General features: G+C 54.6%; 100 protein-coding genes and 5 tRNA genes. 41 read left to right on the plus strand and 64 right to left on the minus strand.

Annotated elements, in window-relative coordinates; translation table 11 throughout:
• Positions 1 to 14 precede the first annotated feature (14 nt).
• Entirely contained in the window at positions 15 to 1,646 is a 1,632-nt protein-coding gene (locus IFU29_RS06570; RefSeq protein ID WP_194710668.1) for an MFS transporter, read from the minus strand.
• A 61-nt stretch (positions 1,647 to 1,707) separates the two neighbouring features.
• Entirely contained in the window at positions 1,708 to 2,139 is a 432-nt protein-coding gene (locus IFU29_RS06575; protein ID WP_191933223.1) for a MarR family winged helix-turn-helix transcriptional regulator, read from the minus strand.
• Between the two features lie 143 nt (positions 2,140 to 2,282).
• Here IFU29_RS06575 and IFU29_RS06580 point away from each other — a divergent pair, with 143 nt between their 5' ends.
• Positions 2,283 to 2,753: a GNAT family N-acetyltransferase gene (locus IFU29_RS06580; RefSeq protein WP_342214455.1), complete on the plus strand. Its 471-nt coding sequence runs from the start codon at positions 2,283 to 2,285 to the stop codon at positions 2,751 to 2,753.
• Positions 2,754 to 2,884: 131 nt separating this feature from the next.
• Here IFU29_RS06580 and IFU29_RS06585 read toward each other — a convergent pair whose 3' ends face one another.
• The 7 genes from IFU29_RS06585 to uvrY form a co-directional block, all read right to left on the minus strand.
• Complete coding sequence (locus tag IFU29_RS06585) at positions 2,885 to 3,217, minus strand: hypothetical protein (protein WP_191933224.1); 333 nt, start codon at positions 3,215 to 3,217, stop codon at positions 2,885 to 2,887.
• Between the two features lie 364 nt (positions 3,218 to 3,581).
• Positions 3,582 to 3,667: transfer RNA gene (locus IFU29_RS06590), tRNA-Leu, on the minus strand.
• Between the two features lie 12 nt (positions 3,668 to 3,679).
• A tRNA-Cys gene (locus IFU29_RS06595) sits at positions 3,680 to 3,753 on the minus strand.
• 46 nt (positions 3,754 to 3,799) lie between these two features.
• Positions 3,800 to 3,875 (minus strand) — tRNA-Gly (locus IFU29_RS06600).
• Positions 3,876 to 4,049: 174 nt separating this feature from the next.
• Positions 4,050 to 4,598 carry a CDP-diacylglycerol--glycerol-3-phosphate 3-phosphatidyltransferase gene (gene pgsA / locus IFU29_RS06605; RefSeq protein WP_191933225.1) on the minus strand — a complete coding sequence of 183 codons (549 nt, stop codon included), beginning with the start codon at positions 4,596 to 4,598 and terminating at the stop codon, positions 4,050 to 4,052.
• A gap of 71 nt (positions 4,599 to 4,669) precedes the next feature.
• Positions 4,670 to 6,502 (minus strand): excinuclease ABC subunit UvrC, encoded by a 1,833-nt coding sequence (gene uvrC, locus IFU29_RS06610; RefSeq protein WP_191933226.1) that lies wholly within the window; start codon positions 6,500 to 6,502, stop codon positions 4,670 to 4,672.
• Positions 6,495 to 7,154, minus strand: a complete 660-nt coding sequence (gene uvrY, locus IFU29_RS06615) for a UvrY/SirA/GacA family response regulator transcription factor (protein WP_191933227.1) — start codon at positions 7,152 to 7,154, stop codon at positions 6,495 to 6,497. Before uvrY ends, uvrC begins: the two co-directional genes overlap by 8 nt.
• A 482-nt stretch (positions 7,155 to 7,636) precedes the next feature.
• Here uvrY and IFU29_RS06620 point away from each other — a divergent pair, with 482 nt between their 5' ends.
• Both IFU29_RS06620 and IFU29_RS06625 read left to right on the plus strand, forming a co-directional pair.
• Positions 7,637 to 7,861, plus strand: a complete 225-nt coding sequence (locus IFU29_RS06620) for a DUF2594 family protein (protein WP_191933228.1) — start codon at positions 7,637 to 7,639, stop codon at positions 7,859 to 7,861.
• Between the two features lie 95 nt (positions 7,862 to 7,956).
• A complete protein-coding gene (locus tag IFU29_RS06625) occupies positions 7,957 to 8,295 on the plus strand; it encodes a GlpM family protein (RefSeq protein ID WP_191933229.1) in 339 nt (112 codons plus the stop codon).
• Here IFU29_RS06625 and IFU29_RS06630 read toward each other — a convergent pair.
• The 3 genes from IFU29_RS06630 to IFU29_RS06640 all read right to left on the minus strand — a co-directional run bounded on the left by IFU29_RS06630 (position 8,292) and on the right by IFU29_RS06640 (position 11,374).
• A complete protein-coding gene (locus IFU29_RS06630) occupies positions 8,292 to 8,918 on the minus strand; it encodes an autoinducer synthase (RefSeq protein WP_191933230.1) in 627 nt (208 codons plus the stop codon). The two genes, IFU29_RS06625 and IFU29_RS06630, sit on opposite strands and share 4 nt — an antisense overlap.
• A 129-nt stretch (positions 8,919 to 9,047) precedes the next feature.
• Positions 9,048 to 9,770, minus strand: coding sequence for a transcriptional regulator SdiA (gene sdiA / locus IFU29_RS06635; RefSeq protein WP_191933231.1), 723 nt, complete (start codon positions 9,768 to 9,770; stop codon positions 9,048 to 9,050).
• Between the two features lie 905 nt (positions 9,771 to 10,675).
• The gene (locus tag IFU29_RS06640; protein WP_191933232.1) at positions 10,676 to 11,374 is read right to left on the minus strand and encodes an extensin-like domain-containing protein; all 699 of its coding nucleotides are present in this window, start codon (positions 11,372 to 11,374) and stop codon (positions 10,676 to 10,678) included.
• A 199-nt stretch (positions 11,375 to 11,573) separates the two neighbouring features.
• Here IFU29_RS06640 and cycA point away from each other — a divergent pair, with 199 nt between their 5' ends.
• Positions 11,574 to 12,968, plus strand: coding sequence for a D-serine/D-alanine/glycine transporter (cycA, locus tag IFU29_RS06645; RefSeq protein ID WP_191933233.1), 1,395 nt, complete (start codon positions 11,574 to 11,576; stop codon positions 12,966 to 12,968).
• A gap of 36 nt (positions 12,969 to 13,004) precedes the next feature.
• On the opposite strand, the gene IFU29_RS06650 is transcribed toward cycA, so the two are convergent.
• Together IFU29_RS06650 and rutR are read right to left on the minus strand one after the other, a co-directional pair.
• Positions 13,005 to 13,985, minus strand: coding sequence for a metal-dependent hydrolase (locus tag IFU29_RS06650; protein WP_191933234.1), 981 nt, complete (start codon positions 13,983 to 13,985; stop codon positions 13,005 to 13,007).
• 25 nt (positions 13,986 to 14,010) lie between these two features.
• On the minus strand, positions 14,011 to 14,676 hold the full coding sequence (gene rutR, locus IFU29_RS06655; protein WP_191933235.1) for an HTH-type transcriptional regulator RutR: 666 nt from the start codon (positions 14,674 to 14,676) through the stop codon (positions 14,011 to 14,013).
• A gap of 287 nt (positions 14,677 to 14,963) precedes the next feature.
• Here rutR and rutA point away from each other — a divergent pair, with 287 nt between their 5' ends.
• Genes rutA through rutG form a run of 6 tightly spaced genes read left to right on the plus strand, consistent with a single transcriptional unit; the run spans position 14,964 to position 19,931 of the window.
• Positions 14,964 to 16,055 (plus strand): pyrimidine utilization protein A, encoded by a 1,092-nt coding sequence (gene rutA / locus IFU29_RS06660; RefSeq protein WP_191933236.1) that lies wholly within the window; start codon positions 14,964 to 14,966, stop codon positions 16,053 to 16,055.
• Complete coding sequence (gene rutB / locus IFU29_RS06665; RefSeq protein WP_191933237.1) at positions 16,055 to 16,801, plus strand: pyrimidine utilization protein B; 747 nt, start codon at positions 16,055 to 16,057, stop codon at positions 16,799 to 16,801. Before rutA ends, rutB begins: the two co-directional genes overlap by 1 nt.
• A gap of 27 nt (positions 16,802 to 16,828) precedes the next feature.
• A complete protein-coding gene (rutC, locus tag IFU29_RS06670) occupies positions 16,829 to 17,215 on the plus strand; it encodes a pyrimidine utilization protein C (RefSeq protein WP_191933238.1) in 387 nt (128 codons plus the stop codon).
• 10 nt (positions 17,216 to 17,225) lie between these two features.
• Positions 17,226 to 18,050 carry a pyrimidine utilization protein D gene (gene rutD / locus IFU29_RS06675; RefSeq protein ID WP_191933239.1) on the plus strand — a complete coding sequence of 275 codons (825 nt, stop codon included), beginning with the start codon at positions 17,226 to 17,228 and terminating at the stop codon, positions 18,048 to 18,050.
• Complete coding sequence (gene rutF / locus IFU29_RS06680) at positions 18,035 to 18,568, plus strand: NADH-dependent FMN reductase RutF (RefSeq protein ID WP_191933240.1); 534 nt, start codon at positions 18,035 to 18,037, stop codon at positions 18,566 to 18,568. The genes rutD and rutF overlap by 16 nt, the downstream gene beginning before the upstream one ends.
• Positions 18,569 to 18,602: 34 nt before the next feature.
• Positions 18,603 to 19,931 (plus strand): pyrimidine utilization transport protein G, encoded by a 1,329-nt coding sequence (rutG, locus tag IFU29_RS06685; protein ID WP_191933241.1) that lies wholly within the window; start codon positions 18,603 to 18,605, stop codon positions 19,929 to 19,931.
• Positions 19,932 to 19,942: 11 nt separating this feature from the next.
• Here the strand turns inward: rutG and IFU29_RS06690 are convergent, their stop codons facing one another.
• Positions 19,943 to 20,878, minus strand: a complete 936-nt coding sequence (locus IFU29_RS06690) for a DMT family transporter (protein ID WP_191933242.1) — start codon at positions 20,876 to 20,878, stop codon at positions 19,943 to 19,945.
• Between the two features lie 116 nt (positions 20,879 to 20,994).
• A complete protein-coding gene (locus IFU29_RS06695) occupies positions 20,995 to 21,183 on the minus strand; it encodes a general stress protein (protein ID WP_191933243.1) in 189 nt (62 codons plus the stop codon).
• A 331-nt stretch (positions 21,184 to 21,514) separates the two neighbouring features.
• On the opposite strand from IFU29_RS06695, the gene IFU29_RS06700 reads away from it, so the two are divergent.
• Both IFU29_RS06700 and IFU29_RS06705 read left to right on the plus strand, forming a co-directional pair.
• The gene (locus IFU29_RS06700; RefSeq protein ID WP_191933244.1) at positions 21,515 to 21,745 is read left to right on the plus strand and encodes a YccJ family protein; all 231 of its coding nucleotides are present in this window, start codon (positions 21,515 to 21,517) and stop codon (positions 21,743 to 21,745) included.
• Positions 21,746 to 21,900: 155 nt separating this feature from the next.
• Positions 21,901 to 23,274, plus strand: coding sequence for an NAD-dependent succinate-semialdehyde dehydrogenase (locus tag IFU29_RS06705; protein ID WP_191933245.1), 1,374 nt, complete (start codon positions 21,901 to 21,903; stop codon positions 23,272 to 23,274).
• A 130-nt stretch (positions 23,275 to 23,404) separates the two neighbouring features.
• Here the strand turns inward: IFU29_RS06705 and agp are convergent, their stop codons facing one another.
• The 7 genes from agp to IFU29_RS06740 form a co-directional block, all read right to left on the minus strand.
• The gene (gene agp, locus IFU29_RS06710) at positions 23,405 to 25,006 is read right to left on the minus strand and encodes a bifunctional glucose-1-phosphatase/inositol phosphatase (RefSeq protein WP_191933246.1); all 1,602 of its coding nucleotides are present in this window, start codon (positions 25,004 to 25,006) and stop codon (positions 23,405 to 23,407) included.
• 315 nt (positions 25,007 to 25,321) lie between these two features.
• Positions 25,322 to 25,825 (minus strand): fimbrial protein, encoded by a 504-nt coding sequence (locus tag IFU29_RS06715; protein ID WP_191933247.1) that lies wholly within the window; start codon positions 25,823 to 25,825, stop codon positions 25,322 to 25,324.
• Positions 25,822 to 26,427: a helix-turn-helix transcriptional regulator gene (locus tag IFU29_RS06720; RefSeq protein ID WP_191933248.1), complete on the minus strand. Its 606-nt coding sequence runs from the start codon at positions 26,425 to 26,427 to the stop codon at positions 25,822 to 25,824. The genes IFU29_RS06715 and IFU29_RS06720 overlap by 4 nt, the downstream gene beginning before the upstream one ends.
• Positions 26,428 to 26,460: 33 nt before the next feature.
• The gene (locus IFU29_RS06725) at positions 26,461 to 27,396 is read right to left on the minus strand and encodes a fimbrial protein (RefSeq protein ID WP_191933249.1); all 936 of its coding nucleotides are present in this window, start codon (positions 27,394 to 27,396) and stop codon (positions 26,461 to 26,463) included.
• Positions 27,393 to 28,142 carry a fimbria/pilus periplasmic chaperone gene (locus IFU29_RS06730; protein ID WP_244633649.1) on the minus strand — a complete coding sequence of 250 codons (750 nt, stop codon included), beginning with the start codon at positions 28,140 to 28,142 and terminating at the stop codon, positions 27,393 to 27,395. Before IFU29_RS06730 ends, IFU29_RS06725 begins: the two co-directional genes overlap by 4 nt.
• A 25-nt stretch (positions 28,143 to 28,167) precedes the next feature.
• Positions 28,168 to 30,645: an outer membrane usher protein gene (locus IFU29_RS06735; RefSeq protein WP_342214456.1), complete on the minus strand. Its 2,478-nt coding sequence runs from the start codon at positions 30,643 to 30,645 to the stop codon at positions 28,168 to 28,170.
• A gap of 126 nt (positions 30,646 to 30,771) precedes the next feature.
• Positions 30,772 to 31,299, minus strand: coding sequence for a fimbrial protein (locus IFU29_RS06740; RefSeq protein ID WP_191933251.1), 528 nt, complete (start codon positions 31,297 to 31,299; stop codon positions 30,772 to 30,774).
• Between the two features lie 400 nt (positions 31,300 to 31,699).
• On the opposite strand from IFU29_RS06740, the gene IFU29_RS06745 reads away from it, so the two are divergent.
• Positions 31,700 to 32,551 carry a hypothetical protein gene (locus tag IFU29_RS06745; protein WP_191933252.1) on the plus strand — a complete coding sequence of 284 codons (852 nt, stop codon included), beginning with the start codon at positions 31,700 to 31,702 and terminating at the stop codon, positions 32,549 to 32,551.
• Between the two features lie 42 nt (positions 32,552 to 32,593).
• On the opposite strand, the gene IFU29_RS06750 is transcribed toward IFU29_RS06745, so the two are convergent.
• A tRNA-Ser gene (locus tag IFU29_RS06750) sits at positions 32,594 to 32,681 on the minus strand.
• Between the two features lie 256 nt (positions 32,682 to 32,937).
• Positions 32,938 to 33,025: transfer RNA gene (locus tag IFU29_RS06755), tRNA-Ser, on the minus strand.
• A 228-nt stretch (positions 33,026 to 33,253) separates the two neighbouring features.
• Here IFU29_RS06755 and yccA point away from each other — a divergent pair.
• Positions 33,254 to 33,910, plus strand: coding sequence for an FtsH protease modulator YccA (gene yccA, locus IFU29_RS06760; RefSeq protein ID WP_191933253.1), 657 nt, complete (start codon positions 33,254 to 33,256; stop codon positions 33,908 to 33,910).
• Positions 33,911 to 34,014: 104 nt separating this feature from the next.
• Complete coding sequence (locus IFU29_RS06765; RefSeq protein ID WP_191933254.1) at positions 34,015 to 34,341, plus strand: TusE/DsrC/DsvC family sulfur relay protein; 327 nt, start codon at positions 34,015 to 34,017, stop codon at positions 34,339 to 34,341.
• Positions 34,342 to 34,343: 2 nt separating this feature from the next.
• Here the strand turns inward: IFU29_RS06765 and yccX are convergent, their stop codons facing one another.
• Positions 34,344 to 34,622 (minus strand): acylphosphatase, encoded by a 279-nt coding sequence (yccX, locus tag IFU29_RS06770; RefSeq protein ID WP_191933255.1) that lies wholly within the window; start codon positions 34,620 to 34,622, stop codon positions 34,344 to 34,346.
• 88 nt (positions 34,623 to 34,710) lie between these two features.
• Between yccX and rlmI the strand changes: the two genes are divergently transcribed.
• Positions 34,711 to 35,901 carry a 23S rRNA (cytosine(1962)-C(5))-methyltransferase RlmI gene (rlmI, locus tag IFU29_RS06775; RefSeq protein ID WP_191933256.1) on the plus strand — a complete coding sequence of 397 codons (1,191 nt, stop codon included), beginning with the start codon at positions 34,711 to 34,713 and terminating at the stop codon, positions 35,899 to 35,901.
• Positions 35,902 to 35,962: 61 nt separating this feature from the next.
• Entirely contained in the window at positions 35,963 to 36,280 is a 318-nt protein-coding gene (hspQ, locus tag IFU29_RS06780; RefSeq protein ID WP_191933649.1) for a heat shock protein HspQ, read from the plus strand.
• Between the two features lie 25 nt (positions 36,281 to 36,305).
• On the opposite strand, the gene IFU29_RS06785 is transcribed toward hspQ, so the two are convergent.
• Positions 36,306 to 36,722 (minus strand): CoA-binding protein, encoded by a 417-nt coding sequence (locus tag IFU29_RS06785; protein WP_191933257.1) that lies wholly within the window; start codon positions 36,720 to 36,722, stop codon positions 36,306 to 36,308.
• A 188-nt stretch (positions 36,723 to 36,910) separates the two neighbouring features.
• Here IFU29_RS06785 and IFU29_RS06790 point away from each other — a divergent pair, with 188 nt between their 5' ends.
• The gene (locus tag IFU29_RS06790; RefSeq protein WP_191933258.1) at positions 36,911 to 37,552 is read left to right on the plus strand and encodes a DUF2057 family protein; all 642 of its coding nucleotides are present in this window, start codon (positions 36,911 to 36,913) and stop codon (positions 37,550 to 37,552) included.
• A 79-nt stretch (positions 37,553 to 37,631) separates the two neighbouring features.
• On the plus strand, positions 37,632 to 38,090 hold the full coding sequence (locus IFU29_RS06795) for a methylglyoxal synthase (RefSeq protein ID WP_191933259.1): 459 nt from the start codon (positions 37,632 to 37,634) through the stop codon (positions 38,088 to 38,090).
• 19 nt (positions 38,091 to 38,109) lie between these two features.
• Here the strand turns inward: IFU29_RS06795 and helD are convergent, their stop codons facing one another.
• Entirely contained in the window at positions 38,110 to 40,164 is a 2,055-nt protein-coding gene (helD, locus tag IFU29_RS06800) for a DNA helicase IV (protein WP_191933260.1), read from the minus strand.
• A 135-nt stretch (positions 40,165 to 40,299) separates the two neighbouring features.
• Between helD and IFU29_RS06805 the strand changes: the two genes are divergently transcribed.
• Together IFU29_RS06805 and yccS are read left to right on the plus strand one after the other, a co-directional pair.
• Entirely contained in the window at positions 40,300 to 40,746 is a 447-nt protein-coding gene (locus tag IFU29_RS06805) for a YccF domain-containing protein (RefSeq protein ID WP_062743832.1), read from the plus strand.
• A gap of 9 nt (positions 40,747 to 40,755) precedes the next feature.
• A complete protein-coding gene (yccS, locus tag IFU29_RS06810) occupies positions 40,756 to 42,897 on the plus strand; it encodes a YccS family putative transporter (RefSeq protein ID WP_191933261.1) in 2,142 nt (713 codons plus the stop codon).
• Here yccS and IFU29_RS06815 read toward each other — a convergent pair.
• Complete coding sequence (locus IFU29_RS06815) at positions 42,894 to 43,523, minus strand: TfoX/Sxy family DNA transformation protein (RefSeq protein ID WP_191933262.1); 630 nt, start codon at positions 43,521 to 43,523, stop codon at positions 42,894 to 42,896. The genes yccS and IFU29_RS06815 overlap by 4 nt on opposite strands.
• A gap of 638 nt (positions 43,524 to 44,161) precedes the next feature.
• Between IFU29_RS06815 and IFU29_RS06820 the strand changes: the two genes are divergently transcribed.
• From IFU29_RS06820 to ompA, 3 genes are all read left to right on the plus strand, one after another.
• Positions 44,162 to 44,368 (plus strand): hypothetical protein, encoded by a 207-nt coding sequence (locus IFU29_RS06820; RefSeq protein ID WP_191933263.1) that lies wholly within the window; start codon positions 44,162 to 44,164, stop codon positions 44,366 to 44,368.
• A 166-nt stretch (positions 44,369 to 44,534) separates the two neighbouring features.
• A complete protein-coding gene (gene sulA / locus IFU29_RS06825; RefSeq protein WP_191933264.1) occupies positions 44,535 to 45,041 on the plus strand; it encodes an SOS-induced cell division inhibitor SulA in 507 nt (168 codons plus the stop codon).
• 349 nt (positions 45,042 to 45,390) lie between these two features.
• Complete coding sequence (ompA, locus tag IFU29_RS06830) at positions 45,391 to 46,458, plus strand: porin OmpA (protein WP_062743837.1); 1,068 nt, start codon at positions 45,391 to 45,393, stop codon at positions 46,456 to 46,458.
• 90 nt (positions 46,459 to 46,548) lie between these two features.
• Here ompA and matP read toward each other — a convergent pair whose 3' ends face one another.
• Entirely contained in the window at positions 46,549 to 47,004 is a 456-nt protein-coding gene (gene matP / locus IFU29_RS06835; protein WP_191933265.1) for a macrodomain Ter protein MatP, read from the minus strand.
• 112 nt (positions 47,005 to 47,116) lie between these two features.
• Here matP and IFU29_RS06840 point away from each other — a divergent pair, with 112 nt between their 5' ends.
• Positions 47,117 to 48,946 carry an AAA family ATPase gene (locus tag IFU29_RS06840; RefSeq protein WP_191933650.1) on the plus strand — a complete coding sequence of 610 codons (1,830 nt, stop codon included), beginning with the start codon at positions 47,117 to 47,119 and terminating at the stop codon, positions 48,944 to 48,946.
• A gap of 68 nt (positions 48,947 to 49,014) precedes the next feature.
• Positions 49,015 to 49,533 (plus strand): bifunctional 3-hydroxydecanoyl-ACP dehydratase/trans-2-decenoyl-ACP isomerase, encoded by a 519-nt coding sequence (fabA, locus tag IFU29_RS06845; RefSeq protein WP_062743839.1) that lies wholly within the window; start codon positions 49,015 to 49,017, stop codon positions 49,531 to 49,533.
• A gap of 114 nt (positions 49,534 to 49,647) precedes the next feature.
• Here the strand turns inward: fabA and rmf are convergent, their stop codons facing one another.
• The 6 genes from rmf to rlmKL form a co-directional block, all read right to left on the minus strand.
• Positions 49,648 to 49,815, minus strand: a complete 168-nt coding sequence (gene rmf, locus IFU29_RS06850; protein ID WP_072277417.1) for a ribosome modulation factor — start codon at positions 49,813 to 49,815, stop codon at positions 49,648 to 49,650.
• A 278-nt stretch (positions 49,816 to 50,093) separates the two neighbouring features.
• Positions 50,094 to 50,654 carry a membrane integrity-associated transporter subunit PqiC gene (pqiC, locus tag IFU29_RS06855; protein ID WP_191933266.1) on the minus strand — a complete coding sequence of 187 codons (561 nt, stop codon included), beginning with the start codon at positions 50,652 to 50,654 and terminating at the stop codon, positions 50,094 to 50,096.
• Positions 50,651 to 52,294, minus strand: a complete 1,644-nt coding sequence (gene pqiB / locus IFU29_RS06860; protein ID WP_191933267.1) for an intermembrane transport protein PqiB — start codon at positions 52,292 to 52,294, stop codon at positions 50,651 to 50,653. The genes pqiC and pqiB overlap by 4 nt, the downstream gene beginning before the upstream one ends.
• Entirely contained in the window at positions 52,291 to 53,556 is a 1,266-nt protein-coding gene (gene pqiA / locus IFU29_RS06865; RefSeq protein WP_191933268.1) for a membrane integrity-associated transporter subunit PqiA, read from the minus strand. Before pqiA ends, pqiB begins: the two co-directional genes overlap by 4 nt.
• A gap of 32 nt (positions 53,557 to 53,588) precedes the next feature.
• Positions 53,589 to 55,505: an ABC transporter ATP-binding protein gene (locus IFU29_RS06870; protein WP_191933269.1), complete on the minus strand. Its 1,917-nt coding sequence runs from the start codon at positions 55,503 to 55,505 to the stop codon at positions 53,589 to 53,591.
• 6 nt (positions 55,506 to 55,511) lie between these two features.
• Complete coding sequence (gene rlmKL / locus IFU29_RS06875) at positions 55,512 to 57,629, minus strand: bifunctional 23S rRNA (guanine(2069)-N(7))-methyltransferase RlmK/23S rRNA (guanine(2445)-N(2))-methyltransferase RlmL (RefSeq protein WP_191933651.1); 2,118 nt, start codon at positions 57,627 to 57,629, stop codon at positions 55,512 to 55,514.
• Positions 57,630 to 57,763: 134 nt separating this feature from the next.
• On the opposite strand from rlmKL, the gene IFU29_RS06880 reads away from it, so the two are divergent.
• Positions 57,764 to 58,873, plus strand: a complete 1,110-nt coding sequence (locus IFU29_RS06880) for a YcbX family protein (protein WP_191933270.1) — start codon at positions 57,764 to 57,766, stop codon at positions 58,871 to 58,873.
• A 16-nt stretch (positions 58,874 to 58,889) separates the two neighbouring features.
• Here IFU29_RS06880 and IFU29_RS06885 read toward each other — a convergent pair whose 3' ends face one another.
• Complete coding sequence (locus IFU29_RS06885; RefSeq protein WP_191933652.1) at positions 58,890 to 59,435, minus strand: cell division protein ZapC; 546 nt, start codon at positions 59,433 to 59,435, stop codon at positions 58,890 to 58,892.
• Positions 59,436 to 59,619: 184 nt separating this feature from the next.
• Positions 59,620 to 60,630 (minus strand): quinone-dependent dihydroorotate dehydrogenase, encoded by a 1,011-nt coding sequence (gene pyrD, locus IFU29_RS06890; protein ID WP_191933271.1) that lies wholly within the window; start codon positions 60,628 to 60,630, stop codon positions 59,620 to 59,622.
• Between the two features lie 257 nt (positions 60,631 to 60,887).
• On the opposite strand from pyrD, the gene ssuE reads away from it, so the two are divergent.
• Genes ssuE through ssuB form a run of 5 tightly spaced genes read left to right on the plus strand, consistent with a single transcriptional unit; the run spans position 60,888 to position 65,160 of the window.
• Entirely contained in the window at positions 60,888 to 61,439 is a 552-nt protein-coding gene (ssuE, locus tag IFU29_RS06895) for an NADPH-dependent FMN reductase (RefSeq protein WP_191933272.1), read from the plus strand.
• Between the two features lie 14 nt (positions 61,440 to 61,453).
• Positions 61,454 to 62,413, plus strand: a complete 960-nt coding sequence (locus IFU29_RS06900; protein WP_191933273.1) for a sulfonate ABC transporter substrate-binding protein — start codon at positions 61,454 to 61,456, stop codon at positions 62,411 to 62,413.
• 15 nt (positions 62,414 to 62,428) lie between these two features.
• On the plus strand, positions 62,429 to 63,574 hold the full coding sequence (ssuD, locus tag IFU29_RS06905) for an FMNH2-dependent alkanesulfonate monooxygenase (protein WP_191933274.1): 1,146 nt from the start codon (positions 62,429 to 62,431) through the stop codon (positions 63,572 to 63,574).
• 9 nt (positions 63,575 to 63,583) lie between these two features.
• On the plus strand, positions 63,584 to 64,375 hold the full coding sequence (gene ssuC, locus IFU29_RS06910) for an aliphatic sulfonate ABC transporter permease SsuC (protein WP_191933275.1): 792 nt from the start codon (positions 63,584 to 63,586) through the stop codon (positions 64,373 to 64,375).
• The gene (gene ssuB, locus IFU29_RS06915) at positions 64,372 to 65,160 is read left to right on the plus strand and encodes an aliphatic sulfonates ABC transporter ATP-binding protein (protein ID WP_191933276.1); all 789 of its coding nucleotides are present in this window, start codon (positions 64,372 to 64,374) and stop codon (positions 65,158 to 65,160) included. Before ssuC ends, ssuB begins: the two co-directional genes overlap by 4 nt.
• Before the next feature lie 71 nt (positions 65,161 to 65,231).
• Here ssuB and pepN read toward each other — a convergent pair whose 3' ends face one another.
• Positions 65,232 to 67,847, minus strand: coding sequence for an aminopeptidase N (pepN, locus tag IFU29_RS06920; protein ID WP_191933277.1), 2,616 nt, complete (start codon positions 67,845 to 67,847; stop codon positions 65,232 to 65,234).
• A gap of 264 nt (positions 67,848 to 68,111) precedes the next feature.
• On the opposite strand from pepN, the gene pncB reads away from it, so the two are divergent.
• The 4 genes from pncB (at position 68,112) to IFU29_RS06940 (ending at position 73,667) form a co-directional block, all read left to right on the plus strand.
• Entirely contained in the window at positions 68,112 to 69,317 is a 1,206-nt protein-coding gene (pncB, locus tag IFU29_RS06925) for a nicotinate phosphoribosyltransferase (RefSeq protein WP_191933278.1), read from the plus strand.
• A 166-nt stretch (positions 69,318 to 69,483) separates the two neighbouring features.
• Complete coding sequence (gene asnS / locus IFU29_RS06930) at positions 69,484 to 70,884, plus strand: asparagine--tRNA ligase (RefSeq protein ID WP_191933279.1); 1,401 nt, start codon at positions 69,484 to 69,486, stop codon at positions 70,882 to 70,884.
• A gap of 300 nt (positions 70,885 to 71,184) precedes the next feature.
• On the plus strand, positions 71,185 to 72,288 hold the full coding sequence (gene ompF, locus IFU29_RS06935) for a porin OmpF (RefSeq protein ID WP_274604283.1): 1,104 nt from the start codon (positions 71,185 to 71,187) through the stop codon (positions 72,286 to 72,288).
• Positions 72,289 to 72,476: 188 nt separating this feature from the next.
• Entirely contained in the window at positions 72,477 to 73,667 is a 1,191-nt protein-coding gene (locus IFU29_RS06940) for an amino acid aminotransferase (RefSeq protein ID WP_191933280.1), read from the plus strand.
• Between the two features lie 51 nt (positions 73,668 to 73,718).
• Here the strand turns inward: IFU29_RS06940 and IFU29_RS06945 are convergent, their stop codons facing one another.
• From IFU29_RS06945 to cmoM, 7 genes are all read right to left on the minus strand, one after another.
• Positions 73,719 to 74,348, minus strand: a complete 630-nt coding sequence (locus tag IFU29_RS06945; protein ID WP_191933281.1) for an MBL fold metallo-hydrolase — start codon at positions 74,346 to 74,348, stop codon at positions 73,719 to 73,721.
• Positions 74,349 to 74,389: 41 nt separating this feature from the next.
• Complete coding sequence (locus IFU29_RS06950; protein ID WP_191933282.1) at positions 74,390 to 74,938, minus strand: YcbK family protein; 549 nt, start codon at positions 74,936 to 74,938, stop codon at positions 74,390 to 74,392.
• 187 nt (positions 74,939 to 75,125) lie between these two features.
• Positions 75,126 to 76,976, minus strand: a complete 1,851-nt coding sequence (gene ldtD, locus IFU29_RS06955; protein WP_191933283.1) for a L,D-transpeptidase — start codon at positions 76,974 to 76,976, stop codon at positions 75,126 to 75,128.
• 172 nt (positions 76,977 to 77,148) lie between these two features.
• Positions 77,149 to 81,597 carry a chromosome partition protein MukB gene (gene mukB, locus IFU29_RS06960; protein ID WP_191933284.1) on the minus strand — a complete coding sequence of 1,483 codons (4,449 nt, stop codon included), beginning with the start codon at positions 81,595 to 81,597 and terminating at the stop codon, positions 77,149 to 77,151.
• Positions 81,598 to 82,317 carry a chromosome partition protein MukE gene (mukE, locus tag IFU29_RS06965; RefSeq protein ID WP_191933285.1) on the minus strand — a complete coding sequence of 240 codons (720 nt, stop codon included), beginning with the start codon at positions 82,315 to 82,317 and terminating at the stop codon, positions 81,598 to 81,600.
• Positions 82,298 to 83,620 carry a chromosome partition protein MukF gene (mukF, locus tag IFU29_RS06970; protein WP_062743861.1) on the minus strand — a complete coding sequence of 441 codons (1,323 nt, stop codon included), beginning with the start codon at positions 83,618 to 83,620 and terminating at the stop codon, positions 82,298 to 82,300. Before mukF ends, mukE begins: the two co-directional genes overlap by 20 nt.
• Positions 83,613 to 84,401 carry a tRNA uridine 5-oxyacetic acid(34) methyltransferase CmoM gene (gene cmoM, locus IFU29_RS06975; RefSeq protein WP_191933286.1) on the minus strand — a complete coding sequence of 263 codons (789 nt, stop codon included), beginning with the start codon at positions 84,399 to 84,401 and terminating at the stop codon, positions 83,613 to 83,615. Before cmoM ends, mukF begins: the two co-directional genes overlap by 8 nt.
• Before the next feature lie 223 nt (positions 84,402 to 84,624).
• Between cmoM and elyC the strand changes: the two genes are divergently transcribed.
• Positions 84,625 to 85,410, plus strand: a complete 786-nt coding sequence (gene elyC / locus IFU29_RS06980; protein WP_191933287.1) for an envelope biogenesis factor ElyC — start codon at positions 84,625 to 84,627, stop codon at positions 85,408 to 85,410.
• Here elyC and IFU29_RS06985 read toward each other — a convergent pair.
• The 12 genes from IFU29_RS06985 to serC all read right to left on the minus strand — a co-directional run bounded on the left by IFU29_RS06985 (position 85,390) and on the right by serC (position 99,425).
• Positions 85,390 to 86,283, minus strand: coding sequence for a YcbJ family phosphotransferase (locus IFU29_RS06985; RefSeq protein WP_191933288.1), 894 nt, complete (start codon positions 86,281 to 86,283; stop codon positions 85,390 to 85,392). The two genes, elyC and IFU29_RS06985, sit on opposite strands and share 21 nt — an antisense overlap.
• A 114-nt stretch (positions 86,284 to 86,397) precedes the next feature.
• Entirely contained in the window at positions 86,398 to 87,144 is a 747-nt protein-coding gene (kdsB, locus tag IFU29_RS06990) for a 3-deoxy-manno-octulosonate cytidylyltransferase (protein WP_062743865.1), read from the minus strand.
• Entirely contained in the window at positions 87,141 to 87,323 is a 183-nt protein-coding gene (locus tag IFU29_RS06995) for a Trm112 family protein (RefSeq protein ID WP_062743866.1), read from the minus strand. The genes kdsB and IFU29_RS06995 overlap by 4 nt, the downstream gene beginning before the upstream one ends.
• A gap of 96 nt (positions 87,324 to 87,419) precedes the next feature.
• Positions 87,420 to 88,631, minus strand: a complete 1,212-nt coding sequence (locus tag IFU29_RS07000) for a winged helix-turn-helix domain-containing protein (protein WP_423244815.1) — start codon at positions 88,629 to 88,631, stop codon at positions 87,420 to 87,422.
• 58 nt (positions 88,632 to 88,689) lie between these two features.
• On the minus strand, positions 88,690 to 89,670 hold the full coding sequence (lpxK, locus tag IFU29_RS07005) for a tetraacyldisaccharide 4'-kinase (RefSeq protein ID WP_191933289.1): 981 nt from the start codon (positions 89,668 to 89,670) through the stop codon (positions 88,690 to 88,692).
• Positions 89,667 to 91,415, minus strand: coding sequence for a lipid A ABC transporter ATP-binding protein/permease MsbA (gene msbA, locus IFU29_RS07010; RefSeq protein WP_191933290.1), 1,749 nt, complete (start codon positions 91,413 to 91,415; stop codon positions 89,667 to 89,669). Before msbA ends, lpxK begins: the two co-directional genes overlap by 4 nt.
• 44 nt (positions 91,416 to 91,459) lie before the next feature.
• Positions 91,460 to 93,715: a ComEC family protein gene (locus IFU29_RS07015; RefSeq protein WP_191933291.1), complete on the minus strand. Its 2,256-nt coding sequence runs from the start codon at positions 93,713 to 93,715 to the stop codon at positions 91,460 to 91,462.
• A 218-nt stretch (positions 93,716 to 93,933) separates the two neighbouring features.
• On the minus strand, positions 93,934 to 94,221 hold the full coding sequence (gene ihfB / locus IFU29_RS07020; RefSeq protein WP_062743871.1) for an integration host factor subunit beta: 288 nt from the start codon (positions 94,219 to 94,221) through the stop codon (positions 93,934 to 93,936).
• A gap of 80 nt (positions 94,222 to 94,301) precedes the next feature.
• Positions 94,302 to 95,978 (minus strand): 30S ribosomal protein S1, encoded by a 1,677-nt coding sequence (rpsA, locus tag IFU29_RS07025; protein WP_062743872.1) that lies wholly within the window; start codon positions 95,976 to 95,978, stop codon positions 94,302 to 94,304.
• Positions 95,979 to 96,131: 153 nt separating this feature from the next.
• Positions 96,132 to 96,815 carry a (d)CMP kinase gene (gene cmk, locus IFU29_RS07030; protein ID WP_191933292.1) on the minus strand — a complete coding sequence of 228 codons (684 nt, stop codon included), beginning with the start codon at positions 96,813 to 96,815 and terminating at the stop codon, positions 96,132 to 96,134.
• A gap of 148 nt (positions 96,816 to 96,963) precedes the next feature.
• Positions 96,964 to 98,250, minus strand: a complete 1,287-nt coding sequence (gene aroA / locus IFU29_RS07035) for a 3-phosphoshikimate 1-carboxyvinyltransferase (protein ID WP_191933293.1) — start codon at positions 98,248 to 98,250, stop codon at positions 96,964 to 96,966.
• Between the two features lie 89 nt (positions 98,251 to 98,339).
• Entirely contained in the window at positions 98,340 to 99,425 is a 1,086-nt protein-coding gene (serC, locus tag IFU29_RS07040; RefSeq protein ID WP_191933294.1) for a 3-phosphoserine/phosphohydroxythreonine transaminase, read from the minus strand.
• Positions 99,426 to 99,734: 309 nt separating this feature from the next.
• Here serC and ycaO point away from each other — a divergent pair, with 309 nt between their 5' ends.
• The 4 genes from ycaO to pflA all read left to right on the plus strand — a co-directional run bounded on the left by ycaO (position 99,735) and on the right by pflA (position 105,970).
• A complete protein-coding gene (gene ycaO, locus IFU29_RS07045; RefSeq protein ID WP_191933295.1) occupies positions 99,735 to 101,492 on the plus strand; it encodes a 30S ribosomal protein S12 methylthiotransferase accessory factor YcaO in 1,758 nt (585 codons plus the stop codon).
• A gap of 369 nt (positions 101,493 to 101,861) precedes the next feature.
• Positions 101,862 to 102,719 (plus strand): formate transporter FocA, encoded by an 858-nt coding sequence (gene focA, locus IFU29_RS07050; protein ID WP_191933296.1) that lies wholly within the window; start codon positions 101,862 to 101,864, stop codon positions 102,717 to 102,719.
• Positions 102,720 to 102,808: 89 nt separating this feature from the next.
• Positions 102,809 to 105,091 carry a formate C-acetyltransferase gene (pflB, locus tag IFU29_RS07055; protein ID WP_191933297.1) on the plus strand — a complete coding sequence of 761 codons (2,283 nt, stop codon included), beginning with the start codon at positions 102,809 to 102,811 and terminating at the stop codon, positions 105,089 to 105,091.
• Between the two features lie 138 nt (positions 105,092 to 105,229).
• The gene (gene pflA, locus IFU29_RS07060) at positions 105,230 to 105,970 is read left to right on the plus strand and encodes a pyruvate formate lyase 1-activating protein (RefSeq protein ID WP_062743878.1); all 741 of its coding nucleotides are present in this window, start codon (positions 105,230 to 105,232) and stop codon (positions 105,968 to 105,970) included.
• Positions 105,971 to 106,054: 84 nt separating this feature from the next.
• Here pflA and IFU29_RS07065 read toward each other — a convergent pair whose 3' ends face one another.
• From IFU29_RS07065 to lrp, 6 genes are all read right to left on the minus strand, one after another.
• The gene (locus IFU29_RS07065; protein ID WP_191933298.1) at positions 106,055 to 107,206 is read right to left on the minus strand and encodes an MFS transporter; all 1,152 of its coding nucleotides are present in this window, start codon (positions 107,204 to 107,206) and stop codon (positions 106,055 to 106,057) included.
• Positions 107,207 to 107,494: 288 nt separating this feature from the next.
• On the minus strand, positions 107,495 to 108,787 hold the full coding sequence (serS, locus tag IFU29_RS07070; RefSeq protein WP_191933299.1) for a serine--tRNA ligase: 1,293 nt from the start codon (positions 108,785 to 108,787) through the stop codon (positions 107,495 to 107,497).
• A 96-nt stretch (positions 108,788 to 108,883) separates the two neighbouring features.
• Positions 108,884 to 110,227 (minus strand): AAA family ATPase, encoded by a 1,344-nt coding sequence (locus IFU29_RS07075; protein ID WP_191933300.1) that lies wholly within the window; start codon positions 110,225 to 110,227, stop codon positions 108,884 to 108,886.
• Between the two features lie 7 nt (positions 110,228 to 110,234).
• Entirely contained in the window at positions 110,235 to 110,846 is a 612-nt protein-coding gene (gene lolA, locus IFU29_RS07080) for an outer membrane lipoprotein chaperone LolA (RefSeq protein WP_191933301.1), read from the minus strand.
• 198 nt (positions 110,847 to 111,044) lie between these two features.
• Entirely contained in the window at positions 111,045 to 114,455 is a 3,411-nt protein-coding gene (locus IFU29_RS07085; protein WP_191933302.1) for a DNA translocase FtsK 4TM domain-containing protein, read from the minus strand.
• Positions 114,456 to 114,574: 119 nt separating this feature from the next.
• Positions 114,575 to 115,069: a leucine-responsive transcriptional regulator Lrp gene (gene lrp / locus IFU29_RS07090; protein ID WP_006118610.1), complete on the minus strand. Its 495-nt coding sequence runs from the start codon at positions 115,067 to 115,069 to the stop codon at positions 114,575 to 114,577.
• Positions 115,070 to 115,343: the final 274 nt, after the last annotated feature.

A 115,343-nucleotide genomic window follows, 5' to 3' on the forward strand; every position in this document is an offset into this window, starting at 1 on the left:
CTCCGCACGCGGTGTTACCGGGTAATCGTTTTGTTAATGTTTTGCATGGCACGCTGTTCCGCTTCCGCTTCGCGTTTTGCCTGCTGCCAGCTGAGATAGCGCAGACGCGACAGACGCCACAGCACCCAGAGTAAAGTGACCCCTGCCATACAGGCGGTCAGAATATAGACATCGTTGTAGGCCAGCACATTTGCCTGCAGCGTGGCGACGGTCTGAAGCTGTGTCGTCCCCTGCGCCCCCTGAAGGATGCTGTCGCCCGTCAGGCTGCTGAACAGGGCGTTGTACTGCGCCAGACGTTCCGTCACGTTAGGATCAAGCAGCGAAAGCTGATCGCCCAGCAGGCTGGAGTGATACTTTTCACGCCAGGTCTGGAAGGTACCGAGCAGCGCCGAGCCCATCAGGCCGCCGAGGTTCTGACTCATACCAAACAGCACCACAAAGCTCACCAGGTTCTTTGGCTGAGTCACCACGCTGCCGACACCCAGCAGCATCGCCGGAGCAATAAAGAAGGAGGTGCTGAAACCCAGCAGGAACTGGCTGAAATACATATTATTCCCGCGGGTCAGCGGGCTGGATTGCGCATCCATCAGCGAGGCTACCATCACAATAATCAGCGACAGCACGATCGGCCAGCTCAGATGCCTGGGATTAATGGTCAGCGCGCTGCAGACGATACCCGCCGCCACCCCGGCGAGGATCGCCAGCGCCAGCCCCTGCATCTGATCGTTCTGTAATCCCAGCTGTTGCAAATAACCGATGGCCCCGGTGTTCTGTTCGGCAAGCATAATTCGCAGCAGGATCATCACAATGCCGAGGCGGAAAATCGCCCCGCTGCCCAGCCAGCGCGTATTGATCAGCGGATTACTGCGGTTATGCTCTACCAGCACGGCGGCCGTTACCAGCACCAGCCCCAACGCCAGACAAACGCCAAGCCACGGCGTGCTGGTCCACCATTCAATGCGTCCCAGCGACAGTACGCCGCAGAACAGCGCCATGCCGGGGGCCATCAGGAAGAAGGTGAGAAAGTCTTTTTTCTCAAAGACCTTGGTCCGTTCGCCGGGGGGGAGCTTAAGGATCAGCACCGCGCCCAGCGCCATCAGCGCCAGGCCCAGCTCGAACAGATACAGACCGCGCCACTCATCCAGCTGGAGCAGCTCCGTCGAAAACAGGCGTGCCAGCGGGATCGCCAGCTGTGAGGCACCCAGCCCGATGGCCAGGGCTTTCAGCCGGTGCTTCGCCGGCCAGGCCTGCACCTGATAGTAGATACCGAGCGAACTGAGCGCCGCACCAACCATGCCGTGTGCCGCCCGCACGATGATCGCCGAACTGAGGTCATTGACCAGCAGATGGAAAAATGCCACCAGCACGTACAGCACCAGAAAGGCTTCGGTAAACACCCGCAGGCCAAACTGCTGACGAAACTTCACCAGCAGCAGGTTAATGGAGATATTCCCCATCACATAAACGGCCGGGAGCCAGGCGATTTCATTGTTATAAGCGCCGAACACGCCCTGCAGGTTGGTCAGGTTCGCCGTCACCAGCGCATTACTCAGCGCACCGGTAATGCAGATCAGCAGGCCAACGATGCCAAACGCAATACGTTTATGCGTCGGGTGCAGCGGCGTGGAGGGTGACCCGGGCAGCATCGGCTTTTCGCCGGGGGCCCACTCTCGCGGTGCGTAGGGATTGGTTTTATTGCGCGACACCTTACTTTACCTCTGTCGCCGCCAGCAGTTGCTGTAATACGCGCTGAGTAACGGCCAGCTCGCCCGGATTGACGCCAGAGAGCAGCTCATTGCGCAGGGCATCGGCCTCGGTTTTCAGGCGCTGATAGAGTAACTCCCCTTTTGGGGTGACGTGCAGCAGCCGTTTACGCCGATCCTCAGGAGGCTGAACCCGTTCCACCAGATTCTGTTTCACCAGTCGGTCAATCAGAGGCACCACACTGGCATCTTCCAGCCCCAGCGCCTGCGCCAGCTCTTTCTGACTCATGGGCTTATCCTGAATGGCGATAGTCGCGACCGCCATCCAGCTGCTCATGCTGAGACCGTTATCTTTCATGCGCCGATCGATTGCCTGACGCCAGGCGTGGGCAGTGAGATGCAGCAGACGGGAGAAATTCAGTTCCTGGGTATTCAATAGGTAAGATGCCTGATAATTAGAGCTCTAACTAAACGATATGGCAATTATAGCCACGACAAGATAAAGAAAGGAAGACAACTGCCAAAGAGTGTAGATAATTCTTTATCGCCCTGCCAGGCAACACCCCGCTGAGGAACCAAATGATGCTTATTTTTCCGCTACGCCAGCAGCCTGAACGCCACCGTGAAATTGCCCGGCTGCTCCACAGCGAGTGGTCAGGCATTCCTGCCTGGTCCTCGCTGCCCGTGATTGAGCAACGCCTGCTGGAGCGTAACCACGATGAACGCGGCAGCTTCACGTTTGTGTCCTCAACGGCCGACGGGACGCTGACCGGTACCGCCAGCGTGATTGAGTACGAGCTGGACGACCGGCCGGAGCGCCGTTTCTGGCTGGGAGAAGTGTTTACCCCGCGCGAGTGGCGCGGCAAAGGAACAGGATCGGCACTGATCAACGCCTGCATAACGCGCGCTGGTGAGCAGGGGATAGAAGCGCTGTGGCTTTATACGCCGGATAAGCAGGCGCTTTACCGACGCCTCGGCTGGCAGGATGTTGAACAACGCACGATTTCCGGCGAGTCTGTGACTATAATGGTGCGCTGGCTGGGTGACTAACCCGTCGGGCTTTTATTCGCCGCAGGCGCAGGCAGATCGGTTCAATCCCTTCCCCTGATGGCGGTATTGCCGGTGATAGTCGTGCGCAGGGCCGCATCCGATACGGTGGCCGGGTGACAGCGTCCGAAAAATTATTGTCTGTACTTCACGATCAGAGACCGCCCCATCTGAGGCTCATTTTCTTCGAATCGCCAGTCATCCCGCATTTTTTTCTGCAGATACGCTTTAAACCGTAATTCAGGCTTTCCCGCTGTCACTCTGACGTTCTCTACCCGTCCATCGGCGTTGACGTCATAACGCACCTCCGTCTCTTCCACCGCAGGTCCGTAAATCACGCCATCCTGGTGGGAAGACCACGCATATCCGGGGTAATCGACTGGCACAAACGGTAATTTTTTTCTGGATGTACAGCCCGTCGCTGCGACGATGATAAGAAGCAGAATAGCTAACTTTTTGATGTTCAATGAAAACTCCCTTTATCCGACATTAATTCTGCACTTCAACTCCCTGAAGTTCAATCACGGGAAAAAGGGTCAACCTTTTCCCCGATCCTCGGGGTGAATGTCAGTCAGCATGCTCCTGAAGCGTCCTGGAGTACCTTATACCCGCAACACATCCGGTGTTTACCGGCTATACCTCCACTGAAGCAAGATTATGCAGGAAGTCAGGCTGCCGAAAAGAGTGCGGATATTCGTTTCAGAAGGAAGGATCACACGGGGGCAAAAAATCAGAAAAGCCGAATGACAGAAACAAAAAAACCGCCCTTGGGCGGTTACGACATTACTGCATACTGCTTGTTTTTATTCGTTTTAATCGGTAGTTCTAAAATGGTGCCCGGGGTGGGACTTGAACCCACACAGCCATAAGCCGAGGGATTTTAAATCCCTTGTGTCTACCGATTTCACCACCCGGGCTTGGGTGTTAATTGGAGGCGCGTCCCGGAGTCGAACCGAGGTAGACGGATTTGCAATCCGTAGCATGGCCACTCTGCCAACGCGCCTTTAATTCTTTTTTGTCATCAGAGAGTCATCTCTGATGTCGTAATCTGGAGCGGGAAACGAGACTCGAACTCGCGACCCCGACCTTGGCAAGGTCGTGCTCTACCAACTGAGCTATTCCCGCAGTGCTATCAGCTCACATTCTGTTTTTAATCATACTCACAGAACCTGCTGATTTGCTTTATCTTCTGGCGACCTGAGCTGCCTTTCGATGCGTTGCATTCTACTGTTCTGGCGGAATGAGTCAACCAAATTATCCTCACAACGTATCCGTTTGCTGCTTTTTAAGTCGCTTCGATCACCGTTCGAGCAAATCGCCGCGCGCAGCGCTCAAATACTGGAACATTGACCAGAAAGTAAGCACGGCAGCAATGTATAACGCCACCACGCCAACACCTTCAACAATGGGGTTCGGATGCCATAACAGCGCAAACAACGCCAGCATCTGCGCCGTGGTTTTCACTTTACCAATCCAGGAAACAGCAACGCTGTTACGTTTGCCGATTTCTGCCATCCACTCGCGCAGCGCGGAGATAATAATTTCACGGGCGATCATCGTTGCCGCCGGCAGCGTGATCCACCAGGAGTGGAAATACTCAGCCACCAGCACCAGCGCCATCGCCACCATCACTTTATCCGCTACCGGGTCAAGGAACGCTCCGAACTGCGTCGTCTGTTTCCAGCGACGCGCAAGGTAGCCATCGAACCAGTCTGTTATCGCGGCGAAGATGAAAATCAGCCCACAGGCCAGTGGAGCCCATTGAAATGGCAGATAAAATGCCAGCACAAAGAACGGGATTAAGACTACGCGAAACAGGGTAAGTAAGGTCGGAATATTAAATGGCATAATTACGCTAACTGTCTGGACAGAGTAGAATTTGTCCCTATGTTCCTACATTGCCCCGGGTGTTGCAATGCTTAGTGTTTCAGCGCGTGGAAGATTTTTTCCGCCAGACCGTGTGAGATCCCCGGGACGCTGGCAATTTCATCCACCGAAGCATTCATCAGCGGTTGCAGGCCCCCCATGTACTTAAGCAGCATCTGACGGCGTTTTGGGCCTATGCCTTCGATGGTTTCCAGCGCACTGGTGTTCTTCACTTTGGCCCGTTTATTCCGGTGACCCGTAATTGCATGATTGTGAGAGTCGTCACGAATATGCTGGATAACATGCAGTGCCGGGGAGTCAGGCGGCAGGGAAAAACCCTCCCCTTCCGGCTCAAGGAACAGCGTTTCCAGTCCGGCCTTGCGGTCAGTGCCTTTTGCCACACCCAGCAACAGAGGATGGTGCTTATCCCAGGGGACATCCAGCCCGGCAAACACTTCTTTGGCCTGAGATAGCTGGCCTTTGCCACCGTCGATCAGGATCACGTCTGGGATTTTGTCCTCTTCCAGCGCTTTGCCATAACGACGGCGCAGCACCTGGTTCATTGCGGCATAGTCATCGCCCGGGGTAATGCCGGTGATATTATAGCGGCGATATTCGCTGCGCAGCGGCCCGTTGGCATCAAACACGACGCAGGATGCCACCGTCTGTTCGCCCATGGTATGGCTGATATCAAAACATTCCATGCGGCGGATCGCCGGCAGCTTCAGCGTGTCGGCCAGCGCCGACAGACGCTGGTGAATAGTAGAGTGCTGTGCCAGGCGAGTCACCAGCGCGGTAGCCGCATTGGTGCGCGCCAGCTTAAGGTAGCGTGCCCGGTCCCCGCGCGGCTTGCTTTGGATGGCAATACGCCGCCCGGCCAGTCCGCTTAACGATTCTGCCAGCAGGTCTTTTTCCGGGAGCGTGAAGTCCAGCAGAATGTCGGCTGGCAGCGTGCGCGCCTGGCTGCCCTGCAAATAGAACTGCCCCACAAACGTCTGTACCACTTCTGCCAGTTCGGTTCCGCCCGGCACCTTCGGGAAGTAGCTCCGGCTGCCCAGTATCTTACCCTGACGGATAAACAGGACGTGCAGGCAGGCCATACCCGAGTCGAACGCAACGCCGATCACGTCCAGATCGTCGCCCTGATTGGAAACAAACTGTTTTTCCGTCACGCGGCGCACGGCCTGGATCTGATCGCGCAGGCGGGCAGCCTCTTCGAAACGCATCTCTTTACTGGCCTGCTCCATGCGGCCAACCAGCTGATTCAGGACCTGATCGTCTTTGCCGGAAAGGAACAGCCGCACGTAGTCGATCTGACGGGCATATTCCTCTTCGGACACCAGTCCCTCAACGCACGGCCCCAGACAGCGGCCAATCTGATATTGCAGGCAGGGCCGGGAGCGGTTGCGATAGACGCTGTTTTCACACTGGCGCACCGGGAATACTTTCTGCAGCAGGGACAAGGTTTCACGCACCGCATAACCGTTGGGAAAAGGACCAAAATATTCGCCCTTAGCGTGTTTTGCCCCACGATGGCTGGCCAGGCGCGGGTGAGCGTCAGCACTGAGAAAAATATAGGGGTAGGACTTATCATCACGCAGCAGCACGTTGTAGCGTGGCTGGTAAAGTTTGATGTAATTGTGTTCCAGCAGCAGCGCTTCGGTTTCCGTATGGGTGACCGTGACATCAATCTGGCAGATAAGGGCCACCAGCGCTTCCGTCTTACGACTGGCCAGGTTTCCACGGAAATAGCTGGAAAGGCGTTTTTTGAGGTCTTTGGCTTTGCCAACGTAGATCACCGTACCACCAGCATCGTACATCCGGTAAACGCCCGGCTGGCTGGTGACAGTTTTCAGAAAATTCTTTGCATCAAACAGATCATTCACTACTGATTAACGGCTCCGCGCTGTACAGGCCATGACGAATGGCGAGATGCGTTAACTCTACGTCGCCGCTGATATTCAGTTTACTGAACATGCGATAGCGATAGCTGTTAACGGTTTTAGGACTCAGATTGAGCTGTTCGGAAATTTCCGTCACTTTCTGGCCTTTGGTAATCATCAGCATAATCTGCAACTCGCGTTCCGACAAACAGCTGAACGGGGATTCTGCCTTTTGCGGTTCAATCTGGCTGAGGGCCATCTGCTGGGCAATGTCGGAAGCGATATAGCGTTGCCCGGCGTTGACCGACCGAATCGCACTGACCACTTCCTGCGGTGCCGCCCCTTTGCTGAGGTAGCCTGAAGCCCCCGCCTGCATGACTTTAGCTGGCAGCGGATTTTCCGTGTGGATGGTCAGCATAATAATTTTGCAGTCAGGCGTGTAACGGATGATCTTGCGCGTAGCCTCTAGCCCACCAATTCCGGGCATGTTCATGTCCATCAGCAGCACATCAGCACGGTTTGTACGGCACCATTTCACTGCCTCTTCGCCGCAGTTGGCTTCACCCACCACCTGGATACCTTTAATATCTTCCAGGATACGACGAATACCTGCGCGTACCAGCTCGTGGTCATCAACAAGAAAAACGCTTATCAAACGATGCTCCCTAAGTGGCTTATGCAGATGAAGAAAGTGATATAGGCAGGACAGTTATGTTACTACTTTTTCAAGGCTGTTAGAATAAAAATAATACGGTGCGTTCACCGCATCCTCCCGGATATAAATGCGGTTAATTCAGGTCAAAATGTCGCAGTAAATCCGATAAGCGTCAATCTCAGACATTAATTATCTTGGCAATAAATATTTACACCATAAGTCCAATAAAAGCCCCCGGTTAAAGACCCTAACCGGATGTCCCACCGCCCCTCTCGATCTTTTCGTTCCGCTGTCGTTATTCACTTCCCCCCTGTTTATCCCCGGCAATGCCAGGCTGTTCAGATTAGACCTGGGTGGTTCGCGCAATTGAACGGCGCAGACGGTGATGGCTTACCGCTGTTATATGATATACTTGACGCAACTTTTGAGTGTTCGGTGCCTGCACCGTGAGCACTGTTTTTCAATGACTAACGGGAGAAATCATGAGTGGGATTGACTTTTCAACCAGCGAAGAAGCACAGGCACTGGCGAATGAAGTGACCTGTATGAAGGCTCTGGTCACCCTGATGCTGAAAGGCATGGGTCAGGCCGATGCCGGTAAAGTCATCATCAATCTGGAGCGTTATATTGCCGGGCTGGAAGACGAAAAACAGGCTGAAGTGTTCAGCAACACTGTAAAGCAGATTAAACACGCTTACCGTCAGTGATCCGTCGGGTCCTGGCGGCCCGCGGCAGGTAAAAGGGCCATTGCTTTTTCCGTGGTTTTATCACAACGTAGTGATTTAACCGACAGAACAAAACAATGGCCTTACTTTTCAAAGCGGCACTGGGGGCACTCGTCGTGGTGCTGATTGGCGTGCTGTCTAAAACTCGCCATTACTACATCGCCGGATTAATCCCGCTGTTCCCCACCTTTGCCCTGATCGCCCATTATATCGTGGCCAGCGAACGCGGCATTGATGCCCTGCGTACCACCATTATCTTCGGCATGTGGGCGATAGTGCCCTATTTTATCTATCTGCTGAGCCTCTGGTATTTTATTACGCTACTGCGGCTGCCCCTTGCACTGCTGGCAGCCGTTTCGTGCTGGTGCGCAGCAGCATGGTTACTGATCGCGCTGTGGTCAAAGTGGCACGGTTAACGATCGCGCGGCCCCCAGCTCACGGATACCCCTAATGTCGGCAGCACCTCTTCCGGTCTGAACCGACGCGCACCGTGGAACTTCTCCGCAAGATGGGGCTGCCTGACCGGAATTTTGACCGCAAACAGATTGTCTTCTGACTGAATAATCCCCGGAGTCAGCAGGTCGTAGTCCACCTGATGCTGTTCAAACATCTGCTCCAGCATCGGCGTTGCCGCGCTGAACAGATACTGAATACCGGACTGCTCCGCCAGCTGCACCGCATGCCATAAAATATTCAGCGGCAGCTCGGCATCAATTTCCAGTCGGGCAGAAAAGCGTGACATCTCCCAGACAACCTGACTGTCGATACGGGTGCTGTCACCGCCTGCCACCGCGCGGTTATTATCCGGATCGTGCCAGGCCATCAGACGGGCACAGCCGCAAATTCCATGCTGCGCGGTCCAGGCTATCAGCCAGATGACATCAGAACGATCGTAGCGGTCATATTCCTGACCGGGTGTACTCAGGCGTGACGGAATCGACCACCCTTCGCCCCTGGCGAAGACGCTGTAACGGTAACTTCCTAATTCTGCCAACAACGACGATGGCATGTCCTTCAGCTTGGTCTGGATAATCTTCATTTATGATCCCCTGTCGCATTCCCTCGTGAGCGCCGCTCCTGACGGTTCGGGCAGGGTTGCTACCCTGGGCGCAGGGTAGACAACCAGTTAGTTATTCGAAACTACCAAATCTGGTAGTTGCAACCTCTATCAGATTAAACCGATTGCTGCTGCATAAGAGGCAACTTGCGTTTTATTTGGTGCGTTAAATCGTTTTTGCATGTTTTTTTGGTGAAAGTTAACCGTATTCTCAGAAATTGAAAGGATCAGTGATATTTCCGCTGATGTTTTCCCCTCCGCTGTCCATTTAAGAATTTCACGTTCCCTTTCACTTAATTCCAGTCTGGCGATGGACATCGAAATATCATTCATCGTAATGAGCGCAGCCATAGCCAGCTCCGAAATATACTGGAGTTTAAGTTCAATTTCCGGTGTTAATGCCCTATTTTTAGATGAACTGGCCGTAGAAAGAGATAATATTCCTACGGCTCTGTTGTTTGCCAGCACAGAGCATGAGATGCCCTGGCAGATACCATGCTCCCGCGCCGCATCCAGCACACGCTGACCGTCACCCGCCTCAACCGCTTGCCACTGCCATACTACTCCGGGCAAAAAACATTTTTTCAACACCGGGTCGGACCGGGCGAAGTCTTCCTGCAAATAATACTCAACCCATTTTTTGGGATAATTACAGTAAAAAAAAGTCTTGGGCCGGGTAAAAGGCACCGGATGCCGAATAAAAAGTGCATAAAAATCGAATTCCAGTTCGTTCGCCTGTTGTTCAATTAACCGGGTAATATGAGCAACATCGCTTCCATTGCGAAAGGCTAATTGCATTTCGGATCGCCAGCTGAAATAGTTCTCAGATGTCATTAACGCCTCAGCCGGTCAGGGAGTGATGCCTCGCCTGATTATCATTCTTATGTTGATTAATACCGCATAAAAAATGAATAAAATTGCGAATACAATCTAATTTTCCGGCGCAATACTTCTTGCAGAAACACAATTTTTGATGTTCAGGTACCGGTCAGTGAATCGCGTGAAAAGGTTCAGGCCAATAAGCCTGAAAAGCCCGCCCACCTTATTGATGCTCTGCATTATTTTTTTCTTTAAGCGCCGTCAACAAGATACATCGATTTCTCACCTGCCTCACCTTACTGCGGTAGAATAGGATTTTTCCTATAAACATTCAATAATTTTGACCTATTTGTTATCGGTATTACATCTAATAGTTTTACACTATCCGGTGGTCAATCCCTGCCCACAGGGCTGTTCTGCTCAAGCGCACCGGCATAAATACACTGATACCTATAGAAAAGTCTCGCCTCTATGACCATTTGAGTTTTACAGCATAGATTAATGAAGGTGAATGAACATCAGATAACTCCACAACCTTTACATGGGATTGTGCCAGCCCACACTTAAGGCCCTGTTCCCCGTTTTAAGATCACGCCTTTCTGTCAGTACCGACTATCAGGGAGGGAGCAAAAGCCGGTACCTGCATCCTGTTGGTGTTAAAAGAGGCTGAAGGCTCCCCGCAAAGCGCTATTATTCTGTGCCAGCGTCGGCTTGCCGACCGCTTTCTGTTGGGTCATGTTGCGAACTGTACGGGCCGGTTTTATCAACGCCGATCCTGGCCCCCTTTATGGGAATGTCTTTTTTATTTTTCAACCCGTCAGAAATAAAATCAGGCGCAGCCTTTATCAGCGTCCCCGCTCACGCGGGCTTAATTTTTCTCCTCGTATTTGCCACGGGTAAAGGCGATGCACACCCTCACCCTAACGACAAAGGCCGAAGCCACGCATACCAAAATGGAAATGGTTGGCGTGGGCCGCATTGTAATTCGGGCCCAGTGCGGTGCCGAACAGATCGCAACTGCCGGCAAAGACGGCGTGTAGCCAGCGGCCACGCGCACTCTCTTCAGACCAGTGATTAAGCACGCTGATACGCCTGCCGTTTTGCAAACGGAACCCACTGATATCCCAGGCGTCTGCCGTGGCGTGTTCACTTAACCGCCCCTGGGCCCGATGGTAAATATTGCGACAGGCGAAGCTGCCTAAGTGATCGATACGCGCCAGCGGTGAACCCAGCTCGCTGGCAGCCAGCGGTTTCAGCGTCTGCGTGACCATCATGGTGCTGCTGACGGCCAGCGCGCAGCTGCTGAGGAAAGCGCCGCTGAGCGTCACATCGCCAAAGCGGATCACTCTGACCGGATCCACCAGGGGGCACTGACCCTGCTGTGAACCGGGGCGGGTAAAACTCACATAGCCTTTCACCTGGGCCTGCTGCAGCACGGCCAGACAGGCTTCAGGACTGGCGGCCAGCTGCCTCAGCTTGTAACGCGTGACCATGGTCGGTGCATCGGTCACGGACAGCGGCGCAAACGGATCCCACTGCGGAGGTAATTTGGGCAGTATGAACCTGACCCCGCCCCAACAGACCAGAAGTACTATCCCCAGCGAAATTAATCGCTTCATCTCCCCTCCTTTCAGGTAGCCGGTAAAAGTGACGCCGGGTTTTTAAGCAAGCGATGCACACTAAACGCAGTTTAGCTGCAATTTTGCTTTATCCGCCCGATTTTTACGTTAAGCTCTTGATCGTACTAACCCCGACAACATCAGACATCAGAAAAGCCGTCAGAGCTTTCGTCTCATCACACACGACAGGAAACCCGTAATGGTTGATCAATTAAAAGAGGCCGCCGCCTCCGCCGAAGAGCCCGTATCGCTCCAGCGAAACTTGCACAATCGTCATATTCAGCTTATTGCCATCGGCGGGGCTATCGGTACTGGTCTGTTTATGGGATCGGGAAAAACCATCAGCCTCGCCGGACCGTCAATTATCTTCGTCTATATGATCATCGGCTTTATGCTGTTCTTCGTAATGCGGGCAATGGGCGAACTGCTGCTTTCCAATCTTGAGTACAAATCCTTCAGCGACTTTGCCGCCGACCTGCTGGGCCCCTGGGCAGGCTATTTTACCGGCTGGACTTACTGGTTCTGCTGGGTGGTCACCGGCATTGCCGACGTCGTGGCAATCAGCTCCTATTTTCAACTCTGGTTCCCGGACTTCTCGATATGGATGAGCGCCCTGCTCTGCATTGTCGTGTTCCTGTCGCTGAACATCGCCACGGTAAAACTCTTCGGGGAGATGGAGTTCTGGTTCGCAATCATAAAAATCGTCGCCATCGTGGCGCTGATTGCTACCGGGATTGTGCTGGTAGCAATGCACTACCCATCACCCGGGGGAGGCACGGCCTCGCTGAGTAATATCTGGGATCACGGCGGCATGTTCCCGAAAGGACTGAGCGGCTTCTTTGCCGGCTTCCAGATTGCGGTATTTGCCTTTGTCGGCATCGAACTGGTGGGAACCGCCGCGGCGGAAACGCACAACCCGAGAACCGTACTGCCGCGCGCGATTAATGCCATTCCGCTGCGTATCATCATGTTCTACGTGCTGTCGCTGATGGTGATCATGGCCGTCACGCCATGGGACCAGGTGGTGGCCGATCGCAGCCCGTTCGTTGAAATGTTCGTGCTGATTGGTTTACCGGCAGCGGCCAGTATCGTTAACTTTGTGGTGCTGACTTCGGCAGCCTCATCTGCTAACAGCGGCATCTTCTCCACCAGCCGTATGCTCTATGGTCTGGCGCAGCAGGGCGTCGCGCATCGCCGCTTCGGCATGCTTTCCCGCCGCGCGGTGCCGACAACCGGGCTGTTCTTCTCCTGCCTGTGTCTGCTGGGTGGCGTTGCCCTGATTTATCTGATCCCGAACGTGATGACGGTCTTCACCCTGGTCACCACGGTGTCAGCAATCCTGTTTATGTTTGTCTGGACAATTATTCTCTGTTCCTACCTTGCCTACCGTAAGAAGCACCCGCAACGTCACGCGGAATCAGCCTATAAGATGCCGCTGGGCAAGCTCATGTGCTGGGTCTGTATGGCCTTCTTTGCCTTCGTGCTGGTGCTGCTGACCCTGGAAGAGGATACCCGTCAGGCGCTGATGGTCACCCCGCTGTGGTTTATCCTGCTGGCGGTGGGCTGGTTCCTGCGTAAACGTAAGGCCGCATGATTAAGGCGGGTCAGATCGTCCTCTGACCCGCTGCCTTTAAAAACGTGACCACAGCTTGTGCATCGCCTGCCCCAGCGGCGGGCGCTGTACGCTGACTCTCTCCGGTTTAAACGGCCCCTCTTTTAGCGGCTCAGGCCCCAGATCAAAGGTAAAACTGTAGTCCGGCTCCTCCCCCATCCGCAGGTCTGTAATGGTAATATGCTCCCCTACCCGCTTCATGGCATAAAAGCCACGGCTGAACCACACCACGCGCTGCACGTACCAGTTAGAGCTGAACTGCTGGTAGAGCGCGCTGCCATTATCGTGCGTCGTCAGCGTCAGGGGTTTATCACTGCTCAACAGGGAATAAAACCCTTCCTGATAGCGATCTGCGGTCATCACCACCACGCGCCACTGCAGCGTATTGAAGGCGGTTGGCGTCACCAGCAACTGCTGCACGCGATCGTCCTGCTGTACCAGATGCTGCTCAACCTGGTGCCTGACCCACGCCTGCGCACCCATGCTCCACAGCAGGTAGAGGCAACTAAGACTCAGGCCCACCCTATTCCAGCGGCTCCCCCGGGGATGTCGCCATACCAGGGCTGCAATGACACCCACCAGCAGCGGCAGGGTATACAGCGGGTCGATGATAAACATGCTTCCAATGGCAAAAGGCCGATCGGTAAACGGCAGTGCGAGCTGAGTACCATACACGGTGGTCAGATCAAGTAACGGGTGAGTGATCAGTGCCAGCCATACCGCCCCCCACCAGCGCGGGAACAGCTGCGGCTGACGGGCCAGGCGGGACACCAGCCAGGCCAGAAGCGGTGAAACCAGCGACAGCCAGAAAAGCGCATGGCTCTCGGTGCGGTGCAGGGTCATATTGCGAATGGCATCGCCATGATCGATAAAGACATCCAGGTCCGGCAGCGTGCCGCACACGGCACCCACGGCAGCCGCCTGCCATACCGGGACTCTGCGCCCCATGACCGCGACGCCTACCGAGGCTCCCAGTAAAAGTTGTGATACGGAATCCATTATCCTGTCCTGTTTGTCACTGGCATTAACGTACGCGGATACCTTCAATCACCATGTGCTGGACATTGTCGACCGTCTGGTTAAAGAAAGACTCGTCATTCAGGGTCTGCCCGGTGATCGCCTCCACCTGCGTGGCAAAATCCGCATAGTGCTGGGTCGTTGCCCACAGCATAAATATAAGATGGTTCGGCTGCACGGCCGCCAGCTTGCCCTCCCGCACCCAGGTTTCAATCACCGTCGCCTTATCCTCCACCAGATGACGTAAATCCCCGGCCAGCTCGGCTTTCAGTAGCGGTGCCCCCTGCAGCATCTCCATACAGAACAGGCGTGAAGCCTGTGGATGGTCGCGGGAAACCTCCAGTTTCAGACGGATATAGTCACGTATCGCTTCAAGAGGATGCTGGTCATGGCGCAGGGCGCGTAGCGGAGCCAGCCAGACGTCCAGCAGGTCTTTCAACACCGCGATATAGAGCTCTTCTTTGGAAGGGAAGTAATAAAGCAGATTGGTTTTAGACACATCGGCACGTTCAGCCACCTTATCCAGGCTGGTGCCGTGGATGCCAAACTGCGAAAAATATTCCAGGGCCGCAGACAAGATAGCGGAACGCTTTGCTGCCACCGCGCGTGAACGCCGCGTCGGGGCTTTAGCCGGTAATTGGTCAGCTGAATTCACCGTGACTCCATGATCCATGTGGGGTGCGGGGATAATAACAAATCACCTGGCGCATACCTAATCACGCACATGCACTTTTATTGACCACACCTGCCTGCTTTCCGTGCAGATTTTTTACCAACTGGTCTGAAATGGACCCATCAGTCCAGCCCGTTTTTACCGTATTTATTCAACAGCTTGTTATTTATCTCTTTTCCTAAACTGGCACAGCCCTTGCAACCTGATTAACAGCGCCGCTTCAACGGAGAGTGCGGGAGGCACGGCAGCGCCGGGATTTACACGTTCACTTACGCAGAGGATGTCTCATGAAAATTGGTGTTTTTATCCCGATCGGTAACAACGGCTGGCTGATCTCCAACAATGCGCCGCAGTACATGCCGACGTTTGAGCTGAACAAAGCCATTGTGCAAAAAGCCGAGCATTATCATTTCGACTTCGCTCTGTCGATGATCAAACTGCGTGGCTTTGGCGGTAAAACGGAGTTCTGGGACCATAACCTGGAATCCTTCACGCTGATGGCCGGGCTGGCCGCCGTCACCTCGCGCATTGAAATTTATGCCACGGCCGCCACGCTGACCCTGCCTCCGGCGATCGTCGCGCGTATGGCTTCCACCATTGACTCCATTTCCGGTGGCCGCTTTGGTGTCAATCTGGTCACTGGCTGGCAGAAACCAGAATACGATCAGATGGGCCTGTGGCCCGGCGATGAATATTTCTCACGCCGCTATGACTACCTTACCGAGTATGTCAGCGTACTGCGCGATTTGTGGGGCAGCGGTAAATCTGATCTCAAAGGGGAATTCTTTACCATGAATGACTGTCGCCTCAGCCCGCAGCCGCAGAAGCCGATGAAGGTGATCTGCGCCGGTCAGAGCGATGCCGGCATGGAGTTTTCAGCAAAACACGCCGACTATAACTTCTGCTTTGGCAGGGGCGTTAATACCCCTACCGCATTCGCCCCGACGGCGGCTCGTATGAAGACCGCTGCCGATGCGCAGGGGCGTGATGTCGGATCCTACGTGCTGTTTATGATCATCGCGGATGAAACCGACGAGGCCGCACGGGCCAAATGGGAGCATTACAAAGCCGGTGCCGATGAAGAAGCGCTGTCCTGGCTGACTACCCAGAGTCAGCAGGATAAGCGCTCCGGCAGTGATACCAACGTACGCCAGATGGCCGACCCGACGTCCGCCGTCAATATCAATATGGGCACCCTTGTCGGTTCTTACGCGAACGTAGCGCGGATGCTGGACGAGGTGGCCTCGGTGGAGGGAACGCAGGGTGTCCTGCTGACCTTTGATGACTTCCTTCAGGGTATTGATCAGTTTGGTGAGCGCATCCAGCCGCTGATGGCGTGCCGCACTGGCATCACTGACGCCGCGCGGGAGGTGGCGTAATGAAGGATAAACCTGCCGTGATCTGTACCACCGCCTCGGCGCAGAATGCCATTACCCTGCCAGCACGCCCGGAGGCCATTGTCTTTCCCCCGGAGCAGACGGCCCTGATTGTCGTGGATATGCAGAACGCCTATGCCACGCCCGGCGGCTATCTTGATCTGGCCGGCTTTGACGTGTCGGCGACCCGTCCGGTGATCGAGCAGATCAACGTGGCGGTGAACGCCGCACGCGCCGCCGGTATTCAGGTGATCTGGTTCCAGAATGGCTGGGACGATCAGTACGTGGAAGCCGGAGGCCCGGGATCGCCCAACTGGCATAAGTCTAACGCCCTGAAAACCATGCGTCAGAACCCGCAGCTTCAGGGCACGCTGCTGGCAAAAGGCAGCTGGGACTATGAACTGGTCGATCAGCTAACGCCACAGCCAGGTGATATTGTGCTGCCAAAACCGCGCTATAGCGGCTTCTTCAATACCGCGCTGGACAGCATGTTACGTAGCCGGGGCATCCGCCACCTGGTCTTTACCGGGATTGCCACCAATGTCTGTGTCGAATCAACGCTGCGGGATGGTTTCTTCCTGGAGTATTTCGGCATTGTCCTGGAGGATGCGACCTACCAGGCTGGCCCGCAATTTGTCCAGCAGGCAGCGATATTCAATATCGAAACCTTCTTTGGCTGGGTCTCTGACGTCGGCAGCTTCTGTCACGCGCTGCAGACTGAACCCGCCGCCGTCACACAGACGGCTTAACTCTGACTCATTTAACGGAGCACAGTCATGCCAAAAACCATTATCACCCCGCCGGGCACGGGTATCCCGATTGCCCCCTTTGTTCCCGGCACGCTGGCGGACGGTGTGGTGTACGTGTCCGGTACCCTGCCATTCGATAAAGATAACAATGTTGTTCACATCGGCGATGCCGCCGCGCAGACCCGTCACGTGCTGGAAATCATCAAAAGCGTGATTGAAACGGCAGGCGGCACGATGGATGACGTGACCTTCAATTCCATTTTTATTACCGACTGGCAGCACTACGCGGCGGTGAATGCGGTGTATGCCGACTATTTTCCCGGCGAAAAACCGGCCCGCTTCTGCATCCAGTGCGGACTGGTGAAACCCGATGCGCTGATTGAAATTGCCAGCGTGGCCCATATCGGAAAATAAGGCGTTCACTATGCATATTGAGCTGTCAGGCCGCGACGACCCCGGGGCCAGGACCCTGGTGCTATCTGCCGGACTCGGCGGGCTGGGAAGCTTCTGGCTGCCGCAGATGAATGAACTGCGCCGGGCGTTTCGCGTGGTGGTTTATGACCAGCGCGGCACCGGCCGCAGCCCGGATACCCTGCCGGAAGGCTACAGTATGCGGGACATGGCCTCTGAGCTGGCCTCCCTGCTGGAACAGCACCATATTATGCTGTTCGATATAGTGGGCCACGCGCTCGGCGGCATGGTTGCCCTGCAGCTGGCGCTGGACTACCCGCAACGCGTCTCGCGGCTGGTTCTGGTCAACGGCTGGCTAACGCTGGATGCGCATACGCGACGCTGTTTTCACGTGCGGCAGGATCTGCTGATACACGCCGGCGTCGAGGCGTTTGTCCGCGCCCAGCCGCTGTTTCTCTACCCGGCTGACTGGCTGTCGGATAATCAGGCGCGCATTGAAGCGGAAGATACCCTGCACGCCGCACATTTTCAGGGGAGGGATAATTTACTGAAGCGCCTCCACGCGCTGATGGCCTGTGACTACAGCGATCGGGCTGGCCGCATCACCCAGCCGGTACTGCTGCTCTGTTCCCGCGACGACCTGCTGGTGCCCTGGACCTGTTCTCAACGGCTGCAGGCAGCGCTGCCTCACGCTACCCTGCACCGCATGGACTGGGGGGGGCACGCGATGAGCGTCACCGACAGTTCTACCTTTAACTCTCTGCTGATGAGCTGGCTGCTGGAGAGCAGCCCGGCCGTCAGCCACGCCGATATGGAGCCACTATGTCAGAAGCCCTGAGTACGCCAGCCGCGGAAACCCTGCCTGCCAGCGTAGACAAACGACAGTTTCGTAACGCTATGGCGCGCCTGGGCGCGGCCGTTAACATCATTACCACTGATGGCCCCGCCGGCCGCGCCGGATTTACCGCCTCGGCCGTGTGCAGCGTCACCGACACGCCCCCCACCCTACTGGTGTGCCTGAATCGTTCCGCGTCAGTGTATGAGACCTTCCAGCAAAACAGGCAGCTCTGTGTCAATACGCTGGCAGCTGGCCATGAAGATTTATCCACGTTGTTCGGCGGTAAAACGCCCATGGATCAGCGTTTTGCCGTCGCCAGCTGGTCCACGCTGGCCACCGGTTCGCCGATCTTAAGCGATGCGCTGGTGTCATTTGACTGCGTGGTCACCCAAGTGATGAGCGTGGGCACCCACGACATTCTGGTCGGCGAAGCGCAGGCGCTGATAGTCAGTGACAACCCGCATGGCCTGATCTGGTTCGATCGCGGCTACCATCCGTTGCCCCAGCGCAGTTTCTGATTTTTCATGCAGTACTCATACTCCGGAGATCTCAATGGCAGCTTCCTGGTTCCCGAAATGGTCGAAAACGACGGCATCAGCAACGGGTATCGTCGCACCTGATGAAACACTGCCCGCTGGGCAAACGATGGTCATGGGCTTACAGCATGCGGTGGCGATGTTTGGTGCCACGGTACTGATGCCGCTGTTGATGGGGCTGGATCCGAACCTGTCGATCCTGATGTCCGGGGTGGGTACGCTGCTGTTCTTCGCCATCACCGGAGGTCGCGTACCAAGCTATCTTGGTTCCAGCGCGGCGTTTGTCGGCGTGGTGATCGCCGTCACCGGGTTCAGCGGTCAGGGTCTTAATCCCCATCTCAGCGTCGCTCTCGGCGGAATTATTGCCTGCGGCCTGGTTTACACACTGATCGGGTTTGTGGTGATGAAGGCCGGTACCCGCTGGATAGAAAAGCTGATGCCGCCGGTAGTAACCGGTGCCGTGGTGATGGCCATCGGTCTTAACCTGGCACCGATCGCCGTACGGGGTGTCTCTGCCTCCACGTTCGACAGCTGGATGGCGGTGATGACGGTGCTGTGCATTGGGGGGGTGGCGGTGTTTACCCGGGGTATGGTACAGCGCCTGCTGATCCTTATCGGGCTGATTGCCGCCTGGGCAATCTATGCCCTGCTGACCAACGGATTGGGCCTGGGGAAACCTGTCGATTTCAGCCTGCTGGCCAGCGCCCCCTGGTTGGGCATGCCGCTGATCACCCACCCGACTTTCAGTACCCAGGCGATGGTAATGATCGCCCCGGTCGCAGTGATTCTGGTGGCCGAAAACCTCGGGCATCTTAAAGCTGTGGCCGGTATGACCGGACGCAATCTTGACCCGTATATGGGCCGGGCCTTTGTCGGTGACGGGGTAGCCACCCTCCTGTCCGGCAGCGTCGGCGGTAGCGGCGTCACTACCTATGCGGAGAATATTGGCGTCATGGCGGTAACCAAGGTCTACTCCACGCTGGTGTTTGTCGCCGCGGCGGTCATTGCTTTGATACTGGGCTTTTCGCCGAAGTTTGGTGCCTTAATTCACACCATTCCAGGCCCGGTCATTGGCGGAGCATCCATTGTCGTTTTCGGTCTGATCGCAGTGGCCGGAGCACGCATCTGGGTTCAGAATCATGTCGACCTGAGCCAGAATGGAAATCTGATTATGGTGGCCGTCACGCTGGTGCTGGGGGCAGGAGATTTCGCGCTGAAGATCGGTAGCTTTACGCTGGGTGGAATTGGCACGGCCACCTTTGGCGCGATTTTACTTAACGCGCTGCTCAGCTACCAGCGTACTGCGCCCTTAACCGGGCAGAGCGCAGTGCGTGAGGAGCGCTGACGCTGTCTGCTTCAGGGGCCGGAAGGCCCCTGTCTCTCTGCCTGCGGGGAATTTGGCTGTGCCGTTTTTTTGCGTTTTAACTTCATTTCACTGATCAGCACGCCCAGTACGATCAGCGCTCCCCCAAGCAGGGCGATGGCAGGCAGCCTTTCACCGGCGATGCGGCCGACAATACCAGCCCAAACCGGTTCTCCCGCATAGATCACCGTGGCGCGCGTAGGTGAAACGCTGCGCTGCGCCCAGTTCATTGTCACCTGAATCAGGGCGCTGGCCATCCCGAGTCCCACAGCGCTGTAAAGCAGATAGGGGCTGAAAGACGGCACCGTCTCTCCGTTCGGGGCCATCATGATAAAACCAAACACCGACGCCGCCGCCAGCTGGATCACCGTAACCCGCTGGACGTTAACTTTTCCGGCACTGGCTCCAATCAGAATAATTTCCGCGGCAATCGCCAGCGTACTCAGCAGGGTGGCGATTTCACCGGCGTTTAGCGCCAGTTCACCGCTTTCCGGGCCCGCCAGCAGCAGCAGACCACCAAATGCCAGCACGATCCCCGCCCACGACATCAGACCCGGCATCCGGCCGAGGAAAACCCACTGTAAAATGGGCACCAGCGGCACGTATAGCGCCGTGATAAAGGCCGATTTGCTGCTGGAAATGGTCTGCATGCCGTAGGTTTGCAGCCCGTAGCCCAGACCAATCGCCAGCCCTATCAGCGTGCCGGCCTTGATCTCGTACCAGGTCATTCCGCGCAGCACGCGCCAGGAAATAACGCCCAGCAGCAAGGCCGCCGTGGCAAAGCGCACACCAATAAAAAAGAACGGCCCACTGACTGTCATGGCATGATGGACGGCCAGAAACGTCCCGCCCCAGACCATGGTAATGAGGATCAGTACCCCTTCCTGGGGATTCACTGCAAACTTATAACGAGAAAACAAACCTGACATCAGAGTACTCTGCTGAAAATTTGGCGTCAGTGTGAGGGGTTAGCTGAGGAGGGTCAAGCGCTGTACATGGGGGCCGTCTGCACCGCCGGAAAACCGGCGGTGGGTGGCATCCCTGATTATGCTACGTCGTCCGTTTTACTTTTGCTGCCACGACTGTTTCGGCCGCCTTTTTCCCCGGCGGCAGAGGCGCGCTTAGGGTCATTTTTAAAATTTCCCCCGCTGACCTTCCCACCTTTGCGTCCCGCTTCTGATGCTCTTTGACGGTCTTCAGCGAAATTTCCAGATCCACCACGATGTTCTGCCATTTCTTACCTCCGATATAGTTAAGACATCATTCTGCATTGTGCCCGCTCACGCTGTGATGAACCGGTGCAATGGCAGCAGACGCTGTCGTCTGCCACCTGATTAAGCGTAGTGTATACCGTGGGGGATGTGCTCTTCCTGCCCGTTCCCTGTGCCGGGAAGGTGGGAACATGCTGATTTCTCCTCTTAATTTTTATTAATGGATTGTGGCAAAAAATGTGGTGGCAGGCGATTTTCCAGGCAAATGCTACCCTCGCCACGGACAGTTCACCCCCGCTCTTCTATACTGATAAGTCACCTTAATAACGGACGACATCAACCCAGGAGAGCATTATGGCGACACAACAATCGAAAGCTCATCACGTTGGCGAATGGGCCAGTCTGCGCAACACCTCCCCCGAAATTGCCGAAGCCATTTTCGAGGTCGCAAATTACGACGAGCGGCTGGCTGAAGGGATCTGGGCGCAGCAGGGAAGTGATGAGGTGCTGTTACGTGCCTTTGAAAAAACCGATGCCGATGTCCTGACCTGGGACAGTAAGGTGGTTGAACGCAAGAACGTGTAGCACAACGGCGGGCAGCGACGCCCGCTCTGATAATCAGCCCGGTGAGACTCGTCCGAGAACCGAAACGACCTTCATTCTGTCGACTACCCTTATACCGGGTTAACAGATTACAGCCAGAACCCGGCTGATTACTGACACTATCCAAAGGAGGCATCATGCCGTACCAGACGATTAATCCCGCAAGTAATAAGCTGATCAAATCCTGGCCCGACCACAGCGACAGCCAGATTGAACAGGCACTGGCCACGGCTGACGCGCTGTATCACTCTGACTGGTCTAAAGGGGCGATGCAGCCCCGTCTGCAGGTGCTGAAAAAGCTGGCAGACCTGATTGACAGCCGTGTTGACGCTCTGGCTGAAGCCGCCAGCGTCGAGATGGGCAAACTCATTGAACAGAGCCGGGGCGAAGTGCAGCTGTGCGCACAAATCGCCCGCTATTATGCTGAGAACGCAGAGCGTTTTCTTGCACCCACCCCGTATCCCACAGAGCTGGGCGAAGCGTGGGTTGAGAACCATCCCATTGGTGTACTTGTCGCCGTTGAGCCGTGGAATTTCCCTTTCTATCAGCTGATGCGCGTACTGGCACCGAATCTTGCCGCCGGCAACCCGGTGCTGGCGAAGCATGCGCAGAATGTGCCGCACTGCGCTACCCTGTTTGAATCACTGGTAACGGAAGCCGGTGCTCCTGCGGGAGCCTGGACAAATATTTTTGCCAGTAACGATCAGGTCGCCACGCTGATTGCCGATGACCGGGTGCAGGGCGCGGCGCTGACCGGCTCCGAGCGTGCGGGCAGCGCCGTTGCGCAGCAGGCGGGCAAATACCTGAAAAAAACCACCCTCGAACTGGGCGGTAATGACGTGTTTGTGGTACTGGATGACTGCGACCTGGATAAAGCCGTGAAGGCAGGTGCAGGGGCGCGTCTGAGCAACTGCGGTCAGGTCTGTACGGCCGCCAAGCGCTTCCTCGTTCATGAGAAAGTGGCCGATCGCTTTATCGAAAAAATGACCGAAACGTTTAAAGCCGCAAAAATCGGCGATCCACTGGATGCCAGCACCACACTTGGCCCGCTGTCCTCGGCAGAGGCACGCGACAGCCTGCATAAACAGGTTCAGCAGGCGAAGGAAAAAGGCGCGAAAGTGCTGCTGGGCGGCGCACCGGTTCCGGGAGAAGGCTGTTTCTATCAGCCGACGATCCTGACCGGCATCACCCGCGATAATCCAGCCTACTTCGAGGAGTTCTTCGGCCCCGTTGCACAGATCTACATCGTGAAAGATGATGATGAAGTGGTGAAACTGGCCAACGATTCGCACTATGGCCTGGGCGGTGCGGTCTTTACCCGGGATATCAATCGGGGTAAAGCTCTGGCTTCCCGTATCGAAACCGGAATGGTGTACATTAACTCCGCGACCAATACGGCAGCCGAACTGCCGTTCGGCGGCGTGAAGCGTTCAGGTTACGGCCGTGAGCTTTCCGACCTGGGGATCAAAGAGTTTGTGAACCAGAAGCTGGTGGTGGTGAGCAGCGATTAATCGCATAGCGGGAGGCCGTAACGGGCTCCCGCAGGCTTAACGTCCTGGCATAAAAAAGGGGTGACCGGTTAGCCGGTCACCCCTTTTTACGTCTGAATGCGGAACCGCCGTCAGCGGCCGTTCCGATCCCTTAGTTTGTTGCCGGCTGGACCGCCGGTTTAGCCGGCGTCGCGCTGTCCGCTGCTGCCTTATCGGCTTTCGCTTTTTCGGCAGAAGCTTTCTCTGCGGCGGCTTTATCCTTAGCCGCCTGCTCAGCCGCAGCCTTATCCGCTGTCGCTTTTTCTTTCGCCGCTTTATCCGCAGCGGCCTTATCGGCGGCAGCTTTCTCGGCCGAAGCTTTCGCCTGGGCGGCTTTGTCCGCTGCGGCCTGATCTGCGGCAGCTTTATCAGCCAGCGTTTTATTGACTACGGCTTTTTCGTCAGCGGGTTTCGCTGCCGGTGTGGCTGCTGCTGCTGCAGGTACCTGCTCTGCCACCTGCAGCGGTGTACCCTGCAGGGACTTGTTTAGTACCTGCGTGAACTGATCCCATGAACAGAAACCGTTAGCATCGGTCGGGCAGCCGGCCATTTGCAGCGTCACACGCTTCGGTGGGTTTGCCAGTGACAGGACTTCTGCATCACGTAGCTGGCCGGTGGTCTGATAAACATATTCAACCTTCACCAGTTCGCGATCGTTTTTCTTGTCGTGCCAGCGCTGGAACTGAACCATGCCGCCAATCGGCGTTTGCTCATTTTGTCCTGGCAGATCGTAAGGTTTGAAATCCAGCGCGGTCAGCAGTGAGGCGATATTTGAATCATGCCCCACCATTAGCGTCACTTTCGGGGCGCTGGCTTTATCCTGGTCGATCAGCTGACTACGAATGTAGTCCACCAGTGGAGCCGCCACCTCACGGGCCACGACCGGAGAGGTAAACAGCGTGTCCTGATAGCCATTTTTAATCGCTGCCAGCTCTTTCCACTGTTCCGGGGTTTTAATCTGCCCCCAGGCGACCTGCTCCATCGGGAACCCTTCGTAATACTGCAGCGTAAAAGCATCGACCAGAGAATTACCGACTTTCAGCGGGCCTGAAACGTTTGGCTCTTTGCCATTATCGGCACTGAATTTATTCTGGTTAGTGCTGGAAAGATCGCACTGTTTTTTGCCGTCACAGGCCGGCGAATTTTTATAATCGATGATTTTTTCCAGGCGCTGGAAAGCCGGTTTTAACGCCAGTTTTTCGCCTTCGCCGTTGATGGCGGTCAGCGCCTGTTTGTTGAAGTCTTCGCTGTCGTTGGTGATCACCGGATTAAATACCGGGTCCATGGTTCCCATCTCGTCCTGGTGGGAAACGGCAATATCACAGCCGGGGAATGCGCCGGTGATAAAGAACTGCGCGGTCGCCACCGTGCGTTGCAGGCTGTTGGCGTAAGCATAGATATCATCCGGTGCCGGACACTCTCCGTCTTTCACCAGCCCCTGCTGCGCCAGCCACTCACGGGTATAGCGCCCCATGTAGACCTCCAGTACGCCCCCTTTGGTGGTCAGCTGCCCGCCGGGTACGTCCCACTTTGGCCAGGCCTTTTTAGTCGCCTGTGCCAGTACACTGCCATTGTCGGCTAACGGCGCGCGCAGGTTATGGCGGCTCATCATCAGGACTTGCTCAAGCTGATAATCACCATCAGCGGCCCAGGCAGGGATCGCGGAAAGTGCGGAGCAAACGGCCAGCGCACAGAGACTAAACTTTTTGATCATATGTATATTCCATTGATTCAAGGGGTGAACGTACCGGGCATAGTATGCAGCGCAGGCGCGTGCCGTGCATCAACGCTGACTCACCACAACCGCACTTCAGAGTGCAACGTCAGCGCATTGCTGTCGCCAGAACAGGCGGTAAATCATTAGTGAGAATATAGCAGACTCTGACCGCAGCGGTTTAGTGGCTTCAGGCGTTTGAAAAGAAACAAGATGTTTTTAGGAATGATCTAATCACCTGTTCTGCGAGAAAATAGCAGGAAAGCCGTGAAAACAGAAGGATAACCACGATAATTGCCCTGTCTTTCTCCGGCGTTATAAGTACGCCACCGTAAATAATACCTGCGTCTGGAAGCGACCGGGGCTGACCACCGGTGAACGTGCTTTCAGTACCGTGGTAAAATGGAGTTGATTATCCCCTTCGTTAAGCCGTTGCCAGGCGACAGGCTGATTATTCCGTACCGGCTGACCGTTTCGATCGCGCAGTTCAATCCCTACCGTCGTGTTCCCCTCCCCCACTGAAAACAGCCCGTCCGCATAAGACGTTCCCTGAAAAGTCACCTGTACCTGGTGGTGCAGCAGCGTGTGGCACCGGGCCAGCGCCAGATAAAAATCCCTTGCCGGTGAAGGATGACCGTTCTGCAGAGCTGCCGAACTGATCTCACCGAAATTAACCTCAATGCTGTCAGCGCCCGGCGCAATGGAACAGGGCGCATCCACGACCACACCTGACAGGTTTATTTTTCCGTAACCATTCTCTGCAGCCTGGCTGCCTGGTGCCAGCAGTAAGAGCCCCCCGAGGATAGCAGCGTACTTCATGACCTCTCCCTGTCTGTGGGTGACGAATAAAATAACCAGTGATACAGCTCCAGATTCTTTTGCATTCCCAGCTTGAGCATGACCGAACGTTTATAAGTGCTGATGGTTTTTGGGTGGAGCGACATGCTGCTGGCAATCTGATGCGGCGTTAAGTGAACGCGCAGATGGGCGAGCAGCGTTTTTTCCTGTGGCGTCAGGCGATCTTCTTTTAACGAGCGCGGATCGATAACGGTGATCAGACTATCCCTGTCCGGGATCAGCTGCAGTAACAGGCTGGCAAGCTGTGCCAGTGACAGCCGACGGTGGAGATGTTTTACCGGGTAGCCCTGCAGGCTTTCAGGCAGGGGTCGCCAGCCCGGTTCAGCGCGATCGTGAACCACCAGCAGCTGACTTTGCGCGGTTAACCGGCGTGCATACTGCTGCGACGCACAAAGCGAGACGGCTTCCATTCCGGTCATCATCAGGTCAACTGTTGTTACCTGCCGGACGGACAGCCTGACGACCACCTGAGAATAGTGGGATTGCAGAAAACGTAGGACCCCATCCGCAAAATAGCGATCGTGGTCAAACATCATCAGCGTCAGACGGCGAGGATCAGACATGTTTTTTCCTTAATCGGCAAGAACGATAAGCGGCTACAGCAAACTCATCACCAGCACTGCAGTGGCGCTGAAAGGACCGGTGTTGACCTCCTGACGCGCCGACCTCACCAGCGCGAAGGTGAAATCATCCCCCCCGGTACCATTAATAATCTGGCTGTTGATGCTCTCGAAGGGACGTATTCGTTTTCCCTGGTGGTAAATCTCTACCCCCAGGTCAGGGTTAGTGGTTTTGATGGCGTTGCCGGAAAAGCCACTGGCCTCCGCTGAGAGCGTCATTTTTATTGCCCAGTTGCGGGTGTCCTGGCACTGATAAGGGATGTGCACGTCACGGCGAAACGGGGTAAGGCTGGCACTCTGAGTGATTTCATTGCGGGCGACATAGCCAAAGTCCACGTTAATATCCTGCCCCTGATTAATCGCGCAGGTACCAGAGGTGTAATACGCATCATTAGCCGCGATCACCCGCCAGTTAGCAGTGAAAACACTCCCGGCGGGGGTGCTCCATTTGTAAAGCTGCATACTGGCCACGACCGTGCCGGCCTTGATCAGTACGCCGCGGCCCGGGTTATTTTTCAGCTGATAAAAGGCTTTCAGCTGCAGGTCGTGCCAGCCACCATCGCGCAGCGTATAGACTGTTATCGCGGAACCGATGGGATTCAGGTAACGCTGGCCGTTAACCTCCACGCCGCTGTTAAAAGAGGCATCCAGCGCCGTATTATAGGTTCCCGCATTCAGCCGCATATAATCGACATACGTGCCCGGAACCGTATTCCGGCAGGTGAAATACTGCGCGAGGTCGAACACCACCACATCGCCAATCATAATTTCCGGTGTCAGGTTGACCGTGACATCAATATTACGCTGGCCCACGGCGTCAAAGGCTTTACCGTCGCGCTTATCAATGCAGGAAAAAGCCAGCGCCTTGGCGGGCAACAACACCACAGCCAGCCAGAACAGCCGCCGTATCACGGGCGTTCAACGGCCTGGCAGACCGCCCCCCGACAGTGGAAGGCCAGCGTTGACCGTCCGCCGAAGTCATTAATATATTGCAGAACCGGTTCATCCCCCAGGGCGGCTGCACTTGCCCCGAGCGTGGCAGCGCTAAAAGGGGACACCATCACTGGTTCAAACCCGCTTATCGTCTCTTCTGCATGAGGCCGTCGGGCGTCAATAAGGGTAATGAAGTAACCGGTCGGGTTATGTATCTGGTAGCGATCGCCTTTCCGCGCCAGCGTGACCTGCTGCTGAACCAGAGAGGCAAGCTGAGTGGAAGAGCGGCGTAATGCTGCAGGCCGGTAAAATAATTTAATTTTGGTCTGCAGCGCAATTTGCAGCGTATTGGGTTGGTCAGATCGCGGCGGAATTTCCCGCAGATTAAAATAAAACAGCGACTCTCTGTCCTGAGCCAGTAAATTCACCGGCGGCAAAGACTGAATTTTTATCTGACTTTTGTCACCGGCGTCAATTCGCTGCACCGGCGGTAAAACGGTGAAAGGTGAATTAACCTTTCTGCCCTGCTGATCCTCAATCCACCCCTGAGCCAGATAGGGCAACTGATGACTTTCATTCGCCATCGTCAGACTGACGGACGGGCTTTCTGCTTCCACAATAATGCGTGTGCGATCGAGTGAAATAGCCGCCATGGCGGATAACGCACAGAGACCGATTGCCGCCGTGGAAAGCGTGACTGCCGCTGAGATGGAAATAAGTTTCATGGTTTTCACTCTCTGATTATTGATGTTACACATCCTCTTTTGCCCGGACAGGCTGACGCACACAGGGCAGCAGCAAGGCGGACAACGCACGATCGTTCAGCGCCGGCATGGCAATCTGACACTGGGGTTTGCCGCCCCAATGCACGGTCATCGTCTCGCCTGACGCCATACCACTCAGATACACAGCCCCACCGTCCGCCACCAGACCCACATCCTGCTGCCGTGCATTCAGCACCTGTGCGCCAAACGGCGGCGACGTGCCGTTTTCAAGGCGGATCACCGCCATCGCTTTCACACCCGCCACCACGGAAAACTGGCGATAGCCAATCGCCCCTTCGGTCAGGGTGGCGCTGACAATGGATGCGGTTACCGCGGCGTTATCCGGCAGACGGTTAATATCAATGCCGATCTGATTACGGTAATAACTGCTGATATCAGAAATCACGGCTTTGCCACGGGCGTTGCTGTAAACGACGCCGCCGCTGGCTCTGATGGGGATACCGGCCACACCGTCGGTATCAAGGAGCAAACGCGTTCCTCCCGGCGCATTCTGCCGGTGCAGAGCAATGCCTTTACGTGTGGCCGTTATTCCGCCCTTCAGCGTTGCGCCAATCGCCTGATAATGATCCTGCTGAACGTTAAGGCTGCCGGTGACCTGGCCGCTATTGCCGTCATGCAGGTAATATCCCGACAGAACCTGATGGTCATTTGTGGTGCCTGCGCTCAGGCTGTAACTGTCGTTATTCTCCAGCATCTGGTAATAGTTGAGCTGCTGACTGCGATTGTTTCGCCCGCCTGAACCGCTGTAGCTGAGCGTACTGCGATGTCCAAACGGCAGGGACAGGGACAGATACACGCCCCGATCGCTGAGCTGGTTATAGCGGCTCGACCAGCCTGAGAGTGACAGACTGATATTTTTCCACTGCATGACGTCAAGGTAGCGTGACAGGGCCAGGCTGTAGCGTTCGCTTTCGGGCCTGTCCCAGTACGTCTGCCGGTTGTAGCTGAACTGGGCACTGGCAGCTACAACTGGCAGATCCTGCGCCAGCGTGATGGTGTACATTTCACGGCTGTTGCTGCGGCTCTGCCTGTCGCCGAGGCTGCCGGCGTCGAGGAATTCTTCCATCGTCATAAACTGCCGTTCCGAAAAGCGGTAACCCGCAAACGTGACCTGGCTTCCGTAGTCATCAAAGCGTTTTGAATAACTCAGGCGGTAGGAATTCCCCTGACGGTTTTCTCCCCAGGGTAGACGGGCGACGGAATGGGTAACGTCAAATGACATGGCTCCCAGCGCCAGCAGGTCGCGGCCCACGCCGCTGGCCATCGACTGATAGTGCTCACTGGTGATAGCCCCACCGTACAGCGACCAGCCGTTATTGACTCCCCACGAAAATTCACCGCTGACGAATTCGGGGCCGTTGGTACGATGCTGCCAGTTGACAGGGCGACCCAGCGCCATCTTGTAACGCACCTGTCCCGGACGCGTAAGATAAGGGACCGCCGCCGTATTCAGCGTAAAGGTCTGGACGGTTCCATCCTGTTCCTCCACACGAACGTTAAGTTCACCCAGTACCGCGTCATCAATGTCCTGGATGCGAAACGGGCCTGCAGCCACCTGAGTCTGATAAAGCACGCGTCCCTGGTGCATCACCACCACCCGGGCATTGGTCCGTGCCACACCGGTAATTTCTGGCGCATAGCCGCGCAGATTAGGCGGCAGCATATTGTCATCGGTGATCACGCTGACCCCTGCAAAGCGGAAGCTGTCAAAAATATCGGATGCCAGATAGTCTTCCCCCACCACCAGCCGGGCACCAAGATGAGAAAGTGCGCGCCAGGCGTAATAACGGGTCCAGTCAAAGCGACTGCGCGTGGTGCCATCCAGTGAATCACGGCGACCCTGCCAGCTGGCACGCAGACGCCAGGGCCCCAGATTGGCTCCGGTGACCCCCGTGCCACTCAGGCTGCGCTGTTCGCCTGCCTGTTGGGTAAACCGTGCCTGACTGGTCAGGTTGTAATCAAATAACAGTCCAGGGATGCCTTCATCCCAGCGTGAAGGAGGGTCCCAGTTTGCTGACTGATACTCCAGAAAGGCCTGCGGTACGCTGAGAGTCAGCGTCGAGTCCGATAGCGACCCGCTGGCCTGCATCCCTTTCAGACTGCGGATATCGAGGCACTGGCCGTCATGCCACCACGTTAAAGCGTCTGCCCGTGCAGGACGTAATCCCAACTCGGAGACCAGCTGCGCGTTGAGGCAGGGTTCACTGCTGTCAGGTCGCGCTTCCGGGACAAAAAAATCGACAGGGCGTGCGGAAAGTGGCTCATTATTTAGCCGGATATTCATCGGATAGCGGCCCGGCATGATGTAACCTTTCTGCGTAAAACGAGAGAGATCGATATTCTGCCGGTCATCGACATCAAACAGATCGGTATTAAACTGGATGCGATCGGCCCGGGCTGGCCGGCCTGCCATATCCAGAGAAAGAAAAAAGGAAACTGCCACGATCCCCGACCATTTTATTTTTGAGGTTAATTTTTCCATCATCCATTACCGGGGCGACGTATGTTTTGGCGTGAAATCATCAAGCCCTTCTACTGGCCGGGACAACCACCCCGGCCAGATCGCTAATTACGGATAGGCCAGCGTAAAGTTAGTCACCGCAGTGAATGCACCGGTACCCACGGCAACCGGATCATCACTAGTGCCATCCCCTTTTAGCGCCGCTGTAAATTGCAGCGTATTGCTGCCGGTATTAATATTTTGCGCAGCGGTCGCCGTACCCAGTTCGATTTTTTTACCGCTGCCATCTCTCAGCAAAATACTGGCACCCGTTGCTTCTCCTGTGATCCCCAGACGACCGTCCACGCCAGATTTTCCGGTAAACGTAGCTGTCACACTTTTCTTCGTGCTGTTATCGCAGTTCTGTAAATCAATAGTAAATGGAACGGCTGTTTGTTCTCCGCCATTTGCCAGCAGGGTATTTGACACCTGACCCAGCGGTATTTTTTGATCGTCAACGTTAGGTGCTATAGAACAAGGGGCATTAACGATTGAACCATAGAAAGTCACTTTTCCGCTCCCTTCGTCCGCAGCATGGCCTACACCTGATGCAGCCAAAGTGAAAAGTGAAGCAACAGCAATTTTTTTAATTTCCATTTAGAACTCCTTGATTTTATCTTTTTACCGAACGCGTGTTTCTCACGAAGACCTTTCAATCATTTTTTAAACGATCGAAAGACCCATTACAGGTATTCCTTAGTGAAGCCACGCCATCCTAAAGAGATTAAAATTCAAGTCACTGTCCATTTTTGTTGTTAATTTAAAAACATTAAAAATCAAAAGGTTAAAACAAAAAACCCGTTATTTTAGTATAATTATCAAGTTGAACATAATCTTATAACGGCTAAATATCTGTAAAATATGATTTTTTATTTAAATCATCATAAATAAACTAAAAAAAACAGCACGATGAATATCTCAGAGTGTTGACATCACTGCTTACGGTTAATAAGATAATTCCTAACAACATATAATTCAGAAGCAAAGAAACAAACTTATGCCTTTCATTAGCAGGAAAAAATTATCGCTCGAAAAAAAATTAAGCGATCTCGCCAGGGGATTCAGGGAAAAGGAGAATATTGATGAAGCAATTAAATGCCATTACGACCTTCTGCTTAAACAGTATTTAACCAACCCTCTTTATTTTAAAACACTGTTCAAAGCCAATCGCTTTATTGTTGGATCTGCAATTTTAGGTATTTACTACACACGTCCCGGGAGCACCTTTAAAGACATTAAGCGGTTCTGTATTGGTAACGACCTGTTCAGTAGTAATTCTCTGGATTCATTTTTGTTATTTTTACGCGTTGGAGGACGACTTGAGGTCTATCGCGATCATCAGGACAAGCGAAAATTCAACTACAAACCGACACCTAAAGCACTCGAAGAAACGCGGCGCATGATTAATACCATGCTGGTTCCCTACTCCATGCTGTCGGATAAGGTTGATTTGACGTTTTACCAAACGCATAAAAACTTTGTGCCCGCATTTTTTAGTGCGTATTCAGAAGTGACGCTCAATCGTATATTCCTGCATGACATGGTGCCGGGCAGCGGAGAGTTTTTAAGCCGCGATGGTGGTCACATGATTATGTTTTATCTGTACCTGGAGAGCATCAGACAGAAATCGCGGGTCATTAAATACAATATTCTGAAAGCGGCGTTTTGCTGTGCCGTATCGCGGTCACATATCCGCCGTAGCCTGCAGGCTGCCGTGCAGATTGGCTTGTTGACTATTGAGGATGAGCTTCACCAGCTGACACTGAGCCGGGAATTTATGGATATGGTTAAGGACTATTTTTGCCTTTATCTGGCCAGTACGGTGCATGGGTTATCAGGGGTCACATAAACAAAAAACCCCGGGCTTTTATAAGCCCGGGGTCAGAATTGATGGTGGAAGCGTAGAGATTCGAACTCTAGAACGGTTTCCCGTCGCCGGTTTTCAAGACCGGTGCCTTCAGCCACTCGGCCACGCTTCCACACGGTTATCAGCTTGCTTAAACATACTTGCGCTAACTGATGGAGCGAAGTATAGGAGATGTTTTTTGCTTTGCCAAGAACATTTTTCTCTACTTTGTTGATTTTGTGAGCATTTGTGATCGATTGCTGTAAAAACAGTCAGCAGACGGGAAAAAACGTAATTGAGCAGCAACACAAGGGGGGATGGGCATTTACTGCGAGTGGACTTCGCACAAAGCAAAACGGGCCAGCTTTACGCTGGCCCGTTGGATTTGATGGTGGAAGCGTAGAGATTCGAACTCTAGAACGGTTTCCCGTCGCCGGTTTTCAAGACCGGTGCCTTCAGCCACTCGGCCACGCTTCCACAATGGGGCGCACTATAAACATCCCCGAACGCCTTGTAAAGTGGGTTTTGAATTAAGCCGCTAAAAAAGAGTTCAATCGCGTCCGACTGCCGATATTATCGCCAGTCTGCCGACGAAATCAGCCGAACAGCGCGTAAAGAAGGGTAAAACGCCTTTCCCCGCTTCGCCGCCCTGCCTATGCTCCGTGGCAGACTGCTTATTATTCTAATGACCCAAAGAGGTGATTTATGGATCGCATCGTTTCCTCCACGCGCGAAAGCTCGTTACTGAGCACGCACCGGGTATTGCGTAATACCTATTTCCTTCTCGGCCTGACTCTGGCGTTTTCTGCGCTTACAGCCACGCTGAGTACTCTGTACGCGCTGCCGGCGCCAGGTCTGATTCTGATGCTGGTCGGCTTTTATGGTCTGATGTTTCTGACCTACCGCCTGGCTAACAGCCCGGCCGGTATTCTGGCCGCGTTTGCGTTTACCGGCTTCCTCGGTTACTGCCTGGGGCCGATCCTTAGCAGCTTCATGTCTGCCGGTATGGGGGATGTCATCGCCCTGGCACTGGGCGGAACCGCACTGGTGTTCTTCTGCTGTTCGGCGTATGTGCTGACCACCCGTAAAGATATGTCGTTCCTGTCCGGCATGCTGATGGCCGGCTTCGTGGTGCTGCTGATTGCCGTAGTGGCTAATATTTTCCTGAACATCCCTGCCCTGCATATGGCGATCAGCGTGCTGTTTGTGCTGTTCTCGACCGGGGCGATCCTGTGGGAAACCAGCAACATCATTCACGGCGGCGAAACCAACTACATTCGCGCTACTGTCAGCCTGTATGTTTCGCTCTACAACATCTTTGTCAGCCTGTTGAGTCTGCTGGGTATGTCCCGCAGCAACTAAACACCATTGCAAGTAGTAACGAAGCCCCGCCATGCGGGGCTTTATTTTTGCTGGTGCAAAAGTTTGATAAACTGACCGCTGGTTTAATATGACGAGGCAAGAAAGTGCAGTTTGAAGGCAAAGAGATTGCGCGCGATGCGCAGGGATACCTGATGTCCCCTGCCGCGTGGAGTGAAGAACTGGCCGCATTGCTGGCGGCAGAAGAGGAGATTACCCTCAGCGAAGCCCACTGGGAGGTCGTTCACTTTGTACGGGCATTTTATCTGGAGTTCAACACGTCTCCGGCCGTCAGGATGCTGGTGAAAGCCATGGCACAAAAATACGGTGAGGAGAAAGGAAACAGCCGGTATCTGTTCCGGCTGTTTCCAAAAGGCCCGGCCAAACAGGCTACGAAAATAGCGGGTCTGCCCAAACCGGCAAAGTGCCTGTAAGGTCAGACTGTGGCGAAACCCTGCGGAAGATGGGCAGGATGATGGGGTTCAGCAAGGACTTTATCCACCCGGGCGCTGCGTGGCCCTCCGGCTTTTAACCATGCCAGCAGGGCCTCAACCTGCCGGGCCTCGCCACAGGCCAGGACTTCGACACTGCCATCATCAAGATTTTTTGCGTAACCCTGAATCCCCAACTCTCTCGCCTCGCGCTGCGTACTGTAGCGGAAGCCGACGCCCTGAACGAGCCCATGAACCCACGCACGAATACAGATGATGGCCATTTTTCCTCCTGAGACTAACACCGTTTGCATTTTTGCAGTCCGCACCGGACAATATCGCCTGATTCTCTGAGTGTAAGCATAGCAAAATATGACTGTTCGATTGATTCTTGCCAAAGGACGTGAAAAGTCCTTACTTCGTCGCCATCCGTGGGTGTTTTCCGGGGCGGTTGCCCGCATAGAGGGCAAAGCCCAGTCGGGTGAAACGATTGATGTCTGTGACAGCCACGGTAAATGGCTGGCGCGTGCCGCCTGGTCGCCCGAGTCACAGATCCGTGCTCGCGTCTGGAGCTGGCAGCAGGATGAGTCGATTGACATCGACTTTTTCGTGCGCCGCCTGCGCGCTGCCCAGCAGCTTCGTGACTGGCTGGCACAGCGTGATAACCTTGACAGCTACCGCATCATTGCCGGTGAGTCAGACGGCCTGCCCGGCGTAACCATTGATCGGTTCAGCAACTTCCTGGTCTTGCAGCTGCTCTCTGCGGGTGCTGAGTATCAGCGAGCCCCGCTGATTACCGCGCTGCAGATCTGCTACCCTGACTGTGCCATCTATGACCGCTCTGATGTCAGCGTACGCAAAAAAGAGGGTCTGGAACTGACCCAGGGCGTGGTGCTTGGCGAGACGCCGCCGGCGCTGCTGCCGATTACCGAACACGGCATGAAACTGCTGGTGGATATTCAGACCGGACACAAAACGGGCTACTATCTGGATCAGCGTGACAGCCGCCTGGCTACCCGCCGTTATGCGGAAGGCCGTCGCGTTCTGAACTGCTTCTCCTACACCGGTGGTTTTGCGGTATCGGCACTGATGGGCAACTGCAGCGAAGTGATCAGCGTGGATACGTCGCAGGCTGCGCTGGACGTGGCTCGTCAGAACGTTGAGCTGAACGGTCTCGATGTCAGTAAAGCGACATTCCTGCGCGATGACGTCTTTAAACTGCTCCGCCGCTATCGGGAAGAGGGCGAAAAATTCGATCTGATCATTATGGATCCGCCGAAATTCGTTGAGAATAAAAACCAGCTGATGGGTGCCTGTCGCGGCTATAAAGATATTAACATGCTGGCCATGCAGCTGCTGAATCCGGGCGGGATGCTGATGACCTTCTCCTGCTCCGGCCTGATGCCCACCGACCTGTTCCAGAAAATCATTGCAGATGCGGCTCTTGATGCTCAGCGTGACGTACAGTTTATTGAACAATTCCGTCAGGCGGCCGATCACCCGGTGATCGCCAGCTACCCGGAAGGAATGTATCTGAAAGGGTTCGCCTGCCGCGTTCTGTGACTTGAAATTGTGATGTCTGCCTCCATATAGTTAACAGGGCACCGTTTCTCAGGAGGTTATGATGATTGCCAGCAAATACGGAATCGGACAACAGGTACGCCATCAGCTTCTCGGTTTTCTCGGCGTTATCGTTGATGTTGACCCGGAATACTCGTTAACTGAACCGGCGATTGATCAGGTCGATGGCGGCGAAACCCTGCGCGCCGCCCCCTGGTATCACGTGGTGATGGAAGATGAGGACGGTCGTACCGTCCAGACTTATCTGGCAGAGGCGCAGATCTCGTGGGAGTTACCCGGCGAGCATCCTGAACAGCCTTCTCTGGATGAACTGGCGGCATCAATTCGTCAGCAGCTCCAGGCTCCCCGCCTGAGGCACTAAAAAAACCCCGCTTACGCGGGGTTTTTTATGACTTCTCCAGTCCGAGTCGCGGTATTTCAATCTTCGGGCAGCGATCCATAACCACTTTCAGCCCCGCCTCAGCGGCCAGAACCGCCGCCTGCTCGTTAATGACCCCAATCTGTAGCCACAGCGATTTTGCGCCTACAGCTATTGCTTCCTGCGCAACGCCCCAGGCAGCTGCGGCATTGCGGAAAACATCGACCATATCGATGGGATGGGGGATATCACTCAGGCTGGCATAGACCGTCTGCCCAAGCAGCGTCTGTCCTGCCAGTTTCGGGCTGACCGGCGTCACCTGATACCCCTGCGAAAGCAGGTAAGCCATCACGCCATAGCTTGGTCTCGCCGGATTGTCGCTGGCCCCGACCAGCGCAATGGTTTTGGTGGTCGTCAGCACATCCGCGATAGTTTGATCACTCATTATTGCCTCCATTTGCCTTACTGGCTCTGCTGCCGTTAAGTGTGGCTTGTTTAACGCATTAAAAAATGCAACCTGTGCGATTCTCGATATATAGCACGAATAAGTATTTTTAAATGTTACTATGCTGCCATACTGAAAGACTTTGATACATTCAATCCGTTTTTACCCTTTGCCCTGCTGGAGAAACAATGAAGCTGAGTATGGTCATCGCCGGGATGCTGGTGATGCTGATTGCCAACCTCGCGCAGGCGACAACGCTAAAGCTCTCTACCGACATTGACCTGCTGGTACTGGACGGGCATAAAATTTCAGGCTCCCTGCTCAAAGGGGCCGATGGTCTTGAACTGGAACGGGGTGAGCATCAGCTGCTGTTTCGCGTAGAACGTACCGTCAGCAGCCATGCCAGAGGCCCCGTCAACTGGGTTTCACAGCCACAAATCGTCACGTTTTCCACCCGTACTCAGTCGGTCGTTATTCGCTTACCGGCCTTGCAGACCCTGCGTGATGGTACCCATTTTGATAAAAACCCCCGGTTTACGCTGGTAGATGAACACGGTGTGGAAGTCGACAGCAAGCGTGATGCGCTCCGCCCTCAGGCACAGGAAGATCTGGAGCAGGCGATGGTGCAGTATAATCTTGATAATAAAGTGGCGTCGGTGCCGCGTTTTGCACAGCCGATGCGCCGCAACGTGCAGGCGGGCAACGTCCTGCAGGACAATGCCATCAGCCAGCATCCGGCGGAGCGCATGCTGCGCCTGTGGTATCTGCAGGTCGACTCTGCCACCCGGCAGCGTTTTGTTATGTTAATGAATGCCCTGCATACCAGTTGATACCGGCTGAGATCCGGCGCTACACTCACTCCTCCGTTTACTTGTTCATTTTGCCCGCCCTAACGAGCCAGGATATTGAATGGATCAGACAACCCGCACGATAAAACCCCAGAAGCATATTGCCCTGGTGGCTCATGACCACTGCAAAAATGCCTTAATGCAGTGGGTAGAAATTAATAAAGAACAGTTGCAACACCACACGCTGTACGCCACCGGTACCACCGGTAACCTCGTACAGCGGGCGACTGGCTTGCCCGTCACCGCCATGCTGAGTGGCCCGATGGGCGGCGATCAGCAGGTCGGTGCGCTGATTTCGGAAGGGAAAATTGATGTCCTGATTTTCTTCTGGGATCCGTTGAATGCCGTACCACACGATCCCGACGTGAAAGCCCTGCTACGCCTGGCGACCGTATGGAATATCCCGGTGGCCACCAACCGCGCCACCGCTGACTTTATCATCCAGTCACCGCTGTTCGATCATCAGATTGACATACAGATCCCCGATTACGAGCGCTATCTGCAACAGCGCCTGAAATAATTCAGAGGCGGCTGCCCCGTCAGGGTTTACGTAACGCCGGTACGCCCTGACGGCTTAACTCCGCAACAAACACCGATGGCTTTGCACGATCGTAAAGCAGCCAGACCTGCTGCTTCGCACGTGTCATTGCGACATAAGCCAGCCTGCGCTCCTCAGCATTCGGGAAGTCTTCCGGTGCAGGTAACAAGGCTTCTTCAATCACCGACTCGCGTGACGCGGCAGGGAATCCCTCTTTTCCCTCGACCAGGCCAAGTAAAATCACATAATCTGCCTGCTGCCCTTTGCTGGCATGAATGGTCATAAAATCAATCTTCAGCTTCGGCCAGCGCGTTGCCGCTTTATCCAGCACGTTAGGACGCAGATGGTGGTAACGGGCCAGCAGCATAATCCGCTCACCGGACGCCGCATAACCGCTGAGTTTGTTTAACAGTGCTTCAAGCTGCTCTTCAGGCAGCAAAGAGATTGCTTTTTTCGTACCTTTACTCAGGCTGTTAAGCGGTTTTTTCAGCTGATGTGGATTGCTCTGAACAAAGGTATTCGCAATTTCGCCAATACGCTGGTTAAAGCGATAGGTGGTATCCAGTACGCAGCGATCTCCTTCGCCAAAATGATGGTGGAAAGCCGTGGTCAGCGTCATCTCTGCCCCGCTAAAGCGATAAATAGCCTGCCAGTCATCCCCGACCGCAAACAGTGAGGTTTGGGTATTCTGCCGGCGGAGCGCCGCCAGCAGTGCCGCACGCTGCGGAGAGATATCCTGAAACTCATCGACCAGAATATGCTTCCAGGGGCTGATAAACCGCCCTTTATCAAGGAGGTTTACCGCCTGATGGATCAGTCCGGCGAAATCCACCGCCCCCTCTTCTTTCAGCGCCCCTTTCCACGCCTTCATCAGCGGGGCCATCAGTTTTACTCGCTTGCTGAACAGGTCACGCACCTCTTCCGGGGCGCTGTCTATCATCGCTGCCTGTGCCCCGCCGTGCGTCCGCATCAGCCCCAGCCAGCGTTCCAGACGACTGGCCATCCGTCGTGCCAGGCGTTCATCCTGCCAGAAACTGCCCTCTCCGGGCTCCCACCCGAGTTCGTCGGTCAGCCACTGTCTCCAGCCGTTGGCGTGGGCTTTTTTCTCATTACACTGCTGCCGCCACACGTCGATCAGCAATGCCTGCCGCGCGTCACGATCGGTTTCCAGTTTGCTGATGGTCGGCGCTTTATTACTGCCCTGCTGAATGATGTGCAGTGCCAGGGAGTGGAAGGTGCGTGCCTGAATGTCCTCCGTGTGCAGGCGCGCACGAATACGTTCATTCATTTCAGCTGCGGCCTCGCGCCCAAAGGCCAGTAACAGGATCTGAGCGGCGCTGGCCTGCCTGCGCATCATCAGCCACCCTGCCCGGGCGACCAGCACCGACGTTTTACCACTGCCCGCACCGGCCAGAACCAGTACGGCATCTTCACCGTTCACCACGGCACGCGCCTGTGAGGTATTCAGCGGCGACGTTTCAACCTGGTTAAAAAAATCCGCATGCTGTTCCAGCATGCGGCCGGTCCATTCATTATTACGCTGAACACGTCGGGCGTCGCTGTGGCTGAGCCACTGTTGACAGTAGAGGTAGGGATCGCGGCAGTTTTCAAACTCAACGAGGCGCTGAACCGGTAGCGGGACGGCATCGAAAGATTTGTTAATAGCCTGCTGCCACAGGGCGATATCGCTGCGTTTCAGCCACTTATCCTGCTGTTCTGCTTCACGGATCTGCTGCTGCTGCGCCACCAGAACGCTGGCCGACACCTCACTCATTTCCGTGCTCCAGCGAGTCCACTCCTGGCTGAGGTAATGATAGAAGCGTTGCGTTTCACTCCATTCGGTACCGTGCAGGCGTACCACCTTTTCATCAGGCAGTGTGAATTCCAGCTCACCCCAGACCAGGCCGCGTTTACACCTGATTGCCAGCAGTTGATTAAAAGGGATCAGATACTCATGCTTTTCGCCGCTGACTTCGACGCCTGCGGTTAACAACCGCACCCGATTGTAAGGATGTTGTGCCAGATGTTTACCCAACGATGTTGCTTTCAGTTCCATTACGGTGACCCTGGCTGCGGTTATTTTCATCATCAGACAGTTTAACTGGCTGTCGTGTACCGCTCCAGTGCTAAAACACGTTACAATCAAGGAATTGTCGGTTAATCACCGTTATCTGCCGTGGGGAAACGCGTTATGCGCACTGTGTTAAATGTTCTTAATTTTGTCCTGGGGGGGTTCCTGACGACCTTCTCCTGGCTGGTGGCCACCCTGTTGAGCATTATTTTTATTTTCACCCTGCCCCTGACCCGCTCATGCTGGGAAATTACCCGACTGTCCCTGTTCCCCTATGGCAATGAAGCCGTCCACGTAGATGAGCTGAATCCTGCCGGGAAAAGTGCGCTGTTAAACTCGGGCGGGACGTTACTCAATATTTTCTGGCTGGTGCTGTTCGGCTGGTGGCTTTGCGTCATGCACATTATGGCGGGGATAACCCAATGCCTGACCATCATTGGCATTCCGGTAGGGATCGCCAACTTTAAAATTGCCGCGATTGCACTGTGGCCTGTCGGTCGCCGGGTGGTTTCCGTTGAAGTCGCACAGGCGGCTCGTGAAGCCAATGCGCGCGCGCGCTTTCGCTAAAACGTCATCATGAGCAAAATTCTTATCGGCAGTCTGCGCCGGCACGCCTTGAACAGCGCGTGGCTCTATAATATTCGCATTACGCTCGCACTCGCCGGGACCACCGCCGTACCCTGGTGGCTGGATCAGATCACCTGGACCATCCCCCTGACGCTGGGTGTGGTCGCCGCTGCGCTGGCTGACCTTGATGACCGCCTGAGCGGGCGACTGCGAAACCTGCTGATCACTTTGATCTGCTTTTGTATTGCCTCCGTTTCTGTTGAACTGCTGTTCCCGCATCCCTGGCTGTTTGTCGCCGGGCTGGCAGTTTCCAGTTGGGGCTTTATTCTGCTGGGATCGCTGGGCCCGCGCTATGCCACTATCGCCTTTGGCGCTTTGCTGATAGCGATTTACACCATGCTGGGCATTAATCTTTTCCCGCAGTGGTACCTTCAGCCTGCGCTGCTGCTGCTGGGAGCCGTGTGGTATAACCTGCTGACCCTGTCAGGCCATCTGCTGTTCCCTATCCGGCCACTGCAGGAGAATATTGCACGCTGCTTTGCCGCGCTTGCCCGCTATCTGGAAGCCAAGGCCAGCCTGTTTGATCCGGATATTGAAGGAGACGACCACCAGACGCTGGTGGATGTCGCTATGGCAAATAGTCAGCTGGTTGCCCTGCTTAATCAGGCTAAGGCCTCCATCCAGTCGCGTCTGCGCGGCGACAGGGGCCAGCGTGGTACACAACGCACCCTGCACTACTATTTTGTGGCCCAGGATATTCATGAACGGGCCAGTTCCTCCCACGTGCAGTACCATGCACTGCGTAAAGCATGGGGAGAGAGCGACATCCTGTTTCGTTTCCAGCGTCTGCTTTCGTTGCAGGCACAAGCCTGCCATCGCCTTTCGCGCGCGATCCTGCTGCGTGAACCCTATCAGCATGACGCACGTTTCGAACGGGTCTTTGTTAATCTGCACACTGCGCTGCAACGTATCAGCAGCCAACAGCCGGACAGCCCGGAAATTAACGCCATGTCATACCTGCTCAACAATCTGAAAGCGATTGACGCCCAACTGGCGACGATCGAGTCGGAGCAGGCACTGGCAGAAAGAAGCTCACAACACGATCAAACGCTGTCCAGTGAGGGTCTGACGGGCTGGAGCGATGTCCGCCTGCGCCTCAGCCGTCATCTCAGCCCTGAGTCTGCGCTGTTTCGTCATGCGGTCAGGATGTCACTGCTGCTGTGCACCGGTTACGCTTTTATCCAGGTGACCGGCCTGCAGCATGGTTACTGGATCCTGCTCACCAGTCTGTTTGTCTGCCAGCCAAACTACAGCGCCACGCGCCGCAGGCTGGCCTTGCGTATTATCGGTACGCTGGCGGGTATTGTGCTCGGACTGCCGCTACTCTGGCTGGTGCCTTCCATTGAAGGTCAGCTGATACTGATTGTGGTTACCGGGGTACTTTTCTTTGCGTTCCGTAATGTCCAGTACGCCCATGCCACGATGTTTATTACGCTGCTGGTGCTGCTCTGCTTCAACCTTCTGGGTGAAGGCTTTGAAGTCGCCCTGCCACGCATAATTGATACGCTTATCGGCTGTGGCATTGCCTGGCTGGCGGTGGCATTTATCTGGCCTGACTGGCGCTTCCGCCAGCTTCCTGCCGTTGCGGAACGCACATTGAATGCAAACTGCAGGTATCTGGATGCGATTCTGGTGCAGTATCACCAGGGGAAAGATAACCGACTGGATTATCGTATCGCCCGCCGTGACGCCCACAACGGTGACGCTGAACTGGCCTCGGTTGTTTCTAATCTCTCAGTTGAAAATAAATCCGATCAGACCCTGAGAGAGGCAGCATTCCGGCTTCTATGCCTTAACCATTCCTTCCTGAGTTATATTTCAGCGCTTGGAGCACACCGGGAAAAACTGGACAGCGATGCCATGCTGCAGCTGCTGGATGATGCTGCCTGTTACGTTGACGATGTACTGCACGTGGACATTGTCGATGAGGAAAAAGCCCGGCGTATGATGGACAGCCTGGCCTTGCGTATTCAGAACTACCGCGCGGATGCCAATACGAAAGAGCCACTGGTATTACAGCAGGTAGGATTACTGGTGGCTCTTTTACCCGAGATTACGCGCCTCAAAAAACAGATCCTGCTGCGCGGCTAATTCTGTTTGTGCCGTCTGTTTTGTTCCCGTTCCACGTTGTAGTGGAACCAGGCACGCAGCTCCTCTTTGACCTCCGGGGGGAGCGCAGCGTGATGGCGTCCGACAATCGCCCCGTGTAAGGCAAATAAAACGGGTAAACCGAGATTTTGATTACAGGAACGTATGAGGAGCCAGCTGCGTTTTGCCCCCTTCTGAATCAGCATGTCAACGGTAGTGATACCGACCTGCCGCAGTAACATCTCCATTCTTATCCCCAGATTGGGTAAATCTTTCAGCCGGCGGTTACGCTGACGCTCCTGCTGCTGACGCCTCGCTCCCTGCAGGCAGAGATGCGAGAGCGCCAGCAGTTGCTCGTCGTCAGACCACAGTGCTCCATCGACACGATAATAGTTCAGTTCTACCGGCACACCGCGCTTGTTCAGGCTTAACGGCTGCATTTTGCGTTCAACGATATAGGGCTGAACCTGTTCACAGGCCCGCAGATACATTTCGCCTTCAGCCACCACGGCAAATACCGTTTTTTCAACGGCCAGACAATAGCCACCAAACTGCGTCCTGGACTGAACGTCACCCAGCGGAGCCAGCCGCTCTTTTGCTTCTGCTATTTTACGCTTTGAATTATCCATATTCTCCCCTGCTACTATTACAGAATTAACTCATTGTACCGACGTAAACCACATCACAGAAAATAGGCAATCCTGATTACAGGTTCAATGAATATATCAACATTCCGTGGATAACATTGCATTTTTGCGAGGCATTACGAAAAACATCACTTCTCAGGCTGAGTCAAATCCTGTCATTTATTATGCTGGCCAATCGCATTCAGATGACCAGCCAGCATGACACTTAATCGATTGATTAATTTAAAAAACAAAAATTAACATAAATAAATCAAATGAACATAATGATCAATATGTTATATCAAAATACTCTATTATCATTCGTATGCCATGAAATACCGCACTGATGTCTGACTGCACTGACTAACGCGGTTTTCTGTTAAGAAGCGTTAAATAAATCGTCACTGTCCTGGTCGTTACATAAAACTTAACCGATCGTATAATTTTATTACTTCATCACCTGCGGAATATACCTCATTGGGGAGGGGCATCTGCCCCCAGGCGTGCCGGCGTTATAAAAAGAGTGACATCCGTTGTTAATACACACAGTTCCGACTACGGGTTTAAATTAGCCTGACGAATCATGACGAATCTGAAGGCATAGTAATCGTCACAACGTACTGGCTCACCTGAGAGAAACAATGAAAGTGAACGAAAAAATTATCACGCTATTCTTCCTGCTTCTCGCTATGGCCTCTGTTGCGCAGGGCCAGGAAGCGACACTGGCAGAACACAGTCTTATCCACCACAGAAGTTTCAACAGCCATTCAGGCCTTGCTGATACGGCAGAAAATCCTGACGAACATCGGGAAGAATCCTTCGCCCGCAAACATCATCTCACCCACTGAACAGGCTGGTCGGGTGAAAGAACTGCAAAGGATCGCCGCAGAAAGAGCACGTGGCGGGCGCTGAACCGTTCAGGTGCGTAGCAATGGGAGAACAAGATTAAGGTTGATCTTTGCTCACTGCGACTATACTGTATATCCATACAGTCAACTGGTGAGCGAAGACATTATGCGTACTCATTCTCTGAAATCTCAATCTGTTCGTCGTAGTCTGCACGCTACTACGCCAGCCCCTGCGGCGTCCCCATGTGCTAACGGCCTGATCAGCGAACTGATCTACAGTGAGAATCAACCTGATATGACTCAATTGCTGCTGTTGCCCCTGCTGCAGCAACTGGGAACGCAGTCTCGCTGGCAGCTTTGGCTTACCCCACAGCAAAAATTGAGCCGTGACTGGTTACAGCGTGTCGGGTTGCCGCTGGATAAAGTGATGCAGTCTTCTCACTCCAGCGCAATCACGACGGTAGAGGCAATGATCAAAGCGTTGCAGACGGGTAACTACAGTGTGGTTTTGGGATGGCTGGAAGAAGACGTGTCAGAAAATGACCGGATGAGATTGCAGGAAGCGGCCAGTTCAGGCCAGGCGTTAGGACTCATTATGCGTACTGAAAGCAGTATTTATCCTTCAACCAGACCATTAAATGGCCTAAGAATTCACTCAACTTTGTATCATTAAGTAAAAATGAGATTTTTCTCAGCCTTTTTCTCTCACAGAGCCAAGATAACCGCCTGATTATGTTATGACGCGGCGGGACAATGGGTTAGCTGCGTTCTCAGACCCCATTTGAGGCAAAGAATTCACCCTGAAATGTTAAAAATTGTGTATGAAAGCCTGTTTTTTTGCTGACCATCGTCACATCATACTTGTAAGTTTGCTGGTACGTTGTAGACTTTAGCTCGCCAGGGTGCTCAATAACCTCCATTTTTTGGAAGAGTCATAATCGAGCTTCATAACCCGGCGAAGGATTAAACCAAAGAGCTAAATTAAAGCTCATTGCCTATTTGGATGATAACGAGGCGCAAAAATGAAAAAGACAGCTATCGCAATTGCAGTGGCACTGGCTGGCTTCGCTACCGTAGCGCAGGCCGCTCCTAAAGATGACACCTGGTATACCGGTGCTAAACTGGGCTGGTCTCAGTACCACGACAAAGGTTACTACGGTAACGGTTACCAAGATAACGATGGTCCATCGCATGAAAGCCAGCTTGGTGCTGGTGCGTTCGGTGGTTACCAGGCTAACCAGTACCTGGGCTTCGAGCTGGGTTACGACTGGTTAGGCCGTATGCCTAACAAAGGCAACAATGTAAACGGTGCTTTCAAAGCACAGGGCGTTCAGCTGGCAGCTAAATTAAGCTACCCAGTAATGGATGACCTGGACGTTTATACCCGTCTGGGCGGTATGGTATGGCGTGCAGACTCCACCCAGAACGCTAACGGCACTCGCATCAGCGACCACGACACCGGTGTTTCTCCACTGGCCGCGGTTGGTGTTGAATATGCAGTGACCAAAAACTGGGCAACCCGTCTGGACTACCAGTGGGTTAACAACATCGGTGACGCAGGTACCGTTGGTGCACGTCCTGATAACTCAATGCTGAGTGTTGGCGTTTCCTACCGTTTCGGTCAGGATGATGCAGTAGCACCAGTTGTTGCTCCAGCTCCGGCTCCAGCTCCAGTTGTTGAAACCAAGCGTTTCACCCTGAAGTCTGACGTTCTGTTCAACTTCAACAAAGCAACGTTGAAGCCAGAAGGTCAGCAGGCACTGGATCAGCTGTACACTCAGCTGAGCAACCTGGATCCGAAAGATGGCTCTGTTGTCGTGCTGGGTTACACCGACCGTATCGGTTCCGAGCAGTACAACCAGAAACTGTCTGAAAAACGCGCTCAGTCTGTAGTAGACTACCTCGTGTCTAAAGGCATCCCTTCTAACAAGATCTCTGCACGTGGCGAGGGTAAATCTAACCCTGTTACCGGCAGCACCTGTGACAGCGTGAAAGGCCGTAATGCCCTGATCGACTGCCTGGCGCCAGACCGTCGCGTAGAAATCGAAGTTAAAGGCATCAAAGACGTTGTAACTCAGCCACAGGCTTAAGTTATCTCGTTAAAAAAAACCCCGCTTCGGCGGGGTTTTTTATTGTCTGAAGAGAACGAATCAATCAGAACCTGTCCTGAATAAACGGCGTTATTCGGGCTTACCCAAAATGGCTTTCAGATCCTGCTTCAGTGACGACATCTGGCTGGCGTACTGCTCTTTACGTTCGGCATCTTCAATGAGCTGTACGATGGTTTCGGACAAGGTGCTGTTACGACGCTGGGCGAGGCCCGCCAGGCGCTGCCATACCAGATATTCTAAATCGATCGACTTTTTTCGCGTGTGCTGGTGTTCAGCATTGAAATGACGCTTGCGGCGTGCACGGATTGTCTGCTTCATGCGGTTTTCCAGCGCCGGATTGATGTGCAGGCTAATCCATTTCAATACCTCTACCGGTCGGTTCTCCATCACGAGCAATTCATCGACGGCAGCCTGCGCTGCGCTTAACTCAATGTAACGCGTTATCAGTTCACCTTCGCGGTGCTTTTTAACCAGGTATTTCCATTTCCATCCGCTTTCAAGATTTTCCAGCTGCTGATATTTCATCGGAATCTCATGCTGACCACATAACAGGTTAAGAATAACAGCTTTTTTTCATCAGGCTGTAAACAAAACAGGAACACTCATCGTAATGTTAACGCAAGCGACGCAGATGTGCATGTCTGCTGTGCTTAACAGGCTGAAATATTGTATAATGCCGCTTTTATTCATTCAGAAAAATACGATAACTTTGACCAACAACCGATTAGAGTGGCGCGCCCTGCAGCCCGATACAGAACGCTTTCAGCATCTCCTCTCGCAGGCACCAGCTTCCGAAACAGAATGCTTTGCATCCGTGCAGGCACGTCTGTTTAACGGGCTGAACCTGTTACTGCAAACGCCGGCTAAAGTCCCGCTCATGCTGGTCAAAAGTCCCGAAAGCGCGGAATACCTTGCCCTGCTGCAAAACATTCTCTCCGCCATCGCTGGCGAAGAAGATCCCACCGCGCTTTATGGGGGTCACTATGATATCAGTGACCATGCAATTAGCTGGCGTCCGGCACAGAGCGCTGCGGATAATTTCGCCAGCGAAGGGGGAATTCATCAGGCTGAATGGATCGAAGCAGAGCAGCTTTTTGGCTGCGTGCGCGTCCATCAGTCGAGGATCACCCTGTCCCCGGGACTGGTACACCGTGCCAATGGCGGAGTGCTGATCCTCTCCTTGCGTGCGCTGATGGCACAGCCTTTACTCTGGCTGCGTTTGAAACAGATCATGGTGAACCAGCGTTTTGACTGGTATTCGCCGGATGAAACCCGCCCTCTTCCTCTGGCTGTCCCTTCCATGCCGATGGCGTTTCGCCTGGTGCTGATTGGCGAGCGCGATGTGCTGGCTGATTTACAGGAGATGGAGCCTGAACTGGCCGCACTGTCACTGTACAGCGAGTTTGAAGATAATATCCAACTGGTCGATGAGGAAGAGTTTATTCACTGGATACAGTGGGTGAAGAATGTAGCTGTCAGCCTGGAATATCCGGTTCCTGATGTCGATTTCTGGCCGGTACTGATCCGTGAGGCTGCACGCTATACAGGCGATCAGGATACGCTGCCCCTGGATCCTCAGTGGCTGGGCCGGCAACTTCAGGATGCTGCGCTCTACAGTGAAGATGAACGTATTTCAGCACAGAATCTGCAGGATGCCCTCAGCACTCGCGAATGGCGCGAAGGCTTCCTGCCGGAACGTATTCGCGATGAAATTCTGCTCGATCAGATCCTGATCGAAACAGAAGGGGAAATGATCGGCCAGATCAATGCGCTGTCCGTTATGGAATTCCCTGGCCACCCGCGTGCTTTTGGCGAACCCTCCCGTATCAGCTGCGTCGTCCACGCCGGTGACGGTGAGTTTATGGACGTGGAGCGCAAGGCCGAGCTGGGCGGAAATATTCATGCAAAAGGCATGATGATTATGCAGGCCTGGCTGATTGCTGAACTGGAACTTGAGCAGCAGCTGCCATTTTCTGCCTCGCTGGTTTTCGAGCAGTCCTATTCCGAAGTCGATGGTGACAGCGCCTCGCTGGCAGAACTGTGTGCTCTGATAAGCGCCCTCGCCTCACAGCCCATCAATCAGCAGCTGGCGGTCACCGGCTCTGTCGATCAGTTTGGTCGCGTGCAGCCGGTCGGCGGCCTGAATGAAAAAATTGAAGGCTTCTTCAATGTCTGTCAGCAGCGCACGTTAACCGGTTCTCAGGGGGTGATCATCCCTGCAGCGAACGTACGCCATCTCTCCCTGCAACAGGACGTTGTGGATGCCGTGCGGGAAGGTAAATTCCACCTCTGGGCCGTGTCGAGCGTCGATGAGGCGCTGCCTCTGCTAACCGGTATGGAGTGGGATAAAGAAACCGGCGCCTGCCTGCACCGTTCGATTCAGGAGCGGATTGCTCAGATGCTCCATCCGGATGCACGTCATCGCCCGTGGCCCCTGCGCTGGTTAAACTGGTTTACTCCAGGCTGATCGGACTTGTCCGGCGTACACGTGTAAGCTAAACTCCGTGCTTCATTAAAATAAGGCTTATTGAGACTATGGTAGATAAACGCGAATCCTATACAAAAGAAGACCTGATTGCCTCTGGTCGCGGTGAATTATTTGGCGCAGAAGGCCCGCCATTGCCAGCCGGCAATATGTTGATGATGGACCGGGTGGTTAAGATGACCGAAGACGGCGGTAACTACGGGAAAGGATTCGTTGAAGCGGAACTGGATATCAATCCGGATCTGTGGTTCTTCGGCTGTCATTTTATCAATGACCCGGTCATGCCTGGCTGCCTCGGCCTTGACGCCATGTGGCAGCTGGTCGGCTTCTACCTTGGCTGGTTGGGTGCCGAAGGTAAAGGTCGCGCACTGGGCGTAGGTGAAGTGAAGTTCACCGGGCAGGTTCTGCCAACGGCGAAGAAAGTGTCCTACCGCATTCACTTCAAACGCGTTATTAACCGTAAACTGGTGATGGGCGTGGCAGATGGTGAAGTGCTGGTCGATGGTAACGTGATTTATACCGCTACCGACCTGAAAGTGGGCCTGTTTAAAGACACCACCGCATTCTAATCCTTTTAACCTGATTCGTTCACATGAAGGACTGTGTTTCTGAGGCGTGAACGATAACAGTTTAAATGAAAACCTCCGCAGCAGCGGAGGTCTTTCCTTCTCAATAACAGGCCGCTACGCGGTAACTGACCTGTCCTCCATGGCTTGTCGCCAACCTCCCAACCAGTGAGATCGAGCATCGAGCATTTGATACGGACACATCTCTTTTGAGCGTCCTGTAATGCCTGCGTGATAACCCCGTGACTGCGCCCGATCAAGGCGATCTCGTTTCTGTCTCTTCATGCCGCGTTTCCCTCATTTTGTCTGGTGGAATCTGGTGGAAAGAAAACAGTGGTTACGTTTCGTGCAACCACGCTTCAGTTTTACCGCGACTTTGAATAAAGATCAACGCGCAAATTTAATGCGACTGTCATCATGCTGTCCCACTGGCGGGGCCGGAAAATGACGGTAGCTGAAGCTAAATCTATCGCACCCTGCTGATTTACATAAAAAAAGCCTTTGATGCGGCAGAAGTGGGGCTCTGCAACTATCAAAGGCTTAGTGCGTTAGTTAATTTTTACTTATTGTTCGCGAATAATCGCATTAGCGACCTGTCCCGCAATTTGCTGCCATCCTTTAGCCAGCGTTCTTATTAACCCGTCGTAACCATCTTCACTTTGCGGTAACGACAGCGAGAACGGCTGTTTCTGCAGTTTGCCGTTATGTTCGAGAATCCACTCGCCGCTGATAATGGCATGACCATCATAACGGCCATGGAAACCGGTCACGGTCACATTCAGCGTATCGTGCGTCTGGCCGAGAGGCGACGAGGAGATCAGCGCCGCGGGCAGGCTGGTGCTCAGATTGGTCACCAGCGTCTGCTGCAACTGCTGATCCAGTGGACTCGCCCACTGGTTATTGGCGGCAATGACGTACTGAACATCATTGCTCTGGTACACCACGCCATTCCCGGCCAGATAGTCTGGCACAGAGACACGTTCCACCCAGACCGGTGTACTCACCGTCTTACTGCTGGCGACGAGCGTTTTGTCCGCCGCTGGCAGCTGATAATAAACAGTTTCAGGGCTACTACTGCAGGCACTGAGTCCCAGTGCCAGCACAACGGGTATCCATTTCATCATTGTTTTGCCCTCTTCGGCTGTGGGTCCTGACCGGGTTTCGCTTCAAAGACCAGCGCATTGCTCTTGCTGTTAAGCGTTTTCAATACGGGCTGCAATTCACGCAGGACCTGATCGAGACGCTGCATATCACCCACCATCTTATTGTAAGCCGGGGAGCCAGGCTGGAAGCCTTTCATGCTTCGGTTCAGCTCACGCAGCGTGCTTTGCATATCTGCAGGCAGCTCTTTCATCGACTGACTCGAGGTGATCTGATTAAGATTATCCAGAGTTTTCTGCATTTCGCGCAGCGTACGCTGGCTCTCTTTCAGCGTCCCTGTTGCTTCATTCAGCAGCGGATTGAGTGGCAGGCTGTTAATCTTATCCAGCGACTCCATCAGTTTCTGCTGGATCTGCGCCAGGCCGCCCGTCATCGTCGGGATCAGCGCATAGTCAGCAAAAGTTGACGGTCCCGTCACCGGTTTGGCATTGCTGTAGAAGTCGAGATCAACATACAGCGACCCCGTCAGCAGGTTAGCGGACTTCAGTGAGGCTCGTAATCCATGAGTTATGCCGTCTTTCAGATGCTGCTCAAAGTTAAAGTCATTGCCCAACTGTTTCTGGAAACGATCCGGTTCAATGCGGATCAGCACCGGTATCCGGTAATCATTGTTCAGGCGTTGAGCCATGCCAGGCATGGTAAACGGCACTTCAGCAACGGTACCCAGACGAATGCCACGGAACTCCACCGGCGCGCCTTTCTGCAGGCCACGGATGGAATCATTGAAGAACAGGAGGAAGTCTTTGTGTACGCTGTAGAGGGAATCCTGGATGCTGCGCTGGTCGTTAAACAGCCGGTATTCCGCCTTGTTTTGCGCCAAATCGCCGCGCTCCCACCCTTCAGGAACATCAAAGCTGACACCCCCGCTAAACAGCGTGGTCAGTGAACCCATCTCAACACGCATTCCGGAGGCAGACATGTCGACAGCAATCCCGCTATCCTTCCAGAAGCGAACGTTACTGGTGATCAGGCGATCGTATGGCGCAGCAATAAACAGCTGATAAGTCATCATACGTTTATCTGCGTCAAAGGCGCTGGTTTCAACGGTTCCGACGCGATATCCACGAAACAGTACCGGATCGCCCGCGTTCAGCTGTCCGGCCTTTTCACTGTCCAGCGTAATACGGATACCCTTTGCATCAGGTGGTGCCAGCGGCGGCGCATCCAGCAGTTGGTACTGTCCGGCTTTTTCGCCTTTTGAGCCAGGCTGCAGCTCAATATAGGCACCCGAGAGAAGCGTTCCCAATCCGGTGACCCCTTCACGGCCAATGGCCGGTTTTACCACCCAGAAGGCACTGTCTTCGCGCAGCAGTTTTTCCATGCCAGCATTGAGGCGTGCTTTGATCTCAACATGATGCAGATCGTCCGTCAGCACGGCGCTCTCCACCACACCAACATCAACGCTGCGGCTTTTAATGGTGGTTTTACCGCCCACAATCCCTTCCGCGTTGGTGGTGATTAACGTCACCAGCGGCCCCTGATGGCTGAAGTGGTAAAACAAAATCCATGCACCGATCAACACGGTGACGATGGGAATGATCCACACCGGCGACCAGCGTTTAATCTTATCTACCGTGGCTACGCCGTGGTTATTGTCCGTCACTTTTCAGGCTCCTCAGTACTCTTTTCTTGTATCCGATCCCAGGTAAGACGCGGGTCAAAGGTCATGGCAGCAAACATCGTCAGGATAACCACCAGGGCAAACAGCACCGCGCCGTTAGCAGGATAAATACTCATTAATTGGCCCATGCGCACCAGCGCCGACAGGACGGCGATAACAAAGACGTCAATCATTGACCAGCGCCCGACGAACTCAACCACTTCATAAATCTTGTGCATTCTGTCGCTGTCATACCGGTTGTTGTCCCGGCCGTTGGCGTGCCAGCAAAGCCAGCCTATCGCCAGCATTTTCAGCGAGGGAACCATAATACTGGCGATAAAAATCACCAGCGCTACCGGATAGGACCCATCACCCCACAGGATGATCACCCCCGCCATGATGGTGGAGTTCATTTTGTTCCCCAATGCCTCGGTAACCATAATTGGCATGACGTTGGCCGGGATATACAGCAGAATCGAGGTGATCAGTAAGGCCATCGTCCACTGTAAGCTGTGCCTGCGTCGCGCATGGCCATCAACGCCGCAGCGAGGGCATGCCAGCACATCGCTGGCCAGCACCGCCGTACAGCAACGACAGGAGCGCAATCCCTGACGCAAACCACTAATCCCCGCCTGCGGGACTGCGGGTAGCGCGGGCAGTGGGGCAACCTGCAGCCACAACGTGCGACGGTCGATACATTGAAAGGCTCTGAGCTGTAAGACACAGAAAAGACACCAGGGGATAAAGCTGGTGCCAATACCAATATCGCCGTAAGCCATGAGTTTAACGAAACTCACCAGCACACCTGCGAGGAAGATTTCCGCCATCCCCCAGGTTTTTAGTTGGAATAACACCCGGGCCATGACGCGTTTCAGCCCCAGCGGCAGCCGGATATCATTGACCAGCAGCAGGATCATCAGCATACATAAGGCTGGCACCCCCTGCACAAACAGCAAAAACAGGGTCGCCAGACTGCTGTAGTCATCGGAAACCATTACCTGCGGTATCTTTGCCAGGGTAATTTCGCTGCTCAGTCCGGCAACCTGCATATTGACGAAAGGAAACAGGTTCGCCAGTAGCAGCATAAAGAGCGCTGCCAGCGCATAAGCCGTTGGCCGCTTGCGCGGCTCAACCCAGTTAGACTGAAGTGTGGTATGACAGCGCGGGCAGCTTGCTCTGCTCCCCGGGCTGATATCTGGCAACTGGGTCATCAGATCACACTGCGGACAGAGCATCCATTGATGCGCATGGTGCGACGAACACATACCTGACCCTCGGTAATGTCAGAACAGCAGAATCAGGCGCCGTTACTTAACGACTCAAGATATTCCCAACGCTCGAAAGCGACTTCCAGCTCCTGTTCAGCCAGAGCAAGTGAGTCCAGCACGGGCTGAGTTACATCATGCGGCTGATTGAAGAAGTTAGCATCGGCAACCTGTGCCTGATAGGCCTCCAGGCGGCCTTCCAGCTCTTCCATTTTCTTCGGCAGCTGCTCCAGCTCCCGCTGCAAATTGTAGCTTAACTTAGCAGCCGGTTTTTTAGCCGTTTCACTTTTTGTGTTGTCCTGGCGTGGCTGCGTCGATGCACTGGTCTTTGCCGCCAGACGATTTTGTTTAAACGCGCTGCGCTGCAGCTGGGCATCGTGATAGCCGCCCACGAATGCCCCGATGTCGCCGTTGCCTTCGAAGATCCAGCATTCTGTTACGGTGTTATCGACGAACTGACGATCGTGACTTACCAGCAGAACCGTACCCTGATATCCGTCCACCAGCTCTTCAAGCAGTTCCAGCGTTTCCACATCAAGGTCGTTGGTCGGTTCATCGAGGATCAGCAGGTTACTCGGCTTGAGGAACAGACGCGCCAGCAGCAGGCGGTTACGCTCACCGCCGGACAGCGCCCGCACCGGTGTCATCGCCCGTTTCGGATGGAACAGGAACTCCTGCAGGTAACCCAGCACGTGGCGTGGCTTACCGTTCACCATCACTTCCTGTTTGCCTTCCGCCAGGTTATCCATGACCGTGCGGTCCGGATCCAGATCGGCGCGGTGCTGATCGAAGTAGGCGACTTCCAGCTTAGTACCGATATGCACGCGGCCGCTGTCCGGTTTCAGCTGATCCAGCATCAGCTTCAGCATGGTGGTTTTACCGCAGCCGTTAGAGCCAATCAACGCAATTTTATCCCCACGCTGGACCTGACGGGAGAAATTACGTACCAGCTGTTTACCACCCACGGAGTAGTCAACGTTTTCCAGCTCAAAGACAATCTTGCCGGAACGGGAGGCCTCTTCGACCTGCATATTGGCTTTGCCCATCACTTCACGGCGATCGGAACGTTCGCGACGCAGCGCTTTCAGCGCGCGCACACGCCCTTCATTACGCGTGCGGCGGGCTTTGATCCCCTGACGGATCCACACTTCTTCCTGCGCCAGCTTGCGGTCGAATTCGGCATTCTGCATCTCTTCCACGCGCAGTGCTTCTTCTTTACTGGTCAGATACAGGTCGTAGTCGCCCGGCCAGGACACCAGCTTGCCGCGGTCAAGGTCAACAATACGCGTTGCCATGTTGCGGATAAACGAACGGTCATGCGAGATGAAGATAATGCTGCCCTGGAACGTTTTCAGGAACGTTTCCAGCCAGTCGATAGTTTCGATATCCAGGTGGTTCGTCGGCTCATCCAGCATCAGTACTTTCGGGTTACTGACCAGCGCACGGCCGAGGGCCGCTTTACGTAGCCAGCCGCCGGATAATGAGGAGAGGTCCGCTTCCCCATCCAGGCCGATCTGTTGCAGCACATCGTGAATACGGCTTTCCAGCTGCCACAGGTTCTGGTGGTCAAGAATGCCCTGCAGGCGCGCCATCTCATTGAGGTTCTTGTCACTCGGATCTTCCATGACTTTATGAGAGATGGCGTGATAGGCCTTGAGATGCTCGGCCTGCTCTTCCACACCTTCGGCAACGAAGTCATACACCGACCCCTGCACGTTACGCGGGGGATCCTGCTGGAGGCGCGCTACCACCAGATCCTGTTCGTAAATGATGCGTCCGTCATCAAGTGGCTGCTCGCGGTTAATGATTTTCATCAGGGTGGATTTACCCGCCCCGTTACGGCCAACCAGACAGACACGCTCGTTTTCTTCGATGTGCAGTTCAGTGTTATCCAACAGCGGCGCGTCGCTGAATGAGAGCCAGGCGCCATGAATACTGATTAATGACATAAAAACTTATTCCTTACCGGCGTGAACGATCAGCCAGCAGTTGTGAATTTGACGGTTACGGGCGAAATCCTGTGACTGGGTTTTCGCGGTGATTTCAGTTGCAGCCAGGCCAAGCGCTTCCAGTCCGGCCAGATCCATTTTGAAACCGCGTTTGTTATTCGAGAACATAACGGTGCCGCCTTGACGCAGGATACGCTTGAGATCTTTCATCAGATCGAGATGATCGCGCTGAACGTCAAAGCTTTCCTCCATTCGCTTGGAGTTAGAGAACGTCGGCGGATCGATAAAGATCAGGTCAAACTGTTCATCGGCATCGCGCAGCCAGCTCAGGCAGTCAGCCTGCATCAGGCGGTGCTGACGCCCGGACAGACCGTTAAGGCGCATATTGCGCTCTGCCCACTCCAGATAAGTACGTGACATATCAATAGTAGTGGTGCTGCGCGCGCCGCCGAGCCCGGCATGCACGCTGGCGCTGCCGGTATAAGCAAACAGGTTCAGGAAATCTTTTCCGCGGCTCATCTGCCCGAGCATCTTACGGGCGACACGGTGATCGAGGAACAGGCCGGTATCAAGATAGTCCGTCAGATTAACCCATAACTTAGCGTTAAACTCACTCACCTCGAAGAAATCGCCCTTTTCGCCCAGTTTTTGATACTGGCTTTTCCCTTTCTGCTTTTCGCGGGTCTTCAGTACCAGGCGATTGGCGGGCAGTTCCAGCACGCTCAGGGTCGCGGCAATGACATCAAACAGGCGCTGACGGGCTTTTGCCGGCTCAATGGTTTTCGGTGCCGCATACTCCTGCACGACCACCCAGTCACCGTAACGGTCTACCGCCACGTTATAATCCGGGAGGTCGGCATCATACACGCGATAACACTCGATACCCTCCTGACGCGCCCACTTATCCAGCTTCTTACAATTTTTACGCAGGCGGTTAGCATAATCCTCCGCCAACTGGCCGGCCGACGCCCCGCCTGGGTTCTCTGCCAACTGATAGTTTTTCTGTACACAGTCGAGTGGACCGTTTTTCGCTTTAAACTGGCGATCGGCACGCAGCTGCAGACAGCTCAGCAACTCGGGCGAGGCACTGAACAGTGACAGGTTCCAGCCACCGAAGTGCGTTTTCATAATACGCCCCAGCTGGCTGTGCAGCGCGATCAGTGCGGGTTCACTGTCCAGTCGCTCCCCATAGGGTGGGTTACTCAGCACGGTCCCCGTCTCACCCTGCGGCAGGGGATTGGTCAGCTTCAGCACATCCTGGGCAGTCAACGTAATCAGATCGGTCAGCCCGGCGTTGCGGACGTTGGCACGTGCGCGCTCGATGACGCGTGAATCATTATCATACCCGTAGAAACGTGAGGTGGTTTCAGACAACCCCTTCGCCGCACGTTCGTGCGCTTCGCGGGTGATATCGCTCCACAGCGGCTGATTAAAGCGGCTCCAGCCGGTAAAGCCCCAGTGTTTACGCTGCAAGCCCGGCGCACGATCGCTGGCGATCATCGCGGCTTCAATCAGTAACGTCCCGGACCCACACATCGGGTCGACCAGCGGCGTGCCTGCCTGCCAGCCGGAACGCTGCACGATAGCCGCAGCCAGATTCTCTTTCAACGGTGCCTGTCCGGTCTGCTGACGATAGCCGCGCTGATGCAGGCCATCGCCGCTGAGATCGAGGGCAATGCTGGCGGTGTCTTTATTCAGCCAGACATTGACGCGGATATCCGCCTGTTCACGATCGACATTCGGGCGCGGCAGGTTTTTACGGGTAAAGCTGTCGACGATTGCATCCTTCACTTTCAGTGCGCCGTACTGGCTGTTTCGGATCACCTCATTCAGGCCGCTGAAATGCACCACAAAGGTTTGATCACTGCCAAACATGGCAGGCCAGTCAATCGCCTGTACCCCAAGATAGAGGTCGAGGTCGCTGTAGACACCGCATTCCGTTAACGGCAGCAGAATACGTGAAGCCAGACGGCTCCACATCAGACTCTGGTACATCAGACGATCGTCACCCTGGTAATGTACGCCGCCCTGGACCACCTGGCAGCCTTGCGCTCCCAGGGCTTCCAGTTCACTTTTTAACAGCTCTTCGAGCCCACGCGCCGTACTGGCAAACAGAGAATTCATAGCGTCACTTATCGTCATCAGAAAATTGCTGCGCATTATAGCTAATCATGGCGGCATGTCATAAAGTTAGCGCTTATTCCTGCAAAAACCCTGTAAAGAACCGGGTGAGCGGCACGGCGCAATGGAGAATCGCCATGATCAACCTGTCTCGTTTATTTGTTCATCCGGTGAAATCCCTGCGCGGGATGCAGGTGTCCCACGCGCAGGCACTGACCAGCGGTCTGGCCTTTGATCGTATCTTTATGCTGACCGAACCGGATGGCACCTTTATTACCGCCAGACAGTATCCGGAGATGGTGCTGTTTACCCCGGCGCTGATTGTTGATGGACTGCATCTCACCGCACCGGATGGCAGCAGCGCAACCGTGCGCTTTGCGGATTTTCAGGAAATACCGGCCCCCACAGAAGTGTGGGGGAACAAATTTACGGCGCAGATTGCGCCGGAAAATATTAACCAGTGGCTGAGTGGCTTTTTCCCTCGCCAGGTGCAACTGCGCTGGGTAGGGATGGAGATGACCCGCCGGGTTAAAGATCTGGATAGGGTACCGTTGGGCTTTGCTGATGGTTATCCGTTTTTGCTGGTCAACGACGCCTCACTGCACGATCTGCAACAGCGCTGCCCTGCCGGCGTGCGTTTGGAACAGTTCCGGCCTAACCTGGTCGTCAGCGGTGCCAGTGCCTGGGCAGAGGACAGCTGGTCGTCTCTGCGCATTGGGGAGATTATTTTTGATGTGCCCAAGCCGTGTAGCCGCTGTGTGTTGACCACCATCAGCCCTCAGCACGGGCGCAAACATCCCGCAGGCGAACCGCTCAATACCTTACAACGTTTTCGCAGCGCACAGGATGGCAGCGGTGACATTGACTTTGGCCTTAACCTGGTGGCGCGCAGCAGCGGTATTGTTCGGGTGGGGGATGAAGTTGAGATACTGACCACCCATACGCCACGCGCTTACGGTGCCGGGCAGGTGACCGAGACGCTGACGGTAGAAAGTTCTGCGACCCGCACCCTGGACATTTGCTGGCAGGGACAACATTTTAACGGGAATAATCAGCTGGTGTTGCTGGAACAGCTGGAGTTGCAGGGCATCAAAATCCCCTATTCCTGCCGGTCGGGCATCTGCGGAAGCTGCAAGGTGACGCGTGTCAGTGGGGAAGTGACCGCGCTGAAAAAAGGGGCAGTTCGTGAGGATGGCACACTACTGAGCTGTAGCTGTATTCCGGCGGGCGATCTCGTGCTGCGTTAATGCTGAGCGCGGTAGCTTATACCGCGCGGGCAAAGCGGATCCCGTCAGCGCTGGCCTGAGGCAGCAGACGGTCGTGCATGATTTTAATCGCATCGCCGAGCACCATGCCACGACCCGCCACGCTCAGTTGCGGCTGGGCCAGCAGGCACAGGGCGGCGCTGTCGCCGGACTCGACCACCAGCAGTGTGCCCGTTTCTCCGCTCTCAGACACTTTGACATTCACCAGTTCACCGTCTCCCGGCCGCCAGTTCCCCTGAATATAGCTGTCAAAGTGCCAGCTTTTGGGCATCAACGGCTTGAGGAAACGGGTGGCTACCAGCGCATTCAGTACCAGTTCAGCACGCTGATCGGCATTGAGCGGCGCATCACGACAGCGCTCGTCGAAGGTGAAAAACAGCGCGGCATCATCGACACAAAAACCAGAAACATCAAAGGCGTCAGGCGTTAACATTTTGCGCGGAAAGCGTGAACGGAACAACATACCATCAGCCAGGTCGAGCATCATCCGGTCGTGTTCTGCGTCGAAGAACCAACGCCAGTTATCGTCTGGTTTAATCCTCATCATGGTTCCTGTATTAATACTGAGTGACAAGTAGCCGGAGGTTTAATTCATTTTTCCGGAAAGCAGAGGTTAACTTTACGCGCTCAGTCCCCTCTGTAAATTTTGAATATTGTGTGAACAGAACAAAATATAAACGAGCCAGAGGCGAAAATAAAGCCCCTGGCATATTTAACTCAGATTTTACCTAGAGATGAGTCACAATTTCTTTTATCAGCGGTGGGCCTTTATAAATAAATCCGGAATATATTTGTACCAGTGATGCCCCCGCCGCGATTTTTTCACGCGCTGAAACCAGTGAATCAATGCCGCCGACACCAATAATCGGAATGCGACCCTGTAATTCCTGAGCCAGACGGCGGACGATCTCCGTGCTGCGTAACTGGACAGGGCGGCCGCTTAATCCACCCGCTTCTTCCGCATGCGCTAATCCTTTTATCAGATCGCGATCCAGCGTGGTATTGGTCGCAATCACACCGTCTATTTCATGGCGCACTAAACTGTCAGCCACCTGGATCAATTCTTCTTCTGATAGATCCGGCGCGATCTTCACCGCCACAGGAACATATTTATGATGGATCTGCTGAAGATCATTCTGCCGCTGTTTCACCGCGCCCAGTAAATCATCCAGCGCTTCACCGTACTGTAAAGAGCGAAGTCCGGGTGTGTTAGGCGAGGAAATATTGATGGCAATATAACCGGCATAGGCATAAATCTTGTCCATACAGGTTAAATAATCTTCTTTACCCTGCTCTACAGGGGTGTCTTTATTCTTGCCGATATTAATGCCAAGTATACTGTCGAAGTGGGCTTTTTTGACATTCTCAACCAGGTTATCCACGCCAAGATTATTGAAGCCCATGCGGTTGATGATCCCTTCCGCTGCCACGATGCGGAACATCCGTGGCTTATCATTCCCCGGCTGTGGGCGCGGGGTGACCGTGCCTATTTCAATGGAACCAAATCCCATCGCGCCGAACGCATCAATGCACTCACCGTTTTTATCAAGGCCTGCGGCCAGACCCAGAGGGTTCTTAAAGGTCAGCCCCATGCAGGTTACCGGTTTAAAAGGCAGCGACTGGCGGATCAGGCCGATCAGCGGGGTGCCGGAGAGGCGCTTCAACTGCTGCAAAGTCAGGTCGTGCGCACGCTCAGGATCGAGCTGAAACAGCGCCTTACGAACGAAAGGGTAATACATGGTCACTCCTGAGGTCCCGATGGAAAATCGGGGTCGTATTATCCCGGTTTCCTCGGTTAAAGGGAAATGACCTGGCGCAAAAGCACGCCTGAATAACGATTTTTTTCGCCCTTCACTCCCCCTTCCCCCAGGCTTTATGTGCAAAACGGCAAAAATATGCCGGATAAATCATTTAAGCGTCCAAACGGGCTCTGTCAGGATGAGTCATCGGTTCTTGAATTCTGGTTATCAATAACTTTTAGTTATAAGGAGAGGTTATGCGCGTTATTACTCTGGCGGGAAGCCCCCGTTTTCCTTCCCGCTCCACCGCGCTGCTGACAATTTGCCAGCATGCGCTGGAAAAACGAGGTGTCGAGGTCATACCGTGGAACCTGCATAACTTCAATCCTGAAGATCTTCTGTACGCCCGCTTTGACTCCCCCGCCCTGCTGGCCCTGAAGGAAGATCTCAACACCGCTGACGGCCTGATCGTCGCTACGCCGGTTTATAAAGCCTCCTTTGCCGGCGCGTTAAAAACGCTGCTGGATCTGCTGCCCGAGCGCGCCCTGGAACACAAAGTGGTGTTACCGCTGGCAACCGGTGGCACCGTCGCTCATCTGCTGGCCGTCGATTACGCCCTTAAGCCGGTACTGAATGCGCTGAAAGCGCAGGAAGTGCTGCACGGTGTGTTTGCTGATGACACGCAAATCAGCCACTACGACCGGACGCCTGAGCTGACACCGATACTCGCCGAACGGCTGGCAGAGTCAATCGATACCTTCTGGCATGCTCTGGCGCGCCGGCATCAACCGCTGGCCACCGCCGTCTGAACAGGGGAGTTGCGATGACACTGTTTTCCCGCTTCATCACCACGCTATTCATCACAGGCATGCTGGCCGGTCAGGCCGTGGCGGCAGCCTCCCCGGATGCGCCGGCAACGATTCGAATCGGCTATCAGAAAGGCTCCGTCAGTATGGTACTGGCAAAATCACATCAGCTACTGGAGAAGCGCTTTCCTCACACCACGATTAAATGGGTGGAGTTCCCCGCCGGGCCCCAGATGCTGGAAGCGTTGAACGTCAACAGTATTGATTTGGGCAGTACGGGTGATATTCCGCCGATTTTTGCCCAGGCCGCCGGGGCGGATCTGCTGTATGTCGGTTCGGAACCCCCCAAGCCAAAAGCGGAGGTGATTCTGGTACGCGAAGAGAGTCCGCTGAAAACGGTGGCCGATCTCAAGGGCCATAAAGTGGCCTTTCAGAAGGGGTCCAGCTCCCACAACCTGCTGTTACGCGCGTTAAAAGAGGCGGGTCTGGGCTTCAACGATATTCAGCCTGCGTTTCTGACGCCAGCGGATGCCCGCGCTGCCTTCCAGCAGGGCGATGTTGATGCCTGGGCCATCTGGGACCCGTATTACTCTGCGGCCCTTCAGCAGGGCGGCGTTCGTGTGCTGAAGAATGGTGACACGCTCAACCTGACCGGTTCCTTCTATCTGGCAACCCGGCCCTTCACCGAGAAAAACGGTGCATTCCTGCAGCAGGTGCTGGATACCTTCAGCCAGGCCGATGCCCTGACCCACAGCCAGCGTGAGCAGAGCGTTGACCTGCTGGCGCAGGCGATGGGGCTGCCAAAAGCGGTAATCTCAACCTACTTCGATCATCGCCCGCCGACCACCATCACCCTGGTGAGTGATAAGACAGCACGGGCACAGCAGCAGACCGCCGATCTCTTTTACAGCAGCCACCTGATGCCGGTGAAAGTCGATATCTCCAGCCGCATCTGGCATGGCCCTTCCCCCCATTGACTGAGGAGTAACACAATGAGTCTTTCCGTTTTCTGGTTTCTTCCCACTCACGGTGATGGGAAATACTTAGGCACTAACGAAGGGGCGCGCCCGGTAGATCATGCCTATCTGCAACAAATCGCCCAGGCCGCCGACCATCTGGGGTTTGGGGGCGTGCTGATCCCGACAGGTCGCTCCTGTGAAGACGCCTGGCTGGTGGCTGCGTCGCTGATCCCGGTGACCCGCCGTCTGCGCTTCCTGGTGGCACTGCGCCCTGGCGTGATTTCGCCGACTCAGGCTGCCCGCCAGGCAGCGACGCTTGACCGCCTGTCTAACGGCCGGGCCCTGTTTAACCTGGTCACCGGGGGCGATGCGGAAGAGCTGGCCGGGGATGGCGTTTTTCTGGATCATCGTGAACGTTACGCCGAGTCTGCCGAATTTACCCGCGTCTGGCGACGCGTGCTGGAAGGCGAAACGGTGGACTATGAAGGTAAACATATTCACGTACGCGGCGCACGCCTGATGTTTAAGCCGGTACAGCAGCCACGCCCGCCGCTGTGGTTTGGCGGCTCGTCTGAAGTGGCACAGGACCTGGCCGCCGAGCAGGTCGATGTCTATCTGACTTGGGGAGAACCGCCTGCACAGGTGAAAGAAAAAATTGCGCAGGTGCAGGCCAAAGCGGCTGCACAGGGACGTAAAGTCCGCTTTGGCATTCGTCTGCATGTGATCGTGCGCGAGACGAATGAAGAGGCCTGGCAGGCCGCCGATCGTCTGATTTCCCACCTGGACGATGCCACCATCGCGAAAGCACAGGCTGCGCTGGCGAAAACAGACTCTGTAGGCCAGCAACGCATGGCCGCGCTGCACGGCGGTAAGCGTGACCAGCTGGAGATCAGCCCGAATCTGTGGGCCGGCGTCGGCCTGGTGCGCGGGGGCGCGGGGACCGCACTGGTGGGCGATGGCCCGACGGTCGCTGCGCGGATGCAGGAATATGCCGATCTGGGCATCGAGACCTTCATTCTGTCCGGCTATCCGCATCTGGAAGAAGCCTGGCGCGTGGGTGAATTACTCTTCCCGCATCTGGATCTGGCTATCCCGGAGATACCGCAACCACAGCGGGTTGAGGCACACGGTGAACAGGTCGCCCACGATTTCGCCCCACAAAAAGTGTCGCAGAGTTAGAGGTGAGCCATGAGTAAAAGCCTGAATCGTATCGGTAATGGCCTGCTGCCGTGGGCGTTACCCGTTCTGCTGGTGGCAGTATGGCAGTTAGCCTCCCAGCTGGGCTGGCTTTCCACCCGGATTCTGCCGTCGCCGGGATCCGTTATTGTCACCTTCTGGAAGCTGTCGGCCAGCGGTGAGCTGTGGCAACACCTCGCCATCAGCAGCTGGCGTGCAGCAGTGGGATTCAGCATTGGCGGTTCAATTGGTCTGGTACTCGGATTAATTACCGGTATGTCAAGACTGGGCGAACGGCTTCTGGATACCTCAGTACAGATGCTGCGTAATGTGCCCCATCTGGCGCTGATCCCGCTGGTGATCCTGTGGTTTGGCATTGACGAGTCGGCCAAGATCTTCCTGGTAGCACTGGGCACGCTGTTTCCGATCTATCTCAACACCTATCACGGTATCCGCAATATCGATCGCGGGCTGGTGGAAATGGCGCGCAGCTATGGCTTGTCAGGCTGGAGCCTGTTTATTCAGGTGGTGCTGCCCGGAGCCCTGCCCTCCATTATGGTCGGTGTGCGCTTTGCGCTAGGCCTGATGTGGCTGACGCTGATCGTTGCGGAAACCATTTCAGCCAATGCCGGTATCGGCTACCTGGCGATGAATGCCCGTGAGTTCCTGCAAACGGATGTGGTCGTGGTGGCGATTATTCTCTATGCCCTGCTGGGCAAACTGGCTGACGTCAGCGCACTGCTGCTGGAACGCGTGTGGCTGCGCTGGCATCCGGCGTATCAATTAAAAGAGGAAAACGCATGAGCGAGTTCACCCCGTCTCCGGCGCGTCTTAATGCCGGTACGCCGCTGGCAATCAGCGGCGTCAGCAAACAGTATAACCAGCGCACGGTGCTGAATAATATTGACCTGCATATTCCCTCCGGGCAGTTTGTCGCCGTGGTCGGGCGCAGCGGCTGTGGCAAAAGCACCCTACTGCGCCTGCTGGCCGGGCTGGAGAAAGCCAGCAGCGGCGAACTTCGGGCTGGTAGCGCCCCCCTGAGCGAGGCGCGGGAGGATATCCGGTTGATGTTCCAGGATGACCGACTACTGCCGTGGAAAAGCGTGATCGACAACGTTGGCCTGGGCCTGAAGGGAAAAGCCTGGAGAGATCGGGCGCTCAACGCGCTGGATGCCGTTGGCCTGGCCGACCGCGCCGGGGAGTGGCCCGCCGCGCTGTCAGGCGGTCAGAAACAGCGTGTGGCGCTGGCCCGTGCACTGATACACCGTCCTGGCCTGCTGCTGCTGGATGAACCGCTTGGCGCGCTGGATGCCTTAACCCGTATCGAAATGCAGGATCTGATTGAATCCCTCTGGCAGGAGCATCACTTTACCGTACTGCTGGTGACGCATGATGTCAGTGAAGCGGTAGCGATGGCCGACCGGGTACTGTTGATTGAGGAAGGGAATATCGGACTGGATCTCTCCGTTGATCTGCCTCGACCACGGCGTAAAGGGTCGGTCAGGCTGGCTGAACTGGAATCGGAGGTACTGGATCGCGTGATGAAACGCCAGCCAGTGCAAAAACAAGCACAATATGCGCACGGCTGACAGGTAACGATATAAAGAAAAATGGGCGGGATTATCGCCCATTTTTTTATTTTATTTTCCGCCCGTCAGGATCAGGCATTCAGTGCCTTGGTGATCTTCTCAAACAGATCGCCAGACAGTTTATCCAGCCCCTGCAGCTGTTCCAGCGCCTTACGCATCAGCGCCTGACGTCCGGCATCATAGCGTTTGAGGCGAATTAACGGCTCGATCATACGCGCCGCTACCTGTGGGTTGCGGGTATTAAGATCGCTGAGGATCTCTACCAGGAACTGATAGCCACTGCCGTCCGCCGCATGGAACGCCGCCGGGTTTGCCGAAGCAAACGCCCCGATCAGGGAGCGAATACGGTTCGGGTTGCTCAGAGTAAAGGAGCGATGGTGAAGTAAGGCGCGTACCTGAGACAGTACGTCGGCCGCCGGACTGGTCGCCTGCAGGGCAAACCACTTGTCCATCACCAGGCCATCCTGATGCCAGCGCTCATCAAAATCAGCTAACAGCGCAGCACGGCACGGCAGTTGTGCCGCGATAGCGGCCGACAGCGCCGCCACGGTGTCCGTCATATTATTGGCGTGGTGATACTGTGCGCTGACCAGCCTGTCGGCCTGAGCCGCGTCGGCAAAGGCCAGATAGCTCAGGCAGACGTTTTTCAGCGAGCGTTTACCGATATCTGCGTGTTCAATGCGATATTCTGGTGTCTGACTGGCGTAATACACCGCCAGCAGCTCATCTTCCAGCTCGGTCGCCAGCGTACGGACCAGGGCTTCACGCACCACCGCGTTGGCCTGTGGGTCGATGATGTCAAACAGCTCAGCAATCTCATTCTCACCGGGCAGTGACAGGATCAAGGCCATCAGAGCGGGATCGGTGGATTCAGATAGAAGCACCGCACGGAACGCATCCGCGACGTGCAACGGCAGGGAAAGAGGCTGCCCCTGCTGCTGGCGGGCAACGTTAATCTTGATATGGTTCGCCATCAGACTCTGCGCTGCATCCCAGCGGGAAAAATCATTACGGGCGTGGCGCATCAGGAAGGTTAACTGGGCATCACTCCAGTTGTAGTCCAGCTTCACCGGCGCAGAAAACTCGCGCAGCAGAGAAGGCACCGGCTGGAAATACACCTTATCAAAGACAAATGTCTGGAATGATTCGGTCACATTCAGCACGTGATGGACCGGGTGGCCGTTATGCTGTAGTGGAATAACCTTACCTTCACCGTCATACAGCTCGATGTCCAGCGGAATGTGCAGCGGCAGCTTCTCTTTCTGGTCGGCCGTCGGCGGAGTCATCTGTGTGACGTGCAGCGTGTATTGCTCCAGCTCCGGGTTGTAGTCGTCACGGACGGACAGCACGGGGGTACCCGACTGGCTGTACCAGCGACGGAACTGTGACAGGTCAACGTTAGAGGCATCTTCCATCGCCTGGACAAAATCATCGCAGGTCGCAGCGCTGCCGTCGTGACGTTCGAAATAGAGCTGCATCCCTTTCTGAAAGTTCGCTTCGCCCAGCAGGGTATGCAACATGCGGATCACTTCTGAACCCTTTTCGTACACCGTCAGGGTGTAGAAGTTGTTCATCTCGATCACCTGCTCAGGACGGATCGGATGCGCCATTGGGCTGGCATCTTCCGCAAACTGAGAGCCGCGCATGACACGCACGTTATCGATGCGGTTAACCGCGCGGGAGCCCAGGTCAGAGCTGAACTCCTGATCGCGGAAGACCGTCAGCCCCTCTTTCAGACTGAGCTGGAACCAGTCGCGACAGGTGACACGGTTACCGGTCCAGTTATGGAAGTATTCGTGACCAATGACCGCCTCAATGCCGAGGTAGTCTTTATCGGTGGCCGTTTCCGCTTTGGCCAGCACATATTTGGAGTTAAAGACGTTCAGCCCTTTATTTTCCATTGCCCCCATATTGAAGAAGTCGACGGCGACAATCATAAAGATGTCGAGGTCATACTCCAGGCCGAAACGCTCTTCATCCCATTTCATACTGTTTTTCAGCGAGGTCATCGCCCAGTCAGCGCGATCAAGATTGCCCCGGTCGACAAAGATCTCCAGGGCAACGTCACGACCCGAACGGGTTTTGAAGCTGTCACGCAGCACATCGAAATCGCCGGCCACGACGGCAAACAGATAGCAGGGTTTCGGGAAGGGATCGTGCCACTTCATCCAGTGACGGCCATCTTCCATCTGCCCGCCGTCTACACGGTTTCCGTTAGAGAGCAGGTAAGGATAGAGTGCCTGTTCAGCAATAATCGTTGTGGTAAAGCGGGCCAGCACGTCCGGGCGGTCAAGATACCAGGTAATATGGCGGAAACCTTCAGCTTCACACTGGGTACACAGTGCTTCACCGGATTTATATAACCCTTCCAGCGCGGTATTTTTATCAGGATGAATATCATTAACGATTTTTAACGTAAAGGCGTCCGGCAACTGCTGGAGTATCAGCGCGCCCTCTTCCTGCCGGTAATGTGGCCACGGCTGGTCGTTAACGTGCAGCGAGATCAGCGTCAGATCTTCACCGTCCAGACGCAGGTCGGCATCACTGGCTCCCAGGCGTTTAATCTGGCTGATGGCGGTGACCTGAGTGGTGGTGGCATCCAGATTAAACGTCAGTTCGATGTCGGTAATAGTGTAATCCGGGGCACGATAGTCATGGCGATTCTTGGCTTGTGGCAGTTGCGTCATAAGTCCTTCTCACGTCGATAATTAGTTAACCTTTTCAAGTCTATTCCTGTTATCACCAGGTTGCCACGTTGAATCATCCTTAAACGCTGCCTTTCGGGTGAAATGGTACATTTCATTAACAAACGCACAGATTGTCCTCGACCACCCCGACTGAATTGTGCTGTGATCGGGTTCAATAAATACGTATTCGGGTTATACTCCTGCGACTTTTTCTTCATTTGAACCAGGGATAACGCTCTTCGCCAGAGGATGCTGAAACGCACCATGACACGACACGCTTCCCCGATTTTGACTACGCTTCTCGATACCGATGCCTATAAGCTTCATATGCAGCAGGCGGTGTTCCATCGTTATTACGATGTCACGGTGGCCGCCGAGTTTCGCTGCCGGGGTGATGATATGCTGGGCATTTATGTCGATGAAATTCAACAGCAAATCGACATGATGGCCGCGCTGACGCTGACGGAGGATGAGTTTACCTATCTTGCCGGGCTGCCGTTTTTCACCCCGGATTATCTCAACTGGCTGCGTACCTTCCGATACGATCCCGCGCAGGTTCGCGTGCGCAATCACCAGGGAAAGCTGGATATCCGCATCAGCGGGCCGTGGCGTGAAGTGATCATGTGGGAAGTGCCCCTACTGGCGTTGATCAGTGAAGTAGTTCACCGCCATCGTTCACCGCAGGTCACGCCAGACATGGCGGTCAGTCAGCTGAAACTGAAGCTGGCGCAGTTTAATGAGATCACCGCCGGTCTGGATATGTCGCGCTTCCGCCTGATGGATTTCGGTACCCGCCGCCGCTTCTCGCATGATGTTCACCTGGCGATAGTCAGTACGCTGAAGCAGGAATTTCCCTGGCTGGTCGGCTCCAGCAACTATGAAATGGCCCGGCAGCAACAGATTATGCCGGTAGGTACCCAGGCGCACGAGTGGTTCCAGGCGCACCAGCAGATCAGCCCGGTACTGGCCAACAGCCAGCGCGCCGCCCTGCAATCCTGGCTGGAGGAGTACCCGGATCAGTTAGGTATTGCCCTGACAGACTGCATTACTATGGATGCCTTCCTGCGTGATTTCGGTCTGGAGTTTGCCAGTGCCTATCAGGGACTGCGCCATGACTCCGGCGACCCGCTGGAGTGGGGGGAGAAAGCGATTACTCATTATCAACAGCTGGGCATCGATCCATTGACCAAAACGCTGGTCTTTTCTGACAATCTGGATCTGGAAAAGGCGGTGGAACTTTATCGCCACTTCGGCCAGCGAATTAATGTTATTTTCGGCATTGGTACGCGCCTGACCTGTGATATTCCTCAGGTTAAGCCGCTTAATATTGTTATTAAACTGGTGGAGTGTAACGGCAAGCCCGTCGCTAAACTGTCCGACAGCCCGGGAAAAACAATCTGCCAGGATAAAGCCTTTGTGCGTGCCCTGCGCAAAGCGTTTGACCTGCCGTTGGTGAAGAAAGCCAGCTAGTCCTTCTGCGGGGGCCGCCCCATCCCGGCCCCCGATCCCCTCCCCCGCCAAAGAAATCTGCTTCTGCTGCCGGAATTCGCTTGTTTATCATCGGCTGGCAAGTAACATAGCAAGACCCTAAATTCGGGGTATTCAATTCAGATTAATTAATAGTGAGAGAATTATTATGAGCGTTGTGCCAGTAGCGGATGTACTGCACGGCCGGGTCGCGGTTGACAGTGAAGTCACCGTACGTGGTTGGGTGCGTACACGAAGAGATTCAAAAGCCGGTATTTCCTTTATCGCCGTTTATGACGGCTCCTGCTTTAATCCCGTTCAGGCTGTCGTGAATAATTCTCTGAATAATTATCAGGATGAAGTCTTACGTCTGACCACTGGCTGTTCCGTTGCTATCACCGGTAAAGTTGTTGAATCCCCGGGCGAAGGTCAGAGTTTTGAAATTCAGGCTACCCACGTGGATGTGGTCGGCTGGGTGGACGATCCCGATACCTATCCGATGGCGGCTAAACGCCACAGCATTGAATACCTGCGTGAGGTCGCTCACCTGCGCCCACGTACTAACCTCATTGGTGCCGTCGCCCGTGTGCGTCACACCCTGGCGCAGGCTCTGCACAGTTTCTTTGATGAGCAGGGTTTCTTCTGGGTTTCCACTCCGCTGATCACCGCGTCAGATACGGAAGGTGCCGGTGAAATGTTCCGCGTTTCTACGCTGGATTTAGAAAACCTGCCGCGCACTCCGGAAGGCAAAGTCAATTTCGACGAAGACTTCTTCGGTAAAGAAGCGTTTCTGACCGTATCCGGCCAGCTGAACGGTGAAACCTACGCCAGCGCCATTTCCAAGATCTACACGTTTGGCCCGACCTTCCGTGCGGAAAACTCCCACACCAGCCGCCATCTGGCAGAGTTCTGGATGCTGGAGCCTGAAATTGCTTTTGCCGATCTGGAAGACAATGCCGCGCTGGCCGAAGCCATGCTGAAATATGTTTTCAAGGCCGTGCTGGAAGAGCGCGCTGATGACATGGCTTTCTTTGCCGAGCGCGTTGACAAAGAGGCGATTTCGCGTCTGGAACGTTTTGTCACTACCGACTTTGCCCAGGTGGATTACACCGAAGCCGTTGAGATCCTGCTGGCGTCGGGCCAGACTTTCGAAAACCCCGTGTCATGGGGCATCGACCTCTCTTCTGAACACGAGCGTTACCTGGCCGAAAAACACTTTAAAGCGCCAGTGGTCGTGAAAAACTACCCGAAAGAGATTAAAGCTTTCTACATGCGCCTGAACGACGACGGTAAAACCGTGGCGGCCATGGACGTGCTGGCTCCTGGCATTGGTGAAATCATCGGGGGTTCACAGCGTGAAGAACGTCTGGATGTGCTCGATGCCCGCCTGGCCGAAATGGGTCTGAATAAAGAAGATTACTGGTGGTATCGCGATCTGCGCCGTTACGGCACCGTTCCCCATTCTGGTTTCGGTTTAGGTTTCGAACGATTAATCGCCTATGTCACCGGCGTACAGAATGTAAGGGATGTTATCGCCTTCCCACGCACCCCACGCAACGCGACGTTCTGATTTCTGCATTAAATATAAGAAATTCATATATATACTAAGGTCAGCCTAGCTGGCCTTTTTTTATTTTTGTAAATTTAGAGATGACTCACAAAGTTCCGTGATTTTTACATTTTGTAATACATATTTTCCTCTTGTTACCAGAATAAGAGATTAGTAGCATTTTCGGGCTAGATTAACCAGGCTACGAATGGAAAGATGCGTGCAGACACAGGAAGACACCAAACTCTCATCAGAGTTCTGTAAAGAATTATTGACGGCAGTGGCAGGTGTCCAAATAACTCCAATGAGGGTAATAACAAAATGATGAAGCGCAACATTCTTGCAGTAGTGATCCCAGCACTGTTGGCTGCTGGTGCCGCTAACGCAGCAGAAATCTATAACAAAGATGGCAACAAGCTGGACCTGTACGGTAAAGTTGATGGTCTGCACTATTTCTCTGATGATGACGGTTATGCTGGTGACGGCGATCAGTCTTATGTGCGCTTCGGTTTCAAAGGTGAAACTCAGATTAATGACCAGCTGACTGGTTTCGGTCAGTGGGAATACAACATCCAGGCTAACAATTCTGAAGGCAGCGATGCACAGACTGGTAACAAAACCCGTCTGGGCTTTGCCGGTCTGAAACTGAAAGACCTGGGCTCAATCGACTACGGCCGTAACTACGGCGTAGCGTATGACGCTCTGGCATGGACTGACGTACTGCCAGAATTTGGTGGTGATTTCGGTCAGTCTGACACCATGACCAGCCGTACTACTGGCGTGGCTACCTACCGTAACACTAACTTCTTTGGTCTGGTTGATGGCTGGGACTTCGCTGTTCAGTACCAGGGCAAAAACGAGCGTGACGATATCACCCGCTCTAACGGTGACGGCTACGGCTTCTCCACTTCATACGTTTCTCCGATCGGCGTAGGCATCTCTGGTGCATACAGCTCTCAGGACCGTACTAATGGGCAGAACACTGGTGCAACGACCCTGGGTCGTGGTGACCGCGCTGAATTCTGGGGCACTGCTCTGAAATATGACGCAAACAACGTTTACCTGGCAGCGTCTTATGCCGAAGGCCGTAACGCTACCCGCATTTCAGGTGCTATCACCAATGCTGGCGTGAGCACTGACGTTTCTGGCTTCGCTAACAAGACTCAGGATATTGAACTTGTTGCACAGTATCAGTTCGACTTCGGTCTGCGTCCATCCATTGCCTATGTTCAGACTAAAGGCAAAGATATCGAAGGCGTTGGCGATGTTGACCTGGTTAAATACTTCGAAGTGGGTACGTCTTACTACTTCAACAAAAACATGTCTACCTACGTTGACTACATCATCAACCAGATCGGTGATGACAACAAACTGGGCATAGGCTCAGGTGATACCGTAGCAGTAGGCCTGGTTTACCAGTTCTAATTGCCCTTTAATCGCGGCTCAGGTCGCTATTAACCGTGCACTCAACGGAGCTTCGGCTCCGTTTTTGTTTTTCTCCCCTCCCTTGTCCCTTTCTGCTGTTTTTTTGACGCAAACGGTTGGTAATTTACCCTTACTGGCGGTAACCTGAGTCCTCACTTCGCTTTAATTTAAGCTAACGGACTTCGACTATGTTTGAACGTATTGCAGCTGCACCCGCCGACCCTATTCTTGGTTTAGCCGATCTGTTCCGCGCTGATGACCGCCCAAATAAGATCAACCTCGGCATTGGCGTGTATAAAGATGAAACCGGCAAAACGCCGGTACTGACCAGCGTTAAAAAAGCTGAACAGTATCTGCTGGAAAACGAAACCACTAAAAACTATCTGAGCATTGATGGTATTGCTGACTTTGGTCGCTGCACCCAGGAACTGCTGTTCGGTGCAGACAGTGCACTGATTTCCGGCCATCGTGCCCGCACTGCGCAAACCCCTGGCGGCACTGGCGCACTGCGCATTGCCGCCGACTTTATTGCCACCCAGACCAGCGCAAAGCGCATCTGGGTGAGCAATCCGAGCTGGCCAAACCATAAAAACGTGTTTGCCGCTGCCGGTCTGGAAGTGTGTGAATATGATTACTATGATGCTGCTGAGCATACGCTGGACTTTGACGGGCTGGTAAGCAGCCTGAGCGCAGCGCAGGCCGGTGATATCGTACTGTTCCATGGCTGCTGCCACAACCCGACCGGCATCGACCCTACGGCGGCCCAGTGGGCCCAGCTGGCTGAGCTGTCGCTGACTAAAGGCTGGCTGCCGCTGTTTGACTTTGCCTATCAGGGCTTTGCCCGGGGTCTTGAAGAAGATGCTGAAGGCCTGCGCGCATTCGCCGCCAGCCATCAGGAACTGATCGTTTGCAGCTCTTACTCGAAGAATTTTGGGCTGTATAACGAACGCGTCGGTGCCTTCACGCTGGTTGCCGCTGATGCCACCGTGGTCGACACGGCGTTCAGCCAGGTCAAGGCCACCATCCGTGCTAACTACTCCAACCCGCCTGCGCACGGTGCTGCCGTCGTGGCCACGATCCTCGACAACAGCGCACTGCGTGCCCTGTGGGAGCAGGAGCTGACCAGCATGCGTGAACGGATTCAGCGTATGCGTCAGCTGTTTGTTAATACCCTGCAGGAAAAAGGCGCAAAAGGCGACTTCAGCTTTATCATTAATCAGAACGGGATGTTTTCCTTCAGCGGCCTGACGAAAGATCAGGTTGTGCGTCTGCGTGAGGAGTTTGGCGTGTACGCGGTGAATTCCGGACGTGTCAACGTGGCAGGCATGACGCCGGATAATATGTCTCAGCTGTGCGAGGCAATTGTCGCGGTACTGTGATTCGGTGAGCTGAGGGTGACCACCCACCGGGTGGTCACCCTTTTTTATTCGCTATTGCAGGAAGGGATTGCTGATGCGCTCACGTCCCAGCGTGGACATCGGACCGTGCCCCGGAATAAAGGTCACGTCATCACCCAGGGGCAGCAGCTTAGTCTTAATCGAGGCGATCAGGTCACTGTGACTGCCCTGCGGGAAGTCAGAACGACCAACACCGCCGCTGAAAATCACGTCACCCGAGACCAGCAGGCGGCCGGTACGGTCAAAGAAAACGATATGTCCCGGCGTATGCCCGGGACACAGCAGAACCTCCAGTTCCGTTTCCCCTACCCGGACAGTTTCGCCCTCCTCCAGCCAGCGGTCTGGTTCCAGCGGCGGACACTCGGCAAAACCAAACATCTGGCTTTGCATCGGTAACCCGTCCAGCCAGAACTTATCAGCCTTATGAGGCCCGATCACCGGAACGGCATAATGTGCGGCCAGTTCAGCGGCGGCCCCGACGTGATCGAGGTGCCCGTGCGTCAGCAGGATGCGGGTCAGCGTCACACCCAGTGCTGCTACCTGCTGCTTAATATTTTCAGGGTCGCCGCCGGGATCCACCAGCGCGGCCTCACGCGTTTGCGTACACCAGATCACCGAGCAGTTCTGTGCGAACGCGGTGACCGGGATAATATGATAATCCATGATACTCCGTTACCGGCCACCACAGGGTGCCGGGATGTCGTTTACCAGTGCCGGACTGGCCCGGTATCAATATGCACAAAGTTACTACTCGGATAGTATCCTACACCACCCGCCCGCAGCGAAAGTGCGGCTTTGCGAACATTGCTTAACGAGATCCCTTCAATATGGAAATCCATCGCCTGGCCCAGCGTGTGGTAGCTGTGTTTGGCGACCCCTCGGGTATGAGAGCGCAGGGAATTGTTGGTGCCGAGGGAGCGGTAGCCTGAGATCAGCTGTACCGGTTTACGGCTGTCGAGCAGCGTTTGCAGACGGAAAAGCTGGTCGAAGAGATGAGGGTCGATACTTTTACTTTTATTTGCGCGGTAATCACGGAAAAAATGATTCAGTCTGGCTAATTCATCCTTATCATAGCTTTTACCGTTAAAAAATTCCGTTTTAAGGTTTTCACCGGTATTGAGGTTGTTGAGCGTCAATACGCGCGGCCGGGACGTGGAAAGCGAGGCGAAAGCCTGCCCCGGGAGGAGTGCTACACCGAGTGCGGCGCCACCTAACGTCAGCCACTTACGGCGATGAGAGTCAAATTTATGCATGGATCAGTATTACCTGGCTTAATGATTCGGAACAGTGCACGTTGGCGCACCGTTCGGAACCTTACCCGGCGAAAAAACCTACGTCAACCCGCGAAAAGAAAAACCGGCGCGGAGTGTGATGTCATCACCCCGCCACCGGTTTTATCTCCTGCCAGCCCCCCGAGGGGAATGTCTGATTAATCAACCGTTAGAGCAATAACTGACCAGCTGGCGTCAGTGCCTGAGCACCGGATCGGGCAGTATTGTCATAATTGTAAATATCTGTACGAAATTGCGGCTGTCCGTCATCGGCAACCCATGCCGTCAGGTAATAGAGGTTCACCGGTACGCGCTGGCGGATGGAAACAAAGCGGGTATCCCCTTCTTTCAGCGTGCTGGAAATACGCGAGTTATCCCAGCCAACGTTCTGCAACAGCAGGCTGGCAAGATCGGAGGCGCGGTTGACCCGGACGCAGCCTGAACTCAGAGCACGAATATCTTTCTGGAACAGGCCGTGATTAGGCGTATCGTGCAGATAGATCGCATCCGAGCTCGGCATATTGAATTTGTAGCGCCCGAGAGAATTGGTCGGCCCGGGTGCCTGGCGGATGCGATAAGGGAATGAGGCAGCCGAAACCATGCTCCAGTCGATCATGGACGGGTCAATCACCTCCGCATCGCTCGTCCAGCCGGAAAGCAGGGTATAGCCGTGTTTATACAGATACATCGGGTCCTGCTTCACTTTTGGCACAATGTCTTTGCGCACCAGCGTGGTCGGCACATTCCACGGCGGATTGAGCACCACATTGTTCAGCGCGCTGCGCATCAGCGGTGTTTTACGATCGGGACGGCCCACAATCACCCGTGAAGAGAGGATCTCATTGCCGTTAACGTAGTAGGCCAGAGAGTAATTCGGAATATTGACCATAATGCCGTTGTGCATATCGTCCGGCAGCAGACGTAAACGCTGGATATTCAGCGCCAGCAGGGAGGCCCGGCGCTGAGGCGAGACGTTAAGCCAGTCACGGGTGCGCATGCCAATGGCCCCATCCGCTTCCAGCCCCTGCCAGGTCTGAAAGCGTTTAAGCGCCTCGACCAGGTCCGGGGTGTAAATATTATCGCTGTTGACCGGTATTACCACACCATCGACGTTACCCACGTTTTGCGGGGCAGCAGGCGGCAGATTATCCGTCTGCACGGCGGATGGGCTGACTACGACGCTGCTGTCGTTAGCGGGGTGCGCTGTCGCATCAGGCTGAGCATTGTCATCATCATGCACCAGTGGAGCGTCGACCGGCCCCACCACTTCCTCTGCCGGTGTCGACGGCTCGCTGGCCGGTGACATCATGCCGGTACGCTGCAGAATATCACGGAGGGCAGGCACGTCATTGCTGACCTGACCGGGGCGCAGGGTTTGCTTATCGGTCAGCTGCGGCCAGGGCCGGTTTTCGGCCAGCAGGGTTTTCAGCGCCTGATGCATGCGCGCATACTGCGGATGCTGGGGTGCCAGAGACAGGACAAAGCCATTCAGGTTCCCCTGCGCCAGCGCATTTTGCCACTGATTGATCACCGCCACTGACGGTGCTTCCATTTTATACGGCACATTGCTGTAGAGCCAGGTTTCACCCTTGCTGGGAACGCTGGAGGTGAATTGCAGATAACCCAGCATCGCGTCAGACAGCACCACGTCACGCGCCAGCCCGGTAATAGCGGGGTCGGTCAGCTGTTTGACCCACTGGGTAAACTGTGGCTGAACGCCAGAAATAGCCACTTCCGCTAACTGCTGCTGAAACTGCTGTACCGCCTGCCCGTCCTGCCACATCGGCTGCATACTCCGGCTGGCATAAAGGGGCGCAAGATTTTTCAAATAGAACGGCACGCTGCCGTGCGGGTACAGTGCGGCAATCTGCGACGCACTTTGCGCCACGCTGACGTGGTGCGTCACCGACGCTGAGACAGGCGGGATGCCCGCCACCGATGGCGTTACGCTGACCATCCAGCAAAACAGACTACAACTCAGCGCGACAGCCTGAGCGGAAAACGATTTCTGCAGCAACATCCTTGCTCCCTGTTAGTCTGCTGAACGGGAAGCCAGCAGTAATTAGTCATTGTTATAAGTATAGAAACAGAAAACGGCATTTGCCTCATACGTGCAAATGCCGTTGTCCAGAGTAATCTGGACGCAGAAATATTACCACTGCGTCACATTATTTTTTACAGTATGAAGCGTGCTATGCCTCAGCCCCGGCATCTTTAGCGGTCAGAGTGGGTTCTGCCGTAAAGCCGCGCAGGCCAACAACGTGAACGTGCTCGGTATTATTGAACACTTTACGGACCAGTTTATAGGTAGTGCCTTTCTCCGGGCTGATATTCTCAGGTGCGGCGATAATCAGCTGCATCTCAAGACGGTCGCACAGTTCAAACAGGGTGGCGATGGATTTAGCATCCAGACGCGCCGCCTCATCAAGGAACAGCAGGCGGCACGGAGAAATATCCTTCCCGCGCAGACGCCGCGATTCCTCTTCCCAGCTCTGCACTACCATCACCAGGATTGACATCCCGGTACCGATGGCTTCTCCCGTCGACAACGCGCCGCTTTCTGCACGAAGCCAGCCGTCCGATCCGCGGTTCACTTCCACTTCCATCTCAAGATAGTTGCGGTAGTCGAGCAGCTCTTCCCCGATAGTCTGAGGCGTCCGCTGTCCCATATCGATCTGCGGGTTCAGGCGCTGATAGAGTTTTGCCAGCGCCTCAGAGAAGGTCAGGCGGTTGCTCTTGAACAGATCCTGATGCTGTTCATGCTGCTCAGAGAGCACATCCAGCAGCGTAGAGTGCGCTTCACGCACGTTGACGTTAAGCCGGACGCTCTTCACCTGCCCGAAGCTGACCGCCTGTAACCCCTGGTTCAGCTGGCGAATACGGTTTTGCTCACGCTGAATGGTTTTGCGAATAATATTCGATACGCTGCGTGAACTGATGGCCAGCATCTGTTCACGGGCCGTCAGCTCTTCGGTCAGACGGTTCAGTTCAATTTCCATCTGTTCGATGGCTTCAACCGGATCGTCAGTGCGAATGATATCCTGGCGAATACGCTCGCGCAGATGCTGATAGACCGCGATAAAGAACTGGATTTTGCGCTCAGGGCGTTTCGGATCTTCCGACAGACGCAGAACGTCCCGCAGGTGTTCGTTATCCGCCACGGCCAGACGCAGGGCTCCCAGCGCCTTATCCGACATGGAGCGCAGTTCATCGCCCCCCAGATAGGCCAGTTCGCGGCGGTGCAGACGGCGCTCAACGCCATTATCTTTCACCAGGCGCAGGACGGCCACCCAGCCGGCTTTCGCACTGACCACCTGTTCACGACCTGCCTGATACTCCCGCTCCAGACGGCGCAGTTTTTTCTGTAGCGCATCCATCTCGGCTTCACAGAAGGTCAGCTGTTTTTCCAGCTGATTGCGGCGCATACGGTTATTGCTCAGCGCGCTGTAGAGTTCATCACGGCGCTGCTTTGCCCGCTCTTCGGCAGAAGCATCCGCCTGCACGCCAATGTCGAGCATCTCCTGCTGCAACTCTTTCAGCATATCGCGTTTGGCATCGTAGGAACTTTTCAGCGAGGCCAGTACCTGTGAGTACTGGGTTAACTGAGCCTGATGCTGACGTAATTTTTCCCGCGCACGGGTACGTTCGCCTTCCGCCTGCTCCAGACGCTGGCGCAATTTTTCATTGAGGTCGCTGGTACCGTTCAGCATCCCGGCTGAATCGACATAGCCAAAGTGCGCACGACGCTGCACGACCTCGGTCAGGGCAAAGGCCTGCTGACGGGCATCGCGCTGCTGCTGTTGCGCCTGCTGATAGTCCAGCTTCAACTGGTCGTGCTGCTCCGGGTCACTCTGCAGCACAGAGAGGATTGGCTCCAGCCGGGTCAGGTGCGCGCCGTGCTGCTGCACAAAGCGTGCAGCTTCCTGCGCTTCATCCAGCTTTTCCTGAATTTCTTCGTGGCGATCCTGCAGCGTATCATCCAGTAACAGGCTGACGCGCGGTAACAGGCGGTTAAGCTGGGCAACGCCCTCTTTCGCCTGTTCAAACTGCTGACGCTGCTGCTGGTTTTCGCTTTCGTGGTTCGTCAGCGCACGCTCAACCTCATTACGCCGGGTATTGAGCAGACGCATTTCCGCTTCCGGATCCGACTCAAACGCCACGCCCAGGTGACTGCCAATAAAGCGGCTAAAGGACTGATGCAGGCGCTGGGTTTTCTGAACGTCAAAGGACAGCGTGGCGTAACGTTCGGCCAGCGCTTCACGTTCAGCATGCAGGACCTCAAGCTGGTTCTCACGGGCTGCACGGCCAAACAGCGGTACTTTAGGGAAACGGGAATAGCGCCACTGGCGGTCACCGGCTTTCACTACCACCGCTTTTTCCAGCTCCTCCACGTTAAACACGCTGTCATCAAATGACTGCGGATCCCCTTCAATCAGATAGAGATCTTCCGGGCAGTCATCGAGCCCGTCCAGCTGCTCACGGATCAGCGACAGGTCCGGCACTACAATCGCGTGGCGGGCCGGACCATAGAGGGCGGAGAAGTAAGGGGCATCGTCGATGGTGACGTCGTCATAGATTTCGGACAGCAGTACGCCGCCAAAACGCTCGGCAAGCGTGTTCAGTCGCGCGTCTTCGGCACCGCCCGGCTGGCTGAGGCGTTCGATTTGTTTTTCAATTTCCCGCTTACGCGCGGAAACTTCATCACGTTCAACGGTGGTTTCACGCTCACGCTCCAGCAGCTGCTGCATAAACTCCGTGACCTGCTGGCTGTTTTCCAGCGACTGTCCGGTCTGCTCGCTCAGCTGCGACAGGATCTCCTGCGCGGCAAGCCACTGCGGTGCCTGTTTAGTGAGGCGTGCGATGCGTTCACGCAGCTGCTCCAGCTCCTGGCGCAGGGCCATACGGCGCTCACCGGCATCAGCCACGCTCTCGTTCAGCAATTCAATCTGGGCTTCCAGCTCCGCCTGCAGGGACTCCAGCTCACCGGCATCCACCTGCTGGCCGTGCCGCTTGCAGAAGTCATTGAGCAGTCGTTCGGCATCCTGCTGTTCACGCAGGCGCTGCGTCAGTTCATTCAGACGGCTGCGTAGCGGCTGGAGCTGTTCAGCGTGGTAACGCTGGTTACTGGCGTCGCGTAACAGATCGCGCCCCACCTGCCAGGCATCACTGCGGCTGACCGGGCCGGCAATTTTATTGACCAGTTCAAACGCCTGTTCGAACTGGCTGTGCGCGGCCTGCGCCACGCTCATTTTTTGCTCCAGCATCAGCAACCTGTCGGTGGCCTCCTGCTCTTTGGCCTGGAACGTTTCCTGCCACTCGTCGGCATTTTCAATACTGAGATCGCGCAGCTGACAGATTTCCTGAGCACGCTGTAATGCGGTCAGCGCCTGCTGATACTGAATCGCGCGCGTCTGCTGGACGTCCAGCGCCTGCTGGTAGTCGGCCAGCTGGTTTTTCAGCTCATCCACTTCCAGTTCGGCATTTTCGCTGCGCGCTTCGTTCTCTTCCTGCACTTCACGCGCTTCGGCGACCACCTCATTCTGCTCTTCCAGGCGGAAGGTCAGCTCTTCGAGGTCAGCGTCGTAGCGGTCAATTTTTTCCTGCTGGCGCAGGGCCGTCTGTACCAGATTCAGGTGGTCGCTGGCGCCCTGATAATCCGTTTCCAGATCGCTCTCAGCGGCGTTATGTTCACCCAGCTCACGCGCCATCTCAATATGCCGATACTGCTCGGCGGCAAGCTGCTTACGGCTGGTAAACAGATCGTTACGCACCTGCATGGCCGCATCAAGATGAATGCGCCGCTCATTCGCGTGACGCATGTAGTCTGCCGCCACGTAGCTGGTGGCTTCGGAAATCAGATGCTTAAACAGATCGCGGTCAGACTGCGTTACGCGTATCGCTTCCAGCGTCATGCGGTTTTCACGCAGAGCGGCTTCCATATCCTGGAACGCCTTTCGCACGCCGCTGTTTTCCGGCAGCAGGTAGTCGCGCAGGGAGCGGGTAATCGCGCTGGAGATCCCGCCATACAGCGAGGCCTCAATCAGACGATAATATTTACTACGGTCAGCAGCGGAACGTAGACGACGCGCCACTATACCGAGGTCAAACATCACCGAATGGTAGTCCGTAATGGAGTTGTACTGTTTGAACTGTACGCTTTCCATCGCTTCAAAGCGGTCTTTCAGCTCACTGATGGGCACCACGCGCGCCTGACGCGCGTTGACCGTCTCCGTGAGAATTTCAGTGGGGTTAATCGACGTTGGCAGGCCGTGAATACTGAACGGTTTAATATCTACTTTACGGTCACGACCGGCAACCTGCTGCAAACGTACCCCGACCAGCACACGCTGGTGCAACGAGTTAACCACATCGAGTACTGCGTAGCAGACGCCAGGACGCAGTTTACCGTGCAGGCCTTTATCCCGCGAACCGGAGGTAGCCCCGGCTTCAGTGGTATTACGGAAGTGCAGCAGCGTCAGATCGGGGATCAGCGCAGTAACAAAAGCCGCCATGGTGGTGGATTTACCGGCACCGTTACCGCCTGACAGCGTAGTCACCAGCTCGTCAAGGTCGAAGGTGCGGGCAAAGAAGCCATTCCAGTTAATCAGCGTCAGCGAGCGAAACTTTCCACGTTCAATCATTTATTCTTCCTCCGCACTATCCGGCGCGTTGTTATCCGCTTCACGCTCTTCGTTCTCATCGTTCAGCGTCAGGCCACCGTCAAGCTGCATCGCTTCGCCATCCCGGATCATGCGCAGCTGCGCATCGCGCGGATCGTCACCGCTGCGCACATCGGCACCAAAGCGGAAGACCGATTCGGTGATGCGGAATTTGCTGCTGTCATTGCCCATAAACCACACCATTCCCAGCCGGCGCAGGCGGTTTAACGACGCGCGCATTTTCTCCTGGAGTTTCTGGCGGTCAAGATCAGAACCGGTAGAACGCTGGTTGACCAGCTTCAACAGCTTACTTTCATCGGCCAGCGACATCAGTTCATCGTGCAGTTCCTGCTGGGTGAAAATCCCCTCATTGGCCAGACGCTCCGGGCTGAGATAGAGGTAACACAGTATTTTACCGACCATCATATCCAGTTCAGACAGCACCGAGCGCGGGATCAGCGTGGTGGAGCGTGGCCGCAGATAAAAGAACCCTTCTGGCGCACGGATTAGTTCAACGTTATAACGGGCGTAAAACTCTTCGAGAAATTCCTGATAATCCATCAGAAAGGCATGCTGATCTAACTCGTCGATACCAATATGCCGCCCTGCGCGTAACTGGCTGTCCAGCGCCGGGAAGATCGGATTTGCCAGAGCAATCGCCAGCTTAACCGGCATCACTTGTTCAATATTTGTCGATGACATGTGCCTGCACCTTGGCTCCGTAATCATTAATAGCCTGCCATTTTGCAGCCAGGCCAGAGAAGTCTGCTTCGGCCACGCCTAAGCGTACAGCCTGATCGACGACAATACGCGCCACGTCAAAGTGACGAACTCGCGGGTATTGTGTCAGGTAATCGCGAATGACTTCGCCCAGATCCAGCGGTTTCTGCTGGGTCTTGTAGCTGGCCAGCGCCTCTTCAATCATCGCCGCCAGCTGTTCGCGAATCGCATTAAACTCTTCGTATTCCAGCTCTGAAGGCAGTTCACCCGTCACCTCTTCGCTGCGCAGGGTCAGTTCTTCATCACGCATGTCATACAGGCGGTCAGCATTCGCATAGGTGAGAGCCCAGGGCTGATCGAAGTAATTCTGTACCGACTGCCGCAACCGCTGGGCGAAGACGCGATTTTTATCCATATCTATCGCCGTGCGAATAAATTTGTGCACATGGCGGTCGTAGCCAATCCACAAGTCAATCGCCTGCTGGCCCCAGCTGATAATACGATCCAGTTTGTTCTGCAGGTCAAACACCAGCTTGTCAACAAACCCCAGATCGGGACTGTTCATCGTCGCATCCTGGATACGCAACAGGTTAGCCTGCAGCTTATCGCCTGCGGCTTCCAGGGTATCCTGTAGCTCGCGAAGCGTGCCGGACGTTTCATTTAACAGCAGTTCGCAGCTGGAGATAGCCGCACGCCAGTCTTTGTTGAGCAACTGGGCAATATCGTCTTTTACCGCCTGCTGCTGCTCATCCATGATGCGCTGGGTGATATCAATGCTGTCGAAAATTTCCGCGACGGAGTATTTCAGCGGCGCAAACACGTTGCGGTGCCAGTGATATTCATCGCCATTTTCATCGGCGGCATCCGCTGCCCGCTTCAACTCACCGGCCACGATCGACAGCTGTAGCGAAAGGCGCAGCGTGGAAAATTCCCGCTGGCGAATGTAGTAGTCTGTGATGCCGATGCCCAGCGGAGTCAGCCGGTAGATAGCATTGCCTTCGGCGTGTTCGCTGGTAAAGCGATTAAGCAGGCGCTGGCGCACCATGTCATTGATGGCGTTATTGGCGCGCACCACCACGGTTTCACTGGTCTGCTCAAAACCTTCGCTGACATGGCGGAAGGCGTCAATCAGTTCGCCTTCACTCATTTCGCCATCCATACGCTCACCGTTAAGGGTGGCAATCGCCAGCAAAAAAGCCAGACGTTCGGTTGGCAACGAGACGGAAAAATCATTTTTTCGCGCCCAGGCCACCAGTTCCGGTACAGTCTGGGAAAATTCACTCATAGTTCGTCTGCCTTATGGGTTTCCGCGCTGTGACGTGGATGTAACGCCCTAAACTTAAAAAAGGCTCCTGGCGGCAGTATTGCTTTTCCAGGGCCAGAACCTCATCAAATCGCTCAATCTGCCGGGTTTTATCGCGCAGATAATCATGAAAAACCCGGATGCCGGTTTTGCTTTCAATGGTAAAACCACAGTCCTGCAGCCAGCCGTAAACCTGCTGCGGGTCACGGGGATAGTCCGGAGACAGCGTTTTCTTTTTACGCTTGGCCAGGCCTGCCTGCAGGTAGCCGAAATTACCCAGCACCATTGTCTGCATCAGCAGACCATTCAGGTTGTAAAACATCAGTGACAGCACCCCGCCAGGCTTCAGCGCATCATACAGCGCGGCCAGCACTTCCTGCGGCTCTGCCACCCATTCAAGCACAGCGTGAAACAATACCAGATCAACCGGCTTATCCAAATGTTGACCAACCTGCTGGGCGCTAATTTGTGCGAATTGCATGTTACCGCTCACACCTTTCTCATCGGCCAGGCGGCGCGCACGCGATAACATCTCTTCTGAAACATCGCACAGCAGAACATGATGACCCCGAGCGGCGATGCCACAGCCCGTCTGCCCCTCTCCTCCGCCTGCATCCAGCACGGAGAGCACGCCTTCGGGGTAGGTGGCTAACAGCGCATCAAGATCCTGCCAGAGGATGGCCTGGCGAATACGCCCTTTGGTGGTACCGTAAATATTTTGCGAAAATTTTTCTGCGATATCATCAAAGTTGCGATCCTGCATACAGCGGCTCCGGGTTCAAGGCATGATTCTACGGGGGTCACCCGGTTATTCCGCACGGACAGACTGTCTCTCATTTTCTTCGCCAGCAGACGTATTCAATGAGCTGCAACGGTTGCGGCTTGAAAGTTGCGGGGTATTTTGGCATACACTGGCAAATAATGAAGCTTTCGGTCACCGCTTAGTGTTTGGGTGATGTTTTTTCGGACAAAAGGAACCTGTTTTCATGTTTTTCGCCCTAAAAAAAGTCGTTGGTGGCCTGCTGCTACCGCTGCCGATGCTGCTGTTGATCATGGCAGTTGGCATTATGCTGCTCTGGTTTAGCCGGTGGCAGAAAAGTGGCAAAACATTGATTTCCCTTGCCTGGGGATTGCTCCTTCTGATCAGCCTGCAGCCTGTCGCCGACCGCCTGCTGGCACCGCTGGAAGATCGCTATCCGACCTGGCAGAATCAGCACCCGGTAGAGTATATCGTGGTTCTCGGCGGCGGCTACACCTGGAATCCACAGTGGGCGCCCAGTTCTAACCTGCTTAATAACAGCCTGCCCCGTCTGGCTGAAGGTATCCGCATCTGGCGGGCTAACCCGGGGTCGAAACTGATTGTGACGGGTGGTCATGCTCAGGGAAATCCAGTGAGTTCGGCCAGTGTGGCATCACGCGTTGCCCAGTCTCTCGGAGTACCAGCGGGGGATATTATCACCCTTGATCAGCCACGGGATACCGGCCAGGAAGCAGAAGAAGTAGCAAAAATAGTGGGCCAGCGGCCGCTGGCGTTGGTCACTTCAGCCAACCATCTGCCACGCGCCATGATCTTCTTCCAGCGTCAGGGGCTCAAACCCTGGCCTGCTCCGGCCAATCAGCTGGCGATCGCTTCTCCCCTGAATTTCTGGGAGCGGGCCCTGCCGTCATCATTCTGGCTGGGGCATAGCGAACGTGCCGTTTACGAGAGCCTTGGCCTGGTCTGGCAGTGGCTGCATCCGGCAGCGAAGGAGTCAGTCGAGCCAGGGCAGTAGTGAGCGACTGGCCAGGCTGAAGCGCTGAGCGTCAAACTGTGCGGTGTGGATCAGTCGGGCAATCTCTTCCCAGACAATATACAACCAGCGGCGTGCAACAAACCCCTCTGCGACGGGCGCACGCTGCAGGTAGCAACTGAGGATGTCATCACCGACGCCGGTTGCGCAAAGGGGATAGAGATCGAACTCACGCGGAGCCCAGAGTACGGTGCCGGGATTGATCACCGCCAGCAGCTGGTCTGCCCAGGCCTCTTTCATGATGCTGGTCGGTGCCAGATTTCCGTGGACTAAAACACAGGGATCGTCAAACCCGTTGAACAGCGTGGACAGACTTTGACGGCTGCGGAAAAGCAGCTGTCGGGCATCCATACTCAGCTGCGCCGGACGCAGGTAGCCAAGTGTGGCCCAGAGGACTTCGACCCGCTGCGAGTACCAGGCCGGCCAGTGATTCTGCTGCGTGCTGTCAACCGTGCCTACCAGTCCATGGCTGTCAATTCGGTGCCAGCCAAGCATTCCCTCTACGATCTGCTCCTGGAGCTGCTGCCAGCGCTCAGGCGTCCGCGTTGGCGCTTCAACAGAGACGCCACCCGTACGTTCAATCAGCAAGACCTCATGCAGCGGAGGTTGCTGGCTGATAACCAGACCATACACGGCAGGGACGCGCACTTTGCCTTCACGCATCAGCATTGACAGCTTGTGCGCTTCCTGGGCAGCAATGCCCTTCATACTGAAGTATTTCGCCACCAGCGGCAGAGAATGGCCGTGGTCATCGTAAAGGGTATACAGACTGGCGAAGGGTTGCTGACTGATACATTCCACCCGACTGACCGGTTCGCCAAGAACCAGTGCCAGTTCAGATCGCAGGTGTTCCATCTGCCCTCCTTTCAGGCAAGAGGTCTAATGAGGGTGCTGAACGCGGAAATGTGCTTCGTGACGGACACGGCTGCAGCAGAAATGACGGGGCCGCGTGAACGGCCCCATCGCGGGTTACTGCATGGCTTCGCGTACGCGCAGTAAGTCTTCTGGCGTATCAACGCCTACGCTGGGAATAGCCTTTGCCACATCGACGTGGATTTTTTCGCCGTACCACAGCACGCGCAGTTGCTCAAGCAGCTCGATCTGTTCCAGCGGGCTGGCTTCCCAGCCAACATAGCGGCGAATAAACCCTGCACGATAGCCGTAAATACCAATATGACGCAGGAAATGGTCGCCGATGGTGTCACGGGAGGCCGCAAACCGCTCCCTATCCCACGGGATAGTAGCGCGTGAGAAGTAGAGTGCATAGCCGTTAGCATCGCGCACTACCTTCACGGCATTCGGATTAAACGCCTCTTCCGCTGAGTCCACCGGCACGGCCAGCGTTGCCATACCCGCGCTGCTTTGCGCCAGGTTATCCGCCACCTGGCGAATGATCACCGGGGGGATCATTGGCTCGTCCCCCTGGACATTCACAATCACCGTATCATCGGGGAATTGATAATGATCGATTACCTCAGCCAGACGTTCTGTGCCGGACTGATGGTCAGGACGGGTCATGCAGACTTCACCACCGGCCGCTTCAACGGCGCGCGCCACATCAGGATGGTCAGTCGCCACGATCACCCGATCGGCACCTGACTCCAGCGCCCGCTCCATGACATGCACCACCATGGGCTTGCCGTGAATGTCGACCAGCGGCTTACCTGGCAAACGGGTAGAGGCAAAACGCGCAGGAATGATGGCAACAAAACTCATGGATGGCTCTCTTCGAGGGTTAAGGCACGGGCCTCCACCTCCAGCAGGACGGGAATGCCGTCACGCACCGGGTAAGCCAGCCCATCCGGTTTGCAGATGAGTTCCTGCTGATCTTTGTTGTAATACAGTTTGCCGTGACATACCGGGCAGGCAACGATTTCAAGTAAACGATGATCCATGGTTCCTCCGCGATGAACCCAGTTTTGCAATGGGTTAAGAATATCATAGCTGTACGGGCGCGGTTACCTGCACACCGCGAAAAAATGCCCTGGCGGCTATATTTCCCAACGCGTGGGCCAGCAGGCAGTCATGGCCTCAGGGAGTTTATTGACCTCGATCATTTCTGCGCCCTGCCAGCGGGCAAAACGTGTCAGAGCCAGCCTTAAGTCGCCGACCATCTGCTGGCTGACGCGCGTGTTCGCCTCCAGCCAGATCGCGTTGACCTGCAACGTTTTCTCTTTACGCAACATGCGCGCATCCAGGCGGCCTTTCAGCGCACCGCGATGCAAAAGGGGCAGGACAAAATAGCCATACTGCCGTTTTGCCTCTGGCGTATAGCACTCCAGGCGATAGTCAAAATCAAACAGCTCCCGTGCGCGCTTGCGGTCCCAGACCAGCGGGTCAAAAGGTGACAGGATCGCCGTATGCGTAGCGGCCTGCGGGCTGGCAAGTTGCCCAAACAGTGAGTGATGGAGGTACAGCGTACCCAGACTTTCGACCTGTACTTCACGGACTGTTCCCTCTTCGCGCCAGCGTGCAAGAGCAACCGTCACGGGAGCCCGTTTCAGACGGTAATAATCTGCCAGCCAGGAGAGGCGGAAAATCCCCAGGCTGGCCGCACTCTTGTCCAGCATACGCTGGACAGCGTCCTCCTCCTTCAGAGCATGTTGTTGGTCATCCCAGTCGGGCAATATCCGCTCACGCAAATCGTAAACACGCTGGAAATTGCGCCGTTCACTGATCATCAGTTCACCGGCCGTAAATAAATTTTCCAGATGGCGCTTGTGCGGTTTCCATGCCCACCAGCCGGGCTTCTGGCCCGGGGGGGCGGTAAAGTCAGCAGAACGGACAGGGCCATTTTCGCTGATATGGGCCAGCAAATCGCCGATCTCCTGCTGATGCTGATCCCGCCATGCCTGACTGAACTTCCAGCCCAGTGCAGACGGGTTAAGCATGCGATGACGCAGCAGGCCGTAATCGGCCACAGGAATAAAGCAGGCTTCGTGCGCCCAGTACTCAAACAGCTGTCTTTCCGCCAGGGCCTGATCGAGCCAGACCGGGGGGTACTCACCCAGCCGGCTGAACAGCACCAGATAAGGACTGCGAGCGACTACGTGGATCGTATCGATTTGCAACAACGACATCCGTCGCACGGCAGCAAGCAGATCGTCAAAACAGGCTTTACGTGAAGGTGGGCGCAGCAGGCCCTGCGCCGCCAGCTGAAGCTGACGGGCCTGAACCAGAGAGAGTTTTTCCGCCGTCATCATACCATCCCTTAAAATCAGATGGCTAAAGTGTAGCGCCTGTCGGACAGGCAGGCAGACATTAACGAGGGATTAATGCACTGATTTTGTTAAGCAACGCAGCGGACTGTTCTGAGGGAAGGACCGCATCGACCGGCAAATACCACCAGTGAGCGCTGGCAAAGGATTTTGCTTTTACCGCATCTTTTTCGGTCATCAGCAGGGTCTGTTCCGGCATCGTCAGGGTATTGAGCGTGTCGGCGCTGTAGTTCTGATGGTCAGCAAAAGCCACCTCTTTAGCGATCGCTACGCCCTGCTGACGCAGCGTGTTGAAAAAACGCGGCGGATGACCGATGCCCGCCATGGCGACAACGTTCTTCAGCTCACCCACTGCACGCTGCTCCCCGGTAAGCAAGTTCACAGCCAGACCCGGCACCAGACGCATCGCCAGTTCATTCTGCTGTGCCGTGCCACCGTTAACGATCACGGCAGTGACTTTTTTCAGACGAGCAGCGCGCTCCCGCATCGGGCCGGCGGGCAGCCACCAGCCATTACCAAAACGTCGTTCGCCGTCCACTACGACAATTTCAATATCACGGTCCAGCGCATAATGCTGCAGGCCATCATCTGTGATGATGACATCAATATCACCGCCGTTAACCAGAGCTTCGACGGCCAGACGGCGCTGCGGTGCTACAGCGACTGCCGCGCCGGTGCGCTGATAAATCAGTACCGGCTCGTCACCCGCTTCGCGGGTGGTAACGTCTGGGCCCAGCACCAGAGGATAACGTTCGGCTTTACCGCCGTAGCCCCGCGACACCACACCCACGCGAAATCCACGCTGCTGCAGTGCCTGCACCAGCCAGATCACCACCGGCGTTTTGCCATTTCCTCCTGCAGTGAGATTGCCCACAATCACCACGGGAACCGGTGCACGCCACGCCTTGCGCCAGCCCCAACAATAGGTCAGGCGCAGGAGGTTACTGACCAGCCCATAGAGCAGACTGAAGGGCAGCAACAGAAGATACAGCGCCGAGCGACCGCTCCAGATGCGTTCAATCATTGGCCAAATTGCATCTTATGCAGCTGTGCATAGACGCCGCGCTCAGCCAGTAACATCTCATGACTGCCACGCTCCACGATTTGGCCATCTTCAACCACCACAATCTCATCGGCCTTTTCAATGGTGGAAAGACGGTGCGCGATCACCAGAGATGTACGGTTTTTTTGCAGCTCATCCAGTGCAGACTGAATGGCACGCTCAGATTCGGTATCCAGTGCGGAGGTGGCTTCATCCAGGATCAGAACAGGGCTGTCGCGCAGCAGGGCGCGGGCAATAGCAATACGCTGACGCTGCCCCCCTGAAAGTAACACGCCATTTTCACCGATCATGGTATCCAGGCCATTTTCCATCTTGTTGATAAAGTCCATGGCATGGGCCATTGTCGCGGCTTTTTCTACTTCTTCGCGGCTGTATTTCTCATGGCGCGCATAAGCAATGTTGTTAGCTATCGTGTCGTTAAACAGGTGCACGTTCTGTGATACCAGTGCCACCTGGCTACGCAGCGATGCCAGCGTATAATCGCGCAGGTCGTGACCGTCCATCAGGATGTTTCCCTGCTGGATATCGTAAAAACGCGTCAGCAGACTTGCCAGGGTTGATTTACCCGACCCTGAGCGTCCAACCAGCGCCACGGTTTTACCCGCCGGGATAGCCAGATTAATGTTCTTCAGCGCAGGAATTTCGCGACCAGGATAGGTAAAGGTGACATCACGGAATTCAATATCCCCTTTGACACGCTCAACCGTGCGCTTACCGGTATCCACTTCCTGCTCACTGTCGAGGATCGAGAACAATGTCTGGCAGGCCGCCATACCGCGCTGGAACTGCGCATTGACGTTAGTCAGTGACTTTAGCGGGCGCATCAGGGCAATCATGGAGGAGAAGACCACGGTGATCGTCCCTGCAGTCAGGGTTTCCATCACGCTCGGGAAGCTTGCCGCGTAAAGGACAAAAGCCAGCGCCAGTGAGGCAATAAGCTGAATAATCGGGTCGGAGATAGAGGAAGCTGAAACCAGTTTCATGCCCTGCTGGCGCATGCGGTTACTGACCGCGTTAAAGCGCTTGCTCTCGATTTCCTGGCCACCAAAGATCAGCACTTCTTTATGCCCTTTCAGCATCTGTTCTGCGCTGGTTGTCACCTGCCCCATTGTGTTCTGCATATTTTTACTGATGTTGCGGAAACGCTTAGAGACGGTACGGATGGCGAACGACACAATAGGTGCCAGGACAATCAGGATAAGCGACAGCTGCCAGCTGTAGTAAAACATCAGAATAAACAGGCCAATGATGGAGGCACCTTCACGCACCACGGTCACCAGTGCGCCGGAGGAAGATGAGGCTACCTGTTCAGAATCATAGGTGATGCGCGACAGCAGCGTACCGGTGGATTGCTGATCAAAAAAAGCGACCGGCATGCCCATCATATGGCTGAACAGGCGACGACGCATACCCATGACCACATTACCGGACACCCAGGAGATACAGTAACTGGAGACATAGCTGGTCACGCCGCGAACTAACATCAGGCCCATAACCGCAAGCGGCATCCACAGGAGAACGGCGTTATTCGCTTTGCCAAAACCATCATCAAGTAAAGGCTTCAGCAGTGACAGCATGAGTGTATCGCCTGCCGCATTCAGAACCAGTGCGACGGCTGCCACAATCAATCCCGTCTTGTATGGCACGATCATAGGCCAGAGTCGACGGAAGGTCTGCCAGGTGGAGAGATCTTTATCCAGATGCATTATTTAACCAGCTTTGAATGAAATAGCCGCTTATTCTACCTGGATTACCTGACTACGCCAAACCACTGATGGTACCAACGGTTCATTATTTGTTCTCTTAATCCTTTTACTTGCCAGTAATCAACAAAAAAGTGGGCGCTAAGCTGGCCGGAAAGCGCCGTATCACGCCATTCAACACCGTATTCAGCATAGCGTTGGATAATTTTTCCGGCGGGCAGACGCCAGGCGCTGTAGCGCGCTGCGGAGGCCATCGCCACAGAAGCAGAGACGGCGCGCAGGAAGGGGGGCGATGAGGAAGTTTTGCTGCCGTGGTGCGGTACCTGAAGTAAATCGGCCCGCAGGCCGGCACGCTGTCCGGCAACCAGCTTTAACTCTGCGGGCGCTTCAATATCTCCGGTGAGCAGCACGCGCCATTTCCCATCAGTCACGGTCACCACGCAGGACTGATTATTCCCTTCCCGCACTTCTCCTGGCGGCGGCCAGAGGACCTTAAACTGGAGATCCTGCCATCGCCAGTGTACGCCTTTCCGGCAGGGTAAGTGCCCGGGGCGGGCGAGAGCGCTGCGCACGGTGGCGTCAGGAAACGCCCTCTGCATGCTTTCCAGACCGCCAGTGTGGTCTATATGCCCGTGGCTGAGAATAATACCGGTCACGTTTAACCCCTTCCAGGCAAGCCACGGCAGGATCTGGCTGCGTGCAAAATCGCCGCCGGGCCAGCGATTACCTGTGTCGTAAAGTATGGCTTCTCCGTGGCGGGAGATGACAACGGCCAGCCCGTGCCCGACGTCCAGCATATCAACCCGCCAGCGCGGGGAAGATGCCACCTCGCGCCAGCTGCACAGCACCAGCACTGCACTTAACAGAGTCACGGGAGAGGTGCGCCACCAGCCAAAACGCAGGGTTAACATCACCAGCCAGACTGACAGGCTGGCCGCAGCCATGGTGTGGTCAAGCGCGAACCAGCCGCGGGGGATATGCTGCAGGGGAATAAAGACCAGCGCCAGAGAATGGTTAACCCACTCCCACAGCACATGGTTGATCACGGGGATAGGATTCACAACCGTTGCCACCAGGATCAGTGGAACGGTAACGCAGGAAATCAGCGGTACGGCCCACAAGTTAGCCACCAGAGCACTCACACTGATGCCATGAAACAGCACGGCCTGAAGCGGCATCAGCAGTAATAACATCCCTGCCTGAAGATGCAGCAGACGCAGCAGCAACCAGCGTTTTTGCCGCGAAAAACGATGAGGCAGAGGAAAAAAATGATACCAGAGCAGCAGGCCAGCTACGGCCAGGGCTGAAAGCCAAAGACTGTCGGACAGCACGCTCAGCGGGTCAAAAAAAAGGATGATACCAATACACAGTGCCCATACCTGGCTGCCCTGACAGTTCATTCCCCGCAGGCGGATCCCGCTCCAGACCAGTAATGCCAGAACAGCCCGCAGCGCAGGTGGATTTCCCCCTGCAAGCCAGCAATAAGCCAGCGCGGCCAGTAACCCGCTGAATACAGGCAGACGGTAACCGATGCACCATGCCGGTAAACCGAACTGTACCATACGTGCCAGCAGCCAGCCGAAACTGGCAGCAAGCGCAATATGCATGCCGGATATCGCCATAAGGTGTGCGGTACCTGTTTCACGCAGCAGCTGACTGGTTTCGCGGTCGACCTCCGATCTGTCGCCAAAGGTCAGTGCTGAAATGAGCGCCTGCCGGCTGAGGTTTACCGTGTTTTTTTTCACGGCCGTCGTCACTTTGTCACGCAGGCTACAGGTTGTGTCCATGACCCGCGCTGACAGCGCCCTTCCGGTCAGTGGGGTATGGTTCGCCAGGGCAAAGCGCTGACGATCAAAGCCCCCCTCATTTAGCTGCGCGTGAACCGGGCGCAGTGCTAATTGCATCTGCCAGCGTTGTCCGGCACAAAAAGCGGTCTCCTGCGGCTGGATCCGCAAACGGGCATACAGGGGGGGGAACAGGATCCGGTCCCGAAAGCGCAACAGGCGGACTGTGATTGTTTTACCGTCGGGGTGAACGGCTTCCACCCGTATATCTGTTTTTACCCGCGACTGCGTTAGCTGCTCAGCCTGGGCCAGCATGGTGCGCCCGACGCTGACAGCACTGATGAAAAGTACCAGAACCAGTGCCACGTACCTGGCAGCGCGCCAGCCGGACAGCGCCATTAGCAAAGCAACGCACAATGCGGCAAGGTCGAAGGCAGTGCCTGGCAGTTGGGGTAAAAAGCTTAGCGGCAGCGTCGCCGCTATCACACTCCATGACAGCCGGTTGACGGTCAGAACCATAGCACCTCCCTGTTGCAGTTATCACCAGTGTGCAGCAATCAGCATCAGGGTTCAGGGGGGTTGGAAAGGATCTGGATAATGTCACACAAACTATCGCTGCTGCGGCAACAGGCCAGCAGGCTTTTATGCGATATCCCTCAATCAGAGGAACTTTTTTCAGGCAAAAAAAAACGACACCGGAGTGTCGTTTTATCGATTCATCGCTATACCCTGAGGTATTAACCGCCGTAAATATTGGCGCGATCGCGCAGTTCTTTACCAGGCTTGAAGTGTGGAACGTATTTACCTTCCAACTCAACCTTGTCGCCCGTTTTCGGGTTACGCCCGGTACGAGGTGCACGATAATGCAAAGAGAAGCTGCCAAATCCCCGGATTTCGATACGCTCGCCGTCTGACAACGTCGTTGCCATATGCTCGAGCATCTCTTTTACCGCATCCTCAACGACTTTCGCCGGAATATGAGAGTGCTGGCCGGCAAGTCTTTCAATCAGTTCTGACTTGGTCATGTAACCTCCGGTTTATCCCTGTTAGGAAAAGTTCTGACAGTAACGACGGTACAGGGCAGCTTGCGCTGCCCTGAGAGCGATTACTCGCCTTTAGCTGCTTTGAAAGCTTCAGCCATTGCGCTAGAGAAGTTGCCTTCTTCCGGTTTAGTCGTATTAACCGTATTGATAGCTTCTTTCTCATCAGCCTGGTCTTTCGCACGAACAGACAGGCTAACAACGCGGTTTTTACGGTCTACACCGGTGAACTTAGCTTCAACATCGTCGCCAACGTTCAGAACCAGAGTTGCGTCTTCTACGCGGTCCAGCGATGCTTCAGAAGCACGCAGGTAGCCTTCAACGCCGTCTGCCAATTCAACTGTAGCACCTTTAGCGTCAACTGCAGTCACTTTACCGTTAACAATGGCACCTTTCTTGTTCAGAGAGATGTAGTTGTTGAACGGATCTTCTGCCAGCTGCTTAACGCCCAGGGAGATGCGCTCGCGCTCTGCGTCAACCTGCAGAACCACAGCAGCGATTTCGTCGCCTTTCTTGTATTCACGAACTGCTTCTTCTCCGGTAGCGTTCCAGGAGATGTCAGACAGGTGAACCAGGCCGTCGATGCCGCCGTCCAGGCCGATGAAGATACCGAAGTCAGTGATAGACTTGATTTTACCTTCAACACGGTCGCCCTTGTTGTGGGTTTCTGCGAACTGCTGCCATGGGTTGTTTTTGCACTGCTTCAGACCCAGGGAGATACGACGACGTTCTTCGTCGATGTCCAGAACCATAACTTCAACAACATCGCCCACGTTAACAACTTTAGATGGGTGAATGTTTTTGTTGGTCCAATCCATTTCAGAAACGTGTACCAGGCCTTCAACGCCTTCTTCGATTTCAACGAAGCAGCCGTAGTCGGTCAGGTTGGTTACACGACCAGTCAGCTTGGTGCCTTCTGGGTAACGTTTCGCGATAGCAACCCATGGATCTTCGCCCAGCTGCTTCAGACCCAGAGAAACACGGGTACGCTCGCGGTCGAATTTCAGCACTTTAACAGTGATTTCATCGCCAACATTCACGATTTCGCTTGGATGCTTAACGCGTTTCCATGCCATATCAGTGATGTGCAGCAGGCCGTCAACGCCGCCCAGATCAACGAATGCACCGTAGTCAGTAAGGTTCTTAACGATACCTTTAACTTCCATGCCTTCCTGCAGGTTTTCCAGCAGCTGATCGCGCTCTGCGCTGTTTTCGGATTCGATTACCGCACGACGTGAAACCACCACGTTGTTACGTTTCTGATCCAGCTTGATGACTTTGAACTCAAGCTCTTTGCCTTCCAGGTGCAGCGTATCGCGCACTGGACGTACATCTACCAGTGAACCTGGCAGGAACGCACGAATTCCGTTCAGCTCTACGGTGAAGCCGCCTTTCACTTTACCGTTGATAACACCGGTAACAGTTTCAGCTTCTTCGTAGGCTTTCTCCAGCGTGATCCATGCTTCGTGACGTTTAGCTTTTTCACGAGACAGCAGGGTTTCACCGAAGCCGTCTTCTACTGCATCCAGAGCAACGTCTACTTCGTCGCCAACCTGAATTTCCAGTTCGCCGGCTGCGTTCTTGAACTGCTCTGCAGGGATTGCAGACTCAGATTTCAGACCCGCATCAACCAGGACGACGTCTTTGTCGATAGAGACAACAACGCCACGAACGATGGAACCCGGACGGGTTTCGATTGTTTTTAAGGATTCTTCAAATAGTTCAGCAAAAGATTCAGTCATATTGATAATCTTCAGGATTCTTCAATTTAACGTCCACCTGACATCCTGCCGGGTGGGGTTGTTTCACATGCCCCATGACATCCATGTCACAGGGTTAGATAAATCGTTCTGTGAGCAAGGGCTCATACAGAGGTCATTAAGCGTAGCTTATTTTTAAGCCAGCGTGAGTTTTTCCCGCGCATAATTTAACGCAACTTCAATCACCTCTTCAATCGACATCGTCGTTGAATCAAGGACTAAAGCATCATCTGCCGGCACCAGAGGTGCGATGGCACGATTGCGATCACGCTCATCACGCTCTTTTATCTCAGATAAAAGGCGCTCAAAGTTAACACTAAAGCCCTTTTCCTGCAACTGTAGCATGCGGCGATGGGCACGCTCTTCAGAACTCGCATCCAGGAAAATTTTCACCGGCGCATCGGGGAAAACAACCGTTCCCATATCGCGGCCATCGGCAATTAAACCCGGGAAATCACGGAAAGCGCGCTGACGGCGCAATAAGGCTTCACGCACACGGGGGAACGCTGCCACTTTCGAGGCTGTATTACTGACGTCCTGAGTGCGGATTTCACTGGAGACATCTTCTCCCTCCAGGATCACTTCCATTTCGCCATTACTGGATACAAAACGAACATCAAGATGGGCAGCGATCGGCACCAGAGCCTCTTCTGAAGTGATATCCACCTGATGATGCAGCGCAGCCAGCGCCAGAACGCGATAAATTGCGCCGGAATCCAACAGGTGCCACTGCAACGACTCGGCCATCGCTTTGCACAAAGTGCCTTTCCCTGCACCACTTGGGCCATCAATGGTGATCACTGGGGCTATTGCCGTCATGTCGTTCTCCTGTCGGTGGGATGCCGGGGCAACCAGTGCCCGGGCAAATATCGACGCGCATTATACCCTTCACGCATGAAGCTGCAACTGCGTTGGTCGGTGCACCTTTGTGGCTGATTAGCGGTACACCTAACCAAACAGAGGCCCGCTACGCCAGCTGGCTGATACGACCCAGTTGTTCAAAATAGTCAGGGAACGTTTTGGCCGTGCATTTAGGATCAAGAATAGTCACTGGCGTGGAGGAAAGTGCCACCAGCGAGAAACACATCGCCATACGGTGGTCATTATAGGTGCCGATTTCAGCAAACTGGATCTGCGCTGGCGGTGTAATACGAATGAAGTCATGCCCTTCTTCAACTTCCGCGCCCACTTTGCGAAGCTCAGTGGCCATAGCCGCAAGACGATCCGTCTCTTTCACGCGCCAGTTATAGATATTACGCATCACCGTTGTGCCTTTCGCAAACAAGGCGGCCGTTGCAATGGTCATTGCCGCATCCGGGATATGGTTCATATCCAGGTCGATTGCGTTAAGTGTGCCACGCGTGCAGGCAATAAAATCATCGCCCCACTCCACGCTGGCACCCATTTTTTCCAGCACGTCGGCAAAACGAATATCACCCTGCATGCTGTTGCGTCCGATACCGGTCACTTTGACCGTACCGCCTTTAATCGCGGCAGCGGCGAGGAAATAAGAGGCAGACGACGCATCGCCTTCAACCAGATATTCACCCGGAGCCTGGTACTGCTGCTGGCCGCGGATGTGGAAGGCGCGATACTCTTCATTTTCCACCTGAACGCCAAAGGTTGCCATCAGGTTAAGCGTGATATCGATGTAGGGTTTTGAAACCAGGTCACCTTTGATCACAATACGGGTATCACTTTCAGCTAAAGGCGCGGTCATCAGCAGTGCTGTCAGGAACTGGCTGGAAACGCTGCCGTCCACGGCTACTTCTCCCCCCCTGAATCCCCCTTTCAGGCGCAGCGGCGGATAGTCTGGCTGCTCAAGGTAATCGACCTCAGCGCCTCCCTGACGTAAGGCATCCACCAGGTGCCCGATGGGCCGCTCTTTCATGCGAGGTTCACCCGTCAGCACGATATCGTTCGCGCCCAGACACAGCGCCGCCGCCAGTGGACGCATGGCCGTGCCGGCATTACCGAGAAACAGTTCTATCGGACCTTCCGCCTTCAGTGCCCCCCCCTGACCGACAACTTCACACACCGTGCGGTCGTCAGACAGCGAAAAATGTACGCCCAGCGCCTGAAGCGCATTCAGCATGTGGCGGACATCATCACTGTCGAGCAGATTGGTCAGGCGGGTCGTGCCTTTTGCCAGCGCTGCCAGCAGCAGTGCACGGTTAGACACGCTCTTGGAACCGGGAAGGTTAACGGTACCGTCGACCAGGGCGATAGGTTGTAACGTCAGGGAATCCTGCATGTGAAACATATTCTCCAAAATAATTACGATGAAACCCCGCTGGGCGCGGGGTTTCAGATGCAAAGCTTACTGCATAGCGCAGATGTACCTTAGCCGTGACGACGTTCGAAGTCGACCATAAAGTCGGTCAGCGTCTTCACACCCTGCAGCGGCATAGCATTGTAAATCGAGGCACGCATCCCACCGACGACACGATGGCCTTTTAATGCATGTAAGCCCGCCGCAAAAGACTCTTCCAGGAATAGCTGATCCAATGAGGCATCCGCTAACTGGAAAGGCACATTCATACGAGAGCGGTTAGCCGCGGCTACATCATTACGGTAGAAGCTGCTGTTATCGATGGTGCCATACAGCAGGTCTGCTTTGGCCTGATTACGTTTATCCAGCTCGGCAACACCGCCCTGCTCTTTCAGCCACTTGAAGACCAGCCCGGAGAGATACCAGGCAAATGTCGGCGGCGTATTAAACATGGATTCGTTTTCGGCCAGCACCTTGTAATCAAGAATGGAAGGCAGTTCTTTACGCGCCTGTCCCAGCAGGTCTTCACGCACCACGACCAGCGTGAGCCCCGCCGGTCCGATATTTTTCTGCGCACCGGCATACAGCACGCCGAAACGATTAACATCAATGGGGGATGACAGAATGGTGGAGGAGAGATCCGCGACCACAACTTTGTCACCAAAGTCAGGCGTTTCCGGAATAGCGATACCGTCTATGGTCTCATTCGGGCAGTAATGAACGTAAGCGGCCTCATCAGACAGTGCCCACTGGCTCATTGGGGTAATGCCACGCAGCCCCTCAATGGTCGTTTTCGCATTAATGACGTTTGGCGTGCAGTATTTCTGCGCCTCTTTCACGGCGCTGGCAGCCCAATAGCCACCATCAATGTAATCCGCTGTCGTATGCTGGCCCAGCAGGTTCATCGGGATGGCTGCAAACTGCGCCCGCGCACCACCATGACAGAATAAAACTTTATAGTTAGAGGGAATTTTCAGCAGATCGCGAAAATCTTTTTCTGCCTCTTCGGCAACCTGAATAAACTCCTTACTACGGTGGCTGATCTCCATCACGGAGGTTCCCAGTCCCTGCCAGTTGCAGAGTTCCTGTTCAGCGCGACGAAGCACTTCTACCGGCAACATAGCCGGGCCTGAGCTAAAATTGAAAACCTGACTCATTTCCCCTCACCACTTTCAGATCAATCGGTTTTGATTCCTCTATCGGTTTTATCACTGCCACCTTCATGCTGCAATGATTTATCCGGGCAGCTGGCCAGTTTACTGCGACCTGCCGCAACAGCTTGTAGGGCAAATGCAAAAGCAGACGATATTTTGTGAGGCGTTTTCCCAATAGAAAAACAGACCGGTTCTCTTTTCGCTGAAAAATGGCATTCTTGCCATGATGAAATTAGCCGTGCCGGATAGCGATTCCGGCAGAAACCCCGTATCATTGCGCGCTTTCCGCACAATCAATCACGAGTGGACAAAATGACTCAAACTTATATACCAGGCAAAGACGCCGCGCTGGAAGTTTCCATCGCACGCTTTCAGCAAAAACTGCAGGATCTCGGCTTCAATATTGAAGAGGCCTCCTGGCTGAACCCGGTGCCAAATGTCTGGTCAGTCCATATTCGCGACCGCGACTGCCCGCTCTGTTTTACCAACGGTAAAGGTGCCAGTAAAAAAGCTGCTCTGGCCTCTGCGCTGGGCGAATACTTTGAACGCTTGTCTACTAACTATTTCTTTGCCGACTTCTGGCTGGGTGAGAAGATCGCCAAGGGCGATTTTGTCCATTACCCTAACGAGAAGTGGTTCCCGCTGCCGGAAGATGATCAGCTACCGGAGGGGATTCTTGATGCCCGCCTGCGTGAGTTCTATGACCCGGAAAATGAGGTCAGCGCCAGCGATCTGATTGATCTTCAGTCAGGCAACGCCGCACGCGGCATTTGTGGCCTGCCGTTTACCCGTCAGTCAGATCAGCAAACCGTTTATATCCCGATGAATATTATCGGTAACCTGTACGTGTCGAACGGGATGTCTGCTGGTAACACCGCTAACGAAGCGCGCGTTCAGGGGTTGTCTGAGGTATTTGAACGTTACATTAAAAACCGAATTATCGCGGAATCCATCAGCCTGCCGCTGATCCCGCAGGATGTATTAAACCGTTATCCGGGCGTTGTCGAGGCTATCGCTTCGCTGGAAGCAGAAGGGTTCCCTATCTTCTCCTATGATGCTTCCCTGGGCGGTAAATACCCGGTCATCTGCGTGGTGCTGTTTAACCCTGCCAATGGAACCTGTTTTGCTTCATTCGGTGCGCACCCTGATTTTGGCGTTGCCCTGGAGCGTACCGTCACAGAACTTCTGCAGGGCCGTGGCCTGAAAGATCTGGATGTCTTCACCCCACCCACCTTCGATGATGAAGAAGTCGCAGAACATGCCAACCTGGAAACACACTTTATCGACTCCAGCGGCCTGATCTCGTGGGATATGTTTAAAGACGATGCAGATTATCCCTTTGTGGACTGGAGCTTCAAAGGCAGTACAGAAGAAGAGTTTGCCACTCTGATGGCGATCTTCAACGCTGAAGAGCAGGAAGTTTATATCGCCGACTACGAGCACCTGGACGTTTATGCGTGCCGCATTATCGTTCCCGGCATGTCAGATATCTATCCGGCCGAAGATTTGCTGCTGGCCAACAACAGCATGGGTGCCTATCTGCGTGATACGCTGCTCAGTCTGCCAGAAAGCCGTTGGGAAAAAGCAGACTATCTTTCTCTGCTGGAGCAGTTAGATGAAGATGGCCATGACGATTTCACCCGCGTACGTGAGCTTCTGGGTCTGGCGACGGGTAAAGATAACGGCTGGTACACACTGCGTATCGGTGAGCTGAAAGCGATGCTGGCGCTGGCCGCAGGCGACCTGGAGCAGGCATTGATCTGGACAGAATGGACAATGGAGTTTAACCAGTCAATCTTTAGTGCGGAGCGTGCCAACTACTATCGCTGCCTGCAAACGCTGCTGTTACTGAGCCAGGAAGAAGGCCGCGATCCCCTTCAGTATCATACGGCGTTTGTACGCATGTATGGTCAGGAAGCCGTAGACAATGCTTCTGCGGCAATCAGCGGTGAAGCACCTTTCTATGGTTTGCAGAGCGTTGACAGCGATCTTAACGCGTTCCCTGCGCATCAGTCTTTGCTGGCGGCTTATGAAAAACTGCAGGCGGCTAAACGTCTGTACTGGAAATAATGCTGCGAGAAAAATGACACCGTATCGCTGTGTCATTTCAGATTAATTTTTATTTATTTCTGCCATATCATTCGCGGCAGGTTAAAAAAAGGTAACGGCGCAGGCTGTTACCTTTTTTATTGTCACAATTACGCTATATTTACTGTGATATGTTCACGCTTCACTTTATTTCTATTGTGTGAGACTCAAATATTTTTTTAATTATTAAAAAAGTTTTATATGATTAAAAACAGCAAGTTACGCATATTAACCTTATTAAAAACAAGTCATTAGCAGCTACTTTGCCGGGCCTGTATGATCCACGTCAATTTCTCTCCTATACTCGTTTGCTAGACTTTCCTTGCCGACTACTTTTGAGAGGACGTTAGTGTGAAAGCTGGCAACCCCTTTGATCTGTTATTACCATCCGAAATGGCAAAAGTTGCCGAAGACGCTGGCGTTTATAAAGCGACAAAACATCCCTTCACCACCTTCTTTCTGGCGATAACCGCTGGGGTATTTATCTCCATCGCTTTTGCTTTCTATATTACGGCAACGACAGGCACCGCAGCCGTTCCCTGGGGACTGGCCAAACTGGTAGGTGGCATCTGCTTTTCACTAGGGCTGATGCTTGTGGTCGTGTGTGGTGCGGACCTTTTCACCTCTACCGTTCTCACCGTCGTGGCTAAAGCCAGCGGTCGCATCAGTTGGTTACAGCTCGCCCGCAACTGGATCATCGTTTATATCGGGAATTTTATCGGCGCTATCTTCTTTGTCGCACTGATCTGGTTTGCCGGACAATACATGGTGGCCAACGGAGCCTGGGGGCTGAATGTCCTGCAAACCGCGGACCATAAGATGCACCATACTTTTATTGAAGCCGTCTGCCTTGGCATCCTGGCGAACCTGATGGTATGCATGGCCGTGTGGATGAGCTACTCCGGACGCAGCCTGCTGGACAAAATGTTTGCCATGGTACTGCCTGTCGCCATGTTTGTGGCCAGCGGTTTTGAGCACAGCATCGCCAACATGTTTCTGGTCCCCATGGCCATTATTATCAAAGATTTCGCCACACCCGAATTCTGGCAGGCAACCGGAGCGAGTGCGGACCAGTTTACACACCTGACCGTAAGCCACTTTATTACCGATAACCTTATCCCGGTGACGCTGGGCAACATTATCGGTGGCGGGTTACTGGTGGGCTTGACGTATTGGGTGATTTATCTGCGTGATGGCGACCATCACTGACAGGCCCATGAACAGATTCTTGCAACTGTCGGTGTGATGTCACCCGGCGGGAACGTACAACGAACTTCACGTTATAAGGTAGGTATCAAATGACCGAGCTTAATCAAAAAATGGCGACAGCCTGGGAAAGCTTTGCACAGGGTGAATGGCAGACCAGCATTAACGTCCGTGACTTCATCCAGAAAAACTACACACCGTATGAAGGCGACGAAGCGTTCCTGGCCGGCGCCACCGAGGCAACGACGGCTCTGTGGGATACCGTCATGGAAGGCATCAAACAGGAAAACCGCACCCATGCGCCTGTTGATTTTGATACCGATCTGCCATCAACCATCACCTCTCATGACGCAGGCTATATTAATAAAAGCCTGGAAAAAATTGTCGGTCTGCAAACCGAAGCCCCCTTAAAACGTGCCCTGATTCCGTTCGGTGGCATCAAAATGGTCGAAGGCTCCTGCAAAGTCTATGGCCGTGAACTCGACCCGACAGTGAAAAAAATCTTCACCGAATACCGCAAAACCCATAATCAGGGTGTATTCGATGTCTATACCCCCGATATTCTGCGCTGCCGTAAGTCAGGCGTACTGACCGGTCTGCCAGATGCGTATGGCCGTGGTCGTATCATTGGGGACTATCGTCGCGTCGCGCTGTACGGTATCGATGCGCTGATGAAAGACAAATTTGCTCAGTTCACCTCTCTGCAGAGCGACATGGAAAATGGCGTTAACCTCGAAGCCACTATCCGCCTGCGTGAAGAGATTGCCGATCAGCATCACGCTCTGCAGCAGATTAAAGATATGGCGGCGAAATATGGCTGTGATATCTCTGGCCCGGCAACCAGTGCTAAAGAAGCCGTTCAGTGGACCTACTTCGGTTACCTGGCTGCGGTGAAATCACAGAATGGCGCAGCGATGTCCTTTGGACGCGTGTCGACCTTCCTGGATATCTATTTTGAACGCGACCTGAAGGCGGGCAAAATCACCGAACTGGAAGCACAGGAACTGATTGACCACCTGGTGATGAAGCTGCGCATGGTGCGCTTCCTGCGTACGCCAGAATATGATGAGCTGTTCTCTGGTGACCCAATCTGGGCAACCGAATCCCTTGCTGGTATGGGCGTTGACGGCCGGACCATGGTGACTAAAAACACCTTCCGCTTCCTGAACACGCTCTACACCATGGGTCCTTCACCAGAGCCTAACATGACTATCCTGTGGTCAGAAAAACTGCCACTGAACTTCAAAAAATACGCAGCCAAAGTGTCTATCGACACCTCATCTCTGCAGTATGAAAATGATGATCTGATGCGTCCTGACTTCAACAATGATGACTACGCCATCGCCTGTTGTGTCAGCCCGATGATCGTCGGCAAACAGATGCAGTTCTTCGGTGCCCGTGCTAACCTGGCTAAAACCATGCTGTATGCCATCAACGGCGGCGTGGATGAAAAAATGAAAATGCAGGTTGGCCCGAAAGAAGCGCCAATGATGGATGAAGTGCTGGATTACGATAAAGTGATGGACCGTATGGATCACTTTATGGACTGGCTGGCCAAACAGTATGTGACCGCGCTGAACGTTATCCACTACATGCATGACAAGTATAGCTATGAAGCCTCGCTGATGGCACTGCATGACCGTGACGTTTACCGTACAATGGCCTGTGGTATCGCGGGCCTGTCGGTGGCGGCTGACTCACTGTCTGCAATCAAATATGCAAAAGTGTCGACCATTCGTGATGAAGATGGTCTGGCCGTTGACTTCAAAATCGAAGGCGAATACCCGCAGTTTGGTAATAACGATTCACGCGTTGATGATATTGCCTGCGACCTGGTTGAACGTTTCATGAAGAAAATTCAGAAGCTGCAGACCTACCGTAACGCGGTACCAACTCAGTCTGTTCTGACCATTACCTCTAACGTGGTGTATGGCAAGAAAACCGGTAACACCCCGGATGGCCGTCGCGCTGGCGCACCGTTTGGACCAGGTGCTAACCCAATGCACGGTCGTGACCAGAAAGGTGCCGTTGCCTCACTCACCTCCGTGGCTAAACTACCGTTTGCTTACGCAAAAGATGGTATCTCATACACCTTCTCTATCGTGCCAAACGCGCTAGGTAAAAACGATGATGTGCGTAAAACCAACCTTGCCGGTCTGATGGATGGTTACTTCCATCATGAGGCCAGCATCGAAGGCGGTCAGCACCTGAACGTCAACGTAATGAACCGCGAAATGCTGCTGGAAGCGATGGAAGATCCGGAAAAATATCCGCAGCTGACCATTCGCGTCTCTGGCTACGCCGTTCGCTTTAACTCGCTGACTAAAGAGCAGCAACAGGACGTGATTACACGTACCTTTACGCAAAGCATGTAATACAGTCAGTGCATTGTGCAGGCTTCCTCCGGGGAGCCTGCCTGCCACCAGCCGGTTTTGTCAGTTGTCTGATTCGGATCACTGCCAAAACAGACTTAACACAGCTAAAGACTGTGTCACCGTGGAGAACTCATCGCAATGTCAGTAACCGGTCGCATCCACTCTTTTGAATCCTGCGGGACCGTTGACGGCCCCGGCATCCGTTTTATCACCTTCTTCCAGGGCTGCCTGATGCGCTGCCTGTATTGCCATAACCGTGATACCTGGGATACTCACGGCGGCAAAGAAATCACCGTTGAAGAATTAATGAAGGACGTTGTCTCCTATCGCCATTTTATGAATGCCTCGGGAGGCGGTGTAACGGCTTCCGGCGGTGAGGCGATCCTTCAGGCAGAATTCGTCCGTGACTGGTTCCGCGCCTGTCAGGCGGAAGGCATTAATACCTGTCTTGATACCAATGGCTTTGTGCGCCGCTACGATCCGGTTATCGACGAGCTACTGGACGTCACTGACCTGGTGATGCTCGACCTGAAACAGATTAATGATGACGTCCATCAGATTCTGGTCGGTGTCTCTAATCACCGTACCCTTGATTTTGCCCGCTATCTTGCCAAACGCGGGATCCGTACCTGGATCCGCTACGTGGTCGTGCCCGGCTATTCTGATGATGATGAATCAGCGCACCGCCTGGGTGAGTTCACTCGCGATATGGGTAACGTGGAGAAGATTGAACTGCTGCCCTATCATGAGTTGGGCAAGCATAAGTGGATCGCAATGGGCGAGGAGTACAAGCTGGACGGTGTTCATCCACCAAAAGCAGAAACGATGGAGCGGGTAAAACATATTCTGGAAGGTTACGGCCATCACGTAATGTACTAATGGTCAGCCCTCCTTTACCCCACTGATGCCGATCGTTTCTGCACCGCAGAGGCTGACCTTCTTTCCCGGTCAGCCTTTTTTCATTTACGCGTGCGCCACCGGTGTTGCGTGATGATCGGCTTTACGCAGTAGCATCACCAGATAGATCAGCGCCACTCCGGCAATCATTACGAACAACAACCGGTCTGAATAGTTCTGCATCAGCATCGAGGTCATGGTCGGGCCCACCAGGCTGCCAACGGTATAGCTCAGTAACAGCGCCTGGTTCATTGCCACCAGTTCGTGATGAGCCACCGTTTCACAGGCCCAGGACATAGCCACCGGATAAAGAGTGAAACCGGCGCAGCCAAGGATGAACAGCGCCGGAGCCATGGCAGCATTACTTAACATTGCCAGTGCACCGAGGATCACCATAAACACCTGAACACGCAGAACCAGCAGCCGGCCATAACGATCCGCAAGTCGCCCTATCGGCCACTGACCGATAATCCCCGCACTGACCAGCAGCGCCATCCAGTAGCCCACCGTTGAGTCACTCATCCCCTGATGGGAGAGATACAGCGGCATCAGGCCATACAATGAACCCAGTACAATCCCGGAAATAATGCAGCCGTTGATGCCCAGGCGGGCATTACGACGGCGCAGCATCGGCCACATACGCCCTGGCGGGGTCTCTTCGTCTTCCTGGCTTGCCGTGACGCGGCAGAAGACAAGCGGCAGGACTGCCGCCAGAATAATGCTGCTGACCCACGGCAGGACATGCATCAGTTCGGTGGAGACTTTACTTACCAGCAGCTGGCCAATGACCGTGCCAATATAATAGACGATCATATAGGCTGCCAGCAGCCGCCCGCGGTTGCGCAGGGTGCCGTTGCATAGCAAGGCACTTTCCACTACCACCCAGATCAGAGCGCAGCCAATACCCGCCACAAAACGCCAGAGCGTCCATGACCAGAACCCCGTCCCCAGCGCAAGGGCTACCGTCGCCAGGGCAAATACCAGTGAGGCCAGATAATAACTGCGATTAAACCCGTAGCGCTTGATGACCCATCCGGCCAGTAACGTTCCCAGCAGATTGCCACAATAGTACGAGGAGCTGACCATACCAACCTGCCAGGTCGGCAGCGCATCATGCGTCAGCCAGAGCGGCACCAGTGTATTCAGCACGGCAATAGAAACCGTGAGCAGCAGTAAGCCGCACAGCAGCACCAGAACGGGACGTGACCAGGTGGACATAGTATTGGAGAACCGAAACGAGGAAGATTTTGCGCGCATCATGCCACTGCGCAAGCATTTGGAAAAGCACAATAAATCGTGATGCGCACGATTTGCAGAACACCGATTTAATATTTTTATCTACGAAGGGTTAGCTCTGACGGGCAACGACATCAGTGGGGTATTATCTCGTTGAATTTATTCATTACTGCTAAGCTGGTCTCTGCAACATCCATCATATTTTTTGTTCGAACTCAGACGTAAAAAAACCCGCCGGCGGCGGGTTTCCTCTGGTACGGTATATCGGGCTTAGCCAATAGAGGTCAGGCCTTTCATATACGGACGCAGGACTTCCGGCACTTCAATGCGCCCGTCTGCCTGCTGATAGTTTTCCAGTACCGCCACCAGCGTGCGGCCAACGGCCAGGCCAGAACCGTTCAGCGTGTGAACCAGGCGCGTAGCCTTTTCACCGCGAGGACGACAGCGGGCTTTCATGCGGCGCGCCTGGAAATCGCCCATATTGGAACAGGACGAGATCTCACGGTAAGTATCCTGAGCTGGCAACCATACTTCCAGATCGTACGTTTTGTGCGAACCAAAGCCCATGTCTCCGGTACAAAGCAGCACCTTACGATAAGGCAGGTTCAGCAGTTGCAGCACTTTCTCTGCGTGGCCCACCAGCTCTTCAAGCGCATCCATTGAATCTTCCGGGCGCGTGATATGCACCATTTCAACTTTGTCGAACTGGTGCATGCGGATCAGGCCGCGCGTATCACGACCATAGGCCCCGGCTTCTGAGCGGAAACAGGGGGTATGGGCGGTCATTTTGATCGGCAGAGACTCTTCTTCCAGAATCTCGTCGCGCACCAGGTTGGTCAGCGGAACTTCCGACGTCGGGATCAGCGCATAGTTGCTGCTGGATGCTTCTTCTTCCAGCGGGCGCGTATGGAACAGATCTTCACCAAACTTCGGCAGCTGGCCGGTACCGTACAGGCTGGCATGGTTTACCAGGTAAGGCACGTAGGTTTCCTGATAGCCATGCTGTTCGGTATGCAGATCGAGCATGAACTGGCTCAGTGCGCGATGCATCAGCGCAATCTGACCACGCATAACGATAAAGCGGGAACCGGTCAGCTTCACCGCAGCCGCAAAATCCAGTCCGGCAGCCATTTCGCCAAGCTCAACGTGATCACGCACGGCAAAATCAAATTTGCGCGGTTCACCCCAGCGGCTGATTTCCTGGTTTTCACTGTCATCTTTGCCCAGTGGAACCCCTTCAGCAGGGATGTTAGGGATAGCCATTGAAAAGTCGTTGATGCTGGTCAGCAGAGCATCCAGCTCTGCCTTTGCAGCGTCCAGGCGTTCGCCCAGAACATTCACTTCCTGACGCAATGGCTCGATATCTTCCCCACGTGCTTTGGCCTGCCCGATGGATTTGGAACGCGAGTTACGCTCTGCCTGCAGGTTTTCAGTTTCTACCTGCAATACTTTACGACGCTCTTCGTGTGCGCGCAGCGTATCAACGTCCAGCTTATAGCCACGGCGTGCCAGTTTTTCAGCGACTGCGTCTGGCTCAGTACGCAGTAGATTGGGATCGAGCATGCTTGTCCTGTGATGATTGATTGAGTGTAAAAAGAAGGGACGCACCGGTATGCCGGATGCGTTGAATTCATTGCTAACCTTACCGCAACGTCCGTGTCAGCGGTAGCGTTTTGTCGGGCTATTTTGATCCTGTTCATGCAACCAGGACAGCTTTTCGCCAATCTTGCCCTCCAGCCCGCGTGAGGTCGGCTGGTAATAACGCGTTTGCGCCATTTGTGGAGGAAAATAGTCCTCTCCGGCGGCATAAGCATGGGGTTCATCATGGGCATAGCGATATTCAGCACCCAGCCCCATCTCTTTCATCAGTTTGGTTGGCGCATTGCGCAGATGTTCAGGGACATCATAATCCGGACTGTCGCGGGCATCACGCATGGCCGCTTTAAAGGCGGTATAGACCGCATTGCTTTTCGGCGCGCAGGCAAGATAAACGATCGCCTGAGCGATAGCCCGTTCACCTTCTGCCGGCCCTACGCGGGTAAAGCAGTCCCACGCGGCAATCGCCACCTGCATTCCACGGGGATCGGCATTGCCGACGTCTTCCGAGGCAATCGCCAGCAAGCGCCTTGCCACATAAAGCGGGTCTCCACCGGCGGTAATAATGCGCGCATACCAGTACAGGGCGGCGTCCGGCGACGACCCCCGTACCGACTTGTGCAGCGCGGAGATCAGGTCATAGAAGCGATCGCCCTTATTATCGAAGCGTGCGCTGCGCTCACCCGAAACTTCATTCAGCAACTGCGGCGTAAGCTCACGTTTGGCTTTGCTGTTCACCTCCGCCATGTCCGCCATCATTTCCAGCGTATTCAGCGCACGGCGCGCATCACCGTTGACCAGTTCGGCGATCATATTGCGGGTATTATCAGGCAACACGATATTGTCGTTACCGTATCCCCGCTCGCTGTCGTTCATCGCCTGATCGAGAACGGCCGCAATGTCTTCACTGGTCAGGGACTTCAGTAAATAGACCCGCGCACGTGATAACAGTGCAGAGTTAAGTTCAAAAGAAGGGTTTTCGGTTGTAGCACCGATAAAAGTGATGGTGCCATCTTCAATATGGGGCAGAAAGGCATCCTGCTGGCTTTTATTGAAGCGGTGGACTTCATCGACAAAAAGGATGGTGCGACGACCCGCGTTACGATTTTGCCTCGCGCGCTCGATCGCCTCACGGATCTCTTTTACCCCGGAAGTGACGGCGGAAATACGTTCGACGTCAGCCTGGCCATAGTGACCAATAATCTCTGCCAGCGTCGTTTTTCCCGTCCCTGGCGGACCCCATAAAATCATCGAATGCAGATGCCCTGCCTCAATCGCTCTCGGCAGGGGTTTACCGGCTGCAAGCAAATGTTGCTGGCCGATATACTCAGCCAGCGTGCGTGGCCGCATACGCGCGGCCAGAGGCTGGAATTCATTACGGGAAAAGTCGAGGGACAGGTTACTCACGCAAACCTCACTGACGCTGGTCGTCCACGGTGACGCCTTTTGGCGGCGTGAACTTGAACTTGTCGGCGCTGATGCTGCCGTTTTGCTGGCTCTTAAGCGTATAGCTACTGCGCTGGCCGTCCTGTTCAATCGCACTGAACTGGTTAATGGTGCCGTTAGTAGAGACATTAATCGTAAACTGCTTCAGATTACCGTCCGCATTTTTCGGCGTCAGGGAGAAATCGTCCCCTTTCTGCGCAACATTATACTGCTTCCAGTCGCTCGACTGGTTACGCGCAATCAGCATAAACGGCGTATTGCTGGTGGCGTCTTTCAGCCAGCTGGCGCTAACCTGTTCAACGAACGGGTTATAGAACCACAGTGTTTTACCATCAGAAATCAGCGTGCTTTCGTCCGGCGCGGTCATATGCCAGTTAAACAGGTTGGGACGCTCAACCCACATCTCACCTTCACCGTCCTGTACTGAAGCCCCGCTGCCGTCGGTGACTTTCTGATTAAAGGTGGCATGGAAGCTTTTCACCTTATCCAGGCGCTGTTGCAAATCGCTGGAGGCATCAGCCCACACCGCAGAAGAAGAGAACGCGGCCAGCAAACAGCAGGAAATCATTAATTTTTTCATTACGGCATCCTTATTAAAACTCTTTTATCCCGGTCCGGGTTGAGCGTGACAGGAATAACTTTAGCCAGGCGCTGAAGACAGCGACAGGAGAAAAAACTGAATTCTCCCGGCCACATCATGCCAATATGGGGGCAACCGTCTTAAATTCAACAGGCCAGGCAGAGCCTGGCCTGTTGGGGCAGTATTCAAACCACGTTATTATCGCTCATGCGGCGGAGGTGCCAGCACCTCGCGGTTACCGTTATGCCCCGGTGACGAAACGATTCCCTGCGCTTCCATCTGTTCGATGATGCGCGCAGCGCGGTTATAACCGATACGGAACTGTCGCTGTACGCCTGAGATAGAGGCGCGACGCTTATCAACTACAAACTCCACAGCCTGATCGAAAAGCTGATCAAGCTCTTCATCACCGTCCACACCGCCGGAGCCCGATTCTGCGTCTTCACCACCGCTGAGAATGCCCTCTTTATACTGAGGACGTTCACGCGCCTTCCAGTCTTTCACGACGGCATGGACTTCCTGGTCCCGGACGAAAGCACCGTGAACACGAACCGGAATCGACGAGTTCGGTGCCAGATACAGCATGTCCCCCATCCCCAGCAGTGACTCAGCACCGGACTGATCGAGGATAGTACGCGAGTCGATTTTACTGGATACGGTAAAGGCGATACGTGTCGGAATATTGGCCTTGATCAGGCCAGTGATGACATCAACCGATGGACGTTGTGTCGCCAGTACCAGATGGATACCCGCAGCACGCGCTTTCTGCGCCAGACGCGCGATCAGCTCTTCCACCTTTTTACCGACAGTCATGATCAGGTCGGCAAACTCATCCACCATCACGACGATGTAAGGCTCTTTTTCCAGAACCGGCGGTGTCATATCCATACTGTCCGTTGGCTTCCAGAATGGATCAGGGATCGGCCTGCCCATCGCCTCAGCCATGTCCACTTTCTCGTTATAACCGGCGATATTACGCACACCCAGTGCAGACATCAGTTTATAACGTCGCTCCATCTCAACCACGCACCAGCGCAAGGCGTTTGCCGCATCTTTCATATCGGTGACCACATCGGTCAGCAGATGAGGAATACCTTCATAAACGGAAAGCTCAAGCATTTTCGGGTCGATCATGATAAAGCGCACTTCTTTCGGCGTGGCTTTATAGAGAATACTGAGGATCATGGCATTTACCCCCACCGACTTACCGGAACCGGTCGTACCGGCAACCAGCAGGTGAGGCATTTTGCCCAGGTCGGCGACAACCGGATCGCCCGAGATATCCTTACCGAGCACAATGGAGAGCGGTGACGGATTATCGCGGAAGGCGGGACAGTCCAGCACTTCACGCAGATACACCGTCTGACGCTTCAGATTAGGTAACTCCAGCCCCACGTACGGACGCCCGGGAATAACCTCCACCACACGCACCGCTACGGCAGACAGTGAACGCGCCAGATCCCGGGAGAGGTTAGAAATACGTGCCGCTTTCACGCCGGGTGCCAGATCCAGTTCGAAACGGGTGATCACCGGTCCCGGCGAGTAGCCCACGACATCTGCTTTAACGCGATAATCTGCCAGACGCGCCTCAATCAGACGGGCGGTCTGTTCCAGCGCAAACTGATCGACCGGCTCTGTTTCTGCCGGTGGCGATGAAAGCAGATCGAGCGTAGGTAATGGTGTCGTCGGCTTGTACGTTGGCTGCTCATGACGCATCAGGAACGGATGGATAAGGCTTTCCATATCCGGCTCCTGCGGTTTCACCGGCTGCGCTGCGGGTGCTGCAGCAGGCTGCCAGGCAGGGGTCGCGGCAGCGGAAGGCGGCGTTGGCTGCTGCTGTACAGCGGCAGGCTGTTGCACCGACACGGGTTGTTGTACGGCAGCAGGCTGCTGCCATGAAGGCGTTGCAGGGGCATCCGGTTCAACTTCGGCCACAGGCGGCAGGGTAAACAGGGGTTCAACCGGGCCATCATCCACCAGATCGTCCATCGGTGAGAAGTCAAATGCTCCCGCCGTGTCGAGAGTGAAGGCCGGCCGGTGGGTTTGCTCTTCACCGGTATAGCGCTGCTGCTGCTGTTCAGCAAACTGGCGTGCCAGCGCAGCCTGCTGCAGTGCATCTTCGTCCTCAGCGGCAAATGACTCACCGTAGCGCTGCTGTTCGCGCGCCAGGAAAGCTTCCCGCAGTTGATTCTGCTCTGCATCATCCTGTTCTTCAGGGGTGGCCATTTGCCCGTTAACCGGGTCTGAGACCGTTACCTCAGGCTGACGCTGATCCTGCTCTTTGGCTTTTTCTTCAGCTATACGCTGAGAAGGCAATTTGATCCCATAAGAAGCCAGCTCACGGCGAGTCGGTAATTTTACCGGATTCGGACGCGGCAGTTCGGGGCCAATACCCTGCTTAACCTGCGGGTTAAGATCTTCTCCACTGGTGGCAGTAAAGCCTGGCATAAATGGCGTGTTGCTGGTGGCAGACTGAGCCACGGCACCAATGGCCGCACCCGTAGCGGCGGCAGCAACGCTGGCAGGGTGGGACGCATGCGGCGTAGAGAAATCAAACGGCGACGACGCGGAGCTATCCTGCCAGTTCCCCATCTTCGGCCCCTCATCGTCCTCAACCGGCACAGAAGGAGCCGGGGTATGAACGTCAGTGGGCATTTCAAAACGATACAGCGATGGCTGCGGTGCAGCGGTCTGCGCTTCGGCTGCAGATGCAGGAGCAGCAGGTGCAGGTGCAGGTGCAGGTGCAGGCTGAACCTGAACAGGTGGCGCAGGAACGGCAACCGCGGCGGCAGGTTCCGGCACGACTGCTCTCACCGCTGGCGATGCCAGCAGTGGGTCGTCCTGCTCATCATCCTCTTCCGCATAGAGAGGCTGCGTTTTTTTCAGCAGAATATCATCACTGTCGTCCGCATCCTGCGCCACGCTGCGCCTGACGACCGGAGTATCCCGTTGCTGATCCTCGTCCCCCTCTTCATGCCACTCGTCCTCAGCACGTGATCGGTTGCTGGCAAAAGTGAGAACCCCCATGACCACGCCGCCAATTTTTTCAGCAATCGTCAGCCATGACCAGCCAGTGTAGAGCGTCAGGCCGGCAGCCCAGATACACAGCAGTGTCAGCGTGCCGCCCGGCCCGCTAAAATACGGTGCCATCGCATTGCTTAACAGGCTGCCGATCACTCCGCCGGATGCGAAATACCAGATATCGTCAGCGTTGATTGCGGCCAGTCCACACGAGGTCACGACCAGCGCCAGCACGCCAATCATGCGCAGTGCGACGGCAAAATAGTCGATGTAATCCTGAACGTGACGCTGACTGAAAGTGATCCAGCACAGGCCAAGAATCACCGGCGGAAGGGCGTAAGCCATCACGCCAAAAATGAAGAATAGCGTATCGGCAAGCCAAGCCCCTACCCCTCCCCCTAAATTGTGGATGGGCTCATGCCAGGCCGTTTGTGACCAACTGGGGTCGGAAGGGTTGAAGCTGACCAATGCCACCATCAAATAAATGGCAAAAAGAGCAACCACAATAAGTAGTGCTTCAAGCAGACGACGGCCGCTGCTCAACGGTTGTAACGAAACGTCTTTATCTTCTGTGTATTCCTGGCTCAAGAGTACTCTCCAGGTGCCTGTAAACTATGAAGGTAATCGCGCCGGGTCTCCCCGGCGCTGAACCTGTATGAATTCACAGGAGTGTACCGAAACCCAACAGGTTTTGCACCTGTCCTGTGTTACCGGGTTTTAATCACTAACCGGTTACTTTGTTTCACTTCTTCCATCACCACGTAGGTACGGGTATCGTTCACGCCCGGCAGGCGTAGCAAGGTTTCACCCAGCAATTTACGATAAGCGGACATATCGGGCACGCGGGTTTTCAACAGATAGTCGAAATCACCGGAAACAAGATGACACTCTTGAGTTTCCTCAAGTTTTTGCACAGCGGCGTTAAATTGCTCAAACACATCCGGCGCACCACGATTCAGAGTAATCTCAACGAAAACCAGTAACGAGGCATCCAGATAATGAGGATTGAGCTGCGCGGTGTAACCCAGAATAAAGCCCTGTCGCTCCAGACGACGAACTCGCTCCAGGCAAGGTGTCGGAGATAATCCGACGCGCTTCGAGAGTTCGACGTTCGAAATACGGCCATCCTTTTGTAATTCATTCAGGATATTACGGTCAATTCTGTCGAGATCTTTACCCGGTCGTTTTTTATTGTCTACCATTATTATTGTCTCTCTAAAAATCCTTCCCTCTACCTGCCATACCCTGAACGACATCAATGTAACAGGGTTGATCTCAGCGAAGACATAGAGCCTGTGGCAGTTAAAAACCGCCTTATCTGCATGAAGCATGTTGTCTGTCCACACCATGCGTCATTCCAGATAACAGGCTGAGTCTATCCGGCCATAAGCGCAAAACGCGGGATGAACTCCTGCCCTTCGCAACCTGATACACTCTGCTTCTTATAATGTTTTCGCAAATGCGTAGCCGATTGTC

The organism is Erwinia persicina (assembly GCF_014838825.1).
GTDB classification, from domain to species: Bacteria; Pseudomonadota; Gammaproteobacteria; order Enterobacterales; family Enterobacteriaceae; genus Erwinia; species Erwinia persicina_A.

Coding starts and splice junctions, on each gene's coding strand:
- IFU29_RS06570 (WP_194710668.1), bottom strand. CDS start 1,646: ATGCTGCCCGGGTCACCCTCCACGCCGCTGCACCCGACGCATAAACGT.
- IFU29_RS06580 (WP_342214455.1), top strand. CDS start 2,283: ATGATGCTTATTTTTCCGCTACGCCAGCAGCCTGAACGCCACCGTGAA.
- pgsA (WP_191933225.1), bottom strand. CDS start 4,598: ATGCCATTTAATATTCCGACCTTACTTACCCTGTTTCGCGTAGTCTTA.
- IFU29_RS06620 (WP_191933228.1), top strand. CDS start 7,637: ATGAGTGGGATTGACTTTTCAACCAGCGAAGAAGCACAGGCACTGGCG.
- IFU29_RS06625 (WP_191933229.1), top strand. CDS start 7,957: ATGGCCTTACTTTTCAAAGCGGCACTGGGGGCACTCGTCGTGGTGCTG.
- IFU29_RS06630 (WP_191933230.1), bottom strand. CDS start 8,918: ATGAAGATTATCCAGACCAAGCTGAAGGACATGCCATCGTCGTTGTTG.
- sdiA (WP_191933231.1), bottom strand. CDS start 9,770: ATGACATCTGAGAACTATTTCAGCTGGCGATCCGAAATGCAATTAGCC.
- IFU29_RS06640 (WP_191933232.1), bottom strand. CDS start 11,374: ATGAAGCGATTAATTTCGCTGGGGATAGTACTTCTGGTCTGTTGGGGC.
- cycA (WP_191933233.1), top strand. CDS start 11,574: ATGGTTGATCAATTAAAAGAGGCCGCCGCCTCCGCCGAAGAGCCCGTA.
- IFU29_RS06650 (WP_191933234.1), bottom strand. CDS start 13,985: ATGGATTCCGTATCACAACTTTTACTGGGAGCCTCGGTAGGCGTCGCG.
- rutR (WP_191933235.1), bottom strand. CDS start 14,676: ATGGATCATGGAGTCACGGTGAATTCAGCTGACCAATTACCGGCTAAA.
- rutA (WP_191933236.1), top strand. CDS start 14,964: ATGAAAATTGGTGTTTTTATCCCGATCGGTAACAACGGCTGGCTGATC.
- rutB (WP_191933237.1), top strand. CDS start 16,055: ATGAAGGATAAACCTGCCGTGATCTGTACCACCGCCTCGGCGCAGAAT.
- rutC (WP_191933238.1), top strand. CDS start 16,829: ATGCCAAAAACCATTATCACCCCGCCGGGCACGGGTATCCCGATTGCC.
- rutD (WP_191933239.1), top strand. CDS start 17,226: ATGCATATTGAGCTGTCAGGCCGCGACGACCCCGGGGCCAGGACCCTG.
- rutF (WP_191933240.1), top strand. CDS start 18,035: ATGTCAGAAGCCCTGAGTACGCCAGCCGCGGAAACCCTGCCTGCCAGC.
- rutG (WP_191933241.1), top strand. CDS start 18,603: ATGGCAGCTTCCTGGTTCCCGAAATGGTCGAAAACGACGGCATCAGCA.
- IFU29_RS06690 (WP_191933242.1), bottom strand. CDS start 20,878: ATGTCAGGTTTGTTTTCTCGTTATAAGTTTGCAGTGAATCCCCAGGAA.
- IFU29_RS06695 (WP_191933243.1), bottom strand. CDS start 21,183: ATGGCAGAACATCGTGGTGGATCTGGAAATTTCGCTGAAGACCGTCAA.
- IFU29_RS06700 (WP_191933244.1), top strand. CDS start 21,515: ATGGCGACACAACAATCGAAAGCTCATCACGTTGGCGAATGGGCCAGT.
- IFU29_RS06705 (WP_191933245.1), top strand. CDS start 21,901: ATGCCGTACCAGACGATTAATCCCGCAAGTAATAAGCTGATCAAATCC.
- agp (WP_191933246.1), bottom strand. CDS start 25,006: ATGATCAAAAAGTTTAGTCTCTGTGCGCTGGCCGTTTGCTCCGCACTT.
- IFU29_RS06715 (WP_191933247.1), bottom strand. CDS start 25,825: ATGAAGTACGCTGCTATCCTCGGGGGGCTCTTACTGCTGGCACCAGGC.
- IFU29_RS06720 (WP_191933248.1), bottom strand. CDS start 26,427: ATGTCTGATCCTCGCCGTCTGACGCTGATGATGTTTGACCACGATCGC.
- IFU29_RS06730 (WP_244633649.1), bottom strand. CDS start 28,142: ATGAAACTTATTTCCATCTCAGCGGCAGTCACGCTTTCCACGGCGGCA.
- IFU29_RS06740 (WP_191933251.1), bottom strand. CDS start 31,299: ATGGAAATTAAAAAAATTGCTGTTGCTTCACTTTTCACTTTGGCTGCA.
- IFU29_RS06745 (WP_191933252.1), top strand. CDS start 31,700: ATGCCTTTCATTAGCAGGAAAAAATTATCGCTCGAAAAAAAATTAAGC.
- yccA (WP_191933253.1), top strand. CDS start 33,254: ATGGATCGCATCGTTTCCTCCACGCGCGAAAGCTCGTTACTGAGCACG.
- yccX (WP_191933255.1), bottom strand. CDS start 34,622: ATGGCCATCATCTGTATTCGTGCGTGGGTTCATGGGCTCGTTCAGGGC.
- rlmI (WP_191933256.1), top strand. CDS start 34,711: ATGACTGTTCGATTGATTCTTGCCAAAGGACGTGAAAAGTCCTTACTT.
- hspQ (WP_191933649.1), top strand. CDS start 35,963: ATGATTGCCAGCAAATACGGAATCGGACAACAGGTACGCCATCAGCTT.
- IFU29_RS06785 (WP_191933257.1), bottom strand. CDS start 36,722: ATGAGTGATCAAACTATCGCGGATGTGCTGACGACCACCAAAACCATT.
- IFU29_RS06790 (WP_191933258.1), top strand. CDS start 36,911: ATGAAGCTGAGTATGGTCATCGCCGGGATGCTGGTGATGCTGATTGCC.
- IFU29_RS06795 (WP_191933259.1), top strand. CDS start 37,632: ATGGATCAGACAACCCGCACGATAAAACCCCAGAAGCATATTGCCCTG.
- helD (WP_191933260.1), bottom strand. CDS start 40,164: ATGGAACTGAAAGCAACATCGTTGGGTAAACATCTGGCACAACATCCT.
- IFU29_RS06805 (WP_062743832.1), top strand. CDS start 40,300: ATGCGCACTGTGTTAAATGTTCTTAATTTTGTCCTGGGGGGGTTCCTG.
- yccS (WP_191933261.1), top strand. CDS start 40,756: ATGAGCAAAATTCTTATCGGCAGTCTGCGCCGGCACGCCTTGAACAGC.
- IFU29_RS06815 (WP_191933262.1), bottom strand. CDS start 43,523: ATGGATAATTCAAAGCGTAAAATAGCAGAAGCAAAAGAGCGGCTGGCT.
- IFU29_RS06820 (WP_191933263.1), top strand. CDS start 44,162: ATGAAAGTGAACGAAAAAATTATCACGCTATTCTTCCTGCTTCTCGCT.
- sulA (WP_191933264.1), top strand. CDS start 44,535: ATGCGTACTCATTCTCTGAAATCTCAATCTGTTCGTCGTAGTCTGCAC.
- ompA (WP_062743837.1), top strand. CDS start 45,391: ATGAAAAAGACAGCTATCGCAATTGCAGTGGCACTGGCTGGCTTCGCT.
- matP (WP_191933265.1), bottom strand. CDS start 47,004: ATGAAATATCAGCAGCTGGAAAATCTTGAAAGCGGATGGAAATGGAAA.
- IFU29_RS06840 (WP_191933650.1), top strand. CDS start 47,117: ATGTCTGCTGTGCTTAACAGGCTGAAATATTGTATAATGCCGCTTTTA.
- fabA (WP_062743839.1), top strand. CDS start 49,015: ATGGTAGATAAACGCGAATCCTATACAAAAGAAGACCTGATTGCCTCT.
- rmf (WP_072277417.1), bottom strand. CDS start 49,815: ATGAAGAGACAGAAACGAGATCGCCTTGATCGGGCGCAGTCACGGGGT.
- pqiC (WP_191933266.1), bottom strand. CDS start 50,654: ATGATGAAATGGATACCCGTTGTGCTGGCACTGGGACTCAGTGCCTGC.
- pqiA (WP_191933268.1), bottom strand. CDS start 53,556: ATGTGTTCGTCGCACCATGCGCATCAATGGATGCTCTGTCCGCAGTGT.
- IFU29_RS06870 (WP_191933269.1), bottom strand. CDS start 55,505: ATGTCATTAATCAGTATTCATGGCGCCTGGCTCTCATTCAGCGACGCG.
- rlmKL (WP_191933651.1), bottom strand. CDS start 57,629: ATGAATTCTCTGTTTGCCAGTACGGCGCGTGGGCTCGAAGAGCTGTTA.
- IFU29_RS06880 (WP_191933270.1), top strand. CDS start 57,764: ATGATCAACCTGTCTCGTTTATTTGTTCATCCGGTGAAATCCCTGCGC.
- IFU29_RS06885 (WP_191933652.1), bottom strand. CDS start 59,435: ATGAGGATTAAACCAGACGATAACTGGCGTTGGTTCTTCGACGCAGAA.
- pyrD (WP_191933271.1), bottom strand. CDS start 60,630: ATGTATTACCCTTTCGTTCGTAAGGCGCTGTTTCAGCTCGATCCTGAG.
- ssuE (WP_191933272.1), top strand. CDS start 60,888: ATGCGCGTTATTACTCTGGCGGGAAGCCCCCGTTTTCCTTCCCGCTCC.
- IFU29_RS06900 (WP_191933273.1), top strand. CDS start 61,454: ATGACACTGTTTTCCCGCTTCATCACCACGCTATTCATCACAGGCATG.
- ssuD (WP_191933274.1), top strand. CDS start 62,429: ATGAGTCTTTCCGTTTTCTGGTTTCTTCCCACTCACGGTGATGGGAAA.
- ssuC (WP_191933275.1), top strand. CDS start 63,584: ATGAGTAAAAGCCTGAATCGTATCGGTAATGGCCTGCTGCCGTGGGCG.
- ssuB (WP_191933276.1), top strand. CDS start 64,372: ATGAGCGAGTTCACCCCGTCTCCGGCGCGTCTTAATGCCGGTACGCCG.
- pepN (WP_191933277.1), bottom strand. CDS start 67,847: ATGACGCAACTGCCACAAGCCAAGAATCGCCATGACTATCGTGCCCCG.
- pncB (WP_191933278.1), top strand. CDS start 68,112: ATGACACGACACGCTTCCCCGATTTTGACTACGCTTCTCGATACCGAT.
- asnS (WP_191933279.1), top strand. CDS start 69,484: ATGAGCGTTGTGCCAGTAGCGGATGTACTGCACGGCCGGGTCGCGGTT.
- ompF (WP_274604283.1), top strand. CDS start 71,185: ATGATGAAGCGCAACATTCTTGCAGTAGTGATCCCAGCACTGTTGGCT.
- IFU29_RS06940 (WP_191933280.1), top strand. CDS start 72,477: ATGTTTGAACGTATTGCAGCTGCACCCGCCGACCCTATTCTTGGTTTA.
- IFU29_RS06945 (WP_191933281.1), bottom strand. CDS start 74,348: ATGGATTATCATATTATCCCGGTCACCGCGTTCGCACAGAACTGCTCG.
- IFU29_RS06950 (WP_191933282.1), bottom strand. CDS start 74,938: ATGCATAAATTTGACTCTCATCGCCGTAAGTGGCTGACGTTAGGTGGC.
- ldtD (WP_191933283.1), bottom strand. CDS start 76,976: ATGTTGCTGCAGAAATCGTTTTCCGCTCAGGCTGTCGCGCTGAGTTGT.
- mukB (WP_191933284.1), bottom strand. CDS start 81,597: ATGATTGAACGTGGAAAGTTTCGCTCGCTGACGCTGATTAACTGGAAT.
- mukE (WP_191933285.1), bottom strand. CDS start 82,317: ATGTCATCGACAAATATTGAACAAGTGATGCCGGTTAAGCTGGCGATT.
- mukF (WP_062743861.1), bottom strand. CDS start 83,620: ATGAGTGAATTTTCCCAGACTGTACCGGAACTGGTGGCCTGGGCGCGA.
- cmoM (WP_191933286.1), bottom strand. CDS start 84,401: ATGCAGGATCGCAACTTTGATGATATCGCAGAAAAATTTTCGCAAAAT.
- elyC (WP_191933287.1), top strand. CDS start 84,625: ATGTTTTTCGCCCTAAAAAAAGTCGTTGGTGGCCTGCTGCTACCGCTG.
- IFU29_RS06985 (WP_191933288.1), bottom strand. CDS start 86,283: ATGGAACACCTGCGATCTGAACTGGCACTGGTTCTTGGCGAACCGGTC.
- kdsB (WP_062743865.1), bottom strand. CDS start 87,144: ATGAGTTTTGTTGCCATCATTCCTGCGCGTTTTGCCTCTACCCGTTTG.
- IFU29_RS06995 (WP_062743866.1), bottom strand. CDS start 87,323: ATGGATCATCGTTTACTTGAAATCGTTGCCTGCCCGGTATGTCACGGC.
- IFU29_RS07000 (WP_423244815.1), bottom strand. CDS start 88,631: ATGATGACGGCGGAAAAACTCTCTCTGGTTCAGGCCCGTCAGCTTCAG.
- lpxK (WP_191933289.1), bottom strand. CDS start 89,670: ATGATTGAACGCATCTGGAGCGGTCGCTCGGCGCTGTATCTTCTGTTG.
- msbA (WP_191933290.1), bottom strand. CDS start 91,415: ATGCATCTGGATAAAGATCTCTCCACCTGGCAGACCTTCCGTCGACTC.
- IFU29_RS07015 (WP_191933291.1), bottom strand. CDS start 93,715: ATGGTTCTGACCGTCAACCGGCTGTCATGGAGTGTGATAGCGGCGACG.
- ihfB (WP_062743871.1), bottom strand. CDS start 94,221: ATGACCAAGTCAGAACTGATTGAAAGACTTGCCGGCCAGCACTCTCAT.
- rpsA (WP_062743872.1), bottom strand. CDS start 95,978: ATGACTGAATCTTTTGCTGAACTATTTGAAGAATCCTTAAAAACAATC.
- cmk (WP_191933292.1), bottom strand. CDS start 96,815: ATGACGGCAATAGCCCCAGTGATCACCATTGATGGCCCAAGTGGTGCA.
- aroA (WP_191933293.1), bottom strand. CDS start 98,250: ATGCAGGATTCCCTGACGTTACAACCTATCGCCCTGGTCGACGGTACC.
- serC (WP_191933294.1), bottom strand. CDS start 99,425: ATGAGTCAGGTTTTCAATTTTAGCTCAGGCCCGGCTATGTTGCCGGTA.
- ycaO (WP_191933295.1), top strand. CDS start 99,735: ATGACTCAAACTTATATACCAGGCAAAGACGCCGCGCTGGAAGTTTCC.
- pflB (WP_191933297.1), top strand. CDS start 102,809: ATGACCGAGCTTAATCAAAAAATGGCGACAGCCTGGGAAAGCTTTGCA.
- pflA (WP_062743878.1), top strand. CDS start 105,230: ATGTCAGTAACCGGTCGCATCCACTCTTTTGAATCCTGCGGGACCGTT.
- IFU29_RS07065 (WP_191933298.1), bottom strand. CDS start 107,206: ATGTCCACCTGGTCACGTCCCGTTCTGGTGCTGCTGTGCGGCTTACTG.
- serS (WP_191933299.1), bottom strand. CDS start 108,787: ATGCTCGATCCCAATCTACTGCGTACTGAGCCAGACGCAGTCGCTGAA.
- lolA (WP_191933301.1), bottom strand. CDS start 110,846: ATGAAAAAATTAATGATTTCCTGCTGTTTGCTGGCCGCGTTCTCTTCT.
- lrp (WP_006118610.1), bottom strand. CDS start 115,069: ATGGTAGACAATAAAAAACGACCGGGTAAAGATCTCGACAGAATTGAC.